Source organism: Dyadobacter subterraneus (assembly GCF_015221875.1).
GTDB classification, from domain to species: Bacteria; Bacteroidota; Bacteroidia; order Cytophagales; family Spirosomataceae; genus Dyadobacter; species Dyadobacter subterraneus.
Genome location: NZ_JACYGY010000002.1, coordinates 230,686 through 346,028, shown reverse-complemented (window position 1 = coordinate 346,028; position 115,343 = coordinate 230,686). Strand labels below are relative to the sequence as shown.

General features: G+C 39.3%; 110 protein-coding genes and 2 pseudogenes (2 of these 112 only partly in view). 75 read left to right on the top strand and 37 right to left on the bottom strand.

Annotated features, from left to right (window positions below):
- From IEE83_RS26780 to IEE83_RS26765, 4 genes are all read left to right on the top strand, one after another.
- On the top strand, nt 1-894 hold the 3' portion of the coding sequence (locus tag IEE83_RS26780; protein WP_194123849.1) for a CBASS cGAMP-activated phospholipase. 123 nt of this gene lie to the left of the window's left edge; the window shows 894 of its 1,017 coding nt (coding positions 124-1,017); its start codon lies off the left edge, out of view; the stop codon is at nt 892-894.
- Between the two features lie 852 nt (nt 895-1,746).
- On the top strand, nt 1,747-2,346 hold the full coding sequence (locus tag IEE83_RS26775) for an RNA polymerase sigma factor (RefSeq protein WP_194123848.1): 600 nt from the start codon (nt 1,747-1,749) through the stop codon (nt 2,344-2,346).
- A gap of 2 nt (nt 2,347-2,348) precedes the next feature.
- Nucleotides 2,349-2,744 (top strand): hypothetical protein, encoded by a 396-nt coding sequence (locus IEE83_RS26770; protein ID WP_194123846.1) that lies wholly within the window; start codon nt 2,349-2,351, stop codon nt 2,742-2,744.
- Nucleotides 2,744-3,517, top strand: coding sequence for an ImmA/IrrE family metallo-endopeptidase (locus IEE83_RS26765; RefSeq protein WP_194123845.1), 774 nt, complete (start codon nt 2,744-2,746; stop codon nt 3,515-3,517). Before IEE83_RS26770 ends, IEE83_RS26765 begins: the two co-directional genes overlap by 1 nt.
- Before the next feature lie 342 nt (nt 3,518-3,859).
- On the opposite strand, the gene IEE83_RS26760 is transcribed toward IEE83_RS26765, so the two are convergent.
- The gene (locus IEE83_RS26760) at nt 3,860-4,489 is read right to left on the bottom strand and encodes a hypothetical protein (protein ID WP_194123843.1); all 630 of its coding nucleotides are present in this window, start codon (nt 4,487-4,489) and stop codon (nt 3,860-3,862) included.
- Between the two features lie 352 nt (nt 4,490-4,841).
- Between IEE83_RS26760 and IEE83_RS26755 the strand changes: the two genes are divergently transcribed.
- From IEE83_RS26755 to IEE83_RS26735, 5 genes are read left to right on the top strand one after another with little or no spacing between them, the layout of a single operon-like run.
- A complete protein-coding gene (locus tag IEE83_RS26755) occupies nt 4,842-5,945 on the top strand; it encodes an adenine-specific methyltransferase EcoRI family protein (RefSeq protein ID WP_194123841.1) in 1,104 nt (367 codons plus the stop codon).
- Nucleotides 5,946-5,950: 5 nt separating this feature from the next.
- Nucleotides 5,951-6,973: a DNA adenine methylase gene (locus IEE83_RS26750; RefSeq protein WP_194123839.1), complete on the top strand. Its 1,023-nt coding sequence runs from the start codon at nt 5,951-5,953 to the stop codon at nt 6,971-6,973.
- A gap of 2 nt (nt 6,974-6,975) precedes the next feature.
- The gene (locus IEE83_RS26745; protein WP_194123837.1) at nt 6,976-7,533 is read left to right on the top strand and encodes a hypothetical protein; all 558 of its coding nucleotides are present in this window, start codon (nt 6,976-6,978) and stop codon (nt 7,531-7,533) included.
- A 2-nt stretch (nt 7,534-7,535) separates the two neighbouring features.
- Nucleotides 7,536-8,690, top strand: coding sequence for an AAA family ATPase (locus IEE83_RS26740; RefSeq protein WP_194123835.1), 1,155 nt, complete (start codon nt 7,536-7,538; stop codon nt 8,688-8,690).
- Entirely contained in the window at nt 8,675-9,955 is a 1,281-nt protein-coding gene (locus IEE83_RS26735; RefSeq protein ID WP_194123833.1) for a 5-methylcytosine restriction system specificity protein McrC, read from the top strand. Before IEE83_RS26740 ends, IEE83_RS26735 begins: the two co-directional genes overlap by 16 nt.
- Nucleotides 9,956-10,816: 861 nt before the next feature.
- Here the strand turns inward: IEE83_RS26735 and IEE83_RS33075 are convergent.
- Nucleotides 10,817-12,115: a penicillin-insensitive murein endopeptidase gene (locus tag IEE83_RS33075; RefSeq protein WP_228102089.1), complete on the bottom strand. Its 1,299-nt coding sequence runs from the start codon at nt 12,113-12,115 to the stop codon at nt 10,817-10,819.
- A gap of 341 nt (nt 12,116-12,456) precedes the next feature.
- On the opposite strand from IEE83_RS33075, the gene IEE83_RS26725 reads away from it, so the two are divergent.
- The 4 genes from IEE83_RS26725 to IEE83_RS26710 all read left to right on the top strand — a co-directional run bounded on the left by IEE83_RS26725 (nt 12,457) and on the right by IEE83_RS26710 (nt 16,595).
- Nucleotides 12,457-12,666, top strand: a complete 210-nt coding sequence (locus IEE83_RS26725) for a hypothetical protein (protein ID WP_194123832.1) — start codon at nt 12,457-12,459, stop codon at nt 12,664-12,666.
- A complete protein-coding gene (gene grrM, locus IEE83_RS26720) occupies nt 12,659-13,807 on the top strand; it encodes a cyclophane-forming radical SAM/SPASM peptide maturase GrrM/OscB (RefSeq protein ID WP_194123830.1) in 1,149 nt (382 codons plus the stop codon). Before IEE83_RS26725 ends, grrM begins: the two co-directional genes overlap by 8 nt.
- 7 nt (nt 13,808-13,814) lie before the next feature.
- Entirely contained in the window at nt 13,815-14,693 is an 879-nt protein-coding gene (locus IEE83_RS26715; RefSeq protein WP_194123828.1) for a hypothetical protein, read from the top strand.
- A gap of 1,710 nt (nt 14,694-16,403) precedes the next feature.
- Nucleotides 16,404-16,595, top strand: a complete 192-nt coding sequence (locus tag IEE83_RS26710) for a hypothetical protein (RefSeq protein WP_194123827.1) — start codon at nt 16,404-16,406, stop codon at nt 16,593-16,595.
- Here IEE83_RS26710 and IEE83_RS26705 read toward each other — a convergent pair.
- A complete protein-coding gene (locus IEE83_RS26705) occupies nt 16,576-16,863 on the bottom strand; it encodes a hypothetical protein (protein ID WP_194123825.1) in 288 nt (95 codons plus the stop codon). The genes IEE83_RS26710 and IEE83_RS26705 overlap by 20 nt on opposite strands.
- Before the next feature lie 130 nt (nt 16,864-16,993).
- Entirely contained in the window at nt 16,994-17,152 is a 159-nt protein-coding gene (locus IEE83_RS33675) for a helix-turn-helix domain-containing protein (protein ID WP_369009358.1), read from the bottom strand.
- 178 nt (nt 17,153-17,330) lie between these two features.
- Between IEE83_RS33675 and IEE83_RS26700 the strand changes: the two genes are divergently transcribed.
- Nucleotides 17,331-17,891: a hypothetical protein gene (locus IEE83_RS26700; RefSeq protein WP_194123824.1), complete on the top strand. Its 561-nt coding sequence runs from the start codon at nt 17,331-17,333 to the stop codon at nt 17,889-17,891.
- 2 nt (nt 17,892-17,893) lie between these two features.
- Here IEE83_RS26700 and IEE83_RS33340 read toward each other — a convergent pair whose 3' ends face one another.
- The gene (locus IEE83_RS33340) at nt 17,894-18,019 is read right to left on the bottom strand and encodes a hypothetical protein (RefSeq protein ID WP_262893263.1); all 126 of its coding nucleotides are present in this window, start codon (nt 18,017-18,019) and stop codon (nt 17,894-17,896) included.
- Nucleotides 18,006-18,932: pseudogene (locus IEE83_RS26695) on the bottom strand (IS1595 family transposase). Before IEE83_RS26695 ends, IEE83_RS33340 begins: the two are co-directional and overlap by 14 nt.
- A 93-nt stretch (nt 18,933-19,025) precedes the next feature.
- On the opposite strand from IEE83_RS26695, the gene IEE83_RS26690 reads away from it, so the two are divergent.
- From IEE83_RS26690 to IEE83_RS26645, 10 genes are all read left to right on the top strand, one after another.
- A complete protein-coding gene (locus IEE83_RS26690) occupies nt 19,026-19,589 on the top strand; it encodes a hypothetical protein (RefSeq protein ID WP_194123823.1) in 564 nt (187 codons plus the stop codon).
- A 42-nt stretch (nt 19,590-19,631) separates the two neighbouring features.
- On the top strand, nt 19,632-20,456 hold the full coding sequence (locus IEE83_RS26685; RefSeq protein WP_194123821.1) for a coiled-coil domain-containing protein: 825 nt from the start codon (nt 19,632-19,634) through the stop codon (nt 20,454-20,456).
- A 296-nt stretch (nt 20,457-20,752) separates the two neighbouring features.
- Nucleotides 20,753-21,511 (top strand): hypothetical protein, encoded by a 759-nt coding sequence (locus IEE83_RS26680; RefSeq protein WP_194123819.1) that lies wholly within the window; start codon nt 20,753-20,755, stop codon nt 21,509-21,511.
- A 134-nt stretch (nt 21,512-21,645) separates the two neighbouring features.
- Nucleotides 21,646-21,921 carry a helix-turn-helix domain-containing protein gene (locus tag IEE83_RS26675; protein ID WP_194123818.1) on the top strand — a complete coding sequence of 92 codons (276 nt, stop codon included), beginning with the start codon at nt 21,646-21,648 and terminating at the stop codon, nt 21,919-21,921.
- Between the two features lie 4 nt (nt 21,922-21,925).
- A complete protein-coding gene (locus IEE83_RS26670; protein ID WP_194123817.1) occupies nt 21,926-22,261 on the top strand; it encodes a hypothetical protein in 336 nt (111 codons plus the stop codon).
- Nucleotides 22,254-22,583, top strand: a complete 330-nt coding sequence (locus tag IEE83_RS26665) for a hypothetical protein (RefSeq protein ID WP_194123816.1) — start codon at nt 22,254-22,256, stop codon at nt 22,581-22,583. The genes IEE83_RS26670 and IEE83_RS26665 overlap by 8 nt, the downstream gene beginning before the upstream one ends.
- The gene (locus IEE83_RS26660; RefSeq protein WP_194123815.1) at nt 22,580-23,278 is read left to right on the top strand and encodes a P-loop NTPase family protein; all 699 of its coding nucleotides are present in this window, start codon (nt 22,580-22,582) and stop codon (nt 23,276-23,278) included. The genes IEE83_RS26665 and IEE83_RS26660 overlap by 4 nt, the downstream gene beginning before the upstream one ends.
- Nucleotides 23,271-23,804 carry a hypothetical protein gene (locus IEE83_RS26655; RefSeq protein WP_194123813.1) on the top strand — a complete coding sequence of 178 codons (534 nt, stop codon included), beginning with the start codon at nt 23,271-23,273 and terminating at the stop codon, nt 23,802-23,804. The genes IEE83_RS26660 and IEE83_RS26655 overlap by 8 nt, the downstream gene beginning before the upstream one ends.
- A gap of 258 nt (nt 23,805-24,062) precedes the next feature.
- The gene (locus tag IEE83_RS26650; protein ID WP_194123811.1) at nt 24,063-24,725 is read left to right on the top strand and encodes a plasmid mobilization protein; all 663 of its coding nucleotides are present in this window, start codon (nt 24,063-24,065) and stop codon (nt 24,723-24,725) included.
- The gene (locus tag IEE83_RS26645; RefSeq protein ID WP_194123809.1) at nt 24,722-25,570 is read left to right on the top strand and encodes a relaxase/mobilization nuclease domain-containing protein; all 849 of its coding nucleotides are present in this window, start codon (nt 24,722-24,724) and stop codon (nt 25,568-25,570) included. Before IEE83_RS26650 ends, IEE83_RS26645 begins: the two co-directional genes overlap by 4 nt.
- A gap of 295 nt (nt 25,571-25,865) precedes the next feature.
- Here the strand turns inward: IEE83_RS26645 and IEE83_RS26640 are convergent, their stop codons facing one another.
- Nucleotides 25,866-26,957, bottom strand: a complete 1,092-nt coding sequence (locus tag IEE83_RS26640) for a hypothetical protein (protein ID WP_194123807.1) — start codon at nt 26,955-26,957, stop codon at nt 25,866-25,868.
- A gap of 20 nt (nt 26,958-26,977) precedes the next feature.
- Complete coding sequence (locus IEE83_RS26635) at nt 26,978-27,784, bottom strand: RNA polymerase sigma factor (protein ID WP_194123805.1); 807 nt, start codon at nt 27,782-27,784, stop codon at nt 26,978-26,980.
- Nucleotides 27,785-27,899: 115 nt separating this feature from the next.
- On the opposite strand from IEE83_RS26635, the gene IEE83_RS26630 reads away from it, so the two are divergent.
- Together IEE83_RS26630 and IEE83_RS26625 are read left to right on the top strand one after the other, a co-directional pair.
- Nucleotides 27,900-28,151: a helix-turn-helix domain-containing protein gene (locus IEE83_RS26630; protein ID WP_194123803.1), complete on the top strand. Its 252-nt coding sequence runs from the start codon at nt 27,900-27,902 to the stop codon at nt 28,149-28,151.
- 173 nt (nt 28,152-28,324) lie between these two features.
- Nucleotides 28,325-28,537, top strand: coding sequence for a helix-turn-helix domain-containing protein (locus IEE83_RS26625; RefSeq protein WP_194123801.1), 213 nt, complete (start codon nt 28,325-28,327; stop codon nt 28,535-28,537).
- A 292-nt stretch (nt 28,538-28,829) separates the two neighbouring features.
- Here IEE83_RS26625 and IEE83_RS26620 read toward each other — a convergent pair whose 3' ends face one another.
- Nucleotides 28,830-29,360 (bottom strand): hypothetical protein, encoded by a 531-nt coding sequence (locus IEE83_RS26620; RefSeq protein ID WP_194123799.1) that lies wholly within the window; start codon nt 29,358-29,360, stop codon nt 28,830-28,832.
- Between the two features lie 150 nt (nt 29,361-29,510).
- Between IEE83_RS26620 and IEE83_RS33485 the strand changes: the two genes are divergently transcribed.
- Nucleotides 29,511-30,320 carry a tyrosine-type recombinase/integrase gene (locus IEE83_RS33485; protein WP_310588633.1) on the top strand — a complete coding sequence of 270 codons (810 nt, stop codon included), beginning with the start codon at nt 29,511-29,513 and terminating at the stop codon, nt 30,318-30,320.
- A 64-nt stretch (nt 30,321-30,384) separates the two neighbouring features.
- Nucleotides 30,385-31,461: a hypothetical protein gene (locus IEE83_RS26610; RefSeq protein ID WP_194123795.1), complete on the top strand. Its 1,077-nt coding sequence runs from the start codon at nt 30,385-30,387 to the stop codon at nt 31,459-31,461.
- A 293-nt stretch (nt 31,462-31,754) separates the two neighbouring features.
- On the opposite strand, the pseudogene IEE83_RS26605 reads toward IEE83_RS26610, so the two are convergent.
- Nucleotides 31,755-31,940: pseudogene (locus tag IEE83_RS26605) on the bottom strand (very short patch repair endonuclease); the annotation flags it as partial.
- Nucleotides 31,941-32,145: 205 nt separating this feature from the next.
- Entirely contained in the window at nt 32,146-32,331 is a 186-nt protein-coding gene (locus IEE83_RS26600; protein WP_194123793.1) for a hypothetical protein, read from the bottom strand.
- A gap of 677 nt (nt 32,332-33,008) precedes the next feature.
- Here IEE83_RS26600 and IEE83_RS26595 point away from each other — a divergent pair.
- The 4 genes from IEE83_RS26595 to IEE83_RS26585 all read left to right on the top strand — a co-directional run bounded on the left by IEE83_RS26595 (nt 33,009) and on the right by IEE83_RS26585 (nt 35,712).
- A complete protein-coding gene (locus tag IEE83_RS26595; RefSeq protein ID WP_194123792.1) occupies nt 33,009-33,734 on the top strand; it encodes a hypothetical protein in 726 nt (241 codons plus the stop codon).
- Between the two features lie 553 nt (nt 33,735-34,287).
- Nucleotides 34,288-34,422, top strand: coding sequence for a hypothetical protein (locus IEE83_RS33330; protein ID WP_262893262.1), 135 nt, complete (start codon nt 34,288-34,290; stop codon nt 34,420-34,422).
- Nucleotides 34,423-34,804: 382 nt separating this feature from the next.
- Entirely contained in the window at nt 34,805-35,161 is a 357-nt protein-coding gene (locus tag IEE83_RS26590; protein WP_194123791.1) for a hypothetical protein, read from the top strand.
- A gap of 11 nt (nt 35,162-35,172) precedes the next feature.
- Entirely contained in the window at nt 35,173-35,712 is a 540-nt protein-coding gene (locus IEE83_RS26585; protein ID WP_194123790.1) for a hypothetical protein, read from the top strand.
- A 337-nt stretch (nt 35,713-36,049) separates the two neighbouring features.
- Here IEE83_RS26585 and IEE83_RS26580 read toward each other — a convergent pair whose 3' ends face one another.
- Nucleotides 36,050-37,093: a type II toxin-antitoxin system antitoxin SocA domain-containing protein gene (locus tag IEE83_RS26580; protein WP_194123789.1), complete on the bottom strand. Its 1,044-nt coding sequence runs from the start codon at nt 37,091-37,093 to the stop codon at nt 36,050-36,052.
- A 746-nt stretch (nt 37,094-37,839) separates the two neighbouring features.
- Here IEE83_RS26580 and IEE83_RS26570 point away from each other — a divergent pair.
- Nucleotides 37,840-38,061: a DUF2188 domain-containing protein gene (locus tag IEE83_RS26570; RefSeq protein ID WP_194123787.1), complete on the top strand. Its 222-nt coding sequence runs from the start codon at nt 37,840-37,842 to the stop codon at nt 38,059-38,061.
- A gap of 66 nt (nt 38,062-38,127) precedes the next feature.
- The gene (locus IEE83_RS26565) at nt 38,128-38,403 is read left to right on the top strand and encodes a hypothetical protein (RefSeq protein ID WP_194123786.1); all 276 of its coding nucleotides are present in this window, start codon (nt 38,128-38,130) and stop codon (nt 38,401-38,403) included.
- Nucleotides 38,404-38,492: 89 nt separating this feature from the next.
- On the opposite strand, the gene IEE83_RS26560 is transcribed toward IEE83_RS26565, so the two are convergent.
- Nucleotides 38,493-39,014, bottom strand: a complete 522-nt coding sequence (locus IEE83_RS26560; RefSeq protein WP_194123785.1) for a hypothetical protein — start codon at nt 39,012-39,014, stop codon at nt 38,493-38,495.
- Nucleotides 39,015-39,324: 310 nt separating this feature from the next.
- Here IEE83_RS26560 and IEE83_RS26555 point away from each other — a divergent pair, with 310 nt between their 5' ends.
- Nucleotides 39,325-40,302, top strand: a complete 978-nt coding sequence (locus IEE83_RS26555) for a T9SS type A sorting domain-containing protein (protein ID WP_194123784.1) — start codon at nt 39,325-39,327, stop codon at nt 40,300-40,302.
- 22 nt (nt 40,303-40,324) lie between these two features.
- Nucleotides 40,325-41,413, top strand: a complete 1,089-nt coding sequence (locus tag IEE83_RS26550) for a tail fiber domain-containing protein (protein ID WP_194123783.1) — start codon at nt 40,325-40,327, stop codon at nt 41,411-41,413.
- A gap of 540 nt (nt 41,414-41,953) precedes the next feature.
- Here the strand turns inward: IEE83_RS26550 and IEE83_RS33480 are convergent.
- The 3 genes from IEE83_RS33480 to IEE83_RS26540 form a co-directional block, all read right to left on the bottom strand.
- Nucleotides 41,954-42,589, bottom strand: coding sequence for a helix-turn-helix domain-containing protein (locus IEE83_RS33480; RefSeq protein ID WP_310588593.1), 636 nt, complete (start codon nt 42,587-42,589; stop codon nt 41,954-41,956).
- 80 nt (nt 42,590-42,669) lie between these two features.
- On the bottom strand, nt 42,670-42,870 hold the full coding sequence (locus tag IEE83_RS33065; protein WP_228101846.1) for a hypothetical protein: 201 nt from the start codon (nt 42,868-42,870) through the stop codon (nt 42,670-42,672).
- Nucleotides 42,871-42,930: 60 nt separating this feature from the next.
- Entirely contained in the window at nt 42,931-43,731 is an 801-nt protein-coding gene (locus IEE83_RS26540; RefSeq protein WP_194123782.1) for an SDR family oxidoreductase, read from the bottom strand.
- A 753-nt stretch (nt 43,732-44,484) separates the two neighbouring features.
- Between IEE83_RS26540 and IEE83_RS26535 the strand changes: the two genes are divergently transcribed.
- Both IEE83_RS26535 and IEE83_RS26530 read left to right on the top strand, forming a co-directional pair.
- Nucleotides 44,485-45,042, top strand: coding sequence for an antirestriction protein ArdA (locus tag IEE83_RS26535; protein WP_194123781.1), 558 nt, complete (start codon nt 44,485-44,487; stop codon nt 45,040-45,042).
- Nucleotides 45,043-45,250: 208 nt separating this feature from the next.
- Nucleotides 45,251-46,450, top strand: coding sequence for a hypothetical protein (locus tag IEE83_RS26530; protein ID WP_194123780.1), 1,200 nt, complete (start codon nt 45,251-45,253; stop codon nt 46,448-46,450).
- Nucleotides 46,451-47,229: 779 nt separating this feature from the next.
- On the opposite strand, the gene IEE83_RS26525 is transcribed toward IEE83_RS26530, so the two are convergent.
- Together IEE83_RS26525 and IEE83_RS26520 are read right to left on the bottom strand one after the other, a co-directional pair.
- Nucleotides 47,230-48,366 (bottom strand): FAD-dependent oxidoreductase, encoded by a 1,137-nt coding sequence (locus IEE83_RS26525; protein ID WP_194123779.1) that lies wholly within the window; start codon nt 48,364-48,366, stop codon nt 47,230-47,232.
- 49 nt (nt 48,367-48,415) lie between these two features.
- Complete coding sequence (locus IEE83_RS26520; RefSeq protein WP_194123778.1) at nt 48,416-49,234, bottom strand: helix-turn-helix domain-containing protein; 819 nt, start codon at nt 49,232-49,234, stop codon at nt 48,416-48,418.
- 256 nt (nt 49,235-49,490) lie between these two features.
- On the opposite strand from IEE83_RS26520, the gene IEE83_RS26515 reads away from it, so the two are divergent.
- Entirely contained in the window at nt 49,491-49,937 is a 447-nt protein-coding gene (locus IEE83_RS26515; RefSeq protein WP_194123777.1) for a ferritin-like domain-containing protein, read from the top strand.
- A 122-nt stretch (nt 49,938-50,059) separates the two neighbouring features.
- On the opposite strand, the gene IEE83_RS26510 is transcribed toward IEE83_RS26515, so the two are convergent.
- Nucleotides 50,060-50,773, bottom strand: coding sequence for a TVP38/TMEM64 family protein (locus IEE83_RS26510; protein ID WP_194123776.1), 714 nt, complete (start codon nt 50,771-50,773; stop codon nt 50,060-50,062).
- Nucleotides 50,774-51,071: 298 nt separating this feature from the next.
- Between IEE83_RS26510 and kaiC the strand changes: the two genes are divergently transcribed.
- The 4 genes from kaiC to IEE83_RS26490 are packed head-to-tail and all read left to right on the top strand — an operon-like array spanning nt 51,072 to nt 54,719.
- Entirely contained in the window at nt 51,072-52,784 is a 1,713-nt protein-coding gene (kaiC, locus tag IEE83_RS26505) for a circadian clock protein KaiC (protein WP_194123775.1), read from the top strand.
- A 19-nt stretch (nt 52,785-52,803) separates the two neighbouring features.
- Nucleotides 52,804-53,112, top strand: a complete 309-nt coding sequence (locus IEE83_RS26500) for a circadian clock KaiB family protein (RefSeq protein WP_194123774.1) — start codon at nt 52,804-52,806, stop codon at nt 53,110-53,112.
- Nucleotides 53,109-53,429, top strand: a complete 321-nt coding sequence (locus IEE83_RS26495) for a circadian clock KaiB family protein (protein ID WP_194123773.1) — start codon at nt 53,109-53,111, stop codon at nt 53,427-53,429. The genes IEE83_RS26500 and IEE83_RS26495 overlap by 4 nt, the downstream gene beginning before the upstream one ends.
- Nucleotides 53,430-53,435: 6 nt before the next feature.
- Nucleotides 53,436-54,719, top strand: a complete 1,284-nt coding sequence (locus IEE83_RS26490; protein ID WP_194123772.1) for a sensor histidine kinase — start codon at nt 53,436-53,438, stop codon at nt 54,717-54,719.
- Between the two features lie 45 nt (nt 54,720-54,764).
- On the opposite strand, the gene IEE83_RS26485 is transcribed toward IEE83_RS26490, so the two are convergent.
- From IEE83_RS26485 to IEE83_RS26465, 5 genes are all read right to left on the bottom strand, one after another.
- A complete protein-coding gene (locus IEE83_RS26485) occupies nt 54,765-55,718 on the bottom strand; it encodes a D-2-hydroxyacid dehydrogenase (protein ID WP_194123771.1) in 954 nt (317 codons plus the stop codon).
- A gap of 306 nt (nt 55,719-56,024) precedes the next feature.
- Nucleotides 56,025-58,403, bottom strand: coding sequence for a M1 family metallopeptidase (locus IEE83_RS26480; protein WP_194123770.1), 2,379 nt, complete (start codon nt 58,401-58,403; stop codon nt 56,025-56,027).
- Between the two features lie 31 nt (nt 58,404-58,434).
- Nucleotides 58,435-59,055: a HupE/UreJ family protein gene (locus IEE83_RS26475; RefSeq protein WP_194123769.1), complete on the bottom strand. Its 621-nt coding sequence runs from the start codon at nt 59,053-59,055 to the stop codon at nt 58,435-58,437.
- A 337-nt stretch (nt 59,056-59,392) separates the two neighbouring features.
- Entirely contained in the window at nt 59,393-60,808 is a 1,416-nt protein-coding gene (locus IEE83_RS26470; protein WP_194123768.1) for a M14 family zinc carboxypeptidase, read from the bottom strand.
- A 212-nt stretch (nt 60,809-61,020) separates the two neighbouring features.
- The gene (locus IEE83_RS26465) at nt 61,021-61,173 is read right to left on the bottom strand and encodes a hypothetical protein (protein WP_194123767.1); all 153 of its coding nucleotides are present in this window, start codon (nt 61,171-61,173) and stop codon (nt 61,021-61,023) included.
- A 43-nt stretch (nt 61,174-61,216) separates the two neighbouring features.
- On the opposite strand from IEE83_RS26465, the gene hisH reads away from it, so the two are divergent.
- The 14 genes from hisH to IEE83_RS26395 all read left to right on the top strand — a co-directional run bounded on the left by hisH (nt 61,217) and on the right by IEE83_RS26395 (nt 73,577).
- Nucleotides 61,217-61,804: an imidazole glycerol phosphate synthase subunit HisH gene (gene hisH / locus IEE83_RS26460; protein ID WP_194123766.1), complete on the top strand. Its 588-nt coding sequence runs from the start codon at nt 61,217-61,219 to the stop codon at nt 61,802-61,804.
- 88 nt (nt 61,805-61,892) lie between these two features.
- Entirely contained in the window at nt 61,893-62,612 is a 720-nt protein-coding gene (hisA, locus tag IEE83_RS26455) for a 1-(5-phosphoribosyl)-5-[(5-phosphoribosylamino)methylideneamino]imidazole-4-carboxamide isomerase (RefSeq protein ID WP_194123765.1), read from the top strand.
- The gene (locus IEE83_RS26450; RefSeq protein WP_194123764.1) at nt 62,612-63,067 is read left to right on the top strand and encodes a GNAT family N-acetyltransferase; all 456 of its coding nucleotides are present in this window, start codon (nt 62,612-62,614) and stop codon (nt 63,065-63,067) included. Before hisA ends, IEE83_RS26450 begins: the two co-directional genes overlap by 1 nt.
- A gap of 4 nt (nt 63,068-63,071) precedes the next feature.
- The gene (hisF, locus tag IEE83_RS26445; RefSeq protein ID WP_194123763.1) at nt 63,072-63,848 is read left to right on the top strand and encodes an imidazole glycerol phosphate synthase subunit HisF; all 777 of its coding nucleotides are present in this window, start codon (nt 63,072-63,074) and stop codon (nt 63,846-63,848) included.
- 46 nt (nt 63,849-63,894) lie between these two features.
- A complete protein-coding gene (gene hisIE, locus IEE83_RS26440; protein WP_194123762.1) occupies nt 63,895-64,524 on the top strand; it encodes a bifunctional phosphoribosyl-AMP cyclohydrolase/phosphoribosyl-ATP diphosphatase HisIE in 630 nt (209 codons plus the stop codon).
- Nucleotides 64,525-64,538: 14 nt separating this feature from the next.
- Nucleotides 64,539-64,874 carry a phage holin family protein gene (locus IEE83_RS26435; RefSeq protein WP_194123761.1) on the top strand — a complete coding sequence of 112 codons (336 nt, stop codon included), beginning with the start codon at nt 64,539-64,541 and terminating at the stop codon, nt 64,872-64,874.
- Between the two features lie 53 nt (nt 64,875-64,927).
- A complete protein-coding gene (locus IEE83_RS26430) occupies nt 64,928-65,266 on the top strand; it encodes a phage holin family protein (RefSeq protein WP_194123760.1) in 339 nt (112 codons plus the stop codon).
- Between the two features lie 183 nt (nt 65,267-65,449).
- On the top strand, nt 65,450-65,800 hold the full coding sequence (locus IEE83_RS26425) for a hypothetical protein (protein ID WP_228102088.1): 351 nt from the start codon (nt 65,450-65,452) through the stop codon (nt 65,798-65,800).
- The gene (locus IEE83_RS26420) at nt 65,781-66,557 is read left to right on the top strand and encodes a phosphoglycerol geranylgeranyltransferase (RefSeq protein WP_194123758.1); all 777 of its coding nucleotides are present in this window, start codon (nt 65,781-65,783) and stop codon (nt 66,555-66,557) included. The genes IEE83_RS26425 and IEE83_RS26420 overlap by 20 nt, the downstream gene beginning before the upstream one ends.
- Before the next feature lie 148 nt (nt 66,558-66,705).
- On the top strand, nt 66,706-66,885 hold the full coding sequence (locus tag IEE83_RS26415) for a PG1828 family lipoprotein (RefSeq protein ID WP_194123757.1): 180 nt from the start codon (nt 66,706-66,708) through the stop codon (nt 66,883-66,885).
- 68 nt (nt 66,886-66,953) lie between these two features.
- Complete coding sequence (locus IEE83_RS26410; protein ID WP_194123756.1) at nt 66,954-67,571, top strand: hypothetical protein; 618 nt, start codon at nt 66,954-66,956, stop codon at nt 67,569-67,571.
- A gap of 46 nt (nt 67,572-67,617) precedes the next feature.
- Nucleotides 67,618-70,944: a type IX secretion system sortase PorU gene (gene porU / locus IEE83_RS26405; protein WP_228102087.1), complete on the top strand. Its 3,327-nt coding sequence runs from the start codon at nt 67,618-67,620 to the stop codon at nt 70,942-70,944.
- Nucleotides 70,945-71,097: 153 nt separating this feature from the next.
- Nucleotides 71,098-72,219: a type IX secretion system outer membrane channel protein PorV gene (porV, locus tag IEE83_RS26400; RefSeq protein ID WP_228102086.1), complete on the top strand. Its 1,122-nt coding sequence runs from the start codon at nt 71,098-71,100 to the stop codon at nt 72,217-72,219.
- Between the two features lie 77 nt (nt 72,220-72,296).
- Nucleotides 72,297-73,577, top strand: coding sequence for a M16 family metallopeptidase (locus tag IEE83_RS26395; RefSeq protein WP_194123754.1), 1,281 nt, complete (start codon nt 72,297-72,299; stop codon nt 73,575-73,577).
- 281 nt (nt 73,578-73,858) lie between these two features.
- Here IEE83_RS26395 and IEE83_RS26390 read toward each other — a convergent pair whose 3' ends face one another.
- The gene (locus tag IEE83_RS26390) at nt 73,859-75,166 is read right to left on the bottom strand and encodes a cryptochrome/photolyase family protein (protein ID WP_194123753.1); all 1,308 of its coding nucleotides are present in this window, start codon (nt 75,164-75,166) and stop codon (nt 73,859-73,861) included.
- A gap of 33 nt (nt 75,167-75,199) precedes the next feature.
- Nucleotides 75,200-76,117 (bottom strand): class I SAM-dependent methyltransferase, encoded by a 918-nt coding sequence (locus IEE83_RS26385; RefSeq protein ID WP_194123752.1) that lies wholly within the window; start codon nt 76,115-76,117, stop codon nt 75,200-75,202.
- Nucleotides 76,118-76,269: 152 nt separating this feature from the next.
- On the opposite strand from IEE83_RS26385, the gene IEE83_RS26380 reads away from it, so the two are divergent.
- Nucleotides 76,270-77,124, top strand: a complete 855-nt coding sequence (locus IEE83_RS26380; protein ID WP_194123751.1) for a 3-keto-disaccharide hydrolase — start codon at nt 76,270-76,272, stop codon at nt 77,122-77,124.
- 84 nt (nt 77,125-77,208) lie between these two features.
- On the opposite strand, the gene murA is transcribed toward IEE83_RS26380, so the two are convergent.
- From murA to IEE83_RS26355, 5 genes are all read right to left on the bottom strand, one after another.
- Entirely contained in the window at nt 77,209-78,516 is a 1,308-nt protein-coding gene (gene murA / locus IEE83_RS26375) for a UDP-N-acetylglucosamine 1-carboxyvinyltransferase (protein ID WP_194123750.1), read from the bottom strand.
- A 56-nt stretch (nt 78,517-78,572) separates the two neighbouring features.
- The gene (locus IEE83_RS26370; RefSeq protein WP_194123749.1) at nt 78,573-79,304 is read right to left on the bottom strand and encodes a DUF4290 domain-containing protein; all 732 of its coding nucleotides are present in this window, start codon (nt 79,302-79,304) and stop codon (nt 78,573-78,575) included.
- A 176-nt stretch (nt 79,305-79,480) separates the two neighbouring features.
- On the bottom strand, nt 79,481-80,668 hold the full coding sequence (locus IEE83_RS26365; protein WP_194123748.1) for a hypothetical protein: 1,188 nt from the start codon (nt 80,666-80,668) through the stop codon (nt 79,481-79,483).
- A 1-nt stretch (nt 80,669) separates the two neighbouring features.
- Complete coding sequence (porU2, locus tag IEE83_RS26360; RefSeq protein WP_194123747.1) at nt 80,670-83,621, bottom strand: putative type IX secretion system sortase PorU2; 2,952 nt, start codon at nt 83,619-83,621, stop codon at nt 80,670-80,672.
- A 36-nt stretch (nt 83,622-83,657) separates the two neighbouring features.
- Complete coding sequence (locus tag IEE83_RS26355; protein ID WP_194123746.1) at nt 83,658-84,164, bottom strand: dihydrofolate reductase; 507 nt, start codon at nt 84,162-84,164, stop codon at nt 83,658-83,660.
- 240 nt (nt 84,165-84,404) lie between these two features.
- Between IEE83_RS26355 and IEE83_RS26350 the strand changes: the two genes are divergently transcribed.
- The 9 genes from IEE83_RS26350 to IEE83_RS26310 all read left to right on the top strand — a co-directional run bounded on the left by IEE83_RS26350 (nt 84,405) and on the right by IEE83_RS26310 (nt 93,125).
- Nucleotides 84,405-84,767 (top strand): PadR family transcriptional regulator, encoded by a 363-nt coding sequence (locus IEE83_RS26350; RefSeq protein WP_194123745.1) that lies wholly within the window; start codon nt 84,405-84,407, stop codon nt 84,765-84,767.
- A gap of 33 nt (nt 84,768-84,800) precedes the next feature.
- Nucleotides 84,801-87,347 (top strand): PspC domain-containing protein, encoded by a 2,547-nt coding sequence (locus tag IEE83_RS26345; RefSeq protein WP_194123744.1) that lies wholly within the window; start codon nt 84,801-84,803, stop codon nt 87,345-87,347.
- Nucleotides 87,348-87,422: 75 nt separating this feature from the next.
- Nucleotides 87,423-88,106 (top strand): head GIN domain-containing protein, encoded by a 684-nt coding sequence (locus IEE83_RS26340; protein ID WP_194123743.1) that lies wholly within the window; start codon nt 87,423-87,425, stop codon nt 88,104-88,106.
- A 167-nt stretch (nt 88,107-88,273) separates the two neighbouring features.
- Nucleotides 88,274-89,107, top strand: a complete 834-nt coding sequence (locus tag IEE83_RS26335) for a putative outer membrane beta-barrel protein (RefSeq protein ID WP_194123742.1) — start codon at nt 88,274-88,276, stop codon at nt 89,105-89,107.
- A gap of 36 nt (nt 89,108-89,143) precedes the next feature.
- The gene (locus IEE83_RS26330; protein ID WP_194123741.1) at nt 89,144-89,674 is read left to right on the top strand and encodes an acyl-CoA thioesterase; all 531 of its coding nucleotides are present in this window, start codon (nt 89,144-89,146) and stop codon (nt 89,672-89,674) included.
- Nucleotides 89,675-89,804: 130 nt separating this feature from the next.
- Nucleotides 89,805-90,176, top strand: coding sequence for a Rid family detoxifying hydrolase (locus IEE83_RS26325; RefSeq protein WP_194123740.1), 372 nt, complete (start codon nt 89,805-89,807; stop codon nt 90,174-90,176).
- Nucleotides 90,177-90,335: 159 nt separating this feature from the next.
- Nucleotides 90,336-91,886, top strand: coding sequence for a glutamate--tRNA ligase (gene gltX / locus IEE83_RS26320; protein ID WP_194123739.1), 1,551 nt, complete (start codon nt 90,336-90,338; stop codon nt 91,884-91,886).
- A 135-nt stretch (nt 91,887-92,021) separates the two neighbouring features.
- Nucleotides 92,022-92,276 (top strand): hypothetical protein, encoded by a 255-nt coding sequence (locus tag IEE83_RS26315; RefSeq protein ID WP_194123738.1) that lies wholly within the window; start codon nt 92,022-92,024, stop codon nt 92,274-92,276.
- A gap of 69 nt (nt 92,277-92,345) precedes the next feature.
- The gene (locus IEE83_RS26310; protein WP_194123737.1) at nt 92,346-93,125 is read left to right on the top strand and encodes a TIGR00266 family protein; all 780 of its coding nucleotides are present in this window, start codon (nt 92,346-92,348) and stop codon (nt 93,123-93,125) included.
- A 56-nt stretch (nt 93,126-93,181) separates the two neighbouring features.
- On the opposite strand, the gene IEE83_RS26305 is transcribed toward IEE83_RS26310, so the two are convergent.
- The 6 genes from IEE83_RS26305 to IEE83_RS26280 form a co-directional block, all read right to left on the bottom strand.
- On the bottom strand, nt 93,182-95,212 hold the full coding sequence (locus IEE83_RS26305; RefSeq protein WP_194123736.1) for a sialate O-acetylesterase: 2,031 nt from the start codon (nt 95,210-95,212) through the stop codon (nt 93,182-93,184).
- A gap of 135 nt (nt 95,213-95,347) precedes the next feature.
- Nucleotides 95,348-96,919: a RagB/SusD family nutrient uptake outer membrane protein gene (locus IEE83_RS26300; protein ID WP_194123735.1), complete on the bottom strand. Its 1,572-nt coding sequence runs from the start codon at nt 96,917-96,919 to the stop codon at nt 95,348-95,350.
- A 34-nt stretch (nt 96,920-96,953) separates the two neighbouring features.
- Nucleotides 96,954-100,469 (bottom strand): TonB-dependent receptor, encoded by a 3,516-nt coding sequence (locus IEE83_RS26295; protein ID WP_194123734.1) that lies wholly within the window; start codon nt 100,467-100,469, stop codon nt 96,954-96,956.
- Between the two features lie 182 nt (nt 100,470-100,651).
- Nucleotides 100,652-101,650, bottom strand: coding sequence for a FecR family protein (locus IEE83_RS26290; RefSeq protein ID WP_194123733.1), 999 nt, complete (start codon nt 101,648-101,650; stop codon nt 100,652-100,654).
- A 138-nt stretch (nt 101,651-101,788) separates the two neighbouring features.
- Nucleotides 101,789-102,403, bottom strand: a complete 615-nt coding sequence (locus IEE83_RS26285) for an RNA polymerase sigma factor (protein WP_194123732.1) — start codon at nt 102,401-102,403, stop codon at nt 101,789-101,791.
- Between the two features lie 227 nt (nt 102,404-102,630).
- Nucleotides 102,631-103,725 carry a Gfo/Idh/MocA family protein gene (locus tag IEE83_RS26280; protein ID WP_194123731.1) on the bottom strand — a complete coding sequence of 365 codons (1,095 nt, stop codon included), beginning with the start codon at nt 103,723-103,725 and terminating at the stop codon, nt 102,631-102,633.
- A gap of 260 nt (nt 103,726-103,985) precedes the next feature.
- Between IEE83_RS26280 and IEE83_RS26275 the strand changes: the two genes are divergently transcribed.
- From IEE83_RS26275 to IEE83_RS26240, 8 genes are all read left to right on the top strand, one after another.
- A complete protein-coding gene (locus IEE83_RS26275) occupies nt 103,986-105,980 on the top strand; it encodes a transglutaminase family protein (protein ID WP_194123730.1) in 1,995 nt (664 codons plus the stop codon).
- A 10-nt stretch (nt 105,981-105,990) separates the two neighbouring features.
- The gene (locus tag IEE83_RS26270) at nt 105,991-107,946 is read left to right on the top strand and encodes a DUF3857 domain-containing transglutaminase family protein (protein WP_194123729.1); all 1,956 of its coding nucleotides are present in this window, start codon (nt 105,991-105,993) and stop codon (nt 107,944-107,946) included.
- A 192-nt stretch (nt 107,947-108,138) separates the two neighbouring features.
- Nucleotides 108,139-109,077, top strand: coding sequence for a dihydrodipicolinate synthase family protein (locus IEE83_RS26265; protein ID WP_194123728.1), 939 nt, complete (start codon nt 108,139-108,141; stop codon nt 109,075-109,077).
- 183 nt (nt 109,078-109,260) lie between these two features.
- Nucleotides 109,261-110,760: an aldehyde dehydrogenase (NADP(+)) gene (locus IEE83_RS26260; protein WP_228102085.1), complete on the top strand. Its 1,500-nt coding sequence runs from the start codon at nt 109,261-109,263 to the stop codon at nt 110,758-110,760.
- Between the two features lie 80 nt (nt 110,761-110,840).
- Nucleotides 110,841-111,839, top strand: coding sequence for a 4-hydroxyproline epimerase (locus IEE83_RS26255; protein WP_194123727.1), 999 nt, complete (start codon nt 110,841-110,843; stop codon nt 111,837-111,839).
- 180 nt (nt 111,840-112,019) lie between these two features.
- Nucleotides 112,020-113,282, top strand: a complete 1,263-nt coding sequence (locus IEE83_RS26250; protein WP_194123726.1) for an NAD(P)/FAD-dependent oxidoreductase — start codon at nt 112,020-112,022, stop codon at nt 113,280-113,282.
- A gap of 121 nt (nt 113,283-113,403) precedes the next feature.
- A complete protein-coding gene (locus tag IEE83_RS26245; RefSeq protein WP_194123725.1) occupies nt 113,404-115,215 on the top strand; it encodes a DUF885 family protein in 1,812 nt (603 codons plus the stop codon).
- A 50-nt stretch (nt 115,216-115,265) separates the two neighbouring features.
- Nucleotides 115,266-115,343, top strand: partial view of an APC family permease gene (locus IEE83_RS26240; RefSeq protein WP_194123724.1) — the 5' end (the start) only. It continues 1,350 nt past the right edge of the window; only the first 78 of its 1,428 coding nucleotides appear in the window; its start codon is at nt 115,266-115,268; the stop codon falls past the right edge of the window.

The following is a 115,343-nucleotide window of genomic DNA, read 5'->3' as shown; positions in this document are numbered from 1 at the left end:
CAGATCTTCCAGCACTTTCAGCTCATTACAGGGACGTCTACCGGAGGGATCATTGCACTGGCATTGGCGCTGGGAATACCTGCAAAGGACATTCACGATCTTTATTTAAACAACGCTGAGAAGATCTTTGGAAAAAAGAAGGGATTACTGAGCAGCCTATTTTATTCAAAACATGACAGAAGCGCTTTGGAGCAGTTAATCAGGGATAAGTTTCGGGAGGTACATGGTGGCACAGACCCGCTTCTACTGGACTGCAAGATACCCGTTTGTATCCCAATCTATGACCTGATGCAGGGCAAGCCCTCGGTGCTGAAGAACAAATATCACCCGAGATTTGTACGAGATTATCACATCCCCGCTTATCAGGCAGCCCTGGCAACATCAGCAGCGCCGACATATTTTGATCCGTTTTCAGCAAAATACCAGGACCTGAAAGGTATCGAGCAATTATTTAGTAATAAGGTGGATGGCGGGGTGTTTGCCAATAACCCAACACTGCTGGCTATTATTGAGGCCCAGAAAGCCTTTGGTCAGGACTTAGGCAACTTGCGGGTGCTTTCTATCGGCACCGGGCACCAGAAGTTCACGGACGCCTGCTCCCGCAATGATTGGGGATTACTTTACTGGATAAAAGGAAGAAAGCGGATCATGGAACTTTTTATGCAAGGACAGTCGCAACAGGTTCAAAATCTGATCAGTCTGTTACAAAATGGGATTGACAAGCAGGAGGCTGAAAATTTTATCTACAAACGTATTGATACCGAGCTTGACGATACTTGCTTTGTTGAACTAGACGAGACAGACCGGGTAAGGCTTGAAAAACTTGGAGAAAAAGCCCAGCATGAATTTCAGAACCATGCAAATTCGATTATTGAGCAGTTTTTTACAGGTTAAGAGAAGGCTCCAGCAAAATGATGCGGGGCAGGAGTCGTCTTGTATTATTTGGTCTTGGGATAGGTAATCGGTGCAGGAGGGAATCGCTGAATGAGGTCATCAGTAAAAATCAACATCAAACATTATTTTATTTTACATAATTAGTAGTTATGTAAAATAAAATATAATACAAGAAACTGAGTGAAACGGAACAGTAATTAGCCCGGCTAAGCAAAGAACTCCGTGACACACGACTTGAACGCGATATATTAAAATCCGTGTACAGCATACTGCTGTTGAATAGCCAAGCAACCTAGCTTTAACTCGAATAAATATCCTAATGTGTTATATTTGAATAACCTTCTGAACCAAGCCCTCCACTTTTACTGATACTTTGAGTACTTAATAAAATCTGGACTGGAGCGATCCTTCCCTTTTTCCTAAAGATTATTTGTTGAATAGCCTGGTGATCTTTATATAATCCCGTACAGAAAAATCTTAACTAACCATGTTCGCTCCCAGAAGTTATTAAACAAAAACTGTTTATGGGAACACTGGAAATATCATTCAACATCATTTATCGCCACGCTGCTGGAGTTGATGTTGGTAGCTCTGACTGAATTTTAATAGCTTGTTGCCTGCCCGCATCAATGGCTTCTTTTTTTGAGTGTCAAGATTTTTTGTTACGCGTCCGTTCCCGGTCGTTCTGGTCGCCCAATTATTGCTGAATTTTACGACGAATACATTTTTTTTCATATGTGTATAATTCTTATATCCCACACTATTTATATGTTTCACAATATTTATTTTTAGCTACGTGTCAAAAAAATAATTTTAAAGAACATATCTTTATATGGATCCAAAATCTCCTACATGATTGACTCTCAAACACTGGATAAACTATCGGCAATAGATGAAAAGTCCTGGGGGCTGATTTATAAGGAACTGGTACGCTATGCAGATTTTAAATTGAACAAGGCCGGCTTCCAAATCCGAAGCGAAAAGGACAGTGTGGATGCAGAACATTTTGCTGCTCTGGCAATAGAGAAAGTATTTGAAGGTGTTCGGGCCTGGGATTACAATCGCTACCCTGATATTACAATTCATTTGACTGGCGTTGTAAAAAGCTTGATTTCAAGTCATTTTAAATCATCCGTCCGTTCGATTGTTAAGGCTGGAGGCAATTCAGATGTGAACGCTATTGCTTCTAGTGATAATGCGATCGACGATGAAATTTTACGTGATGATATCGATACTGTTGAAGGACCAGATGAAATTTTAATCGCTCAGGAAACGTGGCAAGAAATAGAATTAGCATTCGGAGAAAGAAAAGATGACCATGTGATATTTTGTGAATGGCTGGATAACACCCAACCGCGGACAATCGCCGATGTTTTGGAAATCCCGGTTTCAGAAGTTAACAATGCCATAAAAAGAGGCATAAGAATTGTGAAGACATTATTTAAAAGGTAATCATGAAGAGCACAAAAATAGACATCGATAAGCTGAATCGGGAATTATTCCTGATGACGCATCGTGAGCCTGAATTACTAAATGAAATGTTGCGTGATAGTGGATTTGATCCTGAACGTTTGGAAAAAAATGGAATTGCGAAAGTAAGGGCCTTACTATTTAAGCAAAAAGTAGCGCTAAGGAAACAGGAACTAGAAAGTTTATATGCAAAGGCGCTGGCAATATTTGAAAGTGCCAAGGAATCAACCAAAGAAGGAATCCTTAATTTATTAAAGCAAAGCGCACCGCAGTTGCAGTTCAATAACTTGGAAAATATGGATGTGCAGGATCTAAAGGAAATACTTGACGAATCAGACTTGCTTGATCTGATGAACAAAATTGAAAGAAAGGAAATTTAATGAAAATAGCACCAGCATTTGCTGCCAAAAAACTTCTTAACCAACTCGGCATCATCGACATGGCCTATGTCGACATTAAAGACCTGATTATCTATCACAATGGTATGGTTAAGGAGGCTGAGCTGAAAAATTGTGACGGCAGGTTGGTGATGAAACAAGGACGTTCAATTGTAACGATTGATTCGGCAATTGAATTTGAACAAAGAAAACGGTATGTACTCGCTCACGAGCTGGGGCACATCCTACTTCATGCTGATAAGGAAGCGTCCTTTACAGATGATGATACTACATTAGAAGGATATAAAAGAGGGCCGCAAGAAAAAGAAGCCAACGACTTTGCTGCTGAATTGTTAATGCCGACTGAACAATTTAAATCGAGTTGTTATAAGAAGAAATTTTCACCAGAACTGATCAGTGAATTGGCTCATCAATTTAACACCAGTTTGACATCAACGGTATACCGTTTTGCTGAATTAGGAAATCATCCTATTGCTGCTTTTTATAGTAAAAACGGAAAGGTGCAATACTGGAAAAAGTCGACAGATATGTATTATAAAATTCCAGATATTAACAAGCTAAATGTTCCCTCGAATTCGGTAGCAAAAGAATTTTATAAGTATAATCGGATTTACGAGCGAAAAGATACTACTCAGGAAATAACTAAATCCACTTGGTTTGAGCTTGGTAAATATGATAATGATGCACCGATGAATGAGTTTTGCATAATTACGGCAAGATACAACTCTGTACTAAGTGTAATTTGGGAAGCCTAGGTTTCAGGAATTTTTCGGCACAGATTGGCCCAATTACAATTTCGCATGAGGTTAAAGTTTTCTTAATGTATCCGCAACTTCGCATTTTCCTATTTCGATCCCTGAAAATATTTGTATTGATTAAATTATATAAATCAAGCAACTAACACGTATTACCCCTTTAATCGGCCCAAATTGATGGATAAAATCGTCACAAACACCTTAACTCGAATTGAATTTACGAAGATACAAAACACATAGATAGTGTTATGTGCTAATCAAATACACCAAAATGCAAAACGCTTCATTGCAAAAGAGCGTTTTGAGAAATAGATATATTTTGCTCAAACAACCGTTTTGCTACTAAATGATAATCTCTAATAATTCTTGATCAGAATAATTTCCTACAATTCCACCCTTAGTATTTAAATACTCCAAGATTGTCTGGTCGTTAAAATTATAAACCTCTTTTATTCCTAAACTAATAGTTTTTAAATAATCTTTACTTGGTTTTGACAATGGTTGTAAGTCATTTTCACTTGTCAAGGTAAAAATTTGATAGCCATATTGTTTTCCCAAGTACACTAAGTTTCCGTACCAAGATGCTTTTTTAAAAATATAAGCTCCGTCTCTGGTAGCTGCGTCAAAGTTTATCACTAAATTATTTTCTGTGCCTGTTTCTTGTTTGGCAATATCTATTAATTGTCCTTTTGTTACTAAATATAATCTCCCAATCGTCTTTATTTGGGGGTCAAATATAGTTTTAACAAATGCAACTCCACCATTATCCCAACTCTTTGATTTTCTAGCAAAATAAAGTTCAGAACAAATATAAAAGTCTTCACTGTCTGCTGGTAAAGTTTTATCACTACAACCTTCATAATTTTTCTTGCTTCCATTTGGTTGTCCACCTCTGATATAACAAAGAAAACGTTCCTCTAAAATATTTGACCCGTAGCAGGCATACCATACTTTATCATCTAAATTTGTCATGATAATTAGTTTAAATAGCTGAAAAATTACTGATCAATTAACTCTCAATAAAACTACATACTTATAGTTTTATTATATTGGGGTCTACGCCGAAAATTACCCATCCATCTTATTAGGTGTCTCACAAAACGTCGGTATTCTTTAGACTTACTTACTAAGTTTCAAAAGCAAAACGGTTGACAGGTGAACCATGCAGGATAGGTGGAGCCATAATGCAAATTGAGGTAGTAGTAGCGAGTGGCCTACTTTGTAGTTACCTTAGCATAGGGTTTAGAGTGACGTGCTGATAATCCCGCAAAATATAAGCCCTTAATCGATGTGATTAATGTAAAAGACCAAATGACAGTAAACTATGACAGATACTCTTAGACAGAGCCGGATCCTTAACAACCCTTGTTTTCAGGAGTTGAATACTACGAAAAATGGAATTTTCTCTACTCGAAATCAAGATTTTCAACAAGCTAAACAAGGGAAGAATGACGAGTTCTATACATCCCTTGAAGATATCGAGCTTGAGATGATTCATTACACCAACTACTTTAAGGGAAAGGTTATTTATTGTAATTGTGATGATCCACAGGAGAGTAATTTCTTTCGTTATTTCTATAACAACTTTGAGGAACTTGGTTTAAAGAAGCTAATAACAGCATGTTATCGAAGCCAAAACGCAGATTTGTTTGATAACAAGATATCAGAGAAAGCGGTATACTTGGAGTATAGTGGTAGGCAAAATGTGAATAAGATTTCAAAAGATGAACTGATACACACCAAGCAATTTAAAGGGGATGGCGATTTCCGTAGCGCTGAAAGTATCGAATTATTACAACAAGCAGATGTGGTAGTAACAAATCCGCCGTTCTCACTTTTTAAGGAGTATTGTGCTCAGTTAGTAAAGTACAAAAAGAAGTTCGTAATCATAGGAAATATGAATGCTGTGACGTATGTAAGTGTCTTTCCGTTAATTCAAAATAATGAGTTGTGGTATGGGCCGAGTATCCGAAGTGGAGACAGGGAGTTTCGTGTACCATCTAATTACCCACTTGCAGCATCTGGAACTAGGAAAGATGAGCATGGTAATAAATATGTTCGGGTTAAAGGAGTGCGTTGGTTTACTAACATCGATTTTCAAAGTAGACACATAGACCTTCCTCTTGAAAAAAGTTATTCTCCTAGTACAAACCCAAAATATGCAAACTGTGATGCGATAGAGGTTAGTAAAAGTAAAGATATACCGTATGACTTCGACGGTCTGATGGGAGTACCTATTTCTTTCTTAGACCAATACAATCCTGATCAATTTGAGATACTTGGGTCTAGTAGATCTTTAAGCCGGCCAATGTCTGAGATAGCTGAAAAAGGCACCTATTCACAAGGAGGACCACGCTTTTATTTACCCAATGGTGATGGCACTTATCGCCGAATGTATGAGCGTATAATTATTAAAAAGAAACAGTAAGTATTATGTCATTTCGTTATCTTGGTAACAAAACAAAGCTTTCAGAATGGATAGTTGGAGAGATAAGTAGGGTTATTCCTGCTGGCTCATCAATTGCGGATCCAATGTGTGGTACTGCTTCTGTCTCATTAGCCTTGGCGCAAGCTGGTTACTCAGTTACAGCTGCTGATGCTCTCGCTTTTCCTGTTATCCATGCTAGATCTCGCTTATTAGCTAAGCAGGCACCAGCTTTCAAAGCTTTTGGTGGATACGATAGAGCACTTAATTGGCTACGGTCAATCCCACCTACAGAAGGATATTTCTTTAGAGAATTTGGTAATGCCGGTAGCCCTGCTAATGGTCGGCAGCCTCGATTATATTTCTCCGCTTCTAATGCCGCACGTATTGATGGAATTCGAGAAAGTATAAGGGATCTTGCAAGGTCTGGCGCCATTAGTAAACTTGAACACAGTTTATTGCTTCACAGCTTAATTCTGTCAACCAATAAAATTGCAAACATAAGTGGTACTTATGGCTATTTCTTAAAAGAACTATCCAAAAATGCTCATCAGGCAATTACGTTCGAACCACTCCATTTTGAGCAAACCCCAGGCAATCATTCTGTAGTACTGGGAACTATTGAAGAACATGCTTCAAGTATTTGTGCAGATGCTGTATATCTAGATCCTCCTTATACAAAACGGCAATATGCTGGGAACTATCACATTCTTGAAACTTTGGCTCAAGAGGATGAACCGATTGCTCAAGGCGATGGTGGTCTCCGCCCGTGGGAAAAGCAAGCATCAGACTTTTGTTACCGTCGCTCTGCTGGTAAGGCTTTTCGTAAAACTCTGGAACAACTCAGTGCTCCTCATGTATTTATATCTTACAGCCAAGATGGTCAAGTTCATGAAGATGAACTTCTTGCAATTTTGAATGATTTTGGAAAAGTGACAATACACGAGAAATTACACAATCGATATCGCAGTAACAATAAGGCGAAAGAAGGCATTTTATTGGAGCGTCTTTATCATGTAGAGAAGTATTAATCATGACGAATAAATTAGATGTTAAGCGTATCTGGTGGCGCAACGTACAACCAGGAGAATTTTATAATATAGAACGTCACCACAGAATTGAGGGTGGTGGTGGATCCTTATATATTGAAATTCCAAGTTCAATAGTTCCTGAGACTCTTGATTTTCTGAATATCACAGAAACGGACTTTAATTCTATGCCCTCTTTTGTGATACAAGCTTTTGTAATTGGAAAACCCCAAATATCTGGGCCGATAGAATTTCGCAGTAAAGCAGGTGGCCGAATGCGTATAGCAAATCAGAATAGACAACAGCCTAGCTCACAGCGCCATCCGGCATGGACATATACGCGTAATTTCCCGAGAGCCCCTGATGATGTTGCCAACAAAGAAGAAGCTCTCGCGTATTTTCCTGATGGTGGATTACGTATATTCATCGCAAAGACGTTCGATGAAAAATACTATGCAGGTTTTACAAAAGGGCATCGCCCTTCTAATATGAAGGATAATGATCCGATGTTTGAACTTTACAGCAATAAAGTCGGCGGGGTAATCAATGCAAATAAAAGCTGAACATGACAGATAAACTTGGGAATATTCTCAGATCGTGGGATAAAGGGCGAAACGTACTCTTGTATGGCCCACCCGCAACAGGCAAAACACGGCTTATAAGTGAGTTGTTTCAAGTTTTGAAAACAACACCTGAGAGCAAGGAAGGTATCATTCTTGATCCCGATGATGCAGAAACTCCATTTAGCAGGCCAGAGCAAGTTCTGCCTATACCTCAGCCTGTGAAAGTTGTATGGACTACATTCCACCAATCTTATGGTTATGAAGATTTTGTACTAGGTTTAAGACCTGAAATGACAGGGTCTGGCACAGAGCTTAAACCGTTTGCTGGAGTTTTCCTTGATGCTGCATTAGAATTGTCAGACACTACATCAGAGTATAATTCAGTTGTAATCTTTATCGATGAAATTAACCGAGGTAATGCGGCTCGCATCTTTGGTGAGTTTATGACATTTCTCGATTTCGATTACCGTAAAGATGGCCGTGTTCCCCTTCCTCTTCCCCTTAGGCAGCTTAAGTACATAGACGGCAAAAGTGAGAAAATTTACCGGGCAGAAGGGCAAGAAGCTGAGATTCCTATTGGATTTCCATTTCCTAAGCATATTTATATTGTGGCAACAATGAACAGTGTTGACCGGGCAGCTGTACCAATTGATAGCGCTCTTGCACGTAGGTTCGATCGAATTGAAATGAGACCAAATCTATCTGTACTTGCACACCAATGGGGTTTGGATGAGAGTTTAATTCCCACACCTATTGATGATAACTGGCAAAACTTAAGCCCTTTTGAAACTGCATATCTGCTTCTTGACCGTTTGAACCTAGCCATTGCAGCTGATCTCGGTCCAGAGTTTGAGCTTGGTCATGGCCTACTTACTCAATTGGCAACTAGTGATTCACCTGAAAATGTTATATGGCAAGATTTAGCCAAGGCATGGGATGAAGTTATTTACCCTCAACTTGAAGATAGATATTCAGGGAGGCCAGAACAATTGATTGAATTACTTCGCGTTGATACTCCCCCATTATCTGGTAGTTATGCTTGGGCACTTCGAACTAAACTGGGTAGCAGCATACAGGCTAGAACACTCACGCCAGTTCGTGTTAATGAATTGAACCCTGAAGAAATAAAAAGGTCATTTAGGTGGCTGACTCGTTAATGACACACAACCGAATTCGACTCCAAGAGTATGGAGAACCTGTTGTTCTTCGAGCTGGTGATATAAATATCAATACTTTAATCGAAGCAAGTAATCGATGGAGAAAGATTCTAGGCCTTTCTGGTGAGCCGTTTAAGGTGGAAAACATTGGGAATGGGCAAATTCAATTGCGTGCAGAGGCTGTAACCGGTGTTGTACGAGTAGGAAATGTCGATATTGAGATAGCTCCAAAGTTCTTAGATTCTACCGAAGGTAGTTGGCAAAGCATACTATGGCAAATACTAATGGTCGTTGAAGGTGGACATCTTGATGACAGTTTAACATCAGCTCACCACGGTACGGCTTTAGGAATACCTGACCTTCTCGCAGAAATGTTCTTAGCATCCTATGCCAAAGGTGCGGCACGTGGTTTATCTCGCAGTTATTTATCAGAACAAAACCAAGGTACTAGCTTGCGGGGTGCATTCGATATATCCCGTATCAGTGAGTGGGTTTCGCGCCCTTGGATTGTACCATACATAGCTGACTACTTTACAGATGATACCACCTTAACAAGATTACTTCGTTGGTCCGCAAATTGTCTTGCAGCAACAGTTAAGTTACCAAGTCGGGCTAAGGCGTTGCGTGAGATTGAAGCAAGCCTTGCTCATGTAGGCAAGCGTCCGCCTCATCTTATAGAAGCACGAAGAACTCAACTTGGAGCCCAGCACCAGGGGCTTGAAGCTGCGAGAATGGTAGGGTTATTACTATTAGAAGGAGCAGGCGTAACTCATGCTAGTGGTGAGCATGCTCTATCAGGTTTTTTATGGAATTCAGATACAATTTATGAAAACTACATCTTCTGGCTATGTCAACGGGCAGCGAATCAACGGAGAATGAAGGTCACTAAGAATGAAGTGATTTTTGGCCAGATTCTAAATGGAGAAGGTAGCAAGCTTAAGACAACTCCAGATGTAGTTTTTCGTAATGAAACTGGCATGGCTGTCGCGGTGGCTGATGCTAAATACAAGCTATTGGGATCTCGCCCGAAAGCATCAGATATTTATCAAGTATTCACCGCAGGCCATATTCTTGGCTGTCAAAAAGTTTCGCTGACTTACCCTTCCTCGAACAATCGAGAACTTACAGTTTGGCGTATTCCTTCTGCATTAGGCGGTAAAGATATTATGTTAACAGCCCTACCAATTAATTTGATGAGTCTGTCAATGGCCGATGGTCAGAAAACATTAATAGATACTATCAGTTCTTGGTTAAGTATTGAATGAATAAGTATTGATACGACCTTGGGGTATTTTTTCACTATCTAGTGACTATGCCGCTTATGCTGGGTTATTCGTCGATTTTGGAGAATTAATTTGTAACACTGGATGAGCGGTATAAAAAATCAAGAAATTCTTCGTCTGTGACGTATAGGTTATTTGTATCGGAAAGGGCCATAAAGGGAATTTGTAACTGACCAAATTTTAATGTCAGGCATTGGTTTCAATGCTACGTTCGTGTTTTGAGATGCAAACTGCATTTCCCAACCCTTGACAAGTAAATTTACCCTGTCACAAAAGCTGCTATATGCCGTAAAATCCACTTGCAACAATGGTTTGATGCAATTGTAGGTATGTTGTAAAATCTGGCTTGTGATTTGCACTTGAATACCACCGAAACTTATCAAAGTTACTCATAAATGGCAAGTAAACAGGCTCTATTCTTGCTGGCAGCACATCGAGACGACCGTATTTTCTCATTGATCTTCTACTTGCATTCTTACGATTGACAATGGCTCCATTACCATAATCTTGGAACAAAGTTCTTTGACTTTTTCAAATTTAAACTGCTTTTATGAGCTTGTATTACCTGTAAATAACGAGATGTTTTTTGAAATATAAACACTTGGTTTAATGACTATATTCTCGCCGATTTTCTTTTATCCTGCTGTCTGTCATGATTTTTCTATTCGGTAAATTTCCTGACAGCTGCTTTAAAAAGTCCCTGTATTAATAATGTGATCGCTGCTATGGGTTCGTCAGACAGATACGGAAAACTGCACTGAAACCGCGACGGTTTTTCTACTTTTTTTTAACTCATAAACATTGTAAAAGGATTCTAATTTGTTGATTTTCGAGCGATTATAGCTAACCTACACGCAGATGAAAATGTTTAGTATGGTCCGGTTCATGTGATAGATGACCTTTAATTTCATTTTCAAGAGCCCATTCATTAACTGTATTTACAACATTATGGTCGGCATAGAATACTAATGTTGCGCCAGACTGTAAAAATATCTGTGCAGTATTAATTGCAAGTGGTCTGTTAATATTAGGTACATCTCCAACTTCTATGACATCGATGTCAGCATCAAGACCGAGTTTATGAGAGACGTGAGTACCTATCCGACCGCCATGTTCGAGTTGCATATCGCCAATCCATAGTTTATTACCGGTTAAATGAAAGTATGCTAAACATACTGTTTTTAAAACTTCAATAATTTCACTTTGTCCAAATTTCCTTTTAGGATTACCGTATGTATAATGGGGGAATTCATCATCGGAAGGAGGCAAAGCGGTAAATACTGGAAAAGTATTGTAGTTTTGAACCACATACTCAACTGCTATTTTAGCCAGCTCAGTAGAAGCATTAATCCGAGGAGTGAGAGGAATATTTTTTAAAAACTCTTCTAATTGTGGTATAAGTGTCTCTTCTGTATAACGCATTAGATCAAGATAGCTTTGGTACCCAGCTTCACCATCTTTACTTTCCCATTGAATTAGAGCCTCCTTGGCATATTTTGATTGTTGCACTATAATATCAACCTCCTTTTCAAAATTAGTTTCAATCTGAAAAAGAGCTGCTCCTGGCGATTGATCAGCCTGAGCACTTAAAGTATTAAGCTGATCCGCAAGTTTCTTAATTGTTGGTGAAAGATTCCAAATGTCGACCGAATAAGGTACGGTGAAATTATTATAACGTTCAATAGCTTCGGATACCGCTGTAAAATCTCTACTTTCATTATTTACCAATTGACAAGCTGATATTATTTGTTGCAACAATGGAAAGACACCTAGAGAAAATTGAGAAAGATTTCTTTCGAAAACTGAAATTCCTTGCTTTACTAAGTTATTGCCTTGATTAACAGCAATATTAATGGCATCATAGGCAACAGCATTTAAAGGACCTATACACAAATTTTGAGGAATAGAAGCGATGTAAGCGGTACAACCATTTATTGCAGAAGTAAACTCAGCCATATCCAAACTGTACATTGATAATGAGCTAATAATTTTGGAAATTTTAGCAACATGCGTTTTGACACTAGTATGATAGAGATTAAGATGGCTTTCAGCTGTAAGCGGTGCGCAACTAATTTTTTTAAATTCTTCAAATTCTGTCTTAATCACTTGATTGTTAGCTATGATCGTGCCTATTTTGATCATAATGTGCATTTTTTCCGACTTTGAGTATAAATTAAAGGCTGTAAGCATATCTGAACAATTTAGGTACATGAGGTATTACAAGAATAGAAATTAAAAGTAATTCAGCTTAACGTGTAAAATTTCCTGAAATATATGCTAATTTCAATTATATGTTGTGTAATCTGTTTAAAGATAAATCGGTTTGAGATAGGGTAACTATTGAATCTTAAATATCAAGTCATTGAAGAAGAATTTCTGACTAATTTGCTATAATATTGCCATATAGTACTTAAAAGCAAGTAGATAAAATCATTATTAGCTTTTGAATTTGAGAAAAACCTTAAAAATATAAATGTAATTATATGGAAAGTAAAGAGAATCCTATCGCTGATCGCATTAGATTGCTGCAGGCGAAAATCACGCAAAATTTGGATTCAGAGGTTAAACCTCGCAAGGATGTAATTAAATCAGATCCAAAAGAAGAAAAAGAAGAGGGGAATTGGAATGACTGGGATGACTGGAATATACGTAACTGGGGTGACTACGATTCTAACCAAAATTTAGATGGATGAAAAGATTTTCCTTTTGAAGGATATTCGCCCAACTTCTCTGGTCGTATTTCAAGCAACATCTTTTTGCAATATTAATTGTAGCTACTGCTACTTACCAAACAGAGATAAGAGGAACAACATAAGTATTGAAACTATTCAAAAGACCTTTGAATTTTTACTAACTTCAGGTTTAATTGGTGAAAGATTATCTATTTTGTGGCATATGGGAGAACCTCTTTCTGCAGGCATCCAATTTTACGAAAGGGCTTTTAAAATAATAGACAGACTTTTACCGAGTACTACCAAATTTCATCATAGCTTTCAAACAAATGGGGTGCTCTTAAATCATAACTGGTGTGATTTTATTATTAAACATAAGATTCAAATGGGCGTAAGCATTGATGGCCCAAAGTTTTTACATGATAAAAATCGTTTGTGTAGAAATGGACTGGGATCCTTTGATTTAGTAATGAACGGTATTAATTGTTTAAAGAAATACCAGATAAATTTTAGTACAATATCTGTACTAAGTTATGAATCGTTATCATATCCTAAGGAAATATTTGACTTTTTCAATAATCTAGATACTATTAACTCTGGTTTTAATGTAGAAGAAATTGAAGGGATTAATAAAACATCTTCACTACAGACGCCCCTTGCCCAGAATAAAATACGAAATTTTTATGAGATATTTTATGACTGCTGGGAGAAAAACGACAAGTTAGACATGATGCGTGAGTTCAAGAAGGTCAAGAGATACATACATAACTTTCCTAGCAAATTCAAATTCGGCCAATCTACCAGGCGGGCTGATAATTATCCTTTCAAGATGTTAAATGTACTTTACAATGGAGATTTATCAACCTATTCTCCTGAGTTAGCAGATATTGATCAGAAGTTTGTACTTGGAAATGTGTATGATACAACACTGGAGGAAATACTAGATAGTGAGAAGTTTATAAATTTGAGCAAGCAAGTGGAAAGGGGGGTTAGCCAATGTCGAGACATATGTAGTTATTTTAATTTATGCGGTGGCGGAGCGCCATCAAATAAATACTTTGAAAATGGGACATTCGATTCAACGGAATCAATGTCCTGCAAATATAATACGCAAATGCCGATAGATGTTGTTTTAGAGAAGATGGAGAATAGTTATAAATAGCATTTATATGGGCGACATTAGGCTGTTTCTTGATACTTCGGATCCAATTTTTTTATCAAAGAACTCGGGCGTTATTTGTTTAAAGGAACCAAATATCGACTTTGAAAATTACAAAAGTGGCGTTTTTATTCCTAAGCTTGATTTTGAGGTGTTAGACATGGTTGGAAATGGGATAGCAACCAGTAATAAAAATGACTTGGGAAGAACAGTCTACATTGGGCAATTCGACGAAAAAGTAAATGATTATTTTTTTGGTGAATATATTAAGCATATTACTGAGATCAATGTCCAATACGAGCAAGAGATTATAAATAAATTGGTATTAAAGAATGTAGAACAATTTGTATTGAACTTGCTTAATAAAAAGAAGAATGTTTCTTTCAACAAATATTCTTCTGCTATACAAGCAACTAATAAGCAAATTATAAGAGCAAATGCAGTAAGTGGATATGATATTGTAAATTATTCTTCAACACAAAACCCAAATTCTCCCTTCAAGTTAAGAGGTCTTCATATTGATAATTGGCAAATACCTAGATTTTGCGTATCTAAAAGACATTTAGCAGGGGTAAAGTTGGGTCTGAATATTGGCCTTCAAAAACGTGATGTTATGTTTATAGACTCTTCGGTTTCTTTGATGGCGCAAGTTTTGCAGAATGCTGGAGACAAACAAGTAAAAAGTTTTTTGCATGGGGATTTTGCTACACCTATTGGAGAGATGTTTATGCTTTATAATCCGTTGATACCTGTGTACAAATTTACATTAGCTCCAAATTCATATTATATAATGCCTGTACAAAATATGGTTCATGATGGATTTCCGTTTTTGCAGAATTATACTGATTATAATTTTATGATGTCTTTCACACATTTTAATTTTTTATAGAGTTAAATTTTGGTTGATGAAGGTTATCCGACAACCTAATTTGTGAAGCATCAAAAAAAATATGGGAGACTGATGCCGCTTCTTAAATAATGCCAGGATCCTACACCAATTTTATCTGTCTAAAATCTGGATACATCTTTAGAAAAATGTCTTCCAATTCGTTCTTCAACACTTTTATGCGGACTTTAAGCAGTAAGTGTGCACCTTTTTTAGTTCACGAGATGGACTGTTTTTTTAGAAAACCACTTAGTAATTACATAATTGGCCGTGGATTCTGCAATGCTGCTTAAAATAACTTCGCAGTATTTGCATCGCCGGAGTAATTTACCAATTCTGATTGTTTGTAATGTATTTGTTGAAACTGGTTACGTATCTCTGGAAGGACTGAATCTGGTTAAATTTTTCTTTTTCCCTTCATCTTCCAAGTGATGAGTAAGGTAGGAGTCAAGATCGCCATAGAAAATTACAGAGAAAAACATGTAGGTAAGGCTGATATCTGCTGAATTATTACAGATTCAACAGATGTACAGAAGCACGTTGAGGCGGACAATTCTGATATGTTGAGAACGGATTTTTCAAGAAAGGCTGTCGGTCCGGTTAAAAAACTGAAAATTTCAACTCGCTAGGCTGAATCTCTCGCGTCTCGTTAATTAGAGTGGAAAATCTTTCAGTCAATGCTCCAAAATTTGATGATGATTTAAAGAAATTATAACGCGCCTAAAAATCTCGCTTATGATGCATCTTATAAGTTTTGGAATCAGGTTTTTGTGCTTTCAGATTTGAAGGGATTTAATGAATAATTTTGATATTGTAGGAGAGATTATGTTGACTGGATATTCCGGAGCATATCTACCACCTAAAAGTCGTAATGTTTGGAATATTAAAGTAGCCTGATTCGCTGGAATCGCCTGCCATTCCGGCACATGTTGACCCCCTTAAAAGTTGAGAACGAAACGTACCGGAGCATGTTGACCCCTATAAATGGGATTTCGACATCGTGTACCGGAGCATACCGACCCGCTCTTAGCGTTGGTTTATTTAATGATCTTTTAATGAAAAAAAGATCACTGATGGCTGGAAAACCGAGACCTATGAGCTAGATTAAACAACTTTGACGATTACATTCTCAAGAATATTCCATCAGGGTTGCTGCCGCTGCGCTCGGTCTCAGCAAGAATACTGTGAAGTTGTAATTAAGTAAACTGGAATCTGTAAATATCGATCCGCAGGAATTATTGTAGCTGGAAGCCCCTGCACTGGAAAACAAGTTTCATGCCAGCAATCCCGCTTATAAAGATCCAAACATTTAAGTGATTTATAAATAGTTGATATACATTAAATTATTGTGAAGGAATGGCTCATACTATTAAAGTAAGGCAATGATATATCAATTTACACTAAATTCAAAAAATATATATTGCGGTTTCAAAATTAATGATTATCCTAGTGTTCACATTTTAAATATCTTTAAACCAGTACTTTATGATGAACATGAAACAGAAACACGAAGGGTATCTAACAAAGGAAGAGAAAGACTTCTTTACAAAGTTAATTCAGAATGCAAGACCAAAACATCCTGATTTTCATAGTTTCTTTATTCAAGAAACAAATTGTAAAGTAGATGTTATTAAGCTTTAAGCTAAGAAGCACAGAAAAAAGAAACCCACTGTTTTCGAACGGTGGGTTTCTTGCTATTTATATATAAACGATATGGAAGAGCATCCAATTTTTATTCATAAGGAGGTAACTGACTGGTCAGAGGCAACTTATAGAACTGTTCAATTATATATACATTTGTTAATTGGTTTATATCGCCTAGTAAAAGAAGGTGTGTTAACTCCAGAGCAAGCCGAAGACATGCAACGAGAAGCAAGAGAGTATGCTACAAGTCTTCCTCAATGACTGCATAGTGTGCAAGTAGGTTATCGGAGTTTAAAAGGTTTATTTTGACATTAGGGTGCGTTTTAATTGTTTCTTCTAATACTGACTTTAAAACTTTGAGATCACCGTTCAGTACAATTTTTGCATCATCATATTGAATTTGAGGACTTGGTTGTTCTACTACATAATTAACAGTATATTTTTTTGCTGTATCTATGAATTTGTATATTTCATCTTGAGCTTCTATCAATGATGGTCTAAAAACTAAGGTTACTCGAAATACTGGCATAACGGTTTATTTAGATTGGAGGTTATCAATAATTTTCTTGAGGAACAGGATTTCTTCTTTTTGCTGTTGGATGATTTGTTCATATAGTTTCTTCTCCTGATCTGAAAGACCATTGTTGACTACATAACCGTTAACCCACTTGATTGTGGGTAACGTTAAAAATCATTTTCTCATTGAAGTTCATTATATCTTCAACTTTCACCTTAAGAATTTCAGCAATTCTAACCAGTCTAGGGTAGCTTACTTCGGATTCGTCTCTTTCGATCTTACCATATCCGGCTTGAGTCATTTAAGATTTATGAGCCATATATTCCTGGGTATAGTTTTTCAGCTCCCGAATCTTCTTAATTTTTTCTCCTATTTCCATTGAATCAATATTTTATCCAAAGTTGTAAATAAATCCTCACAGTTTTTAAAAGAAACGGGGTAAAGTATCGGGAAAGTTAGTTTTGTGGCTCACTTAAAAATTGGAACCTCCTGATATGAATGATGATTTTCAAGAAACTGACTCTAGCCAATCAGACTTGTGGGCAAAGAAAAAGGTATTATCTGCTTTCTTAGTGGCTGGTATTTTACTTGGTGGAGCTGCATTATATGGTGAGTTTATCAAATCCAAAGATTCTTCAACAAAAACTGAAACTGCGGTACCATATGTATATTCCGTAACCGATGAATATCTAGGTACTTATCATGGAACACAAGCTTCATACAACCTAAAGAACAAATATGGTAGCGATATGGTAGTTAATGGTCGATACATTCGTATTGCTCCAATAGATTTCAAATTAGAATTGAAAAGGGATGGAGAAGTCAATTTAGTTTTAACATCATTAGAGGATAATCAGCCTAATTTTTATCAAGGAAATTATTCTTTTATCGTTGACAGAGACGGTTATTTAAAGCTAGAATGTAACTTTAGTGATGGTACCACTAACCCAAGGTATTATTTGGACATAAACAACGTCACAAAAAATACCCAGGCTATTAAATCTGGTGAACCTACTGTTGATCTTGTGAAGATATTGTAATATTAGGATTCTTTTTGTGGTGGTTTAACAGCCATTAATGCCTTTAACATAGCATCAAAATCTGGAGCCTTTTTCTTTTTAGAATTAGGCTTCTCTTTTTTATTATCTTGATTATTAGACTTCTCCATTGAATATAAGGTCTTTATAGGTCAAACGACCTGCAATATTTTCTAAAACTACATTAAATCTTTGAGACGTTGTAAAATCTCTTGAGTTGAATCTATAAGTCGATTCCGTTACATAAGTCTGCAAATGTTTAACGCTGACCCAATGGTATGTTCCTTCAATAGTTCTTTTAAAATGACTCCAGAAGTTCTCAACACCATTCGTATGAGCCATTCCATTTACAAACTATTTTACGCCATGATTAACTCGTTCATGGTTAAAATTTTTGTTCAAGTTATTATATGCGTGCCATTCATCAGTCATAACCAAGGCATTACATTTAACGTTAGCTTCAATAATAGGCTCAATGGTTGCTTGTTTTGTATCCGAAACAACATGAGCAATAATGTTTCCATCCCGTTCTAACATTCCTAGAACCGGCTTCTTGGTTTTAGTACTTCTACCTTGTCTACCACCAACTTTTTTCCACTCGTGCTTATTCTTTTCGTTACCGTCAACGTAAGTTTCGTCGATTTCAACAACTGTACCAAGTTCTTTCTTAAACGATGGATGATCAAACGCATATCTTAAACGGTGTAACAAAAACCAAGCCGTCTTTTGAGTTACATCGATATCCTTTGCTAATTGGTGAGAAGAAATACCCTTTTTATGAGAAGAAAAGATATATAAGGCCATAAACCATTTAATCAATGGTATTTTGGTATCCTCGAAAATAGTACCAACTTTAACGTTAAAGTATTTTCCAGTGTTTTTACACTTGTAACGATTATTAGCACAAACGTAAACCTTACTGGATTCATCAAATGGAGAAACAACAGTAACATTCCAACGAAGTTTTTCCAAATGCTCAATGCATTCCTTTTCCGTTGGAAAAGCTTTTACTAAATCGAGTATACTTTTGAATTCTCCTACCATGATTAACAGCTGATTACACTATAAAGATAAGAATAAATTTACACTAAAACAAGCAATTTTGAGAATTTATTTACACTAAATTCACCCTCTTTTATGACGAATAGAATTAAATTCCTTCGATATTTAAGTAAACTTAAACGACATGAATTTCATGATGTTGATAAGATTCTGAAGGATTTGGATTATATAAAATACAGCTCGAAATATCAGTTTTTAGATAACTTGAAAAAATCAGGTTTAATTAATTTACAGGAAAGTGGAACACCCCCAGTTTATTACAGCACAATAGATAAAGATGGGAATCCTGACATTGTTGAAGTTGGTGGGGTTAATGACCTTAAATTACTTGTTGAAATTAAGGACGAAGCCTTCGACTATCTTGATCAAGAAAATCAAAATAAGAATAGTCGTTTGGCCAGTTGGTGGGGAGCTCATGGACAATGGTTCTCTGGAATTATTGCTTTAATATCTTTTACATATGGCTTAGTTCAACACAATGATTTAGAAAAAGCAGAAGCGATAATAATTCAAAGAGATAGCACAATTACTAGCCAAAAAATAACAATAGAATTGTTATCAAAATCATTGTCAGCATCCCGTGAAGAAATGCAAGTCCTTCAGAAGAAATCAACCAATCATGTAATGTCGAAAAAATAGCTTTCATAATAATTTCCGTTTATTATAAATAGTATGGATTTCATGACCTTCATCGAAAAATATTCTCCTTATTTAGTTGTAGCAGCTGGCGTTTTATTAGTGTTATTCACTTTCATTAATAGTCAATCGGATCAGAAGCAGAAAGATAGAATCGAGCAATTGACTAAAAATGATAGTATTATCACAAAGAATGTGAAAGAAATAGTTGATACCATAAAAAATACTTCAACTGAAAATCACAAGTTAGCCATTCAGACTAAAAATTTAACAGAACAAGTTAAACGGCTTAATGATCAAATTAACGACTTAGTGAAGGAAATTGATAAAAGGACAGCTTTTGATGCAGCAGAAAATTTACAATCTGGTAAATTGAAATTTGGTTTTAATCCACGTCTGAGCAAAGAAGCTAGAATTTATCTGGGCAAAGGTGCTATCAGCATTCCTTCTGATGGTTTAAACCTTCAAAACGAAGATAAAGACGGGGGAAGTATTTTTATAAAATTAAGATATGGAAAGGATGAACTGTTAATTAGTATGAAAGTATTAGATACTAGTGGTAATGTAATTGTGGAAATAGATGACAATTATTGGAGACCAAATCCAAATTTCACAAGCAAACGAAACTATGACGATTTCGGATTTGAAGTTATGGACAATCAAGGAAACATTGCAATGAATATTGATCAAATAGGCAATGATGTTACCGTCCAAGGCATTCTTGCATTATCTAATGGTTCCGTGATGGTAGCATCAGATGATGGTACCACTATTTATCTGAAAGAAGATTTTCAAAAACAGACCAAAAAATTTAAAATAAGGCAACTTTTTGAATATACGGGGAAAAATTATCTAGGAAAACGTAGATAGTCCGGTGTAAATTGATATATCATTACCTAAAGTAATATTAAGTATTTAAAACAGCGTTGAACAATTTATTGGTTTTACATCCTTTACCCATTCAATTTTAATCTCGTCGGTCAAATATTTATAAATGGCAAATTGCAGGCATTTTTATATACTACATTGGGGAACTAATGAGATCGGCAAAAGTAACTGAGGTATATAATTGTATTATTCGTATAGGCAGTCGGTCAAATTAATTTATTATATGAAGTTGGATTTTTTAGTATCTGTTGGTAACTTATATAAAAAACCGTCTTGCTATGAAAAGATCCTACTTTAAAATCAGAGGTAAATTCGACTTTTCACCCCACCGTTTTGAGATTGGTAATCCGCTTATTCAAAGCTGGCATTTCAACCACAATTATCTCTTTAAGAAAATTTACCTTCTGCCCGTTTCAGATTACGCGGCATTTTATGATTACCATCTTCAATACTTTCTTAATGCAAATCCAGATCAGCAACAGTCCTTTTTTGAACACCTGTCAAGGATCATTTCCGAGCGGATCGCTTATTACAAATTGCAGGACCCATTCTCTTCCAGGCAAAAAATCTATCAATCGAACCTTATCAAACTGGATTCCTTTCAATCGTTTCTCCGCTCAATCGATCAATGGCACGTTTTCGACCCACTTGAATCGGTCATCGCAGAAAAGGACCGTTTGATTGATCAGCTGACAGTGGAAAACGCTCAACTGAAAGAGCTGGTTAAGGAGATGAAAGCATATGACACAACAGAAAAGATCAATATCGTTGAGAACCATCTGGGTACTTTTATTGATCTTATTCAGCAAATGCAGCTACTGAAATTGAATGAGAATAAGAAGCTTCTGAACGTACAGACCAAGAGTGCATGGTACAAACTGCTTTCCAGATATTTCCTTCACGGCGGAAATCCTATACCGTTAGAGACTGCACGTAACTATTTTTCAGTAAAAGACAATGATGATTCCGGCAAAGGAACAAAAGTCAAAGATGATCATAAGTTATTTATAATCAATCAAATGAATACGAAAAAGTAGCTTTGTGGCTTGACCAATGGATGGTTTTGGTCACTATTATTTGAACTTCCCATAGTATGTTTGCTTTTGATGATTATGGCGGTGGTACCCCGTCATCAGTCACGTTTATGTTCCATCCTTAAACAAAAGCAGTCATGAATGTAGAATTGATCACCAGGGAAGACTTGCGGCAGTTTAAAACTGAACTTCTCGAAGAATTCAAAACCATTGTCTCAAAGGCGAAGCCCTCACCGCATGGCAGGTGGCTTAAAAGCGCCCAGGTAAGAGAGCTCTTAAAGATCTCGCCAGGAACACTTTTGAACCTGCGTGTCAATGGGCACCTGCGTTACACGAAAGTGGGCGGCAGCTTTTACTACCAGTATGAGGACATCGAGCTCATGCTGGCAAAAGGGCCATCTAAAAAGCGCTAAATGGATGAAAGTCTCTGAGACAAACCTTACCAATCCGGCGGGAGCCGGGTTGGTAGAAGGAGTATGGGATGATTCCAGACTCCGCGCTGTGCACATCTGTCTGTATGCGGCCATTGCCTTTCACTGCGTGAAAGCCAGCCAAAATCAGATCCAGATCAGCCGCAGAAGGTTAATGCGCTATGCAAGAATTAAATCTATTGCAACGTATCACAGCTGCATCCGGGACCTTGCCCGGTTTGGTCACATTGATTATCACCCATCTTTTCATCCGCTGCGAGCAAGCCGTATAGTACTCAGCGGTCAGGGTCAAAAGAACTTAAACAAGAAGGATCATGGATAAGGAACTGTTGATAACCATGTATGAGAGGAAAGATCCGAAGCGAAGAAGAAAACTCTACGAATTTTTTCAGGAGCTCTTCGCTCAGAATCTTTCAGCCTTGCTTACAGTCGAGATCATCAATAAAGAGCTCGGCAGTGAACTTACCGTGCTGTACGATGTGAAGTACATCCGCTCGCACGCAGCGAAATGGAATGATCCGGGAAAAACCGGTAAAACTTCTTCCGACACTATTCCAAAACCGGTGGAACCAAATACGGTATGGATAGAAGAGGACGCACTGAAAAGACAATCATTTAAAAGTTCAAAATTTGGTAAGTCATGAAAAAATTTCATTTCATTGCCCAGTCCAAAGGCGGCGTGGGTAAATCTCTTTTGATGTATTTATTCGCACTGAAGTACGGACATGAAAAAGACATCCTTTTCGTTGACCTGGATTCTTCTACCGAATCCAGCAAGAAGCAGCTATCCTTCATTGACCGTGACAATTTTGATGTCGTCAGTCTTAACGATGATAGAGATGTACTGGTGCGGGATCTTTTGGTCGGTTACCTTGAAGAGGCTTCAGAGAGCCGGTATGAGGAGGTCTATTTTGATCTCGGTTCGCCGGAAAGCGCACAACTTCCGTCGCTAATCAGGTATGATCTTCCGATGAAGGAATTTGCTGACGAGTCGGGTTTCGAAATGATCTTTCATGTGGTCATTGGCGGCGGGACAGCCTACCAGTCTTCGGTTAACTATCTGGACCAGATCAGAGCAGCAGTTGGAAACGATTTTAAAATCATTGTCTGGAAGAGCATTACTTCATTCCGCGGTTTTGCAACACTTGCCCAGGATCTGGAAGAGCGCTGCCTAAAGGCTGGGCTTCGGCTGAGACAATTTGGAGATTTTGAACCACGCACGGCCCAGGGAGGAGAAATCCTGGACGGGGCACGACTTGGCTGGGGAATGGAGAATTACAGCCGTGGTACTCGGCTAAAATTAAAGGGGCAACTTCAAACAGACATCAAAGATGAATGATAAAAAAGAGCGGATATCGCATGTGCTCAATTATATCAAGGCGGAGTATTTTTTGAAGTACGGGATGGAGATGGACGAATGGACAGTCATTAATTTTGCTGAAATCAGGGAACATTTTGCTGTCATGAGAAAAGAGCTGAATGCCAACCTTCTTGAAAGCAAAAAATTGCAGCAGACGTTCAAGGGGTCTATCAGTTCGATAAACTTCGCTTCTGACAAACAGTCGTTTGTTCACGGACTGGGCATTAGTATTCCGTATGCAGTCTGCACCCTGATCCTTGGTCTTTTATGCTACTATTACCTGAGCACATTCAAGATGTATCAGGCAGTAAGCAGATACGTTGAGGATATGAAAAACATAGAATCTTACCAGGGCCTTATACGCGAAGGAAATATCAGAACCGAAAACGAGGTCGAGTATTTAATCCTGAAACAAGCAAAGACCGGAGATAACACCTTTGGTCAGGTCTACGAGTTTGATGCAAAAAGAAAAGAGGTCCGCGTTCCGCTTCGAAGGCTAAAATGATCCTTTTAAATCCAATTAAGGCAATTAAAGTCATTTTGGATCTGAAAAAGGTAATAAGAAGTCAGAAGAATTATTTATAATCAATTTAAGTCACTGTTTAATCATTTTTAAATCGTTCGGGTCCTTGCGATGGTTTTCTCCATAGCCAGCTATCGCCGGTACGTCGCAAAAAAGCGACAACCGGCGAGAACTGGCAAGGGGAAAACCCCTTGACCCCAGCTATTCGCCTATCGGCTCATAGCTTAATGCTGAAGACTTATGGAAAAGAAACAAAAAGGCAGACCGCCGAAAGGGGAGAGGACTGCTAAAAGAGAACATTTTTCGGTATGGGTCAGTAAAGAAGAAAAAGAGCTGATCAATCAGAAAATTGAAAGAAGCGGGCTTTCAGCCAGTCAGTTCTTTTTAACCCAGGTCCTGGATGTGCCATTGAAAAGACCTCAGATTAAAACGCTGCCTGATAAAACAGCGGAACTCTACAAAGTGCTCAGGATGCTGAGCGGCCAGTTTGCCGTAGCGGTGCTACGGGCCAGTCAGGCCGATATGCTTTCCAAACAGTGGCAAGAGAGTAGCCAGAATATTTCACTGATCTCAAAGCTTCTGATGCAGTGGGTGTATGAGGATTTTGAAGTACGATCATTCCGGCAGATACTTATAGAAATCAGGGACTGGACGGGGCAGCTTTACATTTATCTGGAAAAGATGCTGCCAAGTGGAGAAGGTAAAACTGCTGCGCTTGAAACGACATCCAGACTTTTTCATAAAAGCAGGGAGCTTCTTGAAAAGTATGAAGCGCATTACCTGAAACAGGAAGTGCCAAGCGATCTGGCCATTTGGCAGGACGATAAACCAGATCCTAGAATTCCGGTGCATGGTGTGATTAGAGAAACAATGGAGCAGTTATTAAAACAACGGAAATCATGATAGGAAAGGTTGGACTGGGCAGGTATGCCAAAGGGATTTTGCAGTACTGCTACTATGACAAGCAGCTAACGGCAAAACAGATTAGTGAACTTGGGCCGAAGGATGTAAGAGGGGAGCTTGTCTACATTCAGAACCTGGCGCTTCAAAAGCTTCCGGATGGAAGATTTGACATCAACAATCTATCAAAGCAGTTTCTGGATAATAGCGGTAAGAACAGAAGACTCACCAAATTCATCTGGCATCAGTCGTTTAGTTTTGCGCCGGGAGAGAATCCGGGAAATGATAAGATCACCCAGATTGCTATGGAGTTTGCAAAAGACTTCGGATTTGAAGATAACCAGATGGCAGTGTTCCTTCATACAGATAAGGCGCACCGTCATTTTCACATCGCTGCGAACCGGATTAATTACAACGGAAAGAATACGGCTGATCATTTTAATAATTATGCAAGGGTTGGTAAATTCTGCCGGAAGATGGAGTTGGAACTTGGTCTTCAGATTACACCGGAAATGCATCTGACGGCTGAGAATAAAGACAAGCCCCGCCAGACGGCTGATCAGGCGCTTCTGAAATTGAAGAATACAATTGACAGTATCTTGCCAAATGTTTCCACCATGCAGCAGTTGAGCACCGAACTGCAAAAGCAAGGCGTGAAAACTTTCATCAAACGCGGTGTTACTTTCATTAACACCAAAAATGGAATGAAAGTGAAGGGTTCAGATATCGGAAGGGAATATTCATTCGCAAATCTGGAAAAGCGCCTTGGCGTAATTCAAACCATGGAAAAAAGTAAATCGGCTGAACTAAGTTTGACGAGACAGCGGAAGAGAGGATTGAGTATTTGATGCGCTATTTGAAATTTTAGTAATCAATAATTTTTCACTGCCTTACCAGCAAATTGGTAAGACAGTGAAATAAATAATGCGTAGGTGCCGGTAGCAAAGCTGATCTCAGTTGTATATGCCACAATCAGGCATTTGATCAAAGCCAACACAGCTTTAATCCTGCCGCTGTAAAAGCGGTCTCAAAGTTTCTTTTGCTCAAAAAAATAAGCCGAACCCAGTTGTATATGTCGTAAGGGACATTTAATGAAACTATCCAAGTTTCATCCTACGGCTTTACAAGAAGCCTCTAATTTTATTATTCCACAATTACAGTGATGCCAGCACCAGCTGCTTTTCGTTCTATTTTTTGTTTCAATCCACCGTAACCCCAGTTGCGAAGAAGAAAGGGATCCTGTGAAGCCTGCTTTTCTTTTTCCTGCTGATCTACCAATAGCAGCGTCGCTGCCTGATTTTTCAGACATAGATCAATCAATCGCTTACTATATACGTGCTGTTTTTGATTCACGTAACGTTTTTCTGCATACCGTAAATTTTCGATCGTGTTTTCTTTAAATCTCTTTTTGGTCTGGTTATTCATAAAGGACATAGCATTCTGCTTTCTTTGGATGGCTGCCTGAATAGAAAGTCTTTTGTAAAGGAATTCGTCTTTTTTTCCGATAGTGTACCGGGCTCTGCCAATTGTCAGCATAATTGGATAATCCAGTGAGAGAGAAGCTTCCGCGATGATATTTTCATTAAGCAGGTGAACCTGATTTTCTGACTCAAAAACGGCCATCATGAAAATCTTCCCTTTTTCAAGTACAAGCGAGCTGGTGCAAAGCTTGATTTCCTTTTTCACCAAGCGATGCAGTAAGTTCTTCTTGTCAGAGAAATCTTTTCCCAGGTACGTTTTAAATGGGATGTCGAAGAGTTTGAAATGAAAGATATTGCTTTCAGAGCAGGCTATCAACGATTTTACGTCAGTTCCCTTAAACGGAATAGGTAAATCCTTTTTAAAGTTCGGCAGTGTTTTTTCGCCTGTTATGTAGGAGACCAAATTCGTATTAAAAGTACTTACCAAAGTACTGTTCAGAGAGCTCATAATGTGCATTGGGATGCTGCCCTTAAAGTTTCTGGCCAGTATCTGATAACTGGTATTCATTCGGGATGTAGCAAGAATACCATCCTCATCTTCTTTAATATTAGCAAGTTTGGCTTTTACTTCATCTGTTAGATAAATGATTTCCTTGATTTGCTGCTGCACAAAGTGATGGGTGAAAATCAGGTTCGATGCTTTAAAACAGATGTAGCGCCAATCATACAGAGTTTTGAAGATTTGTGACTTATAATCTGGATCCTCGCTGTCGATTTTTAGCTGGATTTTACGGGTGAAAAATAGCTTTTCCATTTCTGTAAGAGGTTATCACGCTAAAACCGGTAATTTGACTTTTGAACAGAACGACTTTGCAGTAATTGATGCGCCTTAATATATTGCTGTTGGACCTGGGTCTGGGGAAGTCCTAATTTATTTCCAATATCAGTGAAGGACAATTTGTGGTTTTTTCTAAGGTCGTAGATTTTTGACTGTTGAGAATCTAGAATTTCTGCTTGGAGGTCGATGCTTCTTACTGAATTATTTTTGACCTCCTTTTTTGATATATGGACTATGCTTTTAATATGCTTGACACTTTTGTTTAGTTGTTCTGAAATCTGGAAAGGGCTTTTTCCTAACCGGTCTGCAATCTGTTCGTACGTAAAGCCATTTTGAAAATAAAGTGTAACGATTTGCCGTGAATCAGTAGAAAGATACTGCATACTTTCCGTGGCCATGTCTAGCTTCTTAATTTCTTCCTCCCCAGTTTCTTTGTCTTCTATCAGGTCTTCGAAATCACCGATTCTTTTCTCAAGGTGGTCTAAAAACAGCGTTTGTCCGTATATGGTATGACGAGACTTTTCAATATGCCGTAGAATCTGCCAGCGGAGATTCATACGAATGAATCTATAAATGTGGGGAAGGCTTTCCATTTTTTCGCGATAGTCCCATGCTTTCATATAACATTCATGAAGAATACAGCTAACTAAAAATTCATCCTTTATAAGGGTCTGCCCAAAATACATGAGATTATTAAACGATTTCCGGTAGACAAAATTCATAGCCCGTTCATCACCACGGTTGAAAAGAATTAGGTGTTCGTGGGCCTTGTCGTTATCAGGGGATATTTGATGCGAACCCATAGCTATCGATATTTTTATAGTCATTTAATTGCCAGAACAAATATAAAGAAAGAAACCGAAAGACACACATGTGTGTACCATAAATTTTTTTACGTTGGCTTACTTAGTGCCTGCAATGAAAGACCAAGAAAATATCGCTGGCATTGATCAATACGTAATTGATTTTATTCGGAGGCTCCGTTCAGAAAGGAGTCTTCTACAGGAGGATATTGCAGGTATTCTGGGCACAACCAAAGCATTTATAAGTAATGCGGAGAGTAATAACCACAGAGCAAAGTATAATCTTCGACATATTGATAAGTTGGCGAGTCATTTCAATTTATCACCGAAGGATTTTTTACCAGAAAAATCTTTGCAGTCAAAATAGATCTTCGAATTCGGCTGTCGCTTACTTCTTGAAAAATCTAATTTTCTAGCTAGATGTTGAAAAATATGAAGTTTTCAAAAGATATCACTTTGGTTAAGTAGATGAAAGCTTGATAGGCCATCTAAAAATAATATAGACTCTTATAGATATTAAAATGGATTGTCCAGAAAACCATGAATCAATCATCCAAAACTCTTTTAAAGAAAATAGCATCTATTAGGAAAGCTAACAATGTTAAAGCGGAAGATTTGGCGTTCCTATTAGATATGCCTGGCGAAACGTATAAAAAGTTGGAAAGAGGAACGGGTGAGGTTACTTTGTCTCAAGTATTTAAAATTGCTGAAATCCTAAAAATTTCAGCAGGCATCTTATTTGATGAAATATAAAAGACGACCGAAGTTAATATTCCGGAAGGGATAACTGAGATCAATTTTACGGTGACAATAAAATCGCAGAATCCGATCGATATAGAAAGTGAAATTGCAAAGAAATTTGGAATGACTAAACCTACCAGAGAAGATGAAATTTTGAAAAGGCAGGGGTTAACCAGAAGACGGAATTGGTAGTCGCAGATAATTTGCTTGTTTTCCAGCATCCTGCTAGCAATAACAGTTTGCTACCTATGTATTCTAAGATATTCTAATAGTCAAAAATTTACTATCTGTTTAAGTCTGGCTTTTACTCCACCACTCTCCTAATCAGACTATATTCATTCCTCTCAAGTACATCGAGCTTCCCATCCGTTGCCAATCTGATCTGGTCTCTGAATTTTTTAACCCTTGAAAGCATCGGTTCGATGATGGCATTGCTGTGATTTACAAAATCATGTAAATCTGATTCATTTGCAGGTAACTTATAACCTTTGGAGCTGCTTGCTATGAGCACACCTACGTTTCGTAAAGGGGCGATTACCTTGGTCTGAAAATAATGGAGTGACACACCCTTCCCACGCCTAACTTTAATATGCTCCATGATTTCAAAGCTTGAAATATAACGGATAGCATTGATGTGACGGAAGTGAAATACCAGGTAGCTTAGTGTGGTGACCTGATCTATTACGTGCGGAACGGTACTTTTTGCTCTCCCTTGCAAGAAATCATTGGCCAGGTTGATGCTTAATTCAGCCAGGCCCTTATCATACTGTTGATCTTGGATATCATACCTGACCTGATAAGGGTTGAAGACATCGGGCCAGAATTTGATAGTCATGAGTTTTGGCTGCTGAAGATCCAGAAAGTCCTAGCGCTGATCATCGATTACTGTTTCGTCGTAGCACCGAGCCCGTGTACCTGCAGTAAAAGCGGTTGCTTGAACGATTGGTGATTTTGCTCATCTTGACAACAATGCTAACCGAAATCAATTTTAACCTATCAGTCTGCCATTAATAAGTTGAAAGAATATGCTGGTGATAGAATTCTAATAATTCAGGATTTCACGGATAAAGACGTAATTAAATTCCGGGATTACTTGCTCACTTCACTAGGGAATACTCCACGCACTGCAAATAATACAATAATACATTTGAACACGCTTTATCGTCATTTAAAGGATCGTGTAACGATTCGTGAAAATCCATTTAAGGCAAGAAAATTAAAGGAGGCTGTTACAGCTAAGAACATTGCATTTACGGATCAGGACAGGGAAGCGATTGAAAGATACATGAGAAATTATGATCCGGAACTGTACATATATATACGCTTTATTTATCTTGCTTTTATACGTCCTGGGGAGTTGAACGCTATACAAATTAATGATATCAGATTGCAGGAAAAGTATATTTTAATACGTGGTGCGATATCGAAAAATGGAAAAACAGAAACTGTACAGATGATTTCCTCTTTGCTGGCTCTGATTTCAAAGATGAACCTATCAAGATATGATCCATTTTTGTACTTATTTGGCAGTGGATTAATACCGGGCAAAGTGATTACAGGAAAGCAGGTAGCTTTTCGGAGACATGAAAAAGTACTGAAATCATTACAACTACACAAGAAAGGCTACACCCTTTATTCCTGGAAACATACCGGCGCGGTCAACGCCTATTTATCTGGTGTAGGAATAAAACAGTTGCAAATGATGCTACGCCACAGCACAGTTCAAATGACTGATATTTATTTAAAATCTTTGGGGCTGCGGACTGATCCGAATATAGAAAATTATAATTGGTAGTGAAAATTTTATATTAGTTTTAAAGCTGCATATTTATCCTATAATCTATCATTCAACAGCAATTATGTCAAAAACAAGTTCGTCCCAGAGTCACACCAAATCTGAAAAGACCGTTGAAAGGAGTATGTTAAATGACTTGCAGGAATCTATATTATTTGATTCAGACACTCTTGTCAAATTTAAGACGCTGTTTAAAAATGAGGATGGCCAGTATCCAGTACAAACTTTAATATTTGATGCAAAGGAGCAACTTGATGTTCTATTATCTTTGAATCCACTAGATCCCTCACTTATAAAAAGTATTAAAAGGAATCTCATTAATTCTACTAATTCTTTACTAGAAATTAATGTAAGTTGGAGTGACATGATTAATGAATATAAAAGATTGGAAAAGAGTGGGAGTTTATTAAATGTTGACAAACTAGCCCAAGATTTTTATTTAAGACTCGATGCTTTCCTCAGTGTTTTACAAGGTGAGATTTCAGAATTCATAAACAACATAGGGCCGGTCATTAATTTTTTGTTGATTAAGAAATTTAACCGTAGTAAAGAGGAAATTGAAGTACTTGAATCGAGAGCTATTAATGCAACAAAAGACATAGAAGAAAAAAATATATTAGCTACGGAATTAGTTAATAATATGGCTATGTTGCCAACAAAACAGCAAATTGCTAGTTTTTCCCAAATATTTGGGGATGAGTCTGAAAGTTTTCGGTCATCGTCAAAAGGCTGGATAGCTGGTGTATTTGCCTGTTTAATTGGGGTCGTAGGTGCATCTGTTTATTATAGTTGGCTCGTAACAGATGAAGAATTTTCAAAGTTTTCAGTGAACCAAATAATTCAGTTCAATCTTACAAAGATTCTTACAATAAGTGCTCTTTTTTATGGACTTGCGATTTGTAATAAGAATTATAAATCAAGTAAACATAATCAGATACTCAATAAACATCGGGCAAATGCTCTTGCTAGCTTTCAAGCGTTTGTAGAATCACCCAACGCCGATGCAACCACAAAAAATGCAGTCCTTTTAGAAGCAACCAAAACCATTTATGGTGTGCAGCAAACGGGTTATGTACAAACGGATAATGACGATTCTCCTAACAAGATTATTGAAATGATTCAGTCGGTGCAGCCGAAATGATTCAAAGCAATTGTTCTATAATCCTTCTCTGCTAACAATGGATAGTATTTTGATTTCATCAGCAGGTATAACCGATACACTTTTGTTTTTTAAAATTGTAGAAGAAAACGGCTGAATTTGTTCTCCCAATGTAAGAGCCATTTGAATCAGAGAGGAATACTTTTTTTTCAGTTTCGATTGATGTTCCGTAATACTTGTATTTTACTTTAATTTTTCACCTTCCTGTTTAGCTTTTTGCAGCATTGAACAAATTAGTGCCAAGGCCACAATAACAATAGTTGCTTTTGCTAGGCTTATGAACCATGCCAAAATTCACCATCGATGAAAATTACCAATTTGTATTTTTGAATAACGATGTCAGGCTTCCCGGGTAAGCGTGGGTCATTTTTTCTGTAACGTATTCCTAAGCCCCATAAAGCCTTTCTTAGAACAATCTCGGATTTTGTGTCCTTCCCTCGAATTCTCGACATTGCTTTCGACCGAGCTTCTGTTGTTTACAATCCTTTAAGCCCTTTAAACAATACGGTGTTTACCACAGGGATGGGACGGCGTTTCATATAATTTAATTAATGCCAAATTGCGCGATTACAAAATGGAGAATAAATTGTCCGTTGCTGTTTTATCTAATTTCTATGCCTCCTCTTTGAACTAATAAATATTGTCAAATTCGAAAATAGTCTGGTTCTATTGACCCAGTTGTCGTTTGATTATTTCAATCCCTTCCTCCTTGCTGACAATCGTACCAAACTCCGCAATTGATTGCTCGTCCCGGTAAACTCCGTTCGGGTCGTTCCATTCCAGCCAGTCGATGATTTCTTCCCTCGAAGCGAGAAGAAGAAACCGGTGGAGAGCTTCCGAAGGAAACTTCATGATTTCGTAGAACCAGATCAAGTGAGAATTTTTTGTCAGTCGTCATAATGAATTGGTCGTTATGTAAATTTAAACAAAAAAAAGAAGCCGACGCCCCTTCCTTTCTAAAATGGCAGTATCATATCCAGCACCTGCATGTGTAGGATCTCGCAACTATGAAGGCTCCAAGCCAACATCCTCTACTCTTCAAGACCCATCCTTCTTTCATTCAGATTGTACTCAATGTATCTAATCTTATTTGCCAGATAAGCTTTAAACGTGCCCATATTATTGGTAGTTAACCTGCCTGCACCGTACAAACATTACGCGGTTGTCACGTGTTAGGTTTGGATTCGTGCAAGGGTCTGCCGAGAAAAAAATACTACCGTTTACGGTGGAGATTTTTCTTTCGGACACGCTTTCAAGCCTGCCCTTGCTTTTCCAAACCGTGCGTAACTTTCGTGAAGTTTGTATGGTAATGTGCGTTGGCAAAAGGTGTTTCTGAGCCGGTCGAACCCGCAGAGTACAGAGCTGTGGATTTGCTTGCGAAAAGGAAAGGCTCCTGAGTCTGCGGGAATTCGGGCCGGAATGGTTGACCGAATAATAACTTTATGAAATTTAAAACTCCAAAATGTGATTAGAATATTTGAAACTTCACTTATCAGTTACAAAATACCCTATCTATCAATTTATAAATTATGGAAAGATTTACTCAGGTTATCAGAGAAAATTTAAATGTCTCAAACCTTCATCAAGGATATACATTTAGTGCCGACAGCGCAGTTAAAAGGGCTGATTTTTTAAAGGATGATGTCAAGAAATCAATTTATGCACAACCTAGCATTTTTGAAGCTAATGTTCATTTGAAAAGAATATTAAAGTCTCATATTCCAAATGAAAAGCCACATTCGGCTTATTTTTGGATGATTCGAAAGTGGGGAGGCATAGGGGCATTCCGGGAAAACGATGAAAATATCATCCTTATTGACGATTTACTTAATACGCTGGCAGAAAATCGGGCGTTTGATTCCAGATTATTTGGTAAAATTTCATCGTTATCAAAAGTTGCGTCGTTTGTTGACAGTGAGAGATATGCAATTTACGATGCCCGGGCAATCTATACTTTGAACTGGCTGATAGCCAAAATGAAAAATAAGCATTTGGACTTCTCAATGCACTTCTTTCCTATGAGTGCTTATGTTTCAAGGAACAAAATGATAAATGCGCGACCATTTAATTTGATTTACAAGAAAGTAGTGAATTCAAAGTTCTACAATAAAAATGAAGCCTTTTATAAGTATTGCGAATTGCTTCAAGCGATAAACCCGATACTATTTCCGGAGTACCCCAAGGAAATATTTCGAACCGAGATGCTATTATTTTCTTCAATAGAGGTAGCATATAATGATTTAGGGAATCAATGAAAAAGGATCAGAGATTACACCCCGATCCATTTCTGTAAAACCCTCCTCAAACAGCGAGTGCTGTATGATATAAAATTAGACGAAGAATAATGGATTACGTTACCAGTTAATAAGAAAAAGGATTAGAGTGAAACTCAGATCCTTTAAATAGTACCTTACACTAAAGCAAGACTGTAAGTCTTACTTACACCATGGGATTTAGACTTCATCCGGCTTTTTGGTCACATTTTTCGTGTGTGTGTGTTTTTCTGTGCGGTTTGGTCATGGATATTCAGTCGGATTGCGTCGGTCGACCAAGTTGGAAGTGCCGGTCGCCGCTGAATAGGCCGACTTCTGGATAGGGTTGTTTCTGGATAGGACTGCCGCTGGATAGGGGCCCCGGCCATTTGCAGCAGAAGGGGGTGCGGGGGAGCTTCAAATGGCCTAAGGGGGCGCACAGAAACATGAAAGGGGCGGGCCATACATTAGAACCCCGCAAAATAATTACATGGCCCACCCCGCCGACTTTTGCCGGCTGCTCTTGTGCCTTTTCGGGAACCGTACAGCAAAAAGCATGACAGCCATTTTTATGGCTGGCGTGGCTTTTTGCACGGCCATGAGCAGCCGGCAAAAGTCGACCGCTAAACCCGCTTTTGTGCGGCTGGACTGTGCGTTGGGAAAAGAAGCGGGTTTACCATTGCCGGGCTGAAACCTTTTTCAGCCCTAAGCTGCATTTTTCATGCAGCTTACGCGCGAAACGAGCAAACGGATAAAATATGAACAACCTTACGCCTGTGGCCGAAAAGTGCGGATGGAAAGCAGGCTGTAAGGCTTGTTTTCTTTTTCAGAATACTTGGGCTTACTGCCTGCTGTGCGGCTGGAAATTTGGTTACATTGAGGTGTTTCACTGTGTTGGAAAGGCAACTCTCTACACAAGCTTTGGTTTGTGGTTTTGGTTTGGCGGCTTGGGTAATGGGTTGACTGTGGGATTGTTACGTGATTTTCGTATAAATAATACCGTTAGATAATTTTATCTTTTGCAATAACCGAGTATTATCTATTTTAGAAGCTCACGAAAACTACTCTCTGTTATGAAAACAATTTTGACAATTTTAATTAGCCTTTTGGGTTTAAATTTTTTTGCCCAGTCCACAAATAATGTGATACCGGAACTTGGTAATTATTTCTGGAAAGAACGAGTCACCATGGAATTGGTAGAAATTGATGGAACGAGCAAACATGAATTTGTTGAGTCAAAAAATGGGCAGCTTTTTAGAGTAATAAAACATTTGAATGGGACAGATGTAATTCTTAAAATAATCGATTACAAAGACCCTTTGAGTGGCGATGGACTAGTATACAATACTTATGGTGTAAAACCTTCTGATGCTGCAAATGCGGCCAAACTTGCGAATGCCGCTGCACTTGCGCCGGGTGGTGGGGCTTAACCACTGATCCTTTGAAAGCATACAATGATGCGACGAGATATTTTAAAGTCTCGATGGCTGATATTAACATGTATGCCTCTAACAATACAAGGTTAACGGGTTCTCTGGCCTTCGGTTTAATAAATTTTCCATTTAAGTACCGGATTCGTAGTCACGGTGATGGAGATTTTGCTGGTGCATTTAACTTTGGCGCAGGACTCGGTTATACATTCCCTAAAAGGAAATATAGAAACGCTACGTTTTCCATGATAACTGGATATAGTATTTCAAATACCATTTTGGATAAATCGGCTGTTAGACGAAATGAAGGTGATTTAGTTGAAACTAACAATTATTCTGCTTTTTCTATTTCTATTGGACCTATGGTAGAAAATAATAGGGTACAGGCCGGTCTTTTCTTTGGAACAGATTTACTCAGTAAAATTAATCAGGAACGTTTTGGTTGGAAACATCAGGGGAAACCTTGGATTAGCATAGGTATAGGTTATTCAATATTCTCTAAACAGGAAGCAACAGCCGAAGGAAGCAATAAGGATGTAAATAAAAACTAATCATCAGCTTTCGGAAATTGTTAATGGAAAGCGTCCCATAAGCAAATGTTTGCTTTATGGGACGCTTTTAGATTTTGTAAGCTAGGCTTACTCCGTATATAAAAACTGTTAATTTTAAGATTTTATATGTGTACGGTTTCTAATTATCAAGTTTGTAATGAGCCTGATTTTTAACAAGTAAATTGATAAAATATGAACAACCTTATGCCTGTGGCCGAAAGTGCGAAAGAAAAGCAGGCATTAAGATTCGATTTTTTTCAGAAAATATGACCTTAGTGCCTGCTGTGCAGTTGTAGACGTGGTTGAACTAATAGATTTGATCGCTGCAATAGAAATTTTACGAGAGATCTTTATCTAGTTCTCTAATGACTTTTGGAGAAATCTTCTCGTTTAAACAAAATGCATAGCGATAATTTATCAAAGAGGAATCTTCGTGATTTTCAATCCATGCTGTCTCCTTGTGACTTCTATCAACAATAATTTTTGTCTGTAAAAAACCATATTTATTAGCAACAAATTCTAAAATTTCAATATCGATATCCTGAAAGTCAAACGAGTCAAATTTTTCATTACTTCGAATATCATCACCGTATATTCCGTCACCATACTCTTTTTCACGTATGGTAATCTTTTCACTTTCACACAATTTTAAATATAACCTGTCGTACCTAAAAGGAACAGGGCCATACTGTATTGCTTGATAGGACAATCCTGACATTGAATAACCATAGACTTGATAAGCGTTGAAATCTGTATAAAAAAGTAATTTATTCAACTTAGTCTTACAAAGTGAAATGGCATGTACTGTATTGAAATATGAGATAATACCACTAACCTTATCTAAATCAAGTGTTTTATATCCTGTTAATTCACCGGCAAAGTTGTTATGAAAAGAGATTCCGAAAAGTTTCTTCTTGTTTTTATCCCATTCGTTAATAATTAAATTTGCATTCGTAATTAATTTATCAGCTTCTCTTTTTGAGATAATGTGCGAGCTAGCTGAGACTTGCTTAATAAATTCTTCCGGCTGTTTAATTGATAAAATTAAACGACCAATTGCGACAGAAGGCACATCGCCTGTTTCATAAAGTCTATATGAATTGGCACCTAAACCAAGAATTTCTGACATTTTATTTGCCGAAATACCATATCTTTGTCTAATCTGTCTAATTTCATCTGGAAATGGAATTCCATACTTTGCTCTGTAACTATTATGAACTTGTGTGATGTTAATTTTATCTAAGGCATCATCTGTAAATCGGATTCCTGAGGTTTCACACTCGTAAAATTGATAAAATACGTCAAAATTCTCTTTTCTAAACGACAAAGGGGCGATTTCTGATCGCACTTGCATTTCCTTGCCAGTTATTGGGCTAATCATGATTTATCTATTTATTAAATGGGTAGGTCATCTTGTGTTCTGCGATATGAAATGAGATGCAGATTACACTTGAATTTGGTTGGCCGTATGAAATTTTAATATATAGTTCCTGTTTCTGGATTTTTTTTCCGAATACCCATAAAGGAGAACCGCCATATAAAACATCGTTTATCGGACCTTCAACATAGTCCTTTGCTATAATCGATTCAATTACTTCCCGTCGTTTCGCGGGTGATATTTCCAATTGAAGTAAAGTTTGAGCATTTTTTTGGTTTGTTCGTTCGACAAAAAGAATGTTAAAAATTCCATATTTCACAAAAAACTCTCTCAAAAATTGTTCCACATCAGCTTCTGATGCCACAGTTAGGGACGGTAAGTAAGAAATCGTTTATAAAACATCTAAATAAAGTTAATAATTCAACTTTATCGTTAAAGTCTTGCAATATGTGCATTTTACTTTATAAAAGTAAAAAAAATATTTTGCTCTAATCAATAAACAACTTCAAAGTTGAATTAAATTGAATAAATAAAAGAAATAAAACGATAACGTTGAACTATATTATTTCTTTGGTAGTTTCTGTAATATGTTCTAATTAAATGAAAAGGAGGTGTTTAGTCATGTCACAAAAAGTTAATAAAAGTGCGGTAACAGGGAAGTTTGTTTCCAATAAATATGCGAAGTCTCATCCTGCGACAACATATAAACAAACAATCAAAAAATAGTTTAACATTTAATTTTTAAAACCGTGGGTAAAAATCAGCACGTAGTTCCCCATAATGGAGACTGGGGGGTAAGGGGAGAAGGCAATTCCCGTGTAACAGTAATTACACAAACACAGGCCGAAGCAATTCAGAGAGCGCGAGAAATTGCGATTAATCAGCAATCGGAATTATTAATTCATGGTAGGAATGGTCAAATACGTGAACGTAATAGTTATGGTAATGATCCATTTCCCCCAGAAGGATGATTTTAATTCCAATGAGGTATCGAAATTCGGTACCTCATTATTTTTCACATTTTAAATTAGAACATCATGTCAATGTTTTCAATATTTGAGACGGAAAAAATTAGTATCATCAACAAAAAAGGTTCTTCTAATTCAGATGAATTTAGCGCAACATTAAGCCCTAAAAGAAACTTATTTTCCTTCGAAAATTTACCAGAATCTTTAATCATCGAAAAGGGAGATAAAGTAAAACGAATTTTACCCAATGGGCAGAATGAGACATACGTGGTTTTGGATTTTAACTACACTGCTGCGTTTATGTCAATACCTGGGACATATGAATTGGCTGTTAGTAAGATTTAAGCCCTAAGTAAATCACTTTATGTATTTAGAATTACATTTTGTAAAAAGGGATATTGCTAAATATCCCTTTTTTTTATACATGCTGCTAGTCAAAATCGGATTGTAAGCGAGGATTTGCCCGTATACATAAACGTTGTGTCCCGTAATTTCTCAAACGAAATCACCTGGAATTTGTATTTTCCATCAGGCATATCCTTGATGTGCCATTCATCTACTTTGACGTAGTTTCTGTCGAACATTTCGTGGTAAACTACTTTTCCTTCCGGCATTTTCAGAAGGAAAAAATCTGCTTCCAAAGAGTTCAGGATGTGGATTTCAATGTCACGTTCCGGGGCTTTGAAGGAAAAAATAAGGCAGAAAAAAATAAAAAGGGACAGGCTTTTTCTGCCGGTATACTCGAATGTCAATTCTCTGACGGTGTCTTTGGAAAAGACTTGCAAAAAGTATTTTCCGTCCGGGATGTTGCTGATGTGGATGGTTCCTTCGGAATTGTAATCGCTGTCGAAATCGTTGGCGTAAACCTGTTTGAAACCCGGATATTGGTTCAGGTACACATGTGCAGTATCTGCGTTTAGGATGGAGAGTTCAATGTCTCGGAAGTTGCCCGGCATTTCGCAGGATATGCAGAAAGTCTTAGTCTGTGTATACCTCCGTTTTTACGGACACCGATAAATTACACCATCAGAAACTAACTCCAAGACATTGTGGAATATTCCAAAATACCAAGTCTACAATAAACAAAGCAACTTCAAACAGCCTCTACTAATCAATCGCCATATCTATCCAGAATTTACTACTTAATAACTTTATTATAAAATTTAAAGCTGAAATGTTTTAATTGTAAAATTATTTCTACAAATCCATGCCTTTAACCAAGAATATTGTCTACTTACCAATCAATTATTTTTTAAATCACCGCTTATGAAGTATTATTTACTCTTTTGCCAGCTGGCCCTATTATGTTCTTTTAGTGCTACGGCTCAATTTACCGCAGGAACCGAGGGATTTTACATTTCGGCAGGTACAGATGTATCTATTGATGGACTCACATTCCGGCCAACCACCGCTTTCAGTATCCAAAACAAGACCCTGACAACCTTGCCAACTGCACTACCCGGAAGTCCTCCCAGTATTTCACGAGTTTATACTTTTGACTCACCAATTACCTTTGTGGGCCGACTTGGACAGTTTTATCGTACCTCAGAGCTTAATGGTAACATTGAAACGATGCTTCAAGTGGTTTATCAAAATGTAGCGCCTGTTACGAAAGCGGGGAGCGTGGTCAATACTACCTCTCATTACATTTATAATGATTTAATTGCGCCGGCTACATTTAGCGCCGTAACAGCAGCACAGCCGGGTGCTCTTCCGGTTACCCTGCTGGAATTTACAGTTAAAATGGAAGGTTCCGCTGCCAGTCTGAACTGGTCAACTACCTATGAATCTAACAGTGACTATTTTGATGTGGAGCATAGCACAAATGCCAAGGACTGGAACACGCTGTCAAAGATAACAGCCGCATATCAAAGCAGTGGTTTGAAAAACTATGGTTTCTCGTATGGTTCTCCATCACCAGGAGCTAACTATTACCGGCTAAAAATGGTAGATAAAGATCAGTCGTATGCTTACAGCACGATACGTGAGCTTTCTTTTGAGCACACTTACCAGATTGCACTTTACCCTAATCCTGTCGTTGAGAAAATCCAGATCAACATGGATCACTGGGAGAATATTGCTACTGTTAAACTGTTAAATGCACAGGGCATCACACTTTTAGAATTTCACAAAAAACCTTTGCTCACAGAAATCGATATGAAAGATCTTCCTGCTGGTCTGTATGTGGTACAGCTAGGGTTGAACGATGGAAGCGTAGCATCAGTCAAAGTGATCAAACAATAACTTATCTTAACTTAACTCAGAAATGAAAAATTTATCTAGAACATATCTTCGATTCGTAATGCGTATCAAGTCATTTAATTACCTGGTGGCATCCATATTGCTATTCCTTCTTTCATTACAGGTACAGGCTCAGGTAGGGATAGGCTTAACAGAACCCAAAGCTTTTTTGAATGTTGCGGAAGGAAAAACAGTACTATTCGGAGCCGATACAGCAGGTGTACAATCACAGAATCCAAACAGGCCATGGGCTTCTAAAATGATCTGGTATGGCAGCAAGGGTGCCTTTCGTGCCGGCGCGGTTTCTAATGACGAATTTTACTATACCCATTGGGACAACGCGAATGTAGGCAGGTATTCCTTCGCCAGCGGTGCTATGACCAAAGCTAACGCAATTTATTCCACGGCTATGGGATTTGGTACACAAGCAAGCGGGGAAAGCTCAACTGCCTTTGGTTTTTTTACAACTGCAGGTGAGGATCGTTCTACGGCTATGGGTTCTTCTGTTAGAGCAGATCACAGAGGGTCATTTATCATTGGTGATGATAGTAATTGTTTGGGCTGCACTTACAATACTACAGCTAATAACCAGATGATGATGCATTTTGCAGGTGGTTATGTTTTGTATACCTCAAACACCCGACAGGATAACTCCCCATCCGGAGTACAGCTTCAACCAAATGCTAATGCATGGTCAGTGGTATCCGACTCATCACGGAAAGAAAACTTTCGTACAACAGATGGTGCGCTGTTTCTTAAAAAGATCAGCGGGATGCGGCTGGGAAGCTGGAACTACAAGGGGCAGGACGTGAAGCAATACCGCCATTACGGCCCGATGGCACAGGACTTTTTTGCAGCATTCGGTCACGATGAATTGGGGATAATCGGAGAAGATAAATCTATTAACCAGGCTGATTTTGATGGTGTGAACCTGATCGCAATCCAGGCTTTAATCAAGGAAGTAGAGGCTCTAAAAGCAGAGAACACAACCCTGAAACAAGCCGAGACATCCATGAAAGCTGAAACTGAATCATTGAAAACGAAAATGCAGCAATTTGAAAAACAGCTTTCCACGTTTATGGCCTCCGGCTCCATTTCAACTGTATCGAAATAAGGGAAGTGCTGCCAAGCAGCTCCACCTTCCTGCCTATATATATGAGCAATCAAAGCAGTGCATTTGAGGCACTGCTTTATTAATTTCATCCCGGCTGTCTTCAATTTGCAGATAATCCGGTAAGTGCTGCATCAATTGCCCCTAAAACACAAAATATCGAACTTGATACTTTAAAGCAGTGTAAATACTTTATAGAGTATCAATTTTATAGCTGTGAGACCCTGATATTTTGATACCAAATATTCGGATTTTAAATCTCAATAAAATGACTATATTTCCAACTTAGTTAATATCTGTTTGAACCATTACAAGATTTGAGACCTAATTCTTTGGCTTTACTTGATAATCGATTTCTCCGTCGCGAGGCACTCGAGACTTGTCAGAGGTTTTTAACGAACAAACCCAACAATCAAGCTGGGAGCTGCAATTCAAAAACTGGACGGCCCCAAAAGTAGCAACGGAGGTACTGGATAAACTTCATCTCACTTGTTGCGATAAATTCCAATACGTATCACTCTCAAAATTCATAGCCTGCCTCTTTTAATTAAAGCTCGCTCTGAATTCTAATGGGGAAAAGTTTGTCTTTGATTTGAATAACTTACTAAAAGACTGCGGATGCTCAAAACCGAGCTGATAGGCGATTTCACCTACTGTCAGATCACTAAATGTCAAAACTTCCTTTGCTTTCTCAATAAGCTTATTGTGAATGTGCGGCTGCGTACTCTGGCCGGTCAGTGCCCGGAGCATGTCGCCAAGATAGTGGGGTGAAACGTGTAGTTGGTCTGAAAAATATTGAACGCTCGGAAGCCCTTTCAGCAGGGCGGTCTCCTCGTCGAAATAATTGTTCAGCAATTGGTCCATCTTTTCCAGCAATGCATTGTGGATTGGGTTTCGGGTAATAAACTGGCGTTTGTAAAACCGCTGACTATAATTCAGCATCAGCTCCATTTGTGAAATCAGCACATCCTGGCTCAGCTCGTCGATCGCCGTTTCGAGCTCGTCGCCAATGTTTCTGGCAATGCCTTCGATGATCAACTTTTCTTTGTCCGACAAATGCAGCGACTCGGTCACCGAGTAAGAGAAAAAGCCATAATGCTTGATTTTGGCGTCCAGTGGATAGTTTCGCAGGAAATCAGGGTGGACAAGCAATGTAAATCCCAGGGTCGATTCGGCCACTTGAATGCCCGTCAACGGCTGGCCCGGCGAGGAAAAAAACATACCGCCTACCTGAAAATCGTAGGTTGTCTGCCCATATCTCATCCGGCAGCCCGCCGATTCATTATAGGTGATGTTATAAAATCCATGGCAAAAGTATCGGCCAGCATTTCGGCCGTGATCTGCACCTTATTGAAATCGAGCAAGCTGATCAAAGGGTGCAATGGTTGCGGCAGGCCGAATGCACGCTGCATTTCGGCAATGGAGTGGTACACGCGCGGTTTGAGATGTTCCCTTTTCATAATCACATAATGGTCTGCCGGCGCAAATCGTTCCCGCCTGCGCTGGCAGACCGTTTGGTTTTAAACAGCGGCTAATAATTGTTTAATCCCGCTCCTAAAAGCTTCGTCGCCCGCAGCCAGGCGCTGGGCGTAAAGTTCTTTGGCATCCTCGCCACAAACGTATCTCAATGTGTTGGTAGCATCCGTAGCCGCGCCATACACCACTTCGGCGATTTGTTCTGAAGTTGACGCAGCTTTGTCAGGTGCGAGCATCGCCATGAATTTGCTGGTCAATGCTTCATAAGCCGGGTGCGTGGCAAACACCGCTTTCGCACCGATTTCAGTCGCCACCAATCCGGGTTCAATGGTTTTAATCCCAATTCCAAACTCATTCAGCTCATAAGACAGACTTTCCGCCCAGCCTTCGAGTGCAAATTTACTGGCATCGTACATCGAGCTTACCGGGAAAGCCATCAGTCCTGCCGAAGAGCCGGTGGTGATAAAAAGCCCCGCTTTTCGCTTACGAAAATACGGAATGAAGGCCTGCGTCACCCGCACGACACCAAAAAAATTTGTTTCCATTTGCTGTACCAGCTGCTCGTCCGTCATCGCTTCCAATGCGCCGAACAATCCATAACCCGCATTGTTAAATACTACATTAATATCGCCCAAAGCCAGCGCCTGTTTGATCGTTTCGCGGATTTGCGCCGGGTTAGTCACGTCCAGGGGAAGCACCGTTACATTATCCAGCGCATTGAGTTCTTTTTCATTTTCGGGCTTGCGCATGGTCGCGATCACCTTCCAGCCTTTGGCCGCAAACAATTTGGCCGTAGCCCTTCCGATACCTGTTGAAGCACCAGTAATAAAAATAGTTTTTGTCATTTGTCTTACTTGTTATTTCGGGAGACAAATTTATGCGGCGCGCGGCTGGCGCTTGTAGCAGATATGGAGATTGTTGTAGCCAAAATGGTTGCGCTTCCTTTAAGTCTCGCTAGCCAGTGCCAGCTCTTTTTGCGTATCTCCACTTAATGCTATCCTGAGCGGCGCGGGCTGAAATCGACACTATCAAGCATGGCCAAAGTATTCAAAGAGTATTCACAAAAACCTCGTTCGTGACACTTTCATATGATGATCAACTTCGACTGAAAATCTCAGATAAACCACCGTTTTTGCGGATTGCCGAAGAATCAAACTATACAGCCGCTAAGTTAGGAGTACTTTTACGGGTAGATTAACTGCACAGTATAGTGATCATGACTTACAACAACTTACTATGATTTTTGATGAGCCTTAAAATTCAAAGTTATAATATACTATTCTGATCTAGCTGGAAATAGGACAAAGTTGGCAAATGGAATGTAAAGTTTTTAACTACCAACTAAATTTAAAGCTTTCTTTAAAGCAACCCAGCCGCACGTTTACCAGTCAGTGCAAACGAAAGTTACGAAGTGAATAATGACGGTTTCGAGCCTTTACTTCGTCATTCGGCTATTTACCGCGGCTTGCGGCCGCTCCTTAAACCGCCGTCTGGGCCTGAAACCAAGGGATAAACCCCGTCATTTTTCATTCGTGTGCGACATGCGATTGCCCTATGGCACAAAGCCGGGCTTAAGCTATTTCAAATGTCTTTCACTCATGAAAAATCTAAGAAACATTCCAAAGATTTATGTAGGAACTTACTGGATGTACAATTCAGGTTCGCTTTTCGGAAAGTGGTTTGTTCTTTCAGATTATGCTGATGCAGAAGAATTGTATAAAGACTGCTATGAATACCATAGAAATGAATTCCTGCCGGAGCTTATGTTTCAGGACTGGGAATGTATTCCAGGATTTTTAATATCGAAATGCAGTCTTCATGAAGATACTTTCAGATACTTTGAAACTGTTTCTGAAATGGATGACCAAAGAGCAGAGGCTTTTGAATTATACTGCTCAAATATCATATCCTGGCCAGCCAATGGAAATGATCTAGATGAAACACTGGAAGGTTTCAATGAAGCTTATCAGGGATATTACGGTGGAGCCATGAAAGACCCGAAAACCGAATTTGCTTACCAATATATTGAAGACATAGGCCTTCTGGAAAGAGTGCCACAGATGTTGGAAAGGTATTTCGATTATGAAGCCTTTGGAAGAGATATGTTTTTGGGAGATTACAGCGAATATGACGGACATATTTTCCTGGATATGTAAGAAAACCAAGAGAGTCTGACAGCGGAATCGTTGTCAGACCTTTACTCTTGCAGTTTTAATTATGATTGAATATATTAACTGAACTTCCGCTGTCGGCTGCTTTGAAGCTACTGAATGGTCGAAGTTTAAATATTCATCACCACAACGTGCTTGCTTTAAAAGATGGTAATGCTGCCATGGCTAAGTAGTTGTTGTCTATAATTCCAACATGGTATTTTCACGTAAAGACTTGTATAATTTGGTTTGGTCGGATTCTTTGGCCGCCCTTTCGAAAAAATATAATATTTCAGATAACGGCCTTCGAAAGGCCTGCATACGTATGGGTATTCCTCTGCCGGATCAGGGGCATTGGAATAAGGTGAAGGCAGGAAAGAAAGTAAAAATCAAGCCGTTTGCCGAGAAAAGTGACGGCGAGCAGCAGCTGCAACTTTCCCTGAGAGTGGAAGGAGAAAATGCAATTGAAGATGGGTTATCTCCGCAGGTGGCCTTGCAAAGATCAATTGAAGCGGACCCATCCATTGATCTTGTCGTGAAAGATTCGTTAATAAATCCGGACCCGCTGATCGTGAAGGCTAGGCAGGCATTTGCTTCGAAAAAGGAATTTATCGACCATGATGGCCTTCGTTCGATTCATACGCCGAATGTCCACATAAGTGTGTCGGTAGACCTGGTTGACCGTTCCCTGCTTATTATGGACACTTTCATCAAAGCAATGCGGAAAAGAGGCCACGACTTTATTCTCGAAGAAGGTTATTATAAAGTTGTAATAGCAGGAGAGACGATAGACATGGCTTTGAAAGAGGCGCGCAACGTCGTAATTGGCACCGACCGGTGGAACACCAGAACCTTCAAAGCGAACGGTACTTTAATATTCCAGTTCGAACAGGGATATACCACCACCAGTTGTAAGGATGGTAAACTGCAAAAGGTAGAGCAGCAGCTATCAAAGCTCATTTCCAAACTGGAATTGATGGGTGAGCATCTTAAGAAAGTGCATGAAGAATGGGCTAGAAGTCGGGCCAAAATGGCTGAGGAGGAAAGAGTAAGAAAAGAACGGGAGCAGAGAATAAAACTGGAGATAAAATCTTTTAGGCAGCTTGCCAAAGATGCAAGCCGTTGGAAGGAAAGTCAGATGATCCGCGAGTACATTGATCACAGGGAGCGTGAAGCCCTGGCCGAGGATAACATGAGTGAAGAGATGATAGCCTGGCTTGATTGGGCGAGAAAAAAAGTGGATTGGTATGATCCGGCCGTTGGATCTGACGACGAGTGGCTTGATGGCATCGCGCCGGAAACAATCATGACTCAAAACGAGTCTAATAGAAATACGGGTGCCTGGTCCAATCAAGAGAGCAGCTATGGACAAACAGAAAGGGGATGGCCGCTTAAACCCTGGTATATGAAGTAATTTGTCTACCTATTAGGGATGGTCCAATCCGCATAACTTAGCCCTAAAATGCCGCAAACATTCGGCAAAATTGATCGTTAATTACCGAATGTTTGATCTATCAGATTTGCAGGTCGTAGTTCATTTAATGACTTAGCTAAGGGTGCCCTTCCGAATCTTACGTTTTTACATAATCAAATTTCAACTGATCATCCGGGCTTATTCGTAAGTCAGAGAATATTCCAAGGCTGGATTTCCTAGCAATGGAAGCAGCGTATCCGCTCATAAATTCTGAAAAAGTCTTTCAGGGAAGTGCAAAATTTCTTATTTTTACTATGAAAAGGGGCTGTCGCAGCTCTGTAAAACAGGTAATTTTGTTAGTAAAAACTTTGGCAATTACAGGAACAAAGGAATATAAAATGTTTTTAAGACAATAAAACACGCTAAAATCTATCAAAATATTTTCTGTAAATAATTGATAGTCTGCGTGATACATTTTTAATTCAGCGTCATTCGTGTAGTAGGCATAAATAAGAGGTTGCAAATAGCTCACAATGAGTTGTTTGTGAGCAAAGTTCGAGACCCGTCTCCCTCCCATTTAGAAGTTTTTAAAATCAATAAAATGCCTGTAAGTCAATGATTTACAGGCATTTTTTGTTTTTGAGGGTGTTTGAAAATTTCGCAATATCCAGGTAGATGGCACACAAATACGCAGTTGAAGTGCACCCTATAACACATGCCCATTATATTCAAGATCCACTTCTTGAAAACTGAATTCAATAAAACAACCATCTCTTCACCTAACTGCTAAATCTTTTTTGGAAAGAAAAATCAGGATGGCGCATTTCTATTTCGTTTTTGCCTGATTCATTTTGCGCTTCTGTCGCGTAAACAAACATCTGTTGTTCATAAGCTGCAATGGCTTGCAGTAATGTTTCATGTTTTCCATTGGAAAGTTCATCCGATAAAACCAATGCATCCATCAGTCCCGTGTTCACACCCTGGCCTGCAAAGGGAGGCATTAAGTGTGCTGCATCGCCTATAAGTGTTATAGGCAGAGGACGATCATTTTTCCAGGGTTTTTCTAACGGCAATTTTCTTGTCGGTAATCCAACAAAAAAGGATGTTGCGTCAAATAATTGTTTGTAAACTCCGTCCCAGGAAAAAAGTTTTTTGGAAAGAAAAGCACTGATACCGGCAGTATCCTGAAAATCTAACCCTTTACTATTATGAGTCCATTCTTTGGGTCTTTTAAAAGTTACTGCGTAGGACAATACACCGTTATTGCTAGGGTTTGCAACCAACAAATTGCCTTGGTATGCGGTCATTAGAATGTTGCCATCACACAATTGATAAAAATCGGAACATTTTTTTTCAGCGTTAGGGACATCACCTTGAATAATTAATGTTCCGGTATCTTCGACTTCTGCGTCTGTGATGTATTTTCTTATCTGAGACATTCCGCCATTTGCTCCGATAACAAAATCTGCGGTCACGTTGGGTTTATTCTCGAAATGTAAAAGCCATTTTCCGTGGTTTTCTTCAAGTCCGGTAAGTCTTCGATCCCAAACAACCGTGTCGCTTTTTAAACTGTTCAGCAAAATAGTTCTTAAATCGTTTCTGCTTATTTCCGGATTGTCGTATTGATTATCAGGTGCAATTTTTTTGGAAAATAATACTTTGCCTTGTTCGTCAGCCACGATTCTTCCCATAGGTTTAGCCAGTGAAAAATAAATTTGCAGCAAACCTGCTTCTCTCATTGCATCCTGCCCTGAACCTTTATGCAGGTCTAGTGTACCACCCCAGATTCTCGTTTGGGCGTTCTGGTCTCTTTCGTAAACAGTTGCATCTATTCCTTTTTGCTGTAATAATTTTGCCATCGTCAAACCAACTGGTCCTGCACCGATGATGGCTATTTTTTTATCTGTCAGTATCATGATTTTGCATTATTTAGTAACGAACGCAAAATTCCGTAATGAGACGGGATCAGGCTTGTACAAATGCGACAAAATCATTGCTTAAAGTTATTTTACCTCTCCTGGTTTTTCGCGCGAACGCCGCCGGGGTTGTGCCACTGTAACGTTTGAATTCTTTGCTAAGGTGGGACTGATCAGTATAGCCAAGCTCATGCGCCAGACCGGCAAGGTTGGAATCAGGATCAAGCAGCAAATGGTTTCGCACCTGCTCAAACCGCATCAGGCCAGATACGTCTTTTACTGTATAACCAGAAGATTGCTTAAATTTTCTTTCCAGTGTACGCACCGTTGCGTTCGCCGCCGCCGCTACCTGGCTTACCGGCATGGTTCCGTTCGCTTCCCGCATTGCAACGCCGGCTTTAAATAACATACTGTCGGCAGTAACCTGCGACCGGGCATTCAGGAAATATTGTTTTACTTCTGTTATCGCTTCCTCTATCTTTCCAGTATTGATGCACTCACTTAAAACGGACTGAAGCTGGGCGACAGGATGCTCAAAAACGCGTACTCCATCATTACCTGACGGTAGTCCGAGAAGATCAAAAACGGTCCAGGGATGACATCTGATACCAATGATTTCCAAACGATTTTTTGAGTAAAAAATGATGGGTTGGTTGAGCAAACCCAGAATAAACGGTGACGGCAATGGCTGCATTTCCCCATGGTAAGAAATGCTGCAACTACTTCCGAAATAAAAGATTATTTCGGCGTAGCCGTCTGGTACTACTTCAAAACCTGATTGTGATTCCCCGTATTCTCTTGTGTTGTACCAAAAGCATTTTATGGTATCACAGAGCTCTTCCGGAGGTTCAAATTCTTGGTGCCGCATTTTCAAAGATAGCATATTTAGAGTGTATGGATGAATAGTAACGATTCTATTTTCCACAGAATCTGTTATTTATTGATGAGCTCTTTTCTTCGTTTTTAACATGATTCAGATTTGCGACTCTGGTTTAGCTTTGACAGATTATAGAGGAAACAATTCTCAATATGGGTAAATTAATGAAAGGAGAAATCGGGCACAATTTTTTGATGGTGAAATGCTAAACAAGCAAGTATTTAATTTTCATCAAAAACTTAAAACAATGGCAAACGATAAAGAAATTATCAGCGATCTGAAAGGTCTTGTAAATATTTTAAATGATGGTAAAGAGGGTTATGAGTCTGCGGCGGAGACAACCGACAATCCGGAACTGAAAGCTCTCTTTGCAAAATATTCTGCACAACGCGCTGTGTATGCGCAAGAGCTGAAAAGCCATATCGCTACGCATGGTGGAGAATCAACAAATGAAGAAGGTGGCGTTTTAGGAGCGTTACACCGTACATGGATTGATATAAAACAAGCACTGAGCAGCAAGGAAGATACAGCAATACTTGAAGCTGTGTCTACGGGTGAAAAAGCGGCACTGGAGAAATTCGATACTGCATTAGGAGATTATGAAGAACATGCGGATCATATCGAGTTGCTTCGCAAGCAAAGAGCAGGAATTGCTGAGGCACTTGCTGATATTGAATCGTATCAAATTGTATAATAATGGCCGGATTGCAGGCAGATAAGGTCGGAAATTTTTTCCGGCCTTTTTTATTTGTCAAAATATTGAAATACCGTAGGATTCGAATTACAGGTGAATCGGGAATTTCCTTAGCAAAAAAATCACTTGGGTCGCATGGCTGCCCGCTGTTTTCTTTTGTCCAGAAATATATTTACGCCAAGTATTATAAGTGAGATGGCTCCGATAAAGATCAAACTTTTTTCTATTTTTCCACTTTTGCCAAAAATCGCAATCAGCACGATTACAGGAATTATTCCCGCCATGGTAGCTGCTATAAATTTTTTATATTTCATTTCAAGAATACCGGCAACGAATCCTAAGGCATCACTTGCTAATGAAGATAAACGTGCAATTGCGATTGCCTTGACACCGTATTCTTTGACATAAAGCGAAATTTTTGTCTGCGTTTTTTCTGATACAAACTTATCAATTGCTCCCGGGCCGAGTTTTCTTCCTATGATAAAACCTAGTGACGACGAAGCAAAAACACCTGCCAGACAAATCAGCGATCCCCAGATGGGTCCGTAACAAATGATTGCAATTATAAATAACAACAGGTTCGGGATAATCAAAAGGAACATTTGTAACGTCATGGCCAGAATTACAACAATTGGCCCCAGCGCTCCAAACTGTTTAACCCAGGATTTGATCCTGACTTCATCCTTGCTTGTAAGTACATCAAAAGCTTCATTGACACCTGCTTTCAATTCTGGGAAAAGGAAATAGCTTGCAACCAGGCCCACCAAAACTGCAACCGCAATCCAGGTCAGGTAATTATTACGTTTGGCTTTTTCATTTTTTTTCAGATCAGTCATTAAGTATAGAATTTTAATATTATCATAGCATCAAATAAAACTTTTAATAAAATACGATGCTTATAATTTTTTCAAAAAAAAGATAATTCCTGTATTATCAACGAGCCTATTTCCTCACTAAATAATTTCTATTTCTAAAACCAATTCAGAAAACAAATTTTCATAAATACATTTTAATATAAAATTATGAATTTCAGGTACAATACTTATTCTGGCATAATTATTGCTTAACACCCAAAAGTAAAATTAATTCTAAAAAAATCGTAAGCCTTTTTCATATCGAAAAATCCTGATTTCAATGAGTACAGAATCGCATCATAACCTAAACAGAACTTTAAAATTATTACCTAAAACTCCAACAGGAATTCTTGGCCTGGACAAAATTACGGATGGAGGATTACCACTAGGAAGGCCCACGCTGGTATGCGGTGGAGCCGGATGTGGAAAAACTTTATTTTCCATGGAATTTATTGTCCGGGGAGCACTTGAATTCAATGAGCCGGGTGTATTTATGGCTTTTGAAGAAAAAGCTGAGGAACTCGCGGTAAATGTGGCCTCATTGGGTTTTGATCTGGAAAAGCTTCAGGCTGATAAAATGGTTAGACTTGATCATGTTTACGTTGAAAGAAGCGAGATAGAAGAAACAGGCGAATACGATCTGGATGGAATTTTTATACGTTTAGGCCATGCTATTGATAGTATTGGTGCGAAAAGAGTAGTACTGGATACTATTGAAAATCTCTTTGCAAGTCTTAGTAATCAGGCAATTATACGTGCAGAGTTACGCAGACTTTTTCAATGGCTTAAAGATAAAAACGTAACAACAATTATTACAGGGGAAAAAGGTGATGGAACCTTTACCCGCCATGGTTTGGAAGAATATGTTTCAGATTGTGTTATTCTTCTTGATCATCGTGTTACAAATCAAATTTCAACAAGATTATTACGCATTGTAAAATACCGTGGTTCTTTTCACGGTACCAATGAATATCCATTCCTGATTGATAAAAATGGTATCTCCGTCCTTCCTGTTACGGCGCTTACGCTGGATCATGAAGTATCTACCCATAGGGTATCATCTGGTATTGCTGCATTGGATAAAATGCTGGGAGGACAAGGCTTTTTTAAGGGCAGCAGTATTCTCGTTTCAGGTACGGCCGGAACGGGTAAAACAAGTATCGCAGGTTATTTTGCAAACGAAACCTGTAACCGTGGTGAGCGCAGTATTTATTTTGCTTTTGAGGAATCGCCAAAGCAGATCATTCGGAATATGTTATCGATAGGTATCAAGTTACAACAGCATGTTGATAGCGGCTTACTTAAATTCCATGCTTCACGACCAACACTGAATGGCCTAGAAATGCACCTGGTTTCAATACATAAAATGGTTGAGGAATTTAAACCGCAAACGGTTATTCTTGATCCAATTACCAATTTGATCACAGTCGGTTCTGTAAGCGAGGTGAAAACGATGTTGATCCGATTAATTGATTTTTTACAATCGGAACAGATAACGGTCATGTTTACAGCCCTTACCTTAAACAACATTGTCAATGAACAAACGGATGAGGGGGTTTCTTCGCTGGTAGACGCCTGGCTTTTGGTGCGGGATATTGAATTTAACGGAGAGCGGAACCGTGGCATGTATGTAATGAAATCCAGAGGGATGAAGCATTCCAACCAGGTTCGTGAATTTGTGATTTCTGATGAAGGATTAAATCTTGTAGATGTTTATCTGGGACCAGAAGGCGTACTCACCGGATCTGCGAGAGAGGCGCAACGTCTGCAGGAAGTTACGAGTGATGTTCTGAGAAATCATGCCTTGACGAGAAAAGACATGGAAATTAACAGGAAAAGAAAGGTTCTGGAATCAAAAATTGCAAGTCTTCAGGAGGAATTTGAGTCAATTCAGGAAGAGCTGAATAAAAGTTATATTGAAGATGAGCTCAGAAAAGAAGTCATGGAACAGAACAGGGAGAAGCTTACCAAAAACAGACATAACGAGGACTAATCAGTAAACCAGCCGAAGAATGGAAGCCACGGAATTAAATGAAGATATTTGGGAGTTAAGACTATATGTAGCAGGCAAAACCACAAAGTCTGTTACTGCGCTTAACAACCTGAAAAGATATTGTGAAGAGCATTTAAAGGATAAATATATTATTGAGGTAATAGATTTGTTAGTGCAGCCTCAACTTGCAGAAGGAGACCAGATACTGGCGATTCCAACACTTGTTAAGAAAGTTCCAGAGCCAATCAGAAAAATAATTGGCGATCTTTCCAACGAGGAAAAGGTATTGGTAGGATTGAATATTCGCCCTGCAAAGAAACTCGGATGAACGAACTGCCAGATAGATCCGGTATTGATAAAACGGTCGTTGAAAACGATCAGTATGTTTTACGATTATTTGTTACTGGTGCCTCCACTAACTCGGTGCGGGCAATCAGCAATATTAAGGAAATATGTGAGAAATATCTTGGTGACAGATATTCTCTGGAAATAATTGACGTTTATCAGCAAAAGGAAATTGCTGAAAAAGAGCAGATTATCGCTCTTCCATTATTGATTAAAAGCTTCCCTTTCCCTCAAAGAAGATTGATAGGAGATATGTCGGATACCGACAGGGTGCTTAAAGGATTGGGACTTTCATCTTAACAATTAATGAATCCAATAAAAACGTACGATCAGCTTGTAAAGGAGAACGAGAGCTTACTCTGGCAATTGGAGGAAGCTACCGAAATCATCCATGCAATACGTACAGGCCAGATCGACGCACTGGTTGTTAAAGGTAATAATGGGCACGAATTGTACACGCTCAAAACGGCAGATCAGACCTATCGCGTCTTTATTGAGAAAATGAATGAAGGCGCTGTCACGCTGAATGAGGAAGGCATCATCCTATATTGTAATTCAATGTTCGCTTCTATGGTGGACCTGCCGCTTTCAAAAGTAATCGGATTGTCTTTCGAAAAATTTATTTCGGAAGATTGCCAGGATGCCTATAAGGAAATTTTCCGGAAAGGCTGGTCGCAAGATGGAAAATTTGAAATTTCGATCAGCAGTCACGACAGTATTATTCCCTGCCAGCTTTCGGTAACTACGCTTCAGCTTGATGAAGGCGTATCACTAAGTATCATTATAACCGATCTGACCTATCAGAAGGAAATTCAAAGACTTTTGAAATTAAATAATGAAAGGCTTGAAAAAACAAATTTTGCCCTGGAAATGAGCAATCATGATCTTCAGCAATTTGCATCTGTGGCTTCTCATGATTTACAGGAACCTTTGCGTAAAATTCTTATTTTCTCCGGCCTCTTGAAAAGCAGACATCAAAATGAACTTCCGGAAGAAAGTCTGCAATATCTGGAAAAAATTATCGCTTCATCAGGTCGTATGAAGACGATGATTATTGATATTCTGAGTTATTCAGGATTATCAGTTAACAATAACCAATTTGAATTAACGAAACTTAACGAAATCGTTCAGGAAGTTCAGGATGATTTTGAGCTGCTTATACAAGAGAAAAAAGCAAGATTTGAAATTGATGAACTCCCCGAGATTGAAGTGAATCGTGGACAAATCAGACAGGTATTCCAAAATTTAATTGGAAATGCACTCAAATTCTGTAAGCTTACCGAGGCTCCCGTCATTAAAATCCGTTGTGTCAAAAAGAATGAAAATCCTGATGAAACAAACTGCTACATCTCGGTTTCTGATAACGGAATTGGGTTCGACGAGAAATATGGAGAAAAGATATTCTCCTTATTTCAACGCCTTAATACCAAAGATAAATATGAAGGCTCCGGTATTGGCCTGGCAATAACTAAAAAGATTCTCGACAAACACAACGGCAGCATTACTGTTACGAGCAAAGAAGGTGTCGGTTCAGAATTTATAATCACTTTGCCTTTTCGGCGCAATACCAAAAGTCAAAGTGTTGATTAATTACTGATTATAAAAGGGAATGATTTTATTTTCTTGGCTTTCTTCTTATCCAACGGTATTAACCGGATTTCCCTGGCTAAAAGATTTCAGATTATCGGCAACCATTTGAAGCAGTCTTTTTCTTGATTCAAAAGAGGCCCAGGCGATGTGAGGTGTTATTACGCAATTTGGCGCAGATAATAATGGATTGCTTGAAACGGGAGGTTCTGTGGAAAGTACATCAAGACCAGCGCCGGCAATGGTTTTATCGGCAAGTGCTTTTGCAAGATCTTCTTCATTAATAAGCGGTCCGCGTCCTGTATTCAGCAAATAAGAACCGGGCTTCATGGATGATAGACTATTTTTATTGATGATATTTTTTGTTTCATCTGTTAGCGGACAATGCAAACTGATCACATCACTATTTTTGAAGAGCTCTTCCAACGATACCATTTCAATATCCGGATTATTGGTTTGTCCGGGATTTTTCCGGTAAGCAATCACTTTCATCCCAAAAGCAAGTGCGATGCCTGCAACCTGAGAGCCAATATCACCAAGCCCGATGAGTCCCATTGTTTTTCCTGAGAGTTCTACCAATGGAGTTTTCCAGTAAGCAAAGTCGGCAGAGGCAGACCATTCACCTTGAAATACACTTTGGCTGTGCGTTTCGATTCGGTTTACCAAAGCCAGAAGCAGCGCAAAAGTATGCTGGGCAACAGAAGCAGGTCCGTAAGCTTTCACATTGGTAACTATAATCCCGTGTTTTTTTGTAGAAACTATATCGATGTTATTATACCCGGTTGCACAAACTCCGATGTATTTCAATTTCGGTAACTGACTAAGCAGTGTGTCATTCAGTATTACTTTATTAACCAAAACAACATCCGCGTCTTTGGCTCTTTCAACAATTTCATCCGCTGTTGAACGATCGTAAATTGTAGTATTTCCCAGGTTCGAAATCGGTGCCCAGTCAAGATCGCCGGGATTTAAAGTATAACCGTCTAAAATGACAATGTTCATATTTATTTATTTATTTATTTAAGGCTGAATTTTGGTGAAATGAGTTCATTTGGGCAATTCTGGCAGGACAAGATATGATTTGGCAAAACTATCCTATTTCTAATACCCGGAAAATCCTGTATCAGACCAATATCGTAAAATTATTTTTGTCGCCTTTTGAAATTTGACAAGCAGCGACTTGATGGAAACCGGTTAATCTGATTTTTTTTCTATCTGTCTGTAAACTTAGTGATTAATAAAAAAATCCCTCTCCGTATGATCAGTACAGAGAGGGATTTTTTACTAAAATTTATTCTAATAAGTTTTCTAATTTTTAGGTTCTCCACCCACTTTCCCTGCGCCTGCACCTTGCTGTTGCATTGGATTTGGCTGACGGCGCATTTGTGATTGTTTGAAAATCTGGAAACGTGTTGGTTTTGCTACTCTTGGGTAAGAGTTGTTTTCAGTATCAATATCGGCGATCTGATAGTAAGGATCGAGTGTCCATTGAACAACTTTTTTCGACGTAGAAACCACTTTCGAAATTTGCTGATCATTGAAGCGCCAGATTTCTGCCGGGAAAGTCACCAGAGAATCCGTTCCGTCTTCAAAGCCCATTTTCACGATAACCGGCATTGGCAAACCACCTTTATTTTTAATCGAAAGGGTATAGAAATTAGTGTTTTTCTGAACCAGTTCTTTTTCACCCGGCGTTAAAGTTGCCAGATATTGCTCGTATTTCTGCTTGTCTGTATCCGTAACTTTGTATGGATCATATGAATTGTAGAAATCCGCCATTGTAGAATCCTGCGCTACCACTGTTTTTGATTTGTCAGCCGCATCACGGATTTTACTGATTGTTTGTGCTTTTGCCGCAGCTTCTTTACGAGCGATTTCTTTTTCGATAGCAGGATTTTGTGTATCAATGCTAAACCAGTTAACACTTACCAAATCCTGGTCAACAGGTTCTACACCATAAAACCAGCCTTTCCAGAACCAGTCAAGATCCACACCGGAAGCATCTTCCATCGTACGGAAAAAGTCTGATGGAGTTGGGCTTTTGAATCTCCAGCGCGTTGCATATTCTTTAAAAGCGTGGTCAAATTGTTCTCTGCCCATTACCGTTTCACGAAGAATATTCAAAGCAGTTGCAGGTTTTGCATAAGCATTTGGCCCAAGTCCGATCACGTTTTCAGCAGATGACATGATCGGAGACAAAACCGATTTGTCCGAAGCCATATAATCTGTAATAAACATTGGCTCTCCGCGACGTGAAGGATAATTGAAATCCCATTCTTTTTCGGCAAGATACTGGCAGAAAGTATTCAAACCTTCATCCATCCATGCCCACTGACGTTCATCAGAGTTTACGATCATTGGGAAAAAGTTGTGGCCAACTTCATGGATAATTACACCGATCATACCATATTTTGTTTGCTCGCTGTACGTTCCATCTTCTTCCGGACGACCGCCGTTGAAGCTGATCATCGGATATTCCATACCACCACCAACAGTGGAGTGACAAGAAATTGCCACAGGGTAAGGATATTCAAAAGTACGGTTTCCATAAGATTTCAAAGTATGAGCAACAGCGCGGGTTGAATATTGCTCCCAAAGAGGATTTCCTTCTTTTGGATAAAATGACATACACCAGATTTTCTTCCCGTTTTTGTATACATCACTTTGCATTGCATCCCAGATGAATTTCCGGCTGCTTGAAAACGCAAAATCACGAACATTATCAGCCTTGTAGATCCAGGTTTTCTTACCAACTGATTTATTTTCACGTTTTTCTGCTTTTTCCGCTTCTGCCTGTGTTACAATAATAACCGGCGTTTTAGAAGTTTCTGCTTGTTTCAAACGTTGTTTCTGCGTAGCAGTCAAAACAGTTGCATAATTCTGGCATTCACCCGAAGCAGCAACAATATGGTCTGCTGGTGTGGTGATGGCTACTTTGTAATTACCAAAGATCAAAGCAAATTCACCCTGTCCCAGGAATTGTTTGTGATTCCATCCGTTTACATCATCATACGGAGCCAGACGTGGGAACCAGTGCGCTATAAAATAATTTGAGTTGCCATCTTTCGGGAAAAACTCATATCCGCTGCGACCATAATATTCGGTGATATTGTAAGCCCAATCCACACCAAATACGATACTGGTACCTGGTTTCAATGGTGTTGGCAAATCAATACGCATCATCGTATTGTTGATCGTAAAAGGAAGGGCGTTGCCAGTCTTGTCTTTTACTTTCTTGATTTCGTATCCGTATTCAACTTTTGGATCAAGAGAAGAACCACGGCCATTGTTAAGATTTTGAAGCTGGCCTGTGCTCATTCCTTTTTCATTGATGCTTCCGGTACGGCTTGTAGCACCAATTCCGTCTTTTTTGAACAAATTCTGCTCCAACTGCAACCAGATATATTTTAATTCATCCGGAGAATTGTTGAAAAACGTAATAGATTCAGAACCAATGATACGGCGTTTTTCATCATCAAGTTCAACTTTAATATCATAGTCGGCACGCATTTGCCAGTATTCTTTTCCAGGTGCGCCGGAAGCGGTACGATACGTATTTGGCGTTGGCAACACCGTTCCTAATTGTTCAAAACGATCGTTCGCTTTGTAATTTGGCGATGTTGGCAACTGCTGGGCATTCACGGCCAGGGAAAGCAGCAGCAAAAAAGGTAAAAACAGTTGTTTCATAAATAATTGGAGTGTTATTCTGTGGTTGTTGTTAATTTAATGATAATCCCATTATTTCCTTGAAAAGCATATTGTTAAGAATGAGGGATATAGCCATTCCGGCAATAATTCCGGAAAGAATATCATTCCACTTTAACTTGGATACACGGAACAATTCAATCATCACAAAAGCGATCGAAAGTATAATGAGTACAATGATGAGCTGTCCTATTTCCAGTCCGATGTTAAAGCCCAGCAATGGATTAAGAATGTCCGCCTCTTTGCCGAGTAATGCTCTGAGATAATTGGAAAAACCAAGTCCGTGAATCAGGCCGAAGGTCAGAGCCAGCGGATACCGTGAGCTGTATGTTTTTTGTTTTGCATAGGAAGTTTTAGGGGTTTTATGGAAAAAGTTAAGAATGGCTGTAATAAGAATTGTAACCGGTATCAACAATTCAATCACGTCGGGACGGATTGAAATCACTCCCAGGGTTGCCAATGCAAGTGTGATGGAATGTCCTATGGTAAAAGCAGTAACCAGAATAATTACTTTTTTCCAGTCAACAAGTGTGTAAATTGTACAAAGGGCAACGATGAAAAGTATATGGTCATAGCCATTGGAATCTGTTATATGATCAAAACCTAATTGGAAGTACGCTTGAAACTCGGACATGAAACGTAATTAATAAAGTGGGTTACTGAGGAGGTTTAAGGAATATTATTGTACAATCTGTAATTATTGTCAAAACAAAGTTCCGAAGATATTTCATTAAAGGAAAGAAAGCAAAGGTTGAATTGAAATGTAGTATTATTTTTATAAATCAACCTTTTAGATATCAAAATGAACAAGGAGTAAATGCTTCCGGTTTTAATTCAGATACCAGTCATATAAGAAGATAAAGGGTGCTTTTGTATCAATTTTCACGCAAAGGCGCAAAGTTTTTTCGCAAAGAGCACGATGCATTTATTCTTTGCGTTGTCCTTACCTGCATTTGGTGAAATCTGAAATTTTATTCAGCTATCCCATTATAAAAAGTTGGAGGATTTCCGGACAAATCATATAAAAACCCATTCACCACCGCAAACTTCACAACGCCATTTTTAGTCAAAATAAAAGTCGGGATATCCTCAAAAGTCGGGGCTGAGGTTGGTGCGGATTTATCCATTAAAATATGCAGGGGAAGATTTGTGAAGAATATTCCTTCCGATGTCAGGTCTGTCTTGATATAGGTGTAACCTTCTTTCAGTAATTCCCAGGGATCAAATTTATCAAGCTGACTGATTTCGGAATAGGAAACTGAAAGCGCTTTTCCTTTTTCCAAAGTATAACCCGTCGCATCAAATTCTTCACTTCCAAAATAAATAGAAAGATCACCGTAATCTTCGATTTTACTTTTATAGAAAAATTTCGTGGCGTTATCGTAATTTACTTCTGCACGATCAATTCCTAAATCGGTTTGATAGCTTTTTCCGTCCTCCGTAACGGTAGCATTGCGAATTAAAAAATCAAAAATATAACGGCTGTTTTCAGGTAATTTGTAATAATCTTCCCGACCTTCCTGAGCATATGAATTATCAGCAATCGACTGCAATGCCGTAATAATCGACATGAAATTCAGCTTCCGGATATATTGTTTTTCCGGGTCGCCGACGTATCCTCCAGATTCGATGAGAATTAATGTCGTGCCCCATTTTTGAATATTATCACCAAAAGCGCGCGGTTCATGGTCCTCGTTCCATCGCCCAACGGCGTCAGGAATATAATTTTGCAGCATACGGTTCATTCCCACAATCACCTGAATTGCCTTTTCCCGCACTGCATTTACATTTCTTTCCTGATCATAAGCCGTAGCTAAAAAGGAAATCGTAGCCAGTTTGGAAGTATTACCGACTGAATAACGCGGATTTTTATCGTGTAAATTAAAACCAAATTCAGGCTGCAATGTCTGTTGCAATTCCTTTAAAATCCTTGACTCCGGTGCTTGTAATTGTAATGCGTCGCGGTTTATATCAATATTCTGAGCATTCCGTCTTTGGAAGCGCTCGGCTCCGTCCGGATTCAGCATTGGGACAAAATATAATGTAGTTTCAGCCAATATTAATTTTCTGACTTCATCAAATTCATCATTTTCTGCTTCCAGGAAATTAAGAATATCAAAACAGGCCATGGTTGCTGTGGCTTCGTCGCCATGCATTTGTGTCCATAGTAAAATTTTACGCGGGCCGGTTCCTGTTTTTAAATAATGAATCGGTCTGCCTTCAAAAGATTCACCAACTTTTACGACCTCATATGCCGGATTTCCTATTCGTTTATCGATTAAAGTATTAACCAACTCCTGTTTAAAACGGCGGTTGAATAATGTTTTCTCCTGAAATAATATGTAAGAATTATAAAGCGAATCGTGCAAAGCGGAATTTTGAACCATGAATTTGTATTTGGCAAACACGTAAATTAAAAAGTATCAGGCAGTTAAATATGGTTTAACTTCACTGAGACAAAAGTAAGCACATTAGTTAAAAACGGACATACAATTTCTTCCAGTTTTTCTATGGATAATTTGCAAAAATTGTTCCAATCTCTAACAAAGTTTTCTTATCTTTGCAGCATGTTAAGAGCTGAAACATATCATCATTTTCATCAAAACCATTTGGTTTCCGGGCGTCTTGGGTGATGTGTTTTTGCAAGTAGTGTTGTAATAAGGTTGAATACATAGTATCCCAAAAGCCCGATTCCTAAACCGAATCGGGCTTTATTTTTGAGATTTACATTCAATCTTGCTGGTTTTGTCATAAAATTTAACAGCCATCCGGCTAAAATCTTTAATCCTAAACGAATGAAAACCGTTATTATCAAATACAATGCGGGAAATGTGCAGTCGGTAATGTATGCGCTCGACCGGATTGGTGTTGATTATTTGTACACAGACAACGAAGAGGAAATTCGTTCAGCGGATAAAGTTATTTTTCCGGGAGTAGGCGAGGCCAGTACAACAATGAGTTACCTGAGAGAAAAAGGTCTCGATAAACTTATTCCCTCATTAACCCAACCTGTTTTGGGAACATGCGTCGGAATGCAATTGATGTGCCGCTTTTCAGAAGAAAATAACACAACCTGCATGGGGATTTTTGATGTGGATGTAAAAAGATTTGCGGCAACGCCAGGAATCAAAGTGCCCCATATGGGCTGGAATAATATCACAAATTATCAGTCAGAACTTACAAAAGATCTGATTGATAACGCATACGTTTATTTCGTTCACAGTTACGCCGCACCAGTTTGCGAATACACGGTTGCAACCTGCGATTATATCAATCCATTCAGCGCCATGTTGCATAAAGATAACTTCCACGCAGCTCAATTCCACTGTGAAATCAGCGGCGATGTAGGACAAAAAATACTGGAAAATTTCCTGAAACTCTAACTAACCAGGCCTGAAAGGCCGTCATATTTCAGCACAGGCCACCGGCCTGTGGATCCGGGATGTGATGATCCTATTACAACACAAAAACATGATCCAGATAATTCCAGCCATAGACATGATCGAAGGAAAATGCGTGAGATTAACGCAGGGCGATTATGGAAAGAAAATTATATACAACGAAAACCCGCTCGAAGTAGCCCTGGAATTCCAGGATTCCGGCCTTACCAGATTGCACCTGGTAGATCTTGACGGAGCCAAAGCAAAAAAAGTAATCAACTGGAAAGTTTTAGAAAAAATAGCTTCCCAAACCTCCCTGCACATTGATTTTGGGGGTGGCGTACAATCCGAAGAAGATATTCGAATTGTGTTTGAAAGCGGAGCAAAACAGGTAACAGGAGGAAGCGTAGCCGTAAAACAACCGGATTTATTCAAAAGCTGGCTGGACAGTTACGGAGGAGAAAAAATTATTTTGGGTGCAGATGCTAAAAATGAAAAAGTTGCCGTAAGTGGTTGGGAAGAAGGAACAGAATTATGGGTTTATGATTTTGTTGAAGAATATGTTGATAAAGGCGTTAAGTATGCGATCAGCACGGATGTAGCCAAAGACGGACTTTTGCAAGGACCTTCTTTTGATCTTTACAAAAACTTACAGGACAAATGCCCGGACCTGAATATTATCGCCAGTGGCGGAATAAGCGGTTTGGCAGATGTTGAAAAACTGGCAGAAATGAATATTTATGGCGTCATCATCGGGAAGGCGATTTATGAAGGCCGGATAAAACTGGAAGAGTTAAAAATGTTTTTTTAATGGATATTTTTCAGGTACAACGTGGAGAATACGAGATAACTACCGACAAAGGCAGGCTGGATTTTAACGTAATTCATGATATTCTGTCCCAAAGTTATTGGTCGTCAGGGATTCCTATGGATACGGTGAAAAAAGCTGCTCAAAATGCGGTGACCTTCGGGATATACCATGGAAAACAGCAAGTCGGATATGCCCGCGTCGTTACCGATTATGCTACATTTGCCTATTTGGCAGATGTGTTTGTTGTTGAGAGCGAGCGCGGTAATGGATTGTCAAAATGGCTGGTCGAATCCATTCTTGATGCTCCTTTTTTACAAGGATTAAGGCGTTGGATGCTTGCCACCCGCGACGCTCACGGATTATACCAACAATACGGATTCACACCATTGGAAAATCCGGATATTTTCATGCAGATTAATCATCCGGATATTTATAACACCGGCAAAAATAATTAACAAAATGCTGACAAAACGCATTATACCTTGTCTGGATGTTAAAGACGGACGGACAGTGAAAGGAGTAAACTTTGTAAATCTTCGCGACGCCGGTGATGCGGTTGAACTGGGTGCGATGTACGCTGCCCAGGGTGCGGATGAACTGGTTTATCTGGATATCGCCGCAACCGTTGAAGGTCGTTCAACTTTTATTGATCTCGTTCGGCGGGTAGCTCATACCATCAACATCCCTTTTACGGTTGGCGGAGGAATTTCTTCGATTGCGGATGTTTCAGCTTTGTTACATGCAGGTGCGGATAAAGTTTCGATCAATTCGTCAGCCGTTCGTAATCCTGATCTGATAAATGAACTTGCGCTGGAATTCGGGAGTCAGTGTATTGTTGTTGCCATTGATACAAGATACGTGGAAACAAGCGAAGGCATTTTTGAACATATTGTTCATACACACGGTGGCCGGAAACCTACTGAACTTCGTACAATTCCCTGGGCAAAAGAAGTTGAAGAACGTGGAGCAGGAGAACTTTTGCTGACTTCCATGGATACCGACGGTACCAAAAATGGCTTCGCATTGGAATTGACTTCAACGATTTCTGCCAATGCAAATATTCCTGTGATCGCTTCGGGCGGAGCTGGAAACATGGAGCATTTTTACGATGTTTTTACAGAAGGAAAAGCAGATGCAGGACTTGCCGCAAGCATTTTTCACTTCCGTGAAATAGATATTCCTGATTTGAAGCAATATTTACAAGATAAAGCGCTTCCAATGCGCATGACAAAATAGATTCACCGCTGTTGATGACAGCTCAAATTTTATATTAAACAGTACAATGACGAACGAACTTTCAACCATAGATTTTACAAAATCAGCAGACGGACTTGTTCCGGTTATCGTCCAGGATGTTGATACTTCTGTTGTGTTAATGCTTGGGTATATGAACCTGGAAGCTTTTGAAAAAACACAGGCAGAAGACAAGGTTACATTTTTCAGCAGAAGCAAACAGCGACTGTGGACAAAAGGTGAAACTTCCGATAATTTTCTTTTTGTAAAAGAGATTCTTGCTGATTGTGACGGAGATACGATCCTGATCAAGGCTTCACCCGCAGGCCCAACCTGCCACACTGGGGATGATACCTGCTTTGGGGAAAAAAATAACCGAAATTCACGGATCGGGGAAGCTGCGTTTTTAAATTACCTGCAGAAAGATATTATTCGTGACAGAAAGTTACATCCGTCCGAGAGCTCTTATACCAGCAGTTTGTTTAAACTTGGCATTAATAAAATTGCCCAGAAAGTAGGGGAAGAGGCGGTTGAAGTTGTCATTGAAGCAAAAGACAACGACGAAGGACTTTTTAAAAATGAAGTAAGCGACTTACTTTTTCACCTTCTGGTGCTTTTAGAGCAAAAAAACATTGACTTAGACGAGGTAATTAGCGTACTTCGTAGCCGTCACTCATAAAAACTAAAAGCCATATGAATTTATTAATACGCCTTCTAATCAGTACATTGGCCATTGTTGTGGCCGCAAAGGTGGTTCCCGGTGTTTTTGTTGAAAGCTGGACTACCGCTGCTATTGTGGCCATTGTTTTAGGAATTCTTAACACTTTCCTGAAACCGGTGCTTCAGATTCTGGCTTTGCCTATCACAATTCTGACACTTGGGCTCTTCTACTTTGTCGTTAACGTATTTATAATTTATCTGGCTACATATCTTGTAGACGGTTTTGCTATCAGTGGATTTATATCTGCACTTATCTTTGGTTTGGTGGTTTCAGTAGTTTCTGCAATCCTTGGTATGTTTTTAGATTAAGTTTTTAAAAACTTAATCTAAATCAAATCGTATGTTTTGCAAACTACACGCCTATGTTTAGTCAACTCGAAGAAATAAAGGATACTCTTTTTAAATATTTCGAAACGAGAATCGATTTATTTAAAATTGAGACCAGAGATAAAATAGAACGTGCCGCCGTTACCGGTGTGTACGCACTGCTTATTCTCAGTATCGCATTAGTCGTTCTGATCCTGATTGTTATTTTGCTGGGCACTTTTTTAAACAAGTGGCTGCATAGTGATTACCTGGGATACCTGATTTTATTAGGGGTATTTGTTCTGAAATTAACACTGTCAATTGTATTCAGAACAAAGCTGATAGGCTTTATACGTAATATCATCATTCGTTTTGTCCAAATAAAAGAAGATTAGCCATAGTTAAATGGTGCCCGAAAATGATCTTTTCCAAATTGAATTGCTATTTTTGGGTTCTGTTATGGTAATCTCTGCACAATCTTTTTAATTTAAGCTAAAGATATGAGTAGTTCACCAATAGATTCAACCGTAAAACTGTCGAAACCATTTTCGTCAGATACAGAAACGGAGAAAGAAGATTTGCTTAAAGAAGCAGATCTTTATCGGGATAAACTGGAGTCGCAATGGGATAATCTTAAACAGGATGCATCCGGTTATGGCAAACAGGCTTTAATCATAGGAGGTGTTGTTGTTACAACTTATTTATTGCTTGAAGCAATACTTCCAGATGCTAAAAAGAAAGAAAAAATTGAACTTGCTGAGCCTGTAAGACCAGTTTTAAAACAAACGGTTCCGAAAAGGAAAAGCAAATTTGCGGTAGGGGAAGCCGTACAAAGCTTAGTTTGGACATTGGCTGTAGGATGGGCTCGCAAAAAGCTACAGAATTATATTGCAGATGATCACGAATCGGATGAAGATAACAAATCATAAAATAGCAGACCTCCTTTCAAGCAGAAAAGAAGAAAAAAGGAAATCTTTCGCAGTCCTGTTAGATCCGGATAAGGTGAATCTTGACACTTTTCCTGATTTTCTTGAAAAGGCTGTAGAGAATGAAGTTGATTTTTTCTTTGTCGGTGGCAGCCTTATTACGAACTATGCCATTGACAAGCTTATTCTGGCTATTAAGAAACACACTAATATTCCAACGATTCTATTTCCGGGCAACGGACTTCATATTGATCAGTCTGCGGATGCAATATTATTTCTTTCATTAATCTCCGGCAGAAATCCTGATTTTCTGATTGGACAGCATGTTATCGCTGCACCAATGTTGAAAAAAAGTGGTCTTGAAGTGCTTCCAACAGGTTATATGCTTATCGAAAGTGGTAAGCTCACAACCGTTTCTTATATCAGCAATACAATACCTATTCCTAGTGACAAACCGGGAATTGCCGCCTGTACAGCCATGGCTGGCGAAATGTTAGGCCTTAAAAATATATTTCTGGATGCCGGCAGCGGAGCTCAATATCCTGTCTCGGCTGATATTATTGAAGCGGTAAGAGCTTCGGTAGACACTCCGATTATTGTTGGCGGAGGAATAAACACAAGTGAAAAAGCATTGACTGCCATGCAGGCCGGTGCGGATGTAATAGTGGTAGGTAATGGAATAGAACAAAACCAAAACCTGCTTTCAGAAGTTGCGGCTTGTGTTAAAATGTTTAACCTACAAATGGAAAAGGTTTACTAGACGGAAGGGGTAATATTTTGTACTAAAGGAAGGGGTTTCATTATTTTCTAAGGAAATTTTAAGTTCTTGGAAAAATACAATCCAAAATGTTGGGATTATTGAAACTTATCATGCTATCTTTGTAGCGAACCTTAATTACACCCAAGAAATGAAAAAATTCGTAGCATTTGCGTTTGTTGCCGGAATGGTAGCGTTCGCGTCTTGTACTAGCAAGCCAAAAGAAGAAGCAGCTGATTCTACTGCTGTAACTGTTGAAACTCCTATGGTTGATACTGTAGCTGTTGATTCTGTTGCAACAGATTCAGTTAAAGCTGATTCAGTGAAATAATCATTGAGCTTTTTTTGAAAGTTATTGAAAAGCCTTATTTATAAGGCTTTTCTTTTTTTATTTGGGGTATGGAAAAGAAAATATCCTTTGAGGCGTACGTTCCGGAATTAGCTTATGCCTACTGTGATCATCTGCACAAAATTTACAAATTCGATTTTTTTCTGTCTCGCCCCCGTCAAAGCCGTTTAGGTGATTTTACGGTAAAGCCGGGATTTGTTCCCCGGATAACAGTCAACAAAAATCTTAACCCATACAATTTCCTGATTACTTATCTGCACGAGGTTGCCCATCATGTTGTTTATACCCAAACAAAAAGTCGTGGGAGAAAACGTGTATCCCCACATGGTATTGAATGGAAAAGAGAATTTGAGATCTTGTTGATACCGGTTATGAACGACAAGATTTTTCCTGCTGATATTCTTGAACCGCTTTTGAAATATTCCAAAAGCCCGAAAGCATCAACAAGCGGAGATCATGTTTTATATAATGCAATAAAAAAATACGATGACCACTCCTTAAATCCGAATAAAGTTGCTTTGATCCATCTTACCGAAGGCAGCAATTTCGTTTTCCATAACAGACAGTTTGTCAAAGGCTCTCTGCGGCGCACCAGGGTTTTATGTATTGATAAAGCATCTCAACGCCGTTACACAATTCCTGCTCATGCATTGGTCGAGGCTTGCTAGAAATTTACAGTTTATTACTTATCCGGCAATTTTTTGCTGGATTTTTTTGCTGTTAACTTTTCAGACAAAAGCGCAGGAGTCTTCTGTTTTGGCAACAGGCACCTGGTACAAACTTGCTGTCACGGAAAGTGGCGTTTATAAAATTGATGCGAATCTTCTTAAATCCATGGGTGTTGATATTTCAACGCTGGTACCTGATCAAATTAAAATCTACGGTAACGGAGGCAGTATTTTACCTCAGAAAAATAGCGCCAAAAGAAATAAAGATCTGATCCAGAATACGATTCTGGTCAAAGGCGAGGAGGATGGGAAGTTTGATGCCGCGGATGCCGTTTATTTTTATGCCGAAGGTCCAAATGTAATTTCCTATGATTCAGCCAAAGCGAATTTTATTCATCAAGTCAATATTTATTCCGATACAACTTTTTATTTTCTGACTTATGGAAATGGGAAAGGTTTAAGAATTCAGAATAAGCCATCACTTTCAGTCACAAATCAACCAACTGTTAATCAATATGATGATTACTGGTTTCATGAATTAGAATCTGTAAATTTATTAAGATCCGGTCGTGACTGGTGGGGTGAATATATTGGCACATCATCAACATTCACTTTAACCGCTGATTTGCCGGATATAATTCCGTCCTCCAACATGATCATGCTTACTTCGGCGATCGGGACAGCACAGGTTGCTACAAAATTTCAGTGGCAATTAAATGGACAAAGCGTTGGAGAATCTTCCGTTGGCGTTGTTGGAACGGGTACATATGATATAAAAGCACAACAAGTCAAAAGCAAATTTGGATTTACTACGGCGGCAAATTCTGCAACTTCGCTGACTGTTGGTGTGACTTACAATAAAAACGGACAAAGTTCAGCGCAGGCATATCTGGATTATATTGGCTTACAGGTAAAAAGAACTTTAAGCGGTTATGACAAACAGCAATTTTACAGATTTACACCGGGAGTAAAAGATACTGTTTCCTATCAAATTCAAAATATTCCGACGGATTGGAGCTGGTGGAATATTTCAGATCCGGCGCTGATCACTGCTGCGGTTTTAAAAGATGGTGGAAATAACACCTATACTTTTACTGAAAATAAAGCCAAAACTGTAAAGCAATATATCGGTTTTACAACCTCTCAAACCAAATCACCAGTTTCCTGGCAGCGGATTTCAAACCAGAATCTGCAAAAATATTCAACACCTGATTTATTAATTATCACAGCAAAAGCTTTTGAAACGGGAGCAAAACGACTGGCAGATTTCAGAAGTGAAAATGATGGACTGGAAAGTCTGGTTGTAACAACGGATCAAATCTATAATGAATTTTCAGGTGGGAAAACGGACATTTCTGCCGTTCGGGATTTCGTTCGGCTGCTTTATAAAAATGATCGGGAAAAGTTGAAATATCTTCTTCTTTTTGGTGATGCAACCTATGATTATAAAAATCTTTTACAAAACCAGACACAAAGCCAGCGAAATAACTGGGTACCGGTTTATGAAAGCAGGGAATCACTAAACCCGGTTTATACTTATTCTTCCGACGACTATTTTGGTTTTATGGAAGATGAGGAAGGTTACTGGATTGAAACAAATGCAGGAGATTATTCGGTTGAAATTGGTATTGGAAGGCTTCCGGTGAAAACTGCGGATGAAGCTAAAATTATTGTTGACAAACTTATTCATTACGCATCTTCTCCGAAATCCCGCGGAAGCTGGCAAAATACGATCAAATTTGTCGCAGACGATGGAGATGGAAATATCCATCAGGAACATGCGGATGCACTGGCTAAGATCACCCAGAATGAATTTTTGTCCAGCCGGATTTTTCTGGATGCTTATCCTCAGACAACTACAAGCCAGGGACAAAAAGTACCAGCTGTAAATGCTGCGATCAAAAAAAGTATCAATGAAGGAACGCTTATTCTGAATTATACCGGCCACGGCGGGACAAGCGGCTGGGCTGAGGAGCAAGTTTTAACATTATCCGAAATGCAGACCGCGCGTGGTTATGATAATTTGCCGCTGCTGATCACTGCTACCTGCGATTTTGGAAGATATGATGATCCCGGTCTGGTCTCAGGAGCGGAATTAATGGTGCTCAGTCCGCGCGGTGCTGCGATAGGTACTGTGAGCACGACGCGTCCGGTTTATTCAAGTACGAATTTTACGATCAATAAAGCATTTTATGAATCTTTAATTCAAGCCGGGACTAACGGAAGAATGGGTGAAATTTTCAGGATGACAAAAAATGCGAGTCTGGCAGGAAGTCTGAACCGGAATTTTACACTGATTGGCGATCCTTCAATGAAACTTGCGAGAGCGCAGAAAAAAGTGCTTTGGAATGTTTTGCCGGATACTTTAAGGGCTTTGGAAAAAGTAGTTTTAAATGGAAAAGTTGGGGATGAAAATTCGATTGACAAATCTTTCCAGGGAACAGCCCGGGTTATCGTTTATGACAAACAGACAAGTTTTCGAACTTTGGGAAATGAAGGTGATATAGAAACGTACAACGAATTCAGAAGTAAACTTTTTGATGGAACGTTGCATATTAAAGATGGCCAGTTTGTTTGTGAATTTGTAATGCCTAAGGATATTGATTACCGTACGGGAACGGGAAGAGTTGATATTTACGCATTAAGTGAAGATAGCCTGACCGACGCTTCGGCTCAACTGGATATTCTGGTCGGTGGAAGTGCTGAACTATTAGTCGATAATACACCGCCAAAAATATCTGCCTATCTCAATTCCACTGATTTCCATGACGGTGATACTGTGGATGGATCGTCAATTTTATTTTTGAAGTTAAGTGACGAAAATGGTATTAATGTGTCAAAAGCAGGAATTGGGCATGACATCACGATAACACTCAACGACACACTTACTTTGGTATTAAACGACTATTACACAGCAGATCTGGACAATTTTAAAAGTGGAACGGTCCGTTATCCGTTCGAAAACCTTAATCCGGGAAATTATACTATTCGTATTAAAGTCTGGGATACGTATACTAACTCTTCAGAATTAACGTTCCGATTTCAGGTAGGTTTACCAACCGGGATAAAACTAAATAGCTTGACCGTTTTTCCAAACCCTTTCGATCAGGATCTTTCGTTTGAATTAAATCAGAGCAGAGCCGATGATGATGTGGAAATTGTTTTTAGTATATTGCTGAACTCGGGACAGATACTCGGTTCGTATCAATGGCAATATTATAATAGCGAGTCTGTTATTAAACAAACAATTCCTCCTATACGTCATGGCGGGTTCACTTCCGGTACCAGTTCCTATATATATGTAGTAAAAATCCGATCGCTGAAAGATAATTCTGTGGACACCCGTTCAGGGAAACTTCTACGTTTACGTTAGCGAATAATAAATCTTGTAATTTTATTATAGTATTAAATATCTTTCATTGTATTTTTGACCCTTTAAAGAAGTCGATTAACACCACTTCCTATCGCAAATCCAATAAATATGAGACTATTTTTTGTTAGTGTATCTTCATTAATCATTTTGTCAATGAGTAGTTTGCTTGCTCAGTCTACCGTGGACACAACTCGCAGAATACCGACTTCACCTCTATCTTTTTTAACTTTTGCACCTGACGCGCGTAGTGCCGGTATGGGTGAAGCGGGCGTAGCACTAAGTGCCGACGCAAACGCTACTTACTGGAATGCGGCAAAACTTCCTTATGCACAAAAGGATTTCGGAGTTTCAGCTTCTTACACACCATGGTTACGTAACCTGGTAGATGACATGTGGCTGGGATATCTTACTGCTTACAAGAAAATCGGAAAGGATCAGGCAATTGCCGGTTCGGTTAACTTTTTCAACGGTGGCGAGCTTGACTTGCGTAACGGCGTAGGAACGCAGCTGGGTACGTTCAATTCCAGAGAAGTTGCCATTAGCGGTACGTATTCACGCCAGCTTGGGAAAAATTTCTCAATGGGTTTAACGTTGAAATATATTTCATCTAACCTTGCAGGAACGGCTGTTGTAAATGGTGTTTCACTTCGTCCTGCACGTACCGTTGCAGGTGATATCAGTGCTTACTACCGCAAACAAATCAAAAATGAAGATACCGGCAGCGAGCTGACCTGGTCTTTGGGAGCGGTATTGTCTAACCTTGGAGGTAAAGTAAATTACGGTTCAGGAACTGAAACGGAAAGCTTTATTCCAACCAACCTGAAAATTGGTGGAGGACTTTCTTTCTCTGCGGATGGGCGGAACAAATTTAATTTCATCGTTGACGCAAATAAATTGATGGTGCCAACACCACCAAAAGGAACTGTCAATACCAATTACACGAAAGGAGCACTTTCAGGAGCATTTGGTTCGTTCTCGGATGCGCCGGACGGATTCAAAGAAGAACTTCAGGAAGTTGCGATTGCCGCCGGAGCTGAATACTGGTACAATGATATTTTCGCGCTTCGTGCAGGATATTTTACTGAAAACAAAAACAAAGGCGACCGTAAGTTCTTTACAGCGGGTGTAGGTGCCAAATTCCTTGAACGTTATTCTGTTGACTTTGCCTATATGTTCCCGGTTGTACAAAACAGCCCGTTGGCACAAACTTTACGTATCACGCTAGGTTTGAGCTTAAACAAAGCAGAGAAACTTGATGTTAGTGACAACAACTAATATCTTTACTTCCTATTAATTAATAAAAAGCGAATGATGTTACTAAACGTCATTCGCTTTTTTATCAATACAAGACTATGACACTCGACAGAACCGAAGCTCCCGATTTTAAAGTTATCAAAACAATCAACTTACCTGAGCCGCAATCTCATGTACTTGATAATGGCATTCCTCTTCACGTAATCAGTATTGGTGAACAACCAGTTGTGCGTTTTGAGTGTATTTTTGAATCAGGAAACTGGCATGAAACTTCTGCTGGTGCATCGTTTTTCGCAATAAAAATGCTGCCGGAAGGAACCAGGTCTTATACTTCCTCAGCACTTAGCGAGGCTTTTGATAATATCGGTGCATTCATTGATATGACTCATTCTTCTGATCGCTCGGGGATTGTCGTTTATTGTTTATCAAGATTTTTGCCGGAAGTGCTTACGCTAATTCGTGAATTGATTGAAAATCCTGTTTTTCCGGAAAAAGAGCTGGATGATTTGAGGAATATCACTTTACAGAATCTGCGTATCAATAAAGAGAAAACGGCCTATCTGGCTACTACGGAATTCCGCAGGCAATTATTTGGCAGCGATCATCCGTATGGACAAAGTCAGGAAGAAAAAAATATTCAGGAATTGCCATTGGCGAAGATTCAGGAACATTTTGAAAAATATATCAAAAACGGAAAACGTACTTTGGTATTGGCCGGACAAGTGAGTGATCAGGATGTGAAATTGGTTAACGAATATTTCGGTCAGCTTGATTACAAAACAAATGATTTGGAAATCGAGCACGACAGTTACACAGAATATCAGGGAAAAGAAGTTCTGGTTGAAAAATCAGACAGCGTACAGTCCACAATTCGTATCGGCAGGAAATTGTTTACCAGAAAACATCCGGATTATTTCAAGATGCTGGTGACAAACGAAATCCTTGGAGGATATTTCGGATCACGTCTGATGAAAAATATCCGTGAGGAAAAAGGGTTGACTTACGGGATTTCTTCACATATGATCACGCTTGGCCGCGAAGGTTATTTCATGATTGGAACCGATGTGAAAAAAGAATTCACACAACAAACGATCGATGAAATAAAAAAGGAAATCTATCGCCTTCAAACAGAAGTTGTGGGTGAAGATGAATTGCAAACAGTAAAGAATTTTATGGCCGGGGAATTTGCGGGATCTCTAAACACAGCATTTGAAGTTGCAGACCGCCAAAAAATTCTTTTCCTGGATAGTTTACCCGCCGATTATTTCAGCAAATATATCGACCAGATTCACGCAACAACGCAAGAAGACATTCAACTAATGGCATCAACCTATTTGCTGCCGGAAGAAATGATAGAAGTAGTGGTAGGAGGAAAGTAATCTTTTTAATGGTTAAGTGTTAATTGTTAAGGGTTAATGAGGCTGGAAACCAGTTCTTGGCCGTTAACAATTAAAGTATATGAGCTTCCAAAAAAGCATTACTTCGGCTAATACTTGAAATATCCATCCTTAACAATTAACCCTTAATTGTTAAGGATTAATGAGGCTGGAAACCAGTTCTTGGCCGTTAACAATTAATGTATATGAGCTTCAAAAAAAGCATCACTTCACCTAATACTTCAAATATCCATCCTTAACAATTAACCCTTAACAATTAACCATTAATTTAACGCTTCTTTGTACGCCTTCAAACAACGCTCCCGGGCGAATTTATGATCTACAATGGGTGTCGGGTACTTCATCGTATTGAGTTCCGGTACCCATTTTTTGATATATTCTCCTTTTGGATCAAACTTGGCGGCCTGGGCTTCGGGATTGAAAATTCTGAAATAAGGCGCTGCATCTGTTCCTGATCCTGCTACCCATTGCCAACCGCCATTATTAGCTGACAAATCATAATCCAGTAATTTTGCTGCAAAATAGGCTTCGCCCCAACGCCAGTCTATTAAAAGATGTTTGGTTAAAAAACTTGCCGTAACCATCCGGATGCGATTATGCATAAATCCGGTTTCATTCAACTGATGCATGCCGGCATCAACCAGCGGATATCCGGTTTTTCCCTGGCACCATAGTTCAAATTCCTTTTCGTTATTTCTCCATTTGATCTTGTCATAATCTGCACGGAAAGCTTTTCCTTGTCCAACCTGTGGAAAATTCCAAAGAATCTGAAAATAGAAATCCCGCCAGATTAATTCGTTCAGGTATGTTTGACTATGTTCAGAAGCTTTTCTGGCCAGATCACGGATACTAACCGTTCCGAAACGCAGGTGAAGACCCATTCGTGACGTTCCCGGAATCGCTGGATAATTACGGTTTTCTTCATATTTCTCAATCAGATCAGATTTGACGTGATCGTCAGGAAATTGATGATCCGTTTCAACAAATCCAATTTCCTTATAGGAAGGAATCGGATGAGATTTTATTTTGAAGAATTTGGAGAAGTATTTTTCGGTAGGATAGGACGATAAATAGAAATCGTTAAGTTTTGCTTTCCAGGCTCTGCTATATGGCGTGAAAACGGTATAAACCGTATTCTGCCCGGTTAAAACTTCCTGTTTTTCAAAAATAACCTGGTCTTTAAAGCTCTTAAATTCCGCTCCGTTTTTTGCTAATAAATCTTTTACTTGTCCGTCGCGCTCCTTTGCGTAAGATTCGTAATCATTATTTGTATAAACCTCTGCGATATCATACTCCTCAATCAGGTCTTTCCAAATGTCAAGTGGAGGGCCATAGCGAACCAGAATATCGGAATCGTGCTTTTTTAATTCTTTTTGTATTTCAATGATAGCATCGAAAATAAAAGTGACCCGTTTATCTTCTTTATTTTCAAGCTTATCCAGAATAACTTTATCAAATATGAAAAGAGGCAATACAGGCAATCCTGATTTTAAAGCGCGATATAAGCCCGCGTTATCATGAAGGCGTAAATCGCGGCGATACCAAAAAATTGCAATTTTCTCTTTTTCCATAAACCTGATTAAAAAAATTAAACCGGAAGGAATTTATATTGGCTTCGTTCCGGAAATTACATACATCATTGCTCCACCAGCAGAATGGTACTTGTTAGCATCAATATTACGCAACATGCGTTCTCCCAGATGCGCGTATTTTCTTTTATATTTTTCAAAAAAATCAAGATTTTCCTGACCCATTGCCCTGAAATAATCATAATCTGAAAATTCCTCGTTACTCCACGTATTCCCGTTTTGCCACTGTTTCATGGTAGCGATTTGCTCTTCGGTGTTGTAAGGCGGATACATGGCAATAGCTTTATCCGAAAGCCGAACTTCCACCTGATCAAATCCTGCCTGAGCGAGAAATCCAGGAACAAGATCGCCAAGGGAATTATCTCCAAGTCCAAGTTTCTTTTTCCCTCTTTCAAAAATCAAGGCATATTTAACATGATCCAGGACTTCATCAATCGGGTCGTTCATGGAAACTGAACTTTGCGTCAGACTTTGCACCAGATTATTTGGTTCAACACAAAGAATTGTGCCACCAGGCTTCAAAACCCGTTTCATTTCGTCAATTACAACCTTGGGGTGTTGAACATGAATCAATAATGTTTGACAAGTGACGATGTCAAAAGTTTCATCCTCGTATGGGAGCTCATGGGCATCTCCCTTTTTTAAGTCAAAATCAATTCCTTTGGATTCAAAATAATGGCGGAGTTCACTTTCACCTTTTGCCCATTTTTTGTCGTTGTCGACACCAGAAACTTTGGCCGGGGAGCCAAGATAATCTACCAGCAGACGGCTCCAATGGCATTGTCCGCAACCGACATCCAACAAGTTAAAATGGGTATGCAGCTGTAATCTTTTTGCCAGTAAATTTAAAAATCCTTCATTCCACCAAAAGTCACGGTATTCACCAAAAAAATCTTCCGAATGTCCTTTACGCTTTATATTTTTAGTTCTCATAGTATATTTACAAAATCAGAGCTTACAAAGTAGTAGGCTTTAATCTGCCTTTAGAGAACAGGATTTTAGACAGGATAATTCGTATAGCGCATATATCTTTCCTTTTGTCTGACAATTAGTATGTTACATCATTTTAAATAAATAAACCGCTCATGAAATTAGTATTCAGTATTGCACTTACTCTTTTTTGCTTTGGGGCTTTTGCTCAAAAGCAGGTAGATAAGAAAGAATGGAAGCAGCTTTTTAACGGAAAAAATCTGGATGGCTGGGATATAAAAATCCGTGGTTATGATCTGAATGACAACTTTGGAAATACTTTTCGCGTAGAAGATGGCAAAATGGTCGTTCGTTATGATAAGTACGATGACTTCAAGCAAAAATATGGACACATTTTCTACAAAAGTGATTTTTCTTACTACCGGATTGCCGTTGAATATCGCTTCGTAGGCGAACAGGCACCAAAAGGTGAAGGCTGGGCATGGAGAAACAGTGGAATCATGGTACAAGGCCAGCCAGCTGCTACGATGGGTAAAGATCAGGATTTTCCAATTTCGATTGAAGTGCAGTTACTTGGTGGCGATGAAAAAAAACGTACTACCTGTAACTTGTGTACGCCGGGAACAAATGTGGAAATTGACGGAAAACTGGTTACGCAGCATTGTGTCAATTCAACTTCAAAGACCTATAACGGAGATCAGTGGGTACGTGCGGAAGTGTTGGTTTTAGGTGATTCGTTAATTCAACATTTTGCAAATGGAGAAATGGTTTTGGCTTATAACAAACCACAAATGGGGGGAGGAAATGTAAGTGGAAATGATATAGAAAAAGTAATTGATGGGAAATTATTAGATCATGGCTCTATTTCATTGCAAAGCGAAAGTCATCCGGTAGAATTCAGAAAAGTTGAAATTCTTAATCTTAAAGGCTGCACAGATCCGAAAGCGACGAATTACAAAGATTATTATGTGAAGTCTTATAATTCAGCTTGTACTTATAAGAAAAAGTAATCTGTAAGGAAGTCAATAAATCGTTTATAAACAAGAAAGGCGCCTCCCAGAAGCGCCTTTCTTGTTTATAACTCGATGATGGTATTACAAACGGACAATTTCTGCACCGATTGCATTTAAACGCGTATCAATATTCTGATATCCACGGTCAATTTGTTCAATATTGTCAATAATACTTACGCCTTTGGCCGACATAGCTGCAATAAGAAGCGCAACACCCGCACGAATATCAGGAGAAGTCATACGGATTCCTCTTAATTGCGTTTCACGGTTGTGGCCGATTACTGTTGCACGGTGTGGATCACAAAGAATAATTTGAGCGCCCATTTCAATCAGTTTATCCACAAAAAATAAACGGCTTTCAAACATTTTTTGGTGAATTAGCACCGTTCCCTGTGCCTGCGTTGCTGTTACCAAAACGATACTTAGCAAGTCAGGTGTAAATCCTGGCCATGGTGCATCAGCAACGGAAAGTGTTGAGCCGTCCAGATAATTTTCCATCCGGTATTTTTCCTGAGCTGGAATAAATATGTCATCACCACGAAATTCCATCTGGATTCCAAGTTTCTGGAAAACTTCCGGGATAATTCCCAATTCAGGAATCTGACAGTTTTTGATCGTAATTTCAGATTGTGTCATGGCTGCCAATCCGATAAAACTACCGATTTCAATCATATCCGGAAGCATGGTATGTTCCGTACCTTTCAATTCACTCACACCTTCAATAACGAGTAAATTTGAAGAAATACCGGAAATCTTTGCGCCCATGCGGTTCAGCATTTTACAAAGCTGCTGAAGATATGGTTCGCATGCTGCATTATAAAGCGTGGTGGTACCTTCTGCCATCACAGCTGCCATCAAAATGTTGGCCGTTCCGGTTACCGAAGCTTCATCCAAAAGCATGTAAGCACCTTTCAGATTCTTCGCGTCAACACGGTAAAAACCTCCGTCTTCACCATCGTAACTAAATTCTGCACCCAGTTTTTCAAAGCCGATAAAGTGCGTGTCCAAACGTCTTCTGCCGATTTTATCTCCACCCGGACGTGGAATTCTTCCTTTACGGAAACGTGCCAGCATCGGTCCAAGCAACATCACAGAACCACGAAGAGCAGCAGCTTTCTGACGGAAAGAATCTGATTCAAGATAATCCAGATTGATATCATTCGCTTCAAAACGAACAGAAGAATCGCTCAAACGCGTTTTTCTAACGCCCAGATCTCCTAAAAGATCAATAAGCTGATTTACGTCACGGATATTAGGAATGTTATGAATTGTAACCGGTTCCGATGTAAGAAGTACGGCACAAATAATTTGTAATGCTTCGTTTTTGGCACCTTGAGGTATAATTTCACCTTTCAGGCGTCTGTCTCCTGTTATTTTAAATGAAGCCATAGGTAGTTGCAGGCAGTATGGAAGTTAAAAACCGGTTGAGAAAATAAGGCCGGACATTAAATTCCAGGCTTTTTACGATTGTTATTATTGTTGTTATTACGATTGTTGTTGTTATTGTTTCTGCCTGCGAATTTATTGTTGTTGTTATTGTTAGGGCGATTTCTGTTGTTGTTATTGTTCGATCCCTGACGATCCTGGCTAGGCTGAGCTTTGAAAGTGTTTGAATGATTCCCGCGATTTCTGTCCTGATTGCTGTTACGATCTTTTGGAGCAGCATCTACCGGGCCATTTTTACGGATATAATCGATTTCTTCTTTCAATTGTCCTTTTGTCAACAATTCAAGCTGTCCGATCAATACATGGTCCTCAGGATTATCCTTGTTCCAGGTATTAAAAAACGAACGCATCAAACGAAAAACGTAGGAAACAAAAGCCAGTCTGTCTTCGGAATTTTCAGTTTGGATCGCCTTTTGAATCAGCAAATCAATGTTACGTCCATAGTGACGGTACATCAGATTATGTTGATTATAACCAACTGTCAAAGGTTTTTTACCCAAAGATTCAGGAGAAGGCGGTGGGTATGGGCTGTCCACATCCAGTTGAAATCCTGACATGATGTACAGATCATCCCAGAGTTTGTTTGTATAATCCTGATTATCCCTCATGTTCGGGTGTATCTGACGCATGAGTTCAATCAATATGTGCGCGTAGAGATTGCGTTTCGCCTTATCCTCCATCTTCACGATGTGGTCGGCAAGTTTTTGTACGTTGCTACCGTATTCTTTCAAGAGCTTCGAAGATTTTTAGAATTGACAAAAATAAGAAGTTTTTATGGAAAGTAAAGGTAAAGGGTGGGAGAAGTCGGGTTGGAGGAAGGAAAAAACGGTTAATATTTAGAAGAAACTGGTCTTGTGCCTGTTTGATTATATAAGCTTAAAAATAGAAAGGGCCTGGAAAAGTAGTTCTAATAGTCATAATGGGTAATGCTTTGTAATGATTTACAAACTTTCTTCTTCAACCCGTCTTTCGGAATTATTTCAACCCAGGAAAGAACAACCAAAACAATCAACAAATTCTTCAATCGCATTGTAATCTGTTCATCCGGAATTCCACAAACGAGTCCGCTTAAAACAAGGAAAGTAAAAGGAGATAACAGCCGATAGCCAGGTTCGTCAAAATGACTGAAAATTCTAAGGATGAAAAGAAAAATCAGATAGAAAAAGGCTACCAGAAAAGTATGTTTCGCCCAATTGCTGAAAGTGAATTTTGGACCCAATTCTTTTATTATCAAAGCAGTCAGTAAAATCTGAAAGCTATTTCCAATAAAAGAAAACACTTCAAAGGAATGAAATGTGAAGTTTCCAAAAATTGATATCTCATTGATCAAACCCTTTGCAAAAGAAACTGCATTTTCCATTATTCGGATATTATCTTCAAAACGAGCTCCGCCATATAATTCTCCACTGTTTTGATAGTTAAGAAAAAGATAAAAACCGAAACCAGCCGACCAAATAACTGAAAGAAATGCAGCGGTCAAACTTTTGTTCTTTTCCTTTTTTTGAAAATAGTAAACGCTAAAAATGAAACTTAAAGGGATTATGAAAATTCCCGCATATCGAGCAAGTATCAACAAAAAGCCAAGCAAAAGCACTGAAATTGTTCTTGAAATTGACAATTCCGATGAATTAGCTATTTGATATGAATGATAAGTCCAGCAAAATAAAATAACCAGAAATAACGGCTCAGACCAGGTATGAGCCCAAAGTTTTAAAAAAGATCCAAGTATAAGAATGCAGCCGATTAAGACAGATTTACTTCTGTCAAACCATAGGTTTAAAAGGGAAAACCAAATTCCCGTCGCGCTAATATTCACAATTTTGGAAGCCCATAACACATCGATTTTTGTGAAAAAAGATACCAGGGCAATTGTCGAGGAATAACCCACCGGAAATGTTCCATTCCATTGAAATCCTTTTTCTTCAAAAATGGTATAACCATTTCCACCTAAAATATTTTTGGCAGATTCAAGATAATACTGAGAGTCAATGGTTGTGTAATGATTTGGATTAATGCAGGCGAGCAATAGGATTAGTGAACTGTGAAAAAGCCACAGTATCAGCAAAGAATAATTTGGATTGAGTTTGCCCTGCATATCAATGCATCCAGATCAATTTTCCACTTATGCCTTTTTTTGCTTCTGGCGTCAGAAATATATTTTGAGCTTCAATATCCATGCGATAGAGATAAGCTCCGGCAGAAATTCCTTTTGGATTCCAGATAAATTCATTTTTTCCTAAATGCGGAATGATTTGTCGTTTCTCAATTACTCTTCCTGATTTATCAAAAATCGTTATTTTCCATTTTTTCGGAGGTTCTGTTCCTCTGAGTTCGATATTGAATTTGAAATACAAACCGGAAGGATTTGGTGAAACGTATGCAGAAATAATTTCCAGTGTATCGGAAACGGCAGTATCTGGCAGAATTAATTCTGTTGAAAAAAGATTATTGTTTTCATTTTCTTCTACTATCTCATTCGTTGGATCAAATGTAAAAGTCCATTTTTCTTTTTCTGGTTTGATGTACTTGTTTGGGATAGTAAACGAAATTATATCCAGAGAAACTGGCGATGATTTTACAATTTGATAAGTTTCGGTCGTTATAGAATCTCTTGTGCGAGTGATATTTATTTTCACATTCTCGCTTTTATACTTTCCAAAATTGTTAAGTCCGATTTCGACTTTTATCGAATCCGTTTTAGCCGATAATACTTTTCTATAAGGATTAGAAAATTTTAATAATTCCGGCTGCCATGCATAATCTGGCAAGGTTGCAGGAAATAATTTAATCGCCGGATCGCCTTGCAGATTCATTTGTTGTGCCGTGATGGCATCAGAAAGTGTCGGATATTTTAACATATTTCTCCTGATCGCTTCCTGCTGAATTATTCCAAATGGTTGATTGGTAAAAGTGCTATCGGCTAAAACTTCATAAAATGAATCTGTATAATGTTTCAGTGAGGAGGAAACGCCATTATGTGTATGTGCAAGAAATAAAACTGCACCTTTTTTGGGTGTGAGAATCCAGTTGTTGCTGATCGTTGCAGGCGAATAAAATGAATTTCCCAATGCGCAGCCATTCATGATAATAGCTGGAAACAAAGAATCATTTTTATAATTTCTTTTTTGATCGTCGGCATAACCTAGTTCGACATCCGTAGAATTCAAGCTCGAATGACCGTAAAGCGTTATTAATGATACACCTTTATTCAATATCGTATCAAGCGGAAAATCTTCTTTCAGCGCGTTGGTTTGTTTTGAAATCGTAGTGATTTTGCCGACAATCGGAGAAATAACTTTTTCGAAAGATTGAACATATTCTCTGTAAACTTCCCGTTCAACATCCGTATGACCGCCACTCAAATGCAGAACGTTTTTTCGCCAGGGAACCGCTTTATTTTGACTTTCAAACGCTTTTACTTTTTGTAAATAGTCATAAACATTTTGGGAATTTGCAGCATTCACTCTCCCAACCGGAAGCAAAGGGATATATTTCGAAGAATCTGCCAATCCCATCGCCAAAGCAATGTCCGATCCTGGCCAACCTGCGTTTGGAATCATATCATTTTCTCTTGCTTTTGGCTGATGTCGAGCTGTTTGCGGATCGATTGATTTTCCAAGTATAAAAACAAATTTTAACTCAGCTTTTGCATTTAAATACGAAATTGCATTTCTGATTCCCAATGGCCCAGGTTCTCCGTAATTAAATTGATCATAAATTTCTTCACTATTCAAAATCAATGGTTTAAAGTTACCACCAGTTTTTGAAGCGCGATATACTGCATAATCTTCGACCGGATCTCTACTTTCTTTAATCGGATTTCTAACCAACGGATGGCTGATGATCAGATAATCAATTTCAGGATTGATATTTCGAAATTTTACTAATCTTGGGGTGAGAATCTTCATCGGCTCTTTGAAAGCAATAACTTTTGAAGCGCCATTTATTGATAAAATGGAATTTGTAATAGCTAATCTTTTAAGCTGATAAGGATTTGATGCATTGTAAAATTTCCAATTATCAGCATTAGTTAACAGTATGGATTTTTCTGAAATTTCGGGATTGAAATAGAATGTTTTTTGAAGTGAGGTTGGAGGAAGTAAAACTTTCTGAGGGTAAATCCATTTGATATAAGACACAGAAATGGAGCCGGAATTATTGACTGGAACTACGGAAATAGATATACTTCCATCAACGCGTAAATCTTCCTTTTTTAATGAAACGATAAATTTTTCCGAATTATAATTCAATAATGCAACGGAAGTTAATTTCCTGCCAGTCGTTTTTGAATCACCAGTCCAAATTTCTATTTCATGATTTCCTGCATTTCTTCCAACAAGTAGTAATTCAACTTTTGTCTGGTCAAATTTATCAGGGATTACATTTTCAGGAATTATTTTAAATGTTTGCCGTTGTTCATTTGCTATAAGTTTTCCCGTCCAGCCTTCGCCATAATCATAGGTCGTCAGCGCAGTTCCGGTGTCATAATCACTGCCTATTGGATATAAATTTCCGGCTGGATAATCGGTGGTATTTAATTGTAATACTTTATTGAAATGATAATCAATTAATTCTGACGAACTCTTGGAATCTGAGATTTCAATTCTTTTTCCGGGAATATTATTTTTATTAAAAGTCAAAAAATAAGAAGCCGTGTCAGAATATAGACTGTAATAATTGTGCGGCATCGCCTCAGGATTTACATAAAGTAGAGAATCCAAAGCGCCGTCATTCTTCTCTCCAAAGTAAGTCAGATAACCTTCCTGGCTTAACTTCTCACCAGAATTCTTGATTTCCAGGGCCACTTCCTGACCTCTTCGAATTAATTGCAAAGAAGAAACAGGAACCGAATCTATCGGAAAACCTGCTTGCCGGAGCTCAGCGGAAGTGATTTTATAAATTCCCGTCTCTACGACAGGAATGCGGAGATAGGTTTGTGAAATATTAATCCATTCATTTCCATATTTCTTTTGTGCTGAAACCTGCGCAGCGGTGATAAGACCAAGAAATACGATTTTAAGATAGTAATGTGTGTACAGCCTTTCCATATTTCTAAAAGAAAATCAGGACGGCCGTACACAGTTTTATGCTTCTTTTCTTGCATAAAGATTCATAGAAAATGAATAGGCGTGACGTTCATCCTTATCGTGAAATTCAGAGGAAATCAACTCCCATTCATCCCAATCAAGTTTTGGGAAATAAGCATCACCTTCGATGGTTGTGTGTACTATGGTCAGATACAACTTTTCCACCAAAGGCAGAGCTTGTTCAAAAACAGAAGCACCTCCTAAGACAAATACTTCGTTTTCATCTTTAAGTAACGCGATGCCTTCATTTAAATCATCGGCACGTTCCGTCTTATCAAAACTTTCAAGATTTTTATTCCTGCTTAACACAACATTTTTGTAGGAAGAGTGTAGTGCATCAGCAGCTTCAAAACTTTTTCTCCCCTGAATAAATGGTTTCCCGTCCGTCACTTTTCTGAAATGTACCCATTCATCCGGCAGGTGCCAGGGCAATCGGTTATCCTGTCCGATTACCTGATTTTCGCTCATGGCAGCGATGATATATAAGTGTGGCTTGGTCGACATGCAGATTTTAGTGTTGAATGAAATGATCTCAAAATATAAAGTAAAAATAACTTAATTCTCAAACACGTGCTTTTTTTTGCCGGTCAACCTGAAAATTAACCACTTATCAAAACCAGTAAAAGATTTTCACCTAGTACCTTGCATCACAAAGTACCTGTGTATACCTTTGTACGTATAGAAGGTGCAAATCCTGTCTATTAGCCATGAAATAATATTTCATTTAGTAAAACATGACACTGTATGAATATCGAAAATGCCCAAGTGCAGATGCGGAAAGGAATTTTGGAGTTCTGTATCCTGCACATCATATCCCGGGGCGAAGTGTATGCCTCGGATATGTTGGATGAACTAACTTCTGCAAAAATGATGGTTGTGGAAGGCACACTCTACCCTCTATTGACACGACTGAAAAATTCGGGTTGGCTGGATTATAAATGGGTGGAATCTTCGTCCGGACCTCCCAGGAAGTACTATGTTTTGACAGATGAAGGAAAGATATTTCTGGATGCTATGCAGGCCACATGGTTCGAACTTGCAGATTCGGTAAAAACGGTGATTCACCGTACCGAAGAACTGAGTAAGACAGATACTTCTAATTCCTAACTGATCATTTAAAGACCTTCGATTATTTCAATCATGAAAAAGACAATCAGTATCAATATAGGCGGTGTCATCTTCCACATCGAGGAGGACGGATACGAAAAGCTGAAAAGCTATCTCGGTTCTATTCAGAAATATTTTTCTTCGTTTGCCGATAGTAAAGAAATCCTTTCAGACATTGAAGGAAGGGTTGCAGAGCGTTTTTTGAACAAACAAAAAGCAGAAGCAAAACAGGTTATTTCGCTGGTGGATGTTGACGAATTAATTTCTGCGATGGGTACCGTGGCGGATTTTGAAGCCATTGAACAAGCGGAAGATATTTTTGCGGATCCATTACAATCGGCAGCTCCGGGCTCGACTTCAACACCAAAGGAAGAGGCTTATTCTTCTGCATATTCATCTCCTACTCCAAATACAGAAACAAGATTTCCGGCAAGTCCTAAAAAACTTATCCGCGATCTGCGCAGAAAACTTTTGGGTGGGGTTGCAGCTGGTTTGGGACATTATTTTACCATTGATCCGCTTTGGGTTAGGTTGGCCTTTTTATTCGCGGTGATTGGTCTGCCAGCTGGTTCTGGTATGCTTGACCTGAATATGGAAGATGAATTTGGTCCGTTATCTGGAATGGTTGTGTTGGTTTACATTGCCATGTGGATCGCATTTCCGGGTTCTACAACTTTGGAAGAAGATACCAAGATCAAGAAATTCTACCGGAATCCTGATCGCAAAGTAGTAGGTGGTGTTGCCGCGGGTGTAGCTTCGTACTTTGGGGTTGATCTCGGTGTTGTACGTTTCTTGTGGGTACTTTCAATATTTTTATTCGGTTCCGGAGTTTTGATTTATATCGTACTATGGATTATTGCGCCTGCGGCCAATACGCTGACAGAAAAAATGGAAATGCAGGGGGAGCCGATTACGCTTTCCAATATTGAATCGAATATCAAACAAAGTCTGAATTTAAGTGATAAGGGAGGAGAAGAAAATCCGGTCACCAAAATTTTACTTTTCCCTTTCCGTGCTATTGCCTTGATTATCCAGGCGTTGGGGAAGTTATTCAAAGGCCTTGGGCCAGTACTTAGGATACTTACGGGTGGATTTTTAGTACTTCTCGCAGCCATATCTTTATTTGGACTTGTAGTTGGCGGTGCGGTTGTAATGGGTTTCGCCAACGTAGCAACATTTGACGGAATGCCGGTACCTTTCAGGATTTTCCAGGAATTGCCATCAAGTTTAATCTTGTCCGGACTTCTGGTTTCGGCGGTTCCTATGATAACTTTTCTTTTATTAGGATTAACACTTTTATCCAATAAGAAAATTGTCAGCGGCTCGGTTTGGCTGACTTTGTTAGGACTTTGGATTGTAGGAATTATCGTTGCAACGGTTCAGGGCGTAGCTTACCAACAAAATTTTGCTAAACGCGGAGAATTTACAACAACTGAATTTTACGCAGTTCCCGCCGGAACACTTACGCTTGACGAACAGGATAATGACGAAGACGAAAGTATAGATGTAGATATCCGACTTGCGGGTTACAATGGCGGAGATAGTCTTAAACTTGACAAAAAGATGACGTCAAGAGGACGTACAAAACAGGATGCCAGTAAAATTGCTTCTGAGCTAATGTACAATGTGACTGTTAAAGATTCTGTATTTACCTTCCCGGAAGGACCTACATTAGGAGCAACAGGTCGTTTCAGAAATCAGCAGATTGATCTGACACTTAACATCCCTTACGACAAGCCATTTATTATTTCAAGATCACTTTGGTACTCTATATCACATTATTTTAGTGGAAATCACCATCTGGATACGTATGATTTGGGTGATGACGAGATAAACTGGAATAATCTGCGCTGGACAATCCGCCGCGATTCAGGATTGGTTTGTACAAATATTCCTGCAAAATATATTCGTCAGGACGAAGAGGACCATCATGACGATCAGGAAAATTATTCTGTTGATGACGATGATGATGATTCTGATTTTAGTCTGGGAGACCGCGGAAATTATATCAAACAATTCCCGGTGAAGGATTTCAAAAAACTGAGTATCGGCGGCGCTTATTCGATCAGCGTTAAACAAGGTGCAGAATTTAATGTTTCCGCAGACGGTGAAGAAAATGATGTTGATGATTTAAGAATATCTGAAAAAGATGGAGTACTTATAGTGAAAGGAAACTCCGGTTTTAGTTTGTTTGGAAATGATGGCAGAAGAATCGGTATTGTTATCACCATGCCGACGGTGGAAGGAGTTTCTATTTCAGGTGCCAATAAAGCCAAAATCTCAGGATTCAAAGGTCTTTCAAAACTAAGTGTAGATTTGACCGGTGCTTCCAAAACGGATATTGATGTTGAAACCAACGAATTAACGGTTGAATTAACCGGTGCTTCAAAGGCAACATTAAGAGGCTCTGCAACCACAGCTAATTTTGACCTGACAGGAGCTTGTAAATTAGTCAGCACAGGAATGAATATCCAGAATGCTGATGTATCCGCAACCGGCGCATCGAAGGTTAGTTTGGGACATATCCCTAATTTGAAAAAAGATGTAAGCGGTGTAAGTAAAATAGAATCTCAGGAATAATTTAAGTTCTGATGCAACCTATTTTATTAATTTGACATCCATTCCTCGTAATCAAAACCTAAAAAGAAATTAGACATGAAAAAATTACTTTTATTCGGCTTATTCTGTTTGTTCTCATTGAGCGTTTTTGCTCAGGAAAGCCGTACATTTTCCGTTTCCGATTTTAGCAAACTTTCCATGGGAAGTGCATTCAAAATTGATGTAAAACAAGGAAAACAATATAGTCTGACGGCATCCGGAGAAAGTGACGATGTAAAAGACCTTGAAGCAAAAGTTGTTTCAGGTATTTTGAAAGTCGGATACAAAAACAATAGCTGGAACAAACGCCGCAAAACGGTTAACATCAATATTGTAATGCCTTCATTGGATGGCGTAGATTTTTCCGGTGCATCAAAAGTTGTTGTTAATAAATTTGTAGGTACAAAATCGATGGCAATTGAAGTTTCAGGTGCTTCGCAGGTTACTATGGATTTCTCTGCACCAAAAGTAACTTTTGAACTTTCAGGAGCTTCTTCCTTAACAATCACAGGACAGGGTGATGTTTTGAATGGTGAAGTATCGGGTGCTTCTTCTTTCAAAGGAGAAAGTTTTCCTGCAAAATCGGTGAACATTGATGCGTCAGGAGCGAGCAGCGCTTATGTTGTAGCTAGCGCAACTGTTCATGCAGATGCAAGCGGTGCAAGCAGAATTCGTTATTCAGGAGATGCAAAAGATATTCATTCAAATACTTCCGGCGCAAGTTCTGTGAAAAGAGAATAAGAATTTTTAAGACGAATATTATAAATAAGCCGGCATCGTCCGGCTTATCTTGTTTTGTATCCGATCATAAATTTACTGACAGAACAATTTGATGGGTAATATATTTAGGGACATTGTTAACTTAGCACCCGGTTATTCATTTTTATTGATCAGTTTGCCGGTATCGCATGAAACGCACATTTGCTAGTTTAATACTTTTGGTTTTTTCTCTTTTGATTGTTGAACCGGTAAAATCCCAGTCAACGATCAGTGAGCGTTATTTACATCCTTTTGGTGTTTTCAGTTTAACAGGCGGCGTAGGTATTGCATATTACCAGGGCGATTTACGGACCAGTATCAACAGACATTTGGGGTTAGGTCCATCGGTTTCTATTGGTGCTTTATATAGACTATCCGAACATTTCAGTGCGCGGGGTGAAATAAGGTTATACCAGGTTTCCGCCGATCAGAAATACGATAAGAATTATGTGAAAAACCTTTCTTTTAAAACCATTAATCCGGATATAAATATTGGAATTCAGGCAGATATGTTTGCCTATAACCGACATGCGAAAATTAATCCTTACCTTCTGGCAGGTGTGGGCGTTACTTACATGACACCCACAGCCGTACTCGACGGAAGACGCGGAAGTCTGGCACCTTTGCATACTGAGGGTGTTAAATACAGTCGTTTACCTTTGGTTTTTATGGCCGGAATTGGTGTTTCAACCAAGATTTCTGACCGTTGGAGTGTTGGTCTGGAATTGTGCAACAACTTTGTAAATTCAGATTATCTGGATGATGTAAGCGGTGTTTATCCGGATCCGGCAACTTTGTCAAGCGAGGCTGCCCGCAGACTTTCTGACCGGTCTTCCGAAATAGGACAGCCGGCGCAACAGCCTGGATGGCACAGAGGAACGTCTCCTAAAAAAGATAAATATCTTTTTTTACAGTTTCGTGCCAGTTATTTAATTGGAACAAGAAAAGAAGCACACGAGCGCAAAGCAGTTCGCTGCCCCTAACCGCTAAACACCAATAGCTAAAAGCAAATCAGCCCAATGTTAAAATCGAAAACCCCGAAGCAGTCGGAAGTTACCATGACCGAAATGGTATTACCCAATGATACCAATACGCTCAACAATTTGATGGGAGGGCGCTTGCTTCATTGGATGGACATTTGCGCTGCGATTTCTGCACAAAAACATTCAAACCGCATTGTGGTGACTGCTTCTGTGGATAACGTATCTTTCACCGAACCGATCCGCCTGGGAAATATTATCACGATGCATGCAAGAGTGACCCGGGCTTTTAATTCTTCCATGGAAGTATTTCTGGAAGTTTGGGCTGAGGACATTCCGGCTGGAATTCGTGTGAGCACCAACCGCGCTTTTTATACTTTTGTTGCCGTGGACCAGAATGGCCGGCCTATTGAAGTTCCGCCACTTTTACCCGAAACCGAGGCTGACGAGGAATTGTTTGTCAGCGCCTTACGTCGTCGTCAGTTAAGGCTTGTTTTAGCTGGACGTATGAAACCTTCAGAGGCTTTGGAATTAAAAGCATTATTCGAAATCAAAGAAGAAAAAGCATAACCCATCTTTTTTTGGTATTTTTGCCGATTGTTAAGCAACCATTTACTGGTAAAAAGTCGTTCAGATAAATATCTGCTTTTTTTGCTTAACGATATTATATTATTTAAAAACGCTCTCATTCAATACTGATATGCCAAAAGAGATTATTTTTTCTGAAAAAGCACCTGCGCCGATTGGTCCTTACAGCCAGGCTGTTAAAGTAAATAACACATTATATGTTTCCGGACAAATTGCTTTTGAAGCTTCCCAACTGGGAAATATCAAAATAGAAGCCGGTGCAGTAATGGAAAATATCGGTCACATTTTAAAGGCAGCAGGTTTTGGATATGAGAACGTTGTAAAATCAAATATCTTTCTAAAAGATATGAATGATTTTACAGTCGTAAATGAAGTTTACGGTCAGTTTTTTACCAGCGAACCACCAGCACGCGAAACCGTTCAGGTAGCCCGTTTACCAAAAGATGTGAATGTGGAAATATCGGTGATAGCCGTAGAATTATAAGTCAAGGAATTGTCAGGAAGTGGTCAGGAAATAGTCAAGGGTTTCAGGAAATAGTCAGGTATTGTTAACGATACATGACAACTTCCTGACCATTTCCTGACAATAAATGACCACCCCTTACCAGCCCTGACAAATATATTTTTAATGTCGAGATAAGAAATGAATAAGTTACCAGTTCGGGTGAGATTTGCCCCTAGTCCAACGGGACCACTCCATGCAGGAGGTGTTCGTACGGCCTTATATAATTACCTTTTTGCCCGTCAGCAAGGCGGACAAATGTTGTTGCGTATTGAAGATACTGATCAAAATCGCTTTGTTCCCGGAGCGGAAGCTTATATTTTAGAAGCACTGGAATGGCTTGGAATTGAAATTGATGAAGGACCGCAGCAAGGTGGCCCGCATGCTCCTTACAAGCAGTCTGAAAGAAAACCTATGTACCGTGAATATGCTGAAAAGCTCGTTGCGAACGGAAAAGCATATTACGCATTTGACACGGCTGAGGAATTGGATGTAATGCGCAAACGCCTTGAAGAAGCGAAAGTTGCAGCGGTTCAATATAATGCAATCACGCGTCAGGAAATGAAAAACTCTTTGACACTTTCACCGGAAGAAACAAAAGCACGTCTTGAAAGTGGCGAGCCATATGTGATCCGGATGAAGATTATGCCAAAAGAAGATATCCGTTTTAATGACTTAATCCGTGGCTGGGTGGTTGTCCATTCTTCACAGATCGATGATAAAGTTTTATTGAAATCGGATGGGATGCCAACGTATCATTTGGCGAATATTGTGGATGATCATTTGATGGGAATTACGCACGTAATCCGTGGAGAAGAATGGCTTCCATCTGCTCCCTTGCATGTTTTGTTGTATCGTTATCTGGGTTGGGAAAGTACTATGCCGCAGTTTGCGCATTTGCCGTTGCTGTTAAAACCGGATGGAAATGGTAAACTTTCAAAACGCGATGCGGATTTGGGTGGTTTCCCGATTTTCCCGTTGCAGTGGACAGATCCTAATACTGGTGATATAGCAAAAGGTTTCCGTGAAGAAGGTTATTCTCCGGAAGCAACAGCCAATTTCCTTGCCTTATTAGGCTGGAATGCCGGTACGGAACAGGAAGTTTTCAGTATGGATGAAATGATCAAACTTTTCAGCTTTGACAGGGTTCATAAGGCTGGAGCGAGGTTTGATATCCAGAAAGCCAACTGGTTTAACCAGCAATATCTTAAACAGCAGGATGACGCTTCGGTAATTGCGGAAATAAAACCGCTTTATGCAGCCAAAGGAATTGAAGTAAATGAGGATCAGCTTGCGCAGATTGTACATTTGTTAAAAGACAGGGTTCATTTTACAAAAGAAATTGTTGCAGAATCTCTTTTCCTTTTTAGCGCACCGGAAGTGTATGATCAGGATGTGGCTATTAAAAAGTGGAATGAAGATGCAGTAAATGCAGTTTCAAATTTCAAAGACGCGCTGGAAGGCTACGAAGGAGATTTTGTAGCTGAAAATATAAAGCATGTGCTTGCTGAAAAAATGGAAGCGGCCGGTATTAAAATGGGAAAAATCATGCAGGCTTTACGCCTTGCTGTTACCGGCGCTGGCGCTGGCCCGGATTTAATGGTGATCATGGAAATTTTGGGTAAAGAGCAGGTAATTTCAAGATTAACCCAGGCGCTTGACCGTTTGCCTGCCCAAATTCGCCTGGCATAATCATAAAAGCACCGTTCGATCAATTTGCATTGTCATTGAAAGTTTGGTAGTATAATTTCGTAACAGTAATTTATTTTACTGGCCTGAAGGCAAAAGCGGTTTTCCGCCGCCAAGGGCCGTTAGCCAATTAAAACTATGGCCAAGAAGAAACAACCTGATGCCGCAAAGCCTGTTAATGAAAAGCCGCGTGTGCACAAAGATCTGGATGGTTTTGATATTCAAATCAATTCCTTTGGTGAAATAACGACCAGTTTTGATATGGATCGTATCAACTCCTTTTTGAATAAAAATGTGGATGACAAAAAACTTCGCGACCGGGAAGATATTCCGGGCAGAAAAACGAAGAAAGTAAAAGCCAGAAAAACCGAAGAAGAAGAGGAGGAGGAATAGGAATTGTTGGTATAGTTACTGGTGAACTTACGTGATTTTACTACAAACATATAAACTTCAAAAGCTAAAATGATCTCACACGAAATTGATTACAAGATTATCGGCGACGATATACAAATCGTGGAAATAGAACTTGATCCAAATGAGACGGTGATTGCGGAAGCAGGTGCGATGCTTTTTATGGAAGATGGTATTCAGTTTGAAACCAAAATGGGGGACGGATCTGAGGCCAATCAGAGTATTTTAGGAAAGATTTTTCAGGCGGGAACGCGTGTGATTACAGGTGAATCGCTTTTCATGACACATTTTACCAACCGTGGTGTGGGAAAAAGAAAAGTCGCTTTTTCTGCTCCTTATCCGGGTACGATCATGCCGATCGATCTGTCAAAAATTTACGGCAATGAACTGATTGTTCAGAAAGATGGATTTCTTTGCGCTGCGCTTGGAACAAGTATGAAAATTCACTTCAACCAGCGTTTTGGTTCTGGTCTTTTTGGTGGTGAAGGATTTATTCTTCAAAAACTGAAAGGTGACGGAATGGCCTTTGTTCACGCTGGCGGCGTAGTTATTGAGCGCAATCTTAATAACGAAATGCTGAGAATTGATACCGGCTGCGTAGTTGCTTTTGAACAATCGCTAAGCTTTGATATCCAACGTTCAGGTGGATTGAAATCGATGGTTTTTGGTGGTGAAGGGATGTTTTTGGCAACACTTCGCGGAACTGGCCGTGTCTGGATCCAGTCAATGCCGATTTCTAAATTAATTCAGAGATTATCAGTTGCAGGACCAAATGCTAGAAAAGAAAGTGGTTCGGTAATCGGTAATCTGGGAAGTTTGTTTGAAGATTAATAAGGTTCAGTTTATATAACAGGAAGGTAAGTTTTTCGGCGCTTACCTTTTTTGTTTTATTGAAAAACAACATTTTGCGTGCTGACGCCTGATTTACTGACAATTTTTAAAATGTAATTCCCCGTTGGCAAAGCATGGACCGGACGAAGAGATAAAAGTCCAATAACCTCACTATCCGAAATAACAATTGGGTGCTCGCGACCGCGTATATCAAAAATGGAGCACTGAATATCCGTTTCTGAATTATCAGGTCTTAGATAAAACTGTTGTTTTGTTACCGGATTTGGAAAAACCACGAAATTTGGCGGCGTTCCTTCTTTTAAAATTGCCAGAATGGTAGAATAAGAAATTTCTCCATTTATGCTTTCTCCTTTTATTCTGTAATAGACGCTCTCATTGGTTACATTATCGTCGGAGTAACTATAAATACGTGAGAATATCTGATTGTCCTGGGCGTCAAAACTTGCAAGGTCAGAATACAAATCTCCATCAGCAGTTTTTTGAAGAATCATCTTTTTCAATGACGGATTTGCAGCCACGTGCCAGGATACAATAAGGCTGTTTTCGGCTTTTCTGGCAGAAATTGTATTAATAAATTCAATTTTAGTATAGGTTTTACTAACCAAAAAATAGCCGGAAATACTTCCGGTCAGGGTTGGGTTTACTGCTGACAATCTCAATCCGTATCGTCCGTCAGGAATGTCGTCCGGAATTTGCAGATTTACCAGATTTCCGCTGCCAGTACCCGCCAACTTTACGAATTTTCCTGTTTCATCCAATAATTCTGCCTGAACCGTTTTATTGTTGGCAGTGCCGGTGGTGTAATACGGTAAAGTGAACTTTGCTCCGGGAAAAACTTTCGAAGGCACCAGGCTGGTATGTATTGCAAATTTTGGTTGAAGTGGTGCAACAGTTTTAAATAATGAATCAGTGAGAATTCGGTTCCAGGCTGTGGCAGCCAGGGTTAAACCCTGTTTTCCTCCTGAAATATTTTCAAAATGACCTTGCGACGGACGGGGAATTTGAACGGTATCAAGATCGGGGCCGGGATAGGTATTAAAGTTGGGTAAGACAGATAATCTTTTTTGAGCATTTGTAATCGCCGCGGGAGGATTTGGCAAACTGTAACTGACGGAATTTTTGGCAATGATCCAGGGAACAGGATACCCGGAATCAAGTCTGCTATTTTCGATCAGCGTTTTTATATTGTTGAAATAATTTTCTTCCGTAAAATTGAGTTGGGCATCATTTTCGCCATGGGACCAAAGGACAGCCCGAAGTCCAAGTGAAGAATTAAAATAGCGGAGCGTGTTGACGATATTTGTATAAGGCTGGCGGTTTGGCCAGTATTTTCCTACGTAAATATTAAAGGCATCTTTTCCCATTGCTCCATCCCGGTAGTTTTCAGAGTTCGCAGCGGCCCAGGCTGCATTTAAAAATAACACCGGTGTATTCATTTTCCTGGAAATCATATCACCCAGTTCTCCCCAGTACCAGGAAGTTTCGCCGGAAGGAAAAATATTATTTTTTGCTGAAATCGGAGCATATACGGGTCGCGGCATCGGCTCATCAGGTGCAACGGTTATATTTTCCGGATTCAGGATTTTGTTAACTGCGTTGTAAGAAATAACCTGGTCGGAGGTATTTTTGGCTCCAAGATCCGGCAAGCCCATCGCGTTGGAATTTCCGGCAACCAGAAAAACTTCACCGATTCCCACGCGGCCTACACTGGCGGAATCAATAATTCCTTTATCTCCAAATCCAATTATTTCCAGACGATACCAGCCAGTTTCGGCCTGAATTGCAGTGTATAAAAAACCTTGTTTTATTTGGTTGGCTGAAAAAGAAAATTCTTTTCCGGGATGAATATTATTTTGTTCTGGAATAAGCCGGGCCTCAATCCGGGAATATGGAAAGTGCGCGTAGGCAGTTATCGCAATATTCGCAGAGCCGTTTGCATCACGTTGTAATATCTGATTATTAACCGGATTTGAAATAACCAGCTGTGCATGTAATGTTGTGGCTAGCTGAGTTAATAAGATTTCAATGACAATGAAGAAGTGAATTTTGTAATTTTTTATTCTCATCGTGTTTTTATTAAGCTCTGAATTTAAACGTAATTTGATAGTAATTGCATATTTCAGACCATAATCTTAAATCAAAAAAGCCAGCCCCGGCTTTACGCTTGTGGGACTGGCTCAATTTAACCGGTAAAATTTTAATTAATACCCTGGGTTCTGAGGAGTCAGATTCGGGTTGTTTTTCATTTCCTGAATACCAAGTGGGAACAAAAGATGTTTGGTTTGAAGCGCAACACCAGAACCAACATTCAGGTTAAGGTGACCAACGAAAGCATCAAATCCTTTTGTTTTTTCATTGAACACTTTACGCAAGCGAACCATGTCAAACCAGGTAATTCCTTCGTAAGCAAATTCATACCAACGTTCTCTCAAAACTGCATCGCGGAATGATGACTGTGTGAAAGTTCCAAAACCAGGCGTTGTTAACTTAGAACGGTCATGCACTTTTTTGTAAGCGTCATAAGCTTCCTGTGTTGGTGCACCCAATTCGTTTTGAGCTTCTGCAAAGATCAAAAGAACTTCTGCATAACGAATTAATGGAACGTTCAGGTTATTGTTACGAGTACCCGGAACGCCTTGTGTACCATTTGCAGTCTGGTTGAAATGCTTGAAAACATACGGTGCTCCCAAATCAAATCTGGCACCATCACCATTTGTAAAGTAAGTGGTATAAAACCATCCTTCCTGATCCACCGTGCGAAGATCCCCGGTTTCATAAGAGCCATAGAAAGAACGTGTTGGTACTGTACTTCCTGTTCCACCAGGACCTGAGTAAGTCACAGGTTTAAAGTTTGGATAATAATCACCAAGAGGATTTCCTGCAACGGCAATGTTGTACTGGATCATAAAGATATGTTCAACACGGTTTTTAAGATTTTCCTGATGAACTTCCTTGTAAGTATTAAACAGATTTAGCGTCGATGGATTCGCTTTTGAATAGTTAATTACTTCCAATGCTTTGTCCGCAGCAAGTTTGTAATGCGTTGCACCTTTGCTTAGCGGAAATCCGGCCATAGTCAAATATACTTTTGCCAATAAAGATTTGGCAGCAATTTGTGTAGCCCGACCGTTAGTTTCTGTTACAGGCAAACCGGCAGCTTCCGCAGCAAGCAAATCTTCAACGATAAGCTTATATACTTCCTCCTGAGGTGCACGCGACGGAAGAAAATCCGTTGAATTTGCTGTTTGAGGTGTTGTGATCAATGGAATATCACCCCAAAGTCTAACCGCATAGAAATAAGCCCATGCACGAAGGAAACGAGCCTCGCCAAGCAATCTTGTTTTTTGAGCTTCCGTTGCCGGTGCAAGAAATGGAATGGTTGGGATTTTATCCAAAGCAAGGTTAGCGTTGGCAATAATTCTATACAAACCATTGTACCAGTTATTGATATGCGCCGTGTTTCCGTCGTATGTCAGTGAATAAAGGTTATTTAAATCTGAATTCTGACCTGTTTCAGTTGTTGCTGTACCGGTTACAGCTTCAAGCATTTGCCAGTTTGCAGAGAAAATACCTGCTCCGTCACCGTAAAATCGCAATCCTGCATATGTAGCAGCAATAGCAGCTTCCGCGTGATCGGGGATTGTGTAAAAGCTTTCCGGCGTCAGGTTAGATGGATCCTGTTCGTCAAGAAAGTCTGAACAACCTGTTGGGCCAAGTAAAATGGATCCGCAGAGAAGTATCTTGGCTACATTTTTTAAATTATATAACTTCATAATCAATGTTTTTTAGGATAAATTAATTGGCCAATTAAAATGCGATCTGTAAACCTGCCATGTACGTAGTTGGTTTTGGATAGCCGTGCCAGATCATACCTTGCGAGAATACATTGCTGTTTTGGTCTCCGTTTGTTGGTGTAACTTCCGGATCGCCATGTGGGTATTTTGTAAGCAAGAAGAAGTTCTGAGCAGAAACATAAAGTCTTAGTTTGCTAAGTTTAAGCTTGCTGATCATTTCAGATGGGAAGTTGTAACCTAGCAAAAGGTTTCTACCGCGAAGGAATGATCCGTCAAAAATCCAGTGTGAATCTACGTTAGTAACATATCCTGCTCTTGTTTCACGAATCTGTGCAACTGGTGTATTCTGGTTGGTTGGAGTCCATGCGTTCAATACAGTAGTGTAACTGTTAGCAATAGAAACGCGGTCTTCACTTGGGTGAAGTGTCATATCCATTACATCATTGCCGTATGAATATTGTACGTCAAACGTCAAATCGAAGCTTTTGTAGCGAACTGTGTTAGAGAATGTACCCCACGCTTTTGGACTACCATTTCCGATAATTGTACGGTCAGCGTCTGTAATTGCATTATCTCCGTTGATATCCTTGTACTTAATATCACCAGGAAGCATTGTCAGGTTATTACGATAACTGGTAAATTTAGCAGCCTGATCTCTTTCAGCCTCGCTCCAGGTACCTTCACGAATAAGTCCCCAGAAAGATCCAACCGGTTCGCCGATACGAATAATACCCGTCTGGTTTGTAAAGTTAGGACCGCCAACTCCAAAAATATCCGAAGGTGTTGCCAATGAAAGTACTTTGTTTCTGTTCAAAGAGATGTTGAAACTTGTATTCCAGGTGAAGTCACCTCTTTCGATGTTAGTCGTGTTCAAAGTAAATTCAAACCCTTTGTTTTGCATAGAACCGATGTTCTTTCTGATTACAGCATAACCGCTTGAACGTGGTACTGGTGCATCCAAAAGCATGTCAGTGGTTTTTCTGTAATAGTAATCTGCTTCTACCGAAATTCTTCCTTTCAAGAAACTGATTTCAACACCCGCATCAGTTTGTGCTGTTTTTTCCCATTTCAAATCAGGGTTAGCCAAACGGTTGATACCCGTTCCGCTCACTTTCGTATCGTTGTAGATTGTCGCGTAAGTTGAACTCAACAATGACAAAGATGAATATGGTGGAATTTCTGAGTTACCTGTCAAACCATAACTTGTACGAACTTTCAAGTTTGAGATCACAGAGTTTCCTTTCAGGAATTCTTCGTCAGATACTTTCCATGCCAAGGCGGCAGATGGGAAAAATGCGAATTTGTGGTTTTCTCCAAATTTAGAAGATCCATCCGCACGTCCTGTGAAAGTTACCAGGTATTTGTCAAGCAAAGTGTAGTTAACACGACCGAAGTATGAGTTAAATGCAAAGCTTTGTGCACCTGAAGCAACGCCTGGTAATGTGGCACCAGCTCCAAGGTTATCAAAACCGAAATAATCCGTTGAGAAGTTACGAACGCTCGCTCCTGTTGTTGTGATATCCGTTTTCTGCCAAGAAATACCCGCAAGTGCGTTGATTGAATGAATACCAAACGACTTGTTGTAAGTCAAATAGTTTTCCCATGACCAGAATGTTTCTTTTCTTGCGTCTTTGCTTGCAGTACCAAATTCTGATATTGCCAAAGTACGTGTTTGAGACTGGTTTACTTCCTGGTTTACTACGTTAATACCTAAAACTGAACGCAGTTCCAAACCTTTGGCGAGCGTAAGATTTCCATACAAACTACCCAATGTAGTTGCCGTGTTTACAATATACTTGCGGCCGGTCAATCTGTGGATAGAGCTGAAAGATCCTTCTGCCTGTGGATAATCGCGGTTATTAGCAAAAGTTCCGTCCGGATATCTTACAGGAAGAAAAGGGAAATCTTCAACCATCTGACGAGGAACAGCATCATTGATATCAACAAGGTTTTCACTTTGGTTGTTATAGCTCAAAGTTGCCCCGATTTTCAACCATTTTTTCACCTGATCATCAATGCTGAAACGAGTTGAATAACGTTTCAAATATGATTCTTTCAGTAAACCCTGATCATCGCGGTAGCCAAGAGACATTGCATAAGTAGTTCTTTCATTTCCACCGCTGAAACCTAACTGGTGGTTTTGAGACAATTTATTCTGTGTGGCTTCTTTGAACCAGTCAGTATCGTAATTTGGTTTGTAGCTTCCGTCTGCTGCAAGTGTGAATACATCAGGATGTTGTGCAGAGAAAGCTTTTCTACGTGTCTGTGGGTTCAAGTTTGCATATTTTCCAGATGCCCATCCAGCCGGATCAAATTTTTCGATGTTTTTGTAAGCAAGATCTTCAACATCCAGATATTGCTGAGCATTCAATACATGCGGTCTTTTCGGGCCGATAGTTGGTACACTCACGTCAACGTTGTATGTAATAACACCTTCACCAGATCTTCCTTTTTTAGTTTGGATAAGGATTACACCATTTGCACCTCTTGCTCCATAAATCGCAGTGGAAGATGCATCTTTCAAAACTTCTACCGATACGATATCGTTCGGGTTGATATAGTCGATTGCAGAGCTATACTGGTTTTGAGTTCCTTGTGGAAGCATTACGCCATCAACAACATATAACGGGTTGTTTGAAGAGTTGATAGAACTGAAACCACGGATACGGATATTGCTTCTTCCGCCCGGACGTCCTGAGTTAACGTTTACCTGAACCCCCGAAACTTTACCTTGCAGAGCCTGATTCAAAGAAGGAGAAGGTCTTTCTTTAAGCTGATCTTCTTTTACGGAACCAACTGCACCTGTTAAATCAGATTTTTTCGCAGTACCATAACCAATAACAACCACTTCACTAAGTGCTTTTGTATCGGATTCAATGGCTACATCAAGTGTAGAACGGTTACCAACGGCAACTTCCTGGCTTACATAACCTACAAAACTAAATACCAAAACAGCACCGCTTTCTGGTACAGATAGTGTGTAGTTTCCAGTTCCGTCAGTTGTTGTCCCCGTGCTTGTTCCTTTGATAACAACGTTAACACCTGGAAGTCCTTCAGATTTATCTTTTTCTGTAACTTTTCCTTTGATTGTTCTGTCGGCGGTTTTTGCAACGAGCGCGTTAGCATTTATTTTCTCGGAAAGTAAAGTGTTGACAGTGCCAATTTTATCTCCCTGATACAAAACCACCTGATTTTCCATTACTCTGTAAAGGATGTTATGAGGGGCAAGAATTTCGTCCAGCACTTCTGATAATGCCTTTGATTTGGCATTAATGGTAACTTTCATTTCATTCTTAACTACTTTGCTGCTGAAAATGAACTTCACTTTTGTAGTGTTTTCCAGCTGTAACAAAGCACTTCGCAGAGACGCATCTCTTAGCGATAATTCAGTTTTTTGACTTAGTAAGGTTTGTTCAAGTTTTTCATTAGCGTAGGTTCCAAAGGAACAAAGCAGCGCGAGAAATATTAAAATTGTTTTTTGCATGATCGCCTTGAGGGACATGCTCTTTCCGGTAATAGTCCTTTTCATACGGTTGGTTGCTTTAATTATGAAAATGTAGTTTGAGCTACCTCAGGCAGGCGTTAGGTTGTAAGAGGTGAGTTGGCTGCCCGAAATAGATAGCATTGGCAAATAGAATTCTTAAATCATAAGATAAAGTATTGGTTAGGTAAGTAGTAAAATGAATATAAGTAAGAATTGAAATGCTTGTTTTAATCGCAACCAGCGCCATAGAGGCGGATTTTGCCATTATCGATTGTGTAGGTTGCGCCTACTGACTGGCATAATAAATCCATGATGACGGGCAGTCGCATGTTGGTGAAATCGGCACGTAAAAAGCAGTTTTTGATAGCATCATTTTCAAATTCGACCTGAACCGCAAACATTTCCTGGAGCCGGTTGGTAACGTCTTGAACACTCACCCAGTCAAAGTTTATGGTAACAGGTTCCCATATCTGAAATGGTGTCAGCGCTGTCCTTTTTAACGGATTCAATTTTCCGGAAGTCGGGTCAAACTGTACTTGTTGCCTTGCTTTAATGATTTCTTTCCCTTCCGGACCGCTTACAGAAACAGTTCCGCTTACAACAGAAACTTCAAAATGCTTGCTGCCTTTTCTGGCCTGCACATTGAAGCTGGTCCCCAAAACTTCCGTCGTCATTTTTCCGGTATGGATAATAAAAGGTCTGGAAGTGTTTCGGGTAACGTCAAAAAAGGCTTCCCCTTCCAGGTTGATTTCCCTGACTTTGGTACCGTATTTATTCGAATAAGAAATTCTTGATCCCGGATTCAGCCAGACTTTGCTGCTGTCAGGTAAATGGCGGAGCTGGATTTTGCTTGTTTTATTTTCAAGAAATAGTGTTTTTGCTTCGGCAAGTGCTGATTTTGAACTATATGAAATATTGTTTTTTTTGAACAGAAATGATACGCCTATTCCGATCATAACGGAAGCTGCCAAATACCAGTACCACTGTTTAGCGCCGATCAGCTTCCATGTATTTTTTTGATCTGCTTCCTGTGATTTTATTTGTGACCGGATTCTGTCAAAAATTGATTGTGAATAGCTTTCATTTTTAATCTCAGGAAAAATTTTATTAATGTCCGGCGTTGATTCAAATGACTGGTACCAGTTTTCCACTTCTTCCCGCTCCTCAGGTGTACAAGTTCCATTCAAATATTTATCCAGCAATTCAGATGATAGAGGTTTCTTCATGAGTGCATTTGTTTTGGATAAAATTAAATCGGATTAATACAAAAAAGAGCCTTTTGTACAAGGACGTACAAGAGGCTCCGATACCTTAGTTGAATTATAAAAAAAGGTTAAATTTTTTTATTTAATGTGATTTTAATCTCAAATTAGATCAAAAGTTTGCTCTAACAGACTGACTATGAAGGTGAAATAAGATGCCGTGGAAAAATCACGCAGTTGCTGACGAATTGTATTCCGGGCTTTTAAAAGGTGACTTTCAATAGTTTTTGGAGAAACATTGGTAGAAACGGCAATTTCCTGGATGGACATTCCGCTTTCAAATAATTCGTAAGCAACACGGCATTTTTCTGGTAAATCAGAAACACTTTGATCGTAGGCAGTTTTCAGATCATTGTAAGCAATTTCTTCATAGGTCGCCTGCTTGTCTTCCTGTTCTGCATAGTTCGCAGGATATTCTGCAACCTTGTCATTTTTGCGAAAAAATGAAATTACGGCATTGCGCAAAGACGTGTGAATGTACGCGTCAAACGTTTTAGCAACTACAATTTGATGCCTTTTAAGCCAAATATTAACAAATAGCTCCTGAACAAGTTCTTCAGACTGATCGCGATCGCGAAGTCTTTTAAAAGCGTCATTTAGAATTCTGTAAAAATATCGGCGGTATAATTCTTCGAAAGCGTGATGGTTGTCACACTTGATTTCGAAGAGGAGCTCTTCATCACTAAATTCTTTAAACTGAATCCGCTTTGTTCTCATGGTTTGCAGCTGTTTGTCAGGATATGAGAATGATTTTTGGTAGATATGTCAAAATCTTAATAAATCATGGCAATATTATAATAAATAAATAGAATATTTAAATACTATTTTAATATTAAGATTAAAACCCCATTGCAAACGTTTGCAAAAAAAATCTCCTGCCAAAAATTAACTGTTTGTTAAAACAGCAATTTTTAACAGGAGATCAAAAAATACAATAATATTACTTAAACCAGATCAATTACTATACCGCCATTACGTACGGATTCGTCACAGGCAAATGCAATTTGTAAGCTCGTTACGGCATCTTCCAAATGATCTGTCAGATCGATATCTTCTTTTACAGCTTTCAGGAAATAAGCCTGTTCGCGGTTACACAATTCCTGGTGATCAGGTTCGTCTTCCAGGTTGATCCAGCTGTCTTCATTTACAAATTCATCCTTATCATTCAAAGCCGCATGGTGTACACGGATGGATTCCGTTTTTGTATGCGCTTCAACAGATGAAGATTTTCCTGCTCCGCCTGCATCTTTCGCAACTATGGAAACAGAACCTTTTGGTCCGATCACATCTTTTACAAAAAATGCCGTTTCACTGATCATCGGTCCCCAACCCGCTTCATACCAGCCAACGGAGCCATCTTCAAACCAGATTTGGAGCTGACCATAATTGTAATTTCCTTCCGGAATATCGTCTGTCAGACGGGCTCCAATCGCATTTACACGAATCGGTTTTGAGCGTGTCATCTGGCACATTACATCAATATAATGAACACCACAATCCACAATCGGACTAAGGCTTTTCATTAAATTACGATGGACCGTCCACATATAGCCGTGGCTTTGCTGATTCAGGTTCATGCGCATTACCAAAGGTTTTCCGATATTCTGGGCTTCTTTTACAAAACGTTCCCACGACGGATGGTGACGCAGAATATATCCAACCACTACTTTTTTGCCCGCTTCTTTCGCAGCTGCCACAACTCTTTTGGCACCTTCAACCGAAGCCGCCAATGGTTTTTCAATAAAAACATGGGCACCGGATTCTAACGCCTGGATTGCAAAACTTTCATGCGTATCAGGATAAGTGGAAATGCAAACGGCATCCGGTTTTGTTTCATTTAATGCAGTTTCATAATCACTGTATAAAGCATAACCGCCACCAAGTTTTTCATTTAAAACTTCTTTGCTTTTACCGGTCGATACGATTCCGCAAATTTCGAAATCGTCAGACAATTGATAAGCAATGGCGTGTGATGCGCCCATATTACCACAGCCGACCACAAGGACGCGCAACGGATTTTCATTCATCGAAGCAGACATACGAAATGTTATTGTTTAATGATATTGGGTTGATAGGAATATTAACCCCAAAATTAGCGATTTAAATCCGTTTTAGGGAAATATCCGTTCAAAGCGGTTCGGTTACGAGCGACAAAATTTACGGAACAAAGTCACGTAAAATAAAAATTGCAATATCTTCTTTTTTAAATGAACTAAAGGTTGCATAATGCACGAAATTTACCACCTCTTATCAGATGACATATAGTTTTAGCAAAGTTTTCCCCCCATTCCGGGCGGGAATGAAAATTAGTATCTGCACTTTTCTGGCCGTGTTTCTCTTTACTGCCAAAGCCTTTTCACAGGAAGATTTCAAACCCAAACTTGGATTAATTGACCGGGCATCGCTCGAAATGACAGCTTATCCGGAAGATAGTACCGCCGATGCCGTATTTCTTTATGATTATGGCAACGTCCAGTTTTCGTATGTGGACCAGATCGGTTTGGTGATGATTGCCAAATTTTGGGTCCGGATAAAAATCCTGAAAGAATCCGCATTGGACAGAGCCTCCGTTTCCATTCCGTATGGCGAGTCGGGGAGTTTCATAAAAGACGAAACGATTTCTGATATTGAAGGTTACACGTATAACCTTGTAGGGAACAAAATTGAAACGACAAATTTGACAAGGAAATCCATCATCAGAGAAAAGATTTCAAGCAAATATTACGGTTGTAAATTTAATCTTCAGAATGTTAGGAAGGGATCGGTTATCGAATATTCCTACACCAAAACAACACCGCTGAATTTTAAGGATAAACCCGATACATGGACTTTCCAGAGCACAATTCCAGCGAAATGGAGTGAATACAATATCACAATCCCCAACATGTTGTATTACAAGATCAATATGGCGGGTTACGTGCCGCTCTATATCAGTAAAAGAGAATCAGTGCCCATCAATATCGGTACATCACGATTAAATGGTGACGGGATGGCTTACCGTCTTGTCGTAAAAAATTCGCCTGCGTTTTCTAATGAATCGTTTATTACAACGCCGGGTGATTATGTTTCCAAAATCAGTTTTGAACTATCCAGCATTTCAATCCCGGGAGAAACGGTTAAAAATTATTCACAGGAATGGAAGGATGTCGACAGAACACTTTTGATGGATGGCGGCTTTGGCGGTCAGCTGAAAAAATTTGCTTTTATAAAAGAAATTAAGGCTGAAATCGTCAAGAAAAGTACTGATCCTACTGAAAAAATGAATCTGGCTTATGCCTATATTCAGCAAAATATCAAGTGGGACGGGAATGGAGGACTTGCTTCCAAAGATGGCGTTAAAAAAGCTTTTGAAAATAAAAAGGGGAATGTAAGTGATATCAACCTGATGCTTACAGGATTATTGAGAGAACTGGATATTGAAGCAGATCCACTGGTTTTAAGTACACGCTCTAATGGCCGGGTTTTTGAATCAATTCCGTTACTTGAAGGATTTGATTATGTAGTAAGTCATGTGAAAATCGGAGAGAAAACATTTTTACTGGATGCGACACAGCGGAATACAGTCCCAGGTGTTTTGCCTGAATTTGCTCTGGCCGGTATCGGGAGAATAGTGCCTGAAAAGAATGAAGGAAGTTTTATAAATCTGACACCGAAATTAATGCTGAGCCGACTTGAAAAGATCGAGGCTGATATTTCCCCAGTCGATGGTACTTTGAAAGGAAAATATTCCATTTCACTTGGTGGTTACGAAGCTTTGAGATGGCGCGATAAATATGTACTGGAACCTGAAAGTACCTATTCTGACCTGGTGAAAAAGCAAAATCCGGAATGGGAAATCGACAATTTCAAGGTTAACAATAAGAATGAAAGATTGTCGGAATCGGTTGAAATCAGTTACGATTTTGAAATTGACAGCGATGGAGGAAATCCGGAAACTTTTTATTTCAATCCAATGCTCACAGGAAGAATAAAAGAAAATCCTTTTAAAGCCCCAACTCGAATTTATCCGGTCGATTTTACGGCGGGCAGCAGTACCAGTTTTATGGGAAATTTCAAGATTCCGGACGGTTACTATATTGAAGAAATTCCAAAAGTCGAGATTATCACACTTCCTGAAAAGGCAGGTAAATTTGCATATCAGATTAAGCAGAACGAAAATATGATTTCTGTCAATAGTATAGTAATGCTAAACCGGCCAAGTTTTTCAGCGGAAGAATATGAGCTGCTCCGGGAATTCTATGACAGGATTGTGAAGAAACATGCACAGCCTCTTGTGCTTAAAAAGAAGAAATAATTGATACGCCATGACCTTAATAAAGATTTTAAATCCAGTTGGAAAAATTGTTTTTCTGTCGTTTTTACTGTTTGGAACTTTCCACTTGGCTTCTGCTCAATCGGACTTTAATGTTAATAAAATCAATCCTTTATTATTGACAGACGCCAATGCGGTAATCCGTTTAGAGGAAGATTATTTTGAAATTTTGTCTAAAAGCGAGGCAAAGCTTCATCACCGTTTTGCTGTGACAATACTTAATGAAAAAGGAGAAGACGAGCATAATCAGATGGTGGTCGGTTACGACAAATTCACAAAAATAACGGATATGGAAGGCGCCATTTATGACGCTTCCGGAAAACCACTGAAAAAACTGAAAGGTTCTGACATAAAAGATTATAGTTACGGGGCTGCGGGTGACGATATTTCAGATGCCCGATTTAAGCTGGTGGATTTTGGAAAAAAAAGTTATCCGTATCCTTACACGATTGAATTTAATTATGAGACCAGGGATAGAAATATGATGTTTTATCCCAAATGGATTCCGATAAATGCAAAGAAAAATGCTGTTGAAAAATCGAAATTCAAGATAAAGACGCCGGCAGGATTTGTATTCAGATATAAGGAATATAATGGTATACCGGTACTGAAAAAGTCCTCAGATACGGATGGGTTGCCGGTTTATGAATGGGTGTTGGAAAATAAGCCGGTTATTAAAACAGAATCTTATGCGTTGCCGGACAATGAGTTTTTGCCGATGGTTTTAACCGCACCTTCGGATTTTGAAATTCAGGAATATGCCGGAAATTTTAACCGGTGGGAAGACTTAAGTAAGTTTTACTATATCCTGAATAAGAACCGTGATGTTTTACCGGCTGCGACGGTTGCCGAGATTAAAAACGTTATAAAAGATTCGAAAACGGACAGGGAAAAGGTATTGGCACTTTACAAATGGATGCAGTCCAGAACACGTTATGTCAGCATTCAGCTTGGTATCGGAGGATGGCAGACAATTGATGCGACGACGGTTGCCAATAAAGGTTATGGTGATTGTAAGGCTCTGACAAATTTTATGGTTGCAACTTTGAAGCAGGCAGGAATTCCTTCCTACGCAGCTTTGGTACGTGCAGGCGAAGATGCGGAAATGAATCCGGATTTTCCAAGCAGCCAGTTTAATCATGTCATCGCGTGTATTCCTTTGCCAAAAGATACGATCTGGCTGGAGTGTACGAGCCAGACAACCGCGGCTAATTTTATGGGAACTTTTACCGGAAACCGGCAGGCACTTCTTGTCATGCCCGAAGGCGGAAAACTTGTTTCAACACATTACTATGATTCCGGCCAGAATCAAAGAAACCGTTTCACGAATGTAAAACTGGATGAAAACGGAAATGGTCACCTGCTGGTTCGTACGGAATATAAGGGCCTTCAGCAGGAATCACGGGAGCGTCTGTTTCATAATTACAGCCAGGAAGAACAGAAAAAATGGCTTCTGAATCATCTGGAACTGCCAAATCTGGAACTGGATAAATTTGAATATGCAAAGGGAAAAGAAGTAATTCCGGTTATTTCTGAAAATCTGGATTTGAAAGTAAAAAACTGTGCGACCAAAACGGGACCGCGTTTGTTTGTAAAACCAAACCTGCTGACAAGATCACTCGACTTGCCTTCCAATACATCAGAGCGCACCGGCGATTTCTATCTTCCATCATCCGAATATGATATTTCGGATTCTGATAGTTTGTCTTTTGAAATACCGGCTGGCTTAAAACCGGAAACAACGCTCCCGGCTTTTCAGATAGAATCGGTTTTCGGGTCTTTTGTTATCAAAACCGCTTTTGATAATAACAAGCTTATTTATTCAAGAAAAATGGTCATCAAAGGAGGCCGTTTTGCAGCAGCAGATTATCCGAAATGGATTGATTTTATCAAGAAAGTCAGAAAAGCTGACCGTGCACAGGTGGTATTTATTGAGACAAAAAGCTGAGTCTTGCAGTAATTTTTTACCAATATTGACATTTTCAAATTTTTGCAGTTGTTTCATGACTTATTAGGTATGAGGCAACTGCATTTATGTTAAAATCTGTGTATTATTGATTAATACTAGAAATGTTTCCGGCGAATCGGCAGATTACCTTTGTTAAAAATCAGAATTCTTAATTTTACCAAAATATATATTATGAACAAGGCATCATGGCAGGGTATATTTCCTGCACTCGTAACTCCGTTTAACGCTGACGACACAATCGATTTTGATCTGTTCGAAAAAAATCTTTCAGCTCAGGTTGAAGCTGGAATTACCGGTGTTATTGTTGCAGGATCGTTAGGAGAAGCAAGTACTTTGACAACCGAGGAGAAATTCGAATTGGTAAAGTATGCTAAGAAATCACTTCCTGCCGGAATGCCGGTTGTATTGTGTATTGCAGAACAATCCACTTTTGTAGCAGTAAGCATCGCCAAACAGGCAGAAGCAATCGGCGCAGACGGATTGATGGTTTTGCCTCCGATGCGTTATAAAGCGGATGATCATGAAACGGTTGTTTATTTTTCAACAATCGCACAGAATACTGCTTTGCCTTTGATGATCTACAACAATCCTGTTGATTATAAAATTGAAGTAACGCTGGATATGTTTGAGCAATTATCTGCTTATCCAAACATTCAGGCGATCAAGGAATCAACGCGTGATGTAAGTAATGTAACACGTATTTTTAACCGTTTCGGAGATCGTTTCAAGGTTTTCTGTGGTGTTGATACGTTGATCATGGAAGAAGTAATGCTGGGCGCTGACGGAGTTGTTGGTGGATTGGTTGATGCATTCCCAAAAGAAACTGTTGCGATTTTCAACCTTGTGAAAGCAGGCCAGTATAAAGAAGCACTTGCCGTTTACAGATGGTATCTTCCTCTTTTGGAACTTGATATTCATCCTAAACTGGTACAAAATATCAAACTTGCTGCTACACTTGCCGGAATCGGTTCTGAGTTTGTAAGAGCGCCAAGATTGGTTCTGGATGGTGCAGAAAGAGAAAAAGTTTTGGCGATTATTAATAAAGCAATTGAAACACAACCTGTGTTACCTGAGTATCTTAATCTGGTAGCGGATTCATCTCTGGTTTAGTATTTCTTATTCCAGGATTTTCGTTAGAAATTCGTTCAGTGTTCCTGATTTGATGAAAATTAGGAACGCTGAACGTAGCCAGATTTATTGATATCCAGTACTAAGCTATAAGAAGAGCTTCAAAGGGAGCTCGAAAGAAATCAAATTCTAAATGCTTAGCAAACAGGTAAAAGTTACAAAACAATGGATATCTCAAAAGAAGAATTAAACAAAATAGTTGAAAAAGCGCACGAAGCTTTTTTGATAAGCAAGAAATTTTCGATTCAGAAACGTGTCGCTTTTATGCGTGCCGTGGCTGATGAAATTGAAGCATTAGGTCCTGAATTAATCCAGACGGCTCAGAAGGAATCCAATTTGCCGGAGGCTCGTTTGACAGGAGAAAAAAGCAGAACAATATTCCAATGGCGCAGTTATGCTGATGCCGTTGAACGTGGCGATTCTCTTGACGCAAGTATTGATACAGTCAATGCAGAACGTACGCCTCCAAAACCTGATCTAAGAAAAACAGCAGTTCCATTAGGGCCTGTTGCTGTTTTTGGTGCAAGTAATTTTCCATTTGCATTTTCAACGGCGGGTGGTGATACGGCAAGTGCTATTGCTGCCGGTTGTCCGGTTATCGTGAAAGCGCATGAAGGTCACCCGATCACTTCGGGAATTATGGCAGATGCAATTTCCCGTGCAGCTGAAAAAAGCGGAATGCCGGAAGGTACTTTTGCACATGTTTACAGCTCAACATACGAAACTGGTCAGCAACTGGTAAGTCATCCGCTGATCAAAGCAGTTGGATTTACAGGTTCGTACCGTGGAGGAAAAGCTTTGGTAGATCTTGCCAATGAGCGCCCGGAACCAATTCCTGTTTTTGCAGAAATGGGCAGTGTAAATCCTTTGTATTTATTACCAAATAAATTGAGCACAGTTCCTCAGGAATTGGCAAAACAATATGCCGGTTCACTGACTTTAGGTGTTGGCCAATTTTGTACTAATCCGGGATTAGTAATCGGAATTGCTGGTGAAGAATTGAATCAGTTTATAGAAGAATTAAAAGGAGAAATTGTAAAAATTGCTCCGGGTGTAATGCTTAATAAAAAAATCGCGGCTGGATATTCTGAAAGTCGTGAAAAAGTAATCGGACAGTCGGGTGTTGAAGTTCTTGCAGTTTCTGAAACTGAGGCAGCAGAAGGACAGGGTATTCCAACAGTAGCAACCGTTGCGGGTGTTGAGTTATTGGTAAATCCGGCTTTGCTTCATGAAGTTTTTGGCCCCTTTGCATTAATCGTTCAATGTAAAGATGCGTCAGAAATGTTGGCGGTTACTGAGAAAATTGAAGGACAGCTGACGGTTTCTCTTTTTGCAACAAACCAAGATCTGGCTGCTCAGGAAGAAATTGTCTCCCTGTTGCAGACGAAATGCGGGAGGATTTTATTCAATAATTATCCAACGGGCGTTGAAGTAGTGAAATCAATGCATCACGGTGGACCATTTCCTTCTTCAAGCAACAGCGCATTCACTTCTGTCGGTGCTGATTCCATCAAGCGTTTTGTAAGACCATTAAGCTTCCAGAATTGGCCGGATGAATTTCTACCGGAAGAATTGCAAAATGCCAATCCGCTGAATATCTGGCGGACTGTTAATAATGAAAAAACAAAGAAGGCTGTCGGCGATCAGCTTTCGGCGGTCGGTTAACGTGTCCTTCATTAGCATTTCAAAGTGTTTAAATCTTGAAAGCCGACAGCTGATTGCCGACGGCCGAAAGCCAATAATATATGCGTAAAACTTTTTTCTGTATAGATGCCCACACCTGCGGCAATCCTGTGAGAGTGGTTGCCGGCGGCGGGCCGTTGCTGCAAGGCAATAGTATGATGGAGCGCAGACTTCATTTTTTGAGAGAATTTGACTGGATCAGAAAAGGTTTAATGTTTGAACCGCGCGGTCATGATATGATGAGCGGAAGTATTCTGTACCCGCCCGTTGATCCTGAAAATGATATCGGCGTTTTATATATTGAAACCAGCGGTTGTCTGCCCATGTGCGGACACGGAACAATTGGAACTGTTACTATTGCCATCGAAGAAGGATTGGTAACACCAAAAGTTCCTGGAAAACTGAGATTGGAAACACCAGCCGGACTTGTGCTTGTAGAATATGTACAGGAAGGGAAAAAAGTAAAATCAGTTAAACTGGTCAATATAAAATCCTTTTTAGCAGCTGAAAAATTAACGGTTGAATGCCCTGATCTGGGGACGTTGACGGTTGATGTTTCTTACGGTGGAAATTTCTACGCGATCGTTGATCCACAGGAAAATTTCGAAGGGCTGGAAAATTATACAGCGGATCAGCTGATCAGTTGGAGCCGTGTTTGCCGGAAACGTATGAATGAGCAGTATACTTTTGTTCATCCTGAAAACGAACATATCAACGGACTTAGCCATTTCTTATGGGCTGGCGCCGTCTTGGATCCAACGTCAACCGCAAGAAACGCTGTTTTCTATGGCGACAAAGCAATTGACAGGTCACCTTGCGGAACCGGAACTTCGGCGCGTATGGCGCAGTGGCATGCAAAAGGCAAATTGAAAAAAGGCGATAAATTCATTCACGAAAGTATCATCGGCTCCAAGTTTATCGGAACCGTTGAAGATGAAGTAACAATCGGCGATAAACCTGCTATCATTCCCGGTATTGAAGGTTGGGCGATGGTGACGGGGTATAACACGATTATCATCGATGATGACGATCCGTATGCTTATGGTTTTCAGGTAATTTGAGGAGGTTTTGGCTATTAGCTATTGGCTTTTAGCCTCATCGTCTTTTCTAAATTTGGTTGAATTAATTATAAAACTTAGTAAAATAATATTATAATTAATTCAATTGATACAACATTAAATTGTAAATTAAACCCGGTAGCCATAAGGCTAACAGCTTAAACGCTAACGGCTAATAAAATCATGGAATCAGTAGAAAAGGGAAAAGTTGTCATTATCGGAGGCGGTATTATGGGTTTGGCTTCTGCTTATTATTTGCTGAAAAGCGGATGGAAAGTAACGTTGCTGGATAAAGGTGATATGACAAATAATTGTTCTTTTGGCAACGCCGGGATGATTGTTCCAAGTCACTTTATTCCTCTGGCTGCGCCCGGAATGATTTCGAAAGGTATCAAATGGATGTTCGATAGTCACAGTCCGTTTTATGTAAAACCTTCGCTGGATTTTTCGCTGATTTCCTGGGGTTTGAAATTCATGAAAAGCGCTACGGCAAGTCATGTAGAGCATTCAGCTCCTTTTCTTCGTGATTATCATTTGTTGAGCCGTCAGCTTTACAGAGATCTTGCAAAGGAACCTGGTTTTAATTTTGGTCTTGAAACAAAAGGGATTCTGATGCTTTACAAAACAGAAAAAGCAGGAGAAGAAGAAATCCATGTAGGCCGTGATGCACAAAAATTAGGTTTAAATGTTGATGTATTAAACAAGGAACAAGTTCAGGCTTTGGAGCCAAATGCAAATCTGGATGTGATCGGAGCGGTTCATTATCGTTGTGATGCGCATTTATATCCAAACGCGCTGATTCCTCAGTTGATGGAATATGTTACAAAAAATGGCGGCGAAATAAAAACAAACAGTGAGGTTACCGGTTTTAATATCAAAGGGGGTGAAATAAAATCAGTACAAACGAAAGCCGGAAATTTCGAAGGAGATCTGGTTGTAATGACAGGCGGAACCTGGCTTCCACAACTTTCAAAATTGGCAGGATTAACGATTCCAGTCATGCCGGGAAAAGGTTATTCATTTATGGAATCCAATTCCGAACATGAAATCATTCATCCATCTTTATTGATCGAAGCAAGAGTTGCCGTAACGCCTATGAACGGAAAAGTTCGTTTTGGCGGAACGATGGAAATTGCGCCGGTGAATGACAAAGTGAATATGAATCGTGTGGAAGGTATTGTCAATTCAATTCCTGAATATTATTCGGATCTGAAAACAGAATTGCCGGAAGTAAAAGATATCTGGTATGGTTTCCGCCCTTGTTCTCCGGATGGATTACCTTATCTTGGTTATAGTAAAAAATTGAAAAATCTGATCGTTGCCGGCGGGCATGGAATGATGGGCATAAGTCTGGGCCCTGCAACCGGAAAAGTGGTAGCAGAGCTGGCAGACAGAAAATCGACTTCCATCAAGATTTCGGTTTACGATCCACAGCGATATAATTAGCAGCTGATTTTAGTATTTCAAAGGCGGGTGTTTTTCAAAAAAATACCCGCCTTTTTAGTTTCAATTCATTGAAGAAGATTTACTTTTTTAGAATTATATTCCTGACTATTAAATTGTTACAATGAAACACCTCGACGTTCAAAGACTCACTTCTTGTTATTGTCTTCTTTTTAGTTTTCTTTTTTGTTTGGGAAAAATTGAAAATGTAACTGCCCAAACTTCCGACAAATTCAATCTGTACAGTCAAACCAGCGAAACAGCCGGACTTGTCATTCAATACGAACAGGATCTGATTGCGATCCGGGATTTTTATTCTCCGGTGATTCAGGGACGCGGCGGTTATGCCAGTTACAGTCGCAACCAACCTTTAAATTCCCCGGAACAGCGTAAAAGAGGTATTGAAATTGATAACAATTATCTGGATCAGCTTAGTAAGCTGGACTTTAACGCCATGAGTGTTTATGGAAAAGTGGATTATATATTGTTGAAAAGAAATATTGACGATCATTTAAGAGATCTGGCGATTGAAGAAAAACAATACGGACAAATCACGAAATTTATTCCGTTTGCTGATAAGTTATATCAGCTTGAAAAAAGCAGGAGAAGAGGTGCAACTGTGAATGGACAGGAAGTTGCCGGTATGTTGAATTCAGTAAATAAGGAAATAAAAACGGCCTCAGAAAATCTGAAAAAAGTTGAATTTCTGGATATGCCCCTGGCTTCTTTTAGTGAGCAGGCGGTGAAAGGTCTTCAGGCAAGGTTGAAAGGAGTAAATGATTTTTATCAGGGTTATGATCCCCTGTATTCCTGGTGGGTTCCCGAGCCTTATGAAACATTGGACAGTGCCTTAATGGCTTATGCCAAATTACTAAAAAGCAAAGGAAAATTAACAACCTCCCAAAAAGATGACGGCAGCGGAATCACCGGCGTGCCGATTGGAAGGGAAGAATTGATCCGACAACTTCAGGTTGAAATGATCAACTACACACCGGAAGATTTAATCGAAATAGCAAATAAGGAATTTGCCTGGTGCGACAAAGAATTACTAAAAGCTTCCCAGGAAATGGGTTTTAAGGACGATTGGAAAAGTGCCCAGGAAAAAGTAAAAAACAGCTATGTGCCTGCCGGAACCCAACCGGAATTAATTCTGAAACTTTATAACGATGCCCAAAGATTCATCAAAGAGTATGATCTTATGGATATTCCTCCAATCGCCGACGAAACCTGGGGAATGATCATGATGACGCCGCAGCGGCAATTGGTAAATCCGTTCTTTACAGGAGGAAGGGAAATCAGCATTTCGTATCCAACAAGTACCATGTCGCATGAGGATAAGCTGATGAGTATGCGGGGCAATAATCCTTATTTTTCAAGAGGAACCGTCCAGCATGAACTTGTTCCAGGGCATCATTTGCAGTATTATATGAGTAGCCGCTACAAGCCTTATCGTGAAAGTTTCAGAACTCCGTTTTATACAGAAGGCTGGGCGCTTTACTGGGAATTGTTGCTTTATGATAAAGGATTTGCAAAAACGCCTGAAGAAAGAATTGGAATGTTGTTTTGGCGGATGCATCGTTGTGCCCGGATTATTTTTTCGCTCAACTATCATTTAGGCAAATGGACACCGCAGCAATGTATCAATTTTCTGGTCGATCGGGTGGGGCATGAGAAGGCAAATGCCGAAGGCGAGGTCAGAAGATCCTTCGAAGGCGGTTATAGCCCTCTTTATCAGGTAGCTTATCTTTTAGGCGGTTTACAGATTTGGAGCTTAAAGAATGAATTAGTGGATAATGGCAAGATGACCTATGAAAAATTCCATGATTTAATGATGAAGGAAAACAATATTCCGGTAGAGATGCTAAGAGCAACTTTGATAAATCAGCCGCTTAGTCGCGATTTTAAAACGAAATGGAAATTTTATAGTTCTAAATAATATTGTAGCTTCGGGAAACAAAACCTAGCCTGAGTAAATCCAAACCTTTTATGTCACAAGAAAGTACGTCAGAAACTACTTCGTTTAAACCTACCCTTGGCCTTGTAGATGCCACCATGCTCGTCGCC

Coding starts and splice junctions, on each gene's coding strand:
- IEE83_RS26775 (WP_194123848.1), top strand. CDS start 1,747: ATGATTGACTCTCAAACACTGGATAAACTATCGGCAATAGATGAAAAG.
- IEE83_RS26770 (WP_194123846.1), top strand. CDS start 2,349: ATGAAGAGCACAAAAATAGACATCGATAAGCTGAATCGGGAATTATTC.
- IEE83_RS26765 (WP_194123845.1), top strand. CDS start 2,744: ATGAAAATAGCACCAGCATTTGCTGCCAAAAAACTTCTTAACCAACTC.
- IEE83_RS26760 (WP_194123843.1), bottom strand. CDS start 4,489: ATGACAAATTTAGATGATAAAGTATGGTATGCCTGCTACGGGTCAAAT.
- IEE83_RS26755 (WP_194123841.1), top strand. CDS start 4,842: ATGACAGATACTCTTAGACAGAGCCGGATCCTTAACAACCCTTGTTTT.
- IEE83_RS26750 (WP_194123839.1), top strand. CDS start 5,951: ATGTCATTTCGTTATCTTGGTAACAAAACAAAGCTTTCAGAATGGATA.
- IEE83_RS26745 (WP_194123837.1), top strand. CDS start 6,976: ATGACGAATAAATTAGATGTTAAGCGTATCTGGTGGCGCAACGTACAA.
- IEE83_RS26740 (WP_194123835.1), top strand. CDS start 7,536: ATGACAGATAAACTTGGGAATATTCTCAGATCGTGGGATAAAGGGCGA.
- IEE83_RS33075 (WP_228102089.1), bottom strand. CDS start 12,115: ATGATCAAAATAGGCACGATCATAGCTAACAATCAAGTGATTAAGACA.
- IEE83_RS26725 (WP_194123832.1), top strand. CDS start 12,457: ATGGAAAGTAAAGAGAATCCTATCGCTGATCGCATTAGATTGCTGCAG.
- grrM (WP_194123830.1), top strand. CDS start 12,659: ATGGATGAAAAGATTTTCCTTTTGAAGGATATTCGCCCAACTTCTCTG.
- IEE83_RS26715 (WP_194123828.1), top strand. CDS start 13,815: ATGGGCGACATTAGGCTGTTTCTTGATACTTCGGATCCAATTTTTTTA.
- IEE83_RS26710 (WP_194123827.1), top strand. CDS start 16,404: ATGGAAGAGCATCCAATTTTTATTCATAAGGAGGTAACTGACTGGTCA.
- IEE83_RS26705 (WP_194123825.1), bottom strand. CDS start 16,863: ATGCCAGTATTTCGAGTAACCTTAGTTTTTAGACCATCATTGATAGAA.
- IEE83_RS33675 (WP_369009358.1), bottom strand. CDS start 17,152: ATGACTCAAGCCGGATATGGTAAGATCGAAAGAGACGAATCCGAAGTA.
- IEE83_RS33340 (WP_262893263.1), bottom strand. CDS start 18,019: ATGGAGAAGTCTAATAATCAAGATAATAAAAAAGAGAAGCCTAATTCT.
- IEE83_RS26690 (WP_194123823.1), top strand. CDS start 19,026: ATGACGAATAGAATTAAATTCCTTCGATATTTAAGTAAACTTAAACGA.
- IEE83_RS26685 (WP_194123821.1), top strand. CDS start 19,632: ATGACCTTCATCGAAAAATATTCTCCTTATTTAGTTGTAGCAGCTGGC.
- IEE83_RS26680 (WP_194123819.1), top strand. CDS start 20,753: ATGAAAAGATCCTACTTTAAAATCAGAGGTAAATTCGACTTTTCACCC.
- IEE83_RS26675 (WP_194123818.1), top strand. CDS start 21,646: ATGAATGTAGAATTGATCACCAGGGAAGACTTGCGGCAGTTTAAAACT.
- IEE83_RS26670 (WP_194123817.1), top strand. CDS start 21,926: ATGAAAGTCTCTGAGACAAACCTTACCAATCCGGCGGGAGCCGGGTTG.
- IEE83_RS26665 (WP_194123816.1), top strand. CDS start 22,254: ATGGATAAGGAACTGTTGATAACCATGTATGAGAGGAAAGATCCGAAG.
- IEE83_RS26660 (WP_194123815.1), top strand. CDS start 22,580: ATGAAAAAATTTCATTTCATTGCCCAGTCCAAAGGCGGCGTGGGTAAA.
- IEE83_RS26655 (WP_194123813.1), top strand. CDS start 23,271: ATGAATGATAAAAAAGAGCGGATATCGCATGTGCTCAATTATATCAAG.
- IEE83_RS26650 (WP_194123811.1), top strand. CDS start 24,063: ATGGAAAAGAAACAAAAAGGCAGACCGCCGAAAGGGGAGAGGACTGCT.
- IEE83_RS26645 (WP_194123809.1), top strand. CDS start 24,722: ATGATAGGAAAGGTTGGACTGGGCAGGTATGCCAAAGGGATTTTGCAG.
- IEE83_RS26640 (WP_194123807.1), bottom strand. CDS start 26,957: ATGGAAAAGCTATTTTTCACCCGTAAAATCCAGCTAAAAATCGACAGC.
- IEE83_RS26635 (WP_194123805.1), bottom strand. CDS start 27,784: ATGGGTTCGCATCAAATATCCCCTGATAACGACAAGGCCCACGAACAC.
- IEE83_RS26630 (WP_194123803.1), top strand. CDS start 27,900: ATGAAAGACCAAGAAAATATCGCTGGCATTGATCAATACGTAATTGAT.
- IEE83_RS26625 (WP_194123801.1), top strand. CDS start 28,325: ATGAATCAATCATCCAAAACTCTTTTAAAGAAAATAGCATCTATTAGG.
- IEE83_RS26620 (WP_194123799.1), bottom strand. CDS start 29,360: ATGACTATCAAATTCTGGCCCGATGTCTTCAACCCTTATCAGGTCAGG.
- IEE83_RS26610 (WP_194123795.1), top strand. CDS start 30,385: ATGTCAAAAACAAGTTCGTCCCAGAGTCACACCAAATCTGAAAAGACC.
- IEE83_RS26600 (WP_194123793.1), bottom strand. CDS start 32,331: ATGAAGTTTCCTTCGGAAGCTCTCCACCGGTTTCTTCTTCTCGCTTCG.
- IEE83_RS26595 (WP_194123792.1), top strand. CDS start 33,009: ATGGAAAGATTTACTCAGGTTATCAGAGAAAATTTAAATGTCTCAAAC.
- IEE83_RS33330 (WP_262893262.1), top strand. CDS start 34,288: ATGACAGCCATTTTTATGGCTGGCGTGGCTTTTTGCACGGCCATGAGC.
- IEE83_RS26590 (WP_194123791.1), top strand. CDS start 34,805: ATGAAAACAATTTTGACAATTTTAATTAGCCTTTTGGGTTTAAATTTT.
- IEE83_RS26580 (WP_194123789.1), bottom strand. CDS start 37,093: ATGATTAGCCCAATAACTGGCAAGGAAATGCAAGTGCGATCAGAAATC.
- IEE83_RS26565 (WP_194123786.1), top strand. CDS start 38,128: ATGTCAATGTTTTCAATATTTGAGACGGAAAAAATTAGTATCATCAAC.
- IEE83_RS26560 (WP_194123785.1), bottom strand. CDS start 39,014: ATGCCGGGCAACTTCCGAGACATTGAACTCTCCATCCTAAACGCAGAT.
- IEE83_RS26555 (WP_194123784.1), top strand. CDS start 39,325: ATGAAGTATTATTTACTCTTTTGCCAGCTGGCCCTATTATGTTCTTTT.
- IEE83_RS26550 (WP_194123783.1), top strand. CDS start 40,325: ATGAAAAATTTATCTAGAACATATCTTCGATTCGTAATGCGTATCAAG.
- IEE83_RS33065 (WP_228101846.1), bottom strand. CDS start 42,870: ATGAAAAGGGAACATCTCAAACCGCGCGTGTACCACTCCATTGCCGAA.
- IEE83_RS26540 (WP_194123782.1), bottom strand. CDS start 43,731: ATGACAAAAACTATTTTTATTACTGGTGCTTCAACAGGTATCGGAAGG.
- IEE83_RS26535 (WP_194123781.1), top strand. CDS start 44,485: ATGAAAAATCTAAGAAACATTCCAAAGATTTATGTAGGAACTTACTGG.
- IEE83_RS26530 (WP_194123780.1), top strand. CDS start 45,251: ATGGTATTTTCACGTAAAGACTTGTATAATTTGGTTTGGTCGGATTCT.
- IEE83_RS26525 (WP_194123779.1), bottom strand. CDS start 48,366: ATGATACTGACAGATAAAAAAATAGCCATCATCGGTGCAGGACCAGTT.
- IEE83_RS26520 (WP_194123778.1), bottom strand. CDS start 49,234: ATGCGGCACCAAGAATTTGAACCTCCGGAAGAGCTCTGTGATACCATA.
- IEE83_RS26515 (WP_194123777.1), top strand. CDS start 49,491: ATGGCAAACGATAAAGAAATTATCAGCGATCTGAAAGGTCTTGTAAAT.
- IEE83_RS26510 (WP_194123776.1), bottom strand. CDS start 50,773: ATGACTGATCTGAAAAAAAATGAAAAAGCCAAACGTAATAATTACCTG.
- kaiC (WP_194123775.1), top strand. CDS start 51,072: ATGAGTACAGAATCGCATCATAACCTAAACAGAACTTTAAAATTATTA.
- IEE83_RS26500 (WP_194123774.1), top strand. CDS start 52,804: ATGGAAGCCACGGAATTAAATGAAGATATTTGGGAGTTAAGACTATAT.
- IEE83_RS26495 (WP_194123773.1), top strand. CDS start 53,109: ATGAACGAACTGCCAGATAGATCCGGTATTGATAAAACGGTCGTTGAA.
- IEE83_RS26490 (WP_194123772.1), top strand. CDS start 53,436: ATGAATCCAATAAAAACGTACGATCAGCTTGTAAAGGAGAACGAGAGC.
- IEE83_RS26485 (WP_194123771.1), bottom strand. CDS start 55,718: ATGAACATTGTCATTTTAGACGGTTATACTTTAAATCCCGGCGATCTT.
- IEE83_RS26480 (WP_194123770.1), bottom strand. CDS start 58,403: ATGAAACAACTGTTTTTACCTTTTTTGCTGCTGCTTTCCCTGGCCGTG.
- IEE83_RS26475 (WP_194123769.1), bottom strand. CDS start 59,055: ATGTCCGAGTTTCAAGCGTACTTCCAATTAGGTTTTGATCATATAACA.
- IEE83_RS26470 (WP_194123768.1), bottom strand. CDS start 60,808: ATGGTTCAAAATTCCGCTTTGCACGATTCGCTTTATAATTCTTACATA.
- IEE83_RS26465 (WP_194123767.1), bottom strand. CDS start 61,173: ATGACAAAACCAGCAAGATTGAATGTAAATCTCAAAAATAAAGCCCGA.
- hisH (WP_194123766.1), top strand. CDS start 61,217: ATGAAAACCGTTATTATCAAATACAATGCGGGAAATGTGCAGTCGGTA.
- hisA (WP_194123765.1), top strand. CDS start 61,893: ATGATCCAGATAATTCCAGCCATAGACATGATCGAAGGAAAATGCGTG.
- IEE83_RS26450 (WP_194123764.1), top strand. CDS start 62,612: ATGGATATTTTTCAGGTACAACGTGGAGAATACGAGATAACTACCGAC.
- hisF (WP_194123763.1), top strand. CDS start 63,072: ATGCTGACAAAACGCATTATACCTTGTCTGGATGTTAAAGACGGACGG.
- hisIE (WP_194123762.1), top strand. CDS start 63,895: ATGACGAACGAACTTTCAACCATAGATTTTACAAAATCAGCAGACGGA.
- IEE83_RS26435 (WP_194123761.1), top strand. CDS start 64,539: ATGAATTTATTAATACGCCTTCTAATCAGTACATTGGCCATTGTTGTG.
- IEE83_RS26430 (WP_194123760.1), top strand. CDS start 64,928: ATGTTTAGTCAACTCGAAGAAATAAAGGATACTCTTTTTAAATATTTC.
- IEE83_RS26420 (WP_194123758.1), top strand. CDS start 65,781: ATGAAGATAACAAATCATAAAATAGCAGACCTCCTTTCAAGCAGAAAA.
- IEE83_RS26415 (WP_194123757.1), top strand. CDS start 66,706: ATGAAAAAATTCGTAGCATTTGCGTTTGTTGCCGGAATGGTAGCGTTC.
- IEE83_RS26410 (WP_194123756.1), top strand. CDS start 66,954: ATGGAAAAGAAAATATCCTTTGAGGCGTACGTTCCGGAATTAGCTTAT.
- porV (WP_228102086.1), top strand. CDS start 71,098: ATGAGTAGTTTGCTTGCTCAGTCTACCGTGGACACAACTCGCAGAATA.
- IEE83_RS26395 (WP_194123754.1), top strand. CDS start 72,297: ATGACACTCGACAGAACCGAAGCTCCCGATTTTAAAGTTATCAAAACA.
- IEE83_RS26390 (WP_194123753.1), bottom strand. CDS start 75,166: ATGGAAAAAGAGAAAATTGCAATTTTTTGGTATCGCCGCGATTTACGC.
- IEE83_RS26385 (WP_194123752.1), bottom strand. CDS start 76,117: ATGAGAACTAAAAATATAAAGCGTAAAGGACATTCGGAAGATTTTTTT.
- IEE83_RS26380 (WP_194123751.1), top strand. CDS start 76,270: ATGAAATTAGTATTCAGTATTGCACTTACTCTTTTTTGCTTTGGGGCT.
- murA (WP_194123750.1), bottom strand. CDS start 78,516: ATGGCTTCATTTAAAATAACAGGAGACAGACGCCTGAAAGGTGAAATT.
- IEE83_RS26365 (WP_194123748.1), bottom strand. CDS start 80,668: ATGCAGGGCAAACTCAATCCAAATTATTCTTTGCTGATACTGTGGCTT.
- porU2 (WP_194123747.1), bottom strand. CDS start 83,621: ATGGAAAGGCTGTACACACATTACTATCTTAAAATCGTATTTCTTGGT.
- IEE83_RS26355 (WP_194123746.1), bottom strand. CDS start 84,164: ATGTCGACCAAGCCACACTTATATATCATCGCTGCCATGAGCGAAAAT.
- IEE83_RS26350 (WP_194123745.1), top strand. CDS start 84,405: ATGAATATCGAAAATGCCCAAGTGCAGATGCGGAAAGGAATTTTGGAG.
- IEE83_RS26345 (WP_194123744.1), top strand. CDS start 84,801: ATGAAAAAGACAATCAGTATCAATATAGGCGGTGTCATCTTCCACATC.
- IEE83_RS26340 (WP_194123743.1), top strand. CDS start 87,423: ATGAAAAAATTACTTTTATTCGGCTTATTCTGTTTGTTCTCATTGAGC.
- IEE83_RS26335 (WP_194123742.1), top strand. CDS start 88,274: ATGAAACGCACATTTGCTAGTTTAATACTTTTGGTTTTTTCTCTTTTG.
- IEE83_RS26330 (WP_194123741.1), top strand. CDS start 89,144: ATGTTAAAATCGAAAACCCCGAAGCAGTCGGAAGTTACCATGACCGAA.
- IEE83_RS26325 (WP_194123740.1), top strand. CDS start 89,805: ATGCCAAAAGAGATTATTTTTTCTGAAAAAGCACCTGCGCCGATTGGT.
- gltX (WP_194123739.1), top strand. CDS start 90,336: ATGAATAAGTTACCAGTTCGGGTGAGATTTGCCCCTAGTCCAACGGGA.
- IEE83_RS26315 (WP_194123738.1), top strand. CDS start 92,022: ATGGCCAAGAAGAAACAACCTGATGCCGCAAAGCCTGTTAATGAAAAG.
- IEE83_RS26310 (WP_194123737.1), top strand. CDS start 92,346: ATGATCTCACACGAAATTGATTACAAGATTATCGGCGACGATATACAA.
- IEE83_RS26305 (WP_194123736.1), bottom strand. CDS start 95,212: ATGAGAATAAAAAATTACAAAATTCACTTCTTCATTGTCATTGAAATC.
- IEE83_RS26300 (WP_194123735.1), bottom strand. CDS start 96,919: ATGAAGTTATATAATTTAAAAAATGTAGCCAAGATACTTCTCTGCGGA.
- IEE83_RS26295 (WP_194123734.1), bottom strand. CDS start 100,469: ATGAAAAGGACTATTACCGGAAAGAGCATGTCCCTCAAGGCGATCATG.
- IEE83_RS26290 (WP_194123733.1), bottom strand. CDS start 101,650: ATGAAGAAACCTCTATCATCTGAATTGCTGGATAAATATTTGAATGGA.
- IEE83_RS26285 (WP_194123732.1), bottom strand. CDS start 102,403: ATGAGAACAAAGCGGATTCAGTTTAAAGAATTTAGTGATGAAGAGCTC.
- IEE83_RS26280 (WP_194123731.1), bottom strand. CDS start 103,725: ATGTCTGCTTCGATGAATGAAAATCCGTTGCGCGTCCTTGTGGTCGGC.
- IEE83_RS26275 (WP_194123730.1), top strand. CDS start 103,986: ATGAAAATTAGTATCTGCACTTTTCTGGCCGTGTTTCTCTTTACTGCC.
- IEE83_RS26270 (WP_194123729.1), top strand. CDS start 105,991: ATGACCTTAATAAAGATTTTAAATCCAGTTGGAAAAATTGTTTTTCTG.
- IEE83_RS26265 (WP_194123728.1), top strand. CDS start 108,139: ATGAACAAGGCATCATGGCAGGGTATATTTCCTGCACTCGTAACTCCG.
- IEE83_RS26260 (WP_228102085.1), top strand. CDS start 109,261: ATGGATATCTCAAAAGAAGAATTAAACAAAATAGTTGAAAAAGCGCAC.
- IEE83_RS26255 (WP_194123727.1), top strand. CDS start 110,841: ATGCGTAAAACTTTTTTCTGTATAGATGCCCACACCTGCGGCAATCCT.
- IEE83_RS26250 (WP_194123726.1), top strand. CDS start 112,020: ATGGAATCAGTAGAAAAGGGAAAAGTTGTCATTATCGGAGGCGGTATT.
- IEE83_RS26245 (WP_194123725.1), top strand. CDS start 113,404: ATGAAACACCTCGACGTTCAAAGACTCACTTCTTGTTATTGTCTTCTT.